This is a genomic window from Streptomyces sp. NPDC001381 (genome assembly GCF_042895685.1).
Taxonomy (GTDB): Bacteria; Actinomycetota; Actinomycetes; order Streptomycetales; family Streptomycetaceae; genus Streptomyces.
Genome location: NZ_JBIAWO010000005.1, coordinates 469,691 through 581,389, shown reverse-complemented (window position 1 = coordinate 581,389; position 111,699 = coordinate 469,691). Strand labels below are relative to the sequence as shown.

103 protein-coding genes and 3 pseudogenes (1 of these 106 running past the window's edge) are annotated in these 111,699 nt (G+C 73.1%); 57 read left to right on the top strand and 49 right to left on the bottom strand.

The window, feature by feature from the left end; genetic code table 11:
* The 5 genes from ACFY2L_RS25300 to ACFY2L_RS25280 form a co-directional block, all read right to left on the bottom strand.
* Positions 1-474, bottom strand: partial view of a nickel-dependent hydrogenase large subunit gene (locus ACFY2L_RS25300; protein ID WP_390823440.1) — the 5' portion only. The gene continues 1,308 nt to the left of window position 1, outside the view; only the first 474 of its 1,782 coding nucleotides appear in the window; its start codon is at positions 472-474; its stop codon lies beyond the left edge, outside the window.
* A 93-nt stretch (positions 475-567) separates the two neighbouring features.
* Positions 568-1,656, bottom strand: a complete 1,089-nt coding sequence (locus ACFY2L_RS25295) for a hydrogenase expression protein HypE (RefSeq protein WP_390657641.1) — start codon at positions 1,654-1,656, stop codon at positions 568-570.
* 63 nt (positions 1,657-1,719) lie between these two features.
* The gene (locus ACFY2L_RS25290) at positions 1,720-3,456 is read right to left on the bottom strand and encodes an enoyl-CoA hydratase-related protein (protein ID WP_390823439.1); all 1,737 of its coding nucleotides are present in this window, start codon (positions 3,454-3,456) and stop codon (positions 1,720-1,722) included.
* A 130-nt stretch (positions 3,457-3,586) separates the two neighbouring features.
* Complete coding sequence (locus tag ACFY2L_RS25285) at positions 3,587-3,844, bottom strand: hypothetical protein (protein WP_390657639.1); 258 nt, start codon at positions 3,842-3,844, stop codon at positions 3,587-3,589.
* The gene (locus ACFY2L_RS25280) at positions 3,831-4,088 is read right to left on the bottom strand and encodes a DUF6400 family protein (protein WP_390657638.1); all 258 of its coding nucleotides are present in this window, start codon (positions 4,086-4,088) and stop codon (positions 3,831-3,833) included. Before ACFY2L_RS25280 ends, ACFY2L_RS25285 begins: the two co-directional genes overlap by 14 nt.
* 132 nt (positions 4,089-4,220) lie before the next feature.
* On the opposite strand from ACFY2L_RS25280, the gene ACFY2L_RS25275 reads away from it, so the two are divergent.
* Both ACFY2L_RS25275 and ACFY2L_RS25270 read left to right on the top strand, forming a co-directional pair.
* Positions 4,221-4,595 carry an ArsR/SmtB family transcription factor gene (locus ACFY2L_RS25275; protein WP_390823438.1) on the top strand — a complete coding sequence of 125 codons (375 nt, stop codon included), beginning with the start codon at positions 4,221-4,223 and terminating at the stop codon, positions 4,593-4,595.
* On the top strand, positions 4,592-5,077 hold the full coding sequence (locus ACFY2L_RS25270) for an SRPBCC domain-containing protein (protein ID WP_390657636.1): 486 nt from the start codon (positions 4,592-4,594) through the stop codon (positions 5,075-5,077). The genes ACFY2L_RS25275 and ACFY2L_RS25270 overlap by 4 nt, the downstream gene beginning before the upstream one ends.
* 25 nt (positions 5,078-5,102) lie before the next feature.
* Here ACFY2L_RS25270 and ACFY2L_RS25265 read toward each other — a convergent pair whose 3' ends face one another.
* Positions 5,103-7,571: a SpoIIE family protein phosphatase gene (locus ACFY2L_RS25265; protein WP_390657635.1), complete on the bottom strand. Its 2,469-nt coding sequence runs from the start codon at positions 7,569-7,571 to the stop codon at positions 5,103-5,105.
* A gap of 140 nt (positions 7,572-7,711) precedes the next feature.
* On the opposite strand from ACFY2L_RS25265, the gene ACFY2L_RS25260 reads away from it, so the two are divergent.
* From ACFY2L_RS25260 to ACFY2L_RS25250, 3 genes and pseudogenes are all read left to right on the top strand, one after another.
* Positions 7,712-9,787, top strand: coding sequence for a SpoIIE family protein phosphatase (locus ACFY2L_RS25260; protein ID WP_390657634.1), 2,076 nt, complete (start codon positions 7,712-7,714; stop codon positions 9,785-9,787).
* Positions 9,788-10,021: 234 nt separating this feature from the next.
* Positions 10,022-10,732, top strand: a pseudogene (locus ACFY2L_RS25255) (FUSC family protein); the annotation flags it as partial.
* 411 nt (positions 10,733-11,143) lie between these two features.
* Complete coding sequence (locus tag ACFY2L_RS25250) at positions 11,144-13,054, top strand: FUSC family protein (RefSeq protein ID WP_390823510.1); 1,911 nt, start codon at positions 11,144-11,146, stop codon at positions 13,052-13,054.
* Between the two features lie 110 nt (positions 13,055-13,164).
* Here ACFY2L_RS25250 and ACFY2L_RS25245 read toward each other — a convergent pair whose 3' ends face one another.
* Positions 13,165-14,532 (bottom strand): pyridoxal phosphate-dependent decarboxylase family protein, encoded by a 1,368-nt coding sequence (locus ACFY2L_RS25245; RefSeq protein ID WP_390823437.1) that lies wholly within the window; start codon positions 14,530-14,532, stop codon positions 13,165-13,167.
* 174 nt (positions 14,533-14,706) lie between these two features.
* On the opposite strand from ACFY2L_RS25245, the gene ACFY2L_RS25240 reads away from it, so the two are divergent.
* Entirely contained in the window at positions 14,707-15,888 is a 1,182-nt protein-coding gene (locus ACFY2L_RS25240) for a YihY/virulence factor BrkB family protein (RefSeq protein ID WP_390823436.1), read from the top strand.
* A gap of 210 nt (positions 15,889-16,098) precedes the next feature.
* Here ACFY2L_RS25240 and ACFY2L_RS25235 read toward each other — a convergent pair whose 3' ends face one another.
* Positions 16,099-16,575 (bottom strand): SRPBCC family protein, encoded by a 477-nt coding sequence (locus ACFY2L_RS25235; RefSeq protein ID WP_390823509.1) that lies wholly within the window; start codon positions 16,573-16,575, stop codon positions 16,099-16,101.
* A gap of 191 nt (positions 16,576-16,766) precedes the next feature.
* On the opposite strand from ACFY2L_RS25235, the gene ACFY2L_RS25230 reads away from it, so the two are divergent.
* The 5 genes and pseudogenes from ACFY2L_RS25230 (at position 16,767) to ACFY2L_RS25210 (ending at position 20,891) form a co-directional block, all read left to right on the top strand.
* Positions 16,767-17,375, top strand: a complete 609-nt coding sequence (locus ACFY2L_RS25230; RefSeq protein ID WP_390823435.1) for a TetR/AcrR family transcriptional regulator — start codon at positions 16,767-16,769, stop codon at positions 17,373-17,375.
* Between the two features lie 171 nt (positions 17,376-17,546).
* Positions 17,547-18,053: pseudogene (locus tag ACFY2L_RS25225) on the top strand (acyl-CoA dehydrogenase); the annotation flags it as partial.
* A gap of 136 nt (positions 18,054-18,189) precedes the next feature.
* A complete protein-coding gene (locus ACFY2L_RS25220) occupies positions 18,190-18,291 on the top strand; it encodes a putative leader peptide (RefSeq protein ID WP_390657630.1) in 102 nt (33 codons plus the stop codon).
* 172 nt (positions 18,292-18,463) lie between these two features.
* Positions 18,464-19,570 carry an ABC transporter substrate-binding protein gene (locus ACFY2L_RS25215; protein WP_390657629.1) on the top strand — a complete coding sequence of 369 codons (1,107 nt, stop codon included), beginning with the start codon at positions 18,464-18,466 and terminating at the stop codon, positions 19,568-19,570.
* Positions 19,571-19,754: 184 nt separating this feature from the next.
* The gene (locus ACFY2L_RS25210) at positions 19,755-20,891 is read left to right on the top strand and encodes a S8 family peptidase (RefSeq protein ID WP_390657628.1); all 1,137 of its coding nucleotides are present in this window, start codon (positions 19,755-19,757) and stop codon (positions 20,889-20,891) included.
* 64 nt (positions 20,892-20,955) lie between these two features.
* Here the strand turns inward: ACFY2L_RS25210 and ACFY2L_RS25205 are convergent, their stop codons facing one another.
* Complete coding sequence (locus tag ACFY2L_RS25205) at positions 20,956-21,921, bottom strand: helix-turn-helix transcriptional regulator (protein WP_390823434.1); 966 nt, start codon at positions 21,919-21,921, stop codon at positions 20,956-20,958.
* A gap of 63 nt (positions 21,922-21,984) precedes the next feature.
* Here ACFY2L_RS25205 and ACFY2L_RS25200 point away from each other — a divergent pair, with 63 nt between their 5' ends.
* Together ACFY2L_RS25200 and ACFY2L_RS25195 are read left to right on the top strand one after the other, a co-directional pair.
* A complete protein-coding gene (locus ACFY2L_RS25200) occupies positions 21,985-22,371 on the top strand; it encodes a VOC family protein (RefSeq protein WP_390657626.1) in 387 nt (128 codons plus the stop codon).
* A 572-nt stretch (positions 22,372-22,943) separates the two neighbouring features.
* Positions 22,944-23,264, top strand: coding sequence for a hypothetical protein (locus ACFY2L_RS25195; RefSeq protein ID WP_390823433.1), 321 nt, complete (start codon positions 22,944-22,946; stop codon positions 23,262-23,264).
* Positions 23,265-23,273: 9 nt separating this feature from the next.
* Here the strand turns inward: ACFY2L_RS25195 and ACFY2L_RS25190 are convergent, their stop codons facing one another.
* Positions 23,274-23,462 (bottom strand): hypothetical protein, encoded by a 189-nt coding sequence (locus ACFY2L_RS25190; protein WP_390823432.1) that lies wholly within the window; start codon positions 23,460-23,462, stop codon positions 23,274-23,276.
* A gap of 595 nt (positions 23,463-24,057) precedes the next feature.
* Between ACFY2L_RS25190 and ACFY2L_RS25185 the strand changes: the two genes are divergently transcribed.
* Positions 24,058-25,443 carry an MFS transporter gene (locus ACFY2L_RS25185; protein WP_390823431.1) on the top strand — a complete coding sequence of 462 codons (1,386 nt, stop codon included), beginning with the start codon at positions 24,058-24,060 and terminating at the stop codon, positions 25,441-25,443.
* Positions 25,444-25,516: 73 nt separating this feature from the next.
* On the opposite strand, the gene ACFY2L_RS25180 is transcribed toward ACFY2L_RS25185, so the two are convergent.
* The 4 genes from ACFY2L_RS25180 to lnt all read right to left on the bottom strand — a co-directional run bounded on the left by ACFY2L_RS25180 (position 25,517) and on the right by lnt (position 30,638).
* A complete protein-coding gene (locus ACFY2L_RS25180) occupies positions 25,517-27,442 on the bottom strand; it encodes a helix-turn-helix domain-containing protein (protein ID WP_390823430.1) in 1,926 nt (641 codons plus the stop codon).
* 77 nt (positions 27,443-27,519) lie between these two features.
* On the bottom strand, positions 27,520-28,311 hold the full coding sequence (locus ACFY2L_RS25175) for a 3-hydroxybutyrate dehydrogenase (protein ID WP_390657621.1): 792 nt from the start codon (positions 28,309-28,311) through the stop codon (positions 27,520-27,522).
* 54 nt (positions 28,312-28,365) lie between these two features.
* Positions 28,366-28,845 (bottom strand): NUDIX domain-containing protein, encoded by a 480-nt coding sequence (locus tag ACFY2L_RS25170; RefSeq protein ID WP_390657620.1) that lies wholly within the window; start codon positions 28,843-28,845, stop codon positions 28,366-28,368.
* Positions 28,846-29,012: 167 nt separating this feature from the next.
* Positions 29,013-30,638, bottom strand: coding sequence for an apolipoprotein N-acyltransferase (gene lnt / locus ACFY2L_RS25165; RefSeq protein WP_390823429.1), 1,626 nt, complete (start codon positions 30,636-30,638; stop codon positions 29,013-29,015).
* A gap of 220 nt (positions 30,639-30,858) precedes the next feature.
* Here lnt and ACFY2L_RS25160 point away from each other — a divergent pair, with 220 nt between their 5' ends.
* On the top strand, positions 30,859-31,935 hold the full coding sequence (locus ACFY2L_RS25160) for an O-antigen ligase family protein (RefSeq protein ID WP_390823508.1): 1,077 nt from the start codon (positions 30,859-30,861) through the stop codon (positions 31,933-31,935).
* 2 nt (positions 31,936-31,937) lie between these two features.
* Here ACFY2L_RS25160 and ACFY2L_RS25155 read toward each other — a convergent pair whose 3' ends face one another.
* Positions 31,938-32,516 (bottom strand): hypothetical protein, encoded by a 579-nt coding sequence (locus ACFY2L_RS25155; protein WP_390657618.1) that lies wholly within the window; start codon positions 32,514-32,516, stop codon positions 31,938-31,940.
* 104 nt (positions 32,517-32,620) lie between these two features.
* Positions 32,621-33,406, bottom strand: coding sequence for a glutamate racemase (locus tag ACFY2L_RS25150; protein WP_390657617.1), 786 nt, complete (start codon positions 33,404-33,406; stop codon positions 32,621-32,623).
* A 39-nt stretch (positions 33,407-33,445) separates the two neighbouring features.
* Here ACFY2L_RS25150 and ACFY2L_RS25145 point away from each other — a divergent pair, with 39 nt between their 5' ends.
* Positions 33,446-34,636: a glycosyltransferase gene (locus ACFY2L_RS25145; RefSeq protein WP_390823507.1), complete on the top strand. Its 1,191-nt coding sequence runs from the start codon at positions 33,446-33,448 to the stop codon at positions 34,634-34,636.
* 13 nt (positions 34,637-34,649) lie between these two features.
* Here ACFY2L_RS25145 and ACFY2L_RS25140 read toward each other — a convergent pair whose 3' ends face one another.
* Positions 34,650-35,984, bottom strand: a complete 1,335-nt coding sequence (locus ACFY2L_RS25140) for a TerD family protein (protein WP_390823506.1) — start codon at positions 35,982-35,984, stop codon at positions 34,650-34,652.
* A 296-nt stretch (positions 35,985-36,280) separates the two neighbouring features.
* Between ACFY2L_RS25140 and ACFY2L_RS25135 the strand changes: the two genes are divergently transcribed.
* From ACFY2L_RS25135 to ACFY2L_RS25120, 4 genes are all read left to right on the top strand, one after another.
* Entirely contained in the window at positions 36,281-36,709 is a 429-nt protein-coding gene (locus ACFY2L_RS25135) for a DUF6643 family protein (RefSeq protein ID WP_390657616.1), read from the top strand.
* Between the two features lie 41 nt (positions 36,710-36,750).
* Positions 36,751-37,575 (top strand): MOSC domain-containing protein, encoded by an 825-nt coding sequence (locus tag ACFY2L_RS25130; protein ID WP_390657615.1) that lies wholly within the window; start codon positions 36,751-36,753, stop codon positions 37,573-37,575.
* Between the two features lie 180 nt (positions 37,576-37,755).
* Entirely contained in the window at positions 37,756-38,361 is a 606-nt protein-coding gene (locus ACFY2L_RS25125) for a hypothetical protein (RefSeq protein ID WP_390657614.1), read from the top strand.
* A gap of 115 nt (positions 38,362-38,476) precedes the next feature.
* Positions 38,477-40,915, top strand: a complete 2,439-nt coding sequence (locus tag ACFY2L_RS25120) for a right-handed parallel beta-helix repeat-containing protein (protein WP_390657613.1) — start codon at positions 38,477-38,479, stop codon at positions 40,913-40,915.
* Between the two features lie 5 nt (positions 40,916-40,920).
* On the opposite strand, the gene ACFY2L_RS25115 is transcribed toward ACFY2L_RS25120, so the two are convergent.
* Positions 40,921-43,692 (bottom strand): hypothetical protein, encoded by a 2,772-nt coding sequence (locus ACFY2L_RS25115; RefSeq protein ID WP_390823428.1) that lies wholly within the window; start codon positions 43,690-43,692, stop codon positions 40,921-40,923.
* A gap of 262 nt (positions 43,693-43,954) precedes the next feature.
* Between ACFY2L_RS25115 and ACFY2L_RS25110 the strand changes: the two genes are divergently transcribed.
* Both ACFY2L_RS25110 and ACFY2L_RS25105 read left to right on the top strand, forming a co-directional pair.
* On the top strand, positions 43,955-44,785 hold the full coding sequence (locus ACFY2L_RS25110; RefSeq protein ID WP_390657611.1) for a DeoR/GlpR family DNA-binding transcription regulator: 831 nt from the start codon (positions 43,955-43,957) through the stop codon (positions 44,783-44,785).
* A 52-nt stretch (positions 44,786-44,837) separates the two neighbouring features.
* Positions 44,838-45,314: an SRPBCC family protein gene (locus tag ACFY2L_RS25105; RefSeq protein ID WP_390657610.1), complete on the top strand. Its 477-nt coding sequence runs from the start codon at positions 44,838-44,840 to the stop codon at positions 45,312-45,314.
* 39 nt (positions 45,315-45,353) lie between these two features.
* Here the strand turns inward: ACFY2L_RS25105 and ACFY2L_RS25100 are convergent, their stop codons facing one another.
* Positions 45,354-46,478, bottom strand: a complete 1,125-nt coding sequence (locus ACFY2L_RS25100; RefSeq protein WP_390823427.1) for a PLP-dependent cysteine synthase family protein — start codon at positions 46,476-46,478, stop codon at positions 45,354-45,356.
* 367 nt (positions 46,479-46,845) lie between these two features.
* Between ACFY2L_RS25100 and ACFY2L_RS25095 the strand changes: the two genes are divergently transcribed.
* A complete protein-coding gene (locus tag ACFY2L_RS25095; RefSeq protein WP_390657608.1) occupies positions 46,846-47,169 on the top strand; it encodes a hypothetical protein in 324 nt (107 codons plus the stop codon).
* A 185-nt stretch (positions 47,170-47,354) separates the two neighbouring features.
* Positions 47,355-47,894, top strand: coding sequence for an ATP-binding protein (locus ACFY2L_RS25090; RefSeq protein WP_390657607.1), 540 nt, complete (start codon positions 47,355-47,357; stop codon positions 47,892-47,894).
* Positions 47,895-48,102: 208 nt separating this feature from the next.
* Here ACFY2L_RS25090 and ACFY2L_RS25085 read toward each other — a convergent pair whose 3' ends face one another.
* Positions 48,103-48,384, bottom strand: a complete 282-nt coding sequence (locus ACFY2L_RS25085) for an SHOCT domain-containing protein (RefSeq protein WP_390657606.1) — start codon at positions 48,382-48,384, stop codon at positions 48,103-48,105.
* A gap of 227 nt (positions 48,385-48,611) precedes the next feature.
* On the opposite strand from ACFY2L_RS25085, the gene ACFY2L_RS25080 reads away from it, so the two are divergent.
* The 5 genes from ACFY2L_RS25080 (at position 48,612) to ACFY2L_RS25060 (ending at position 51,389) form a co-directional block, all read left to right on the top strand.
* On the top strand, positions 48,612-49,172 hold the full coding sequence (locus ACFY2L_RS25080; protein ID WP_390657605.1) for a TetR/AcrR family transcriptional regulator: 561 nt from the start codon (positions 48,612-48,614) through the stop codon (positions 49,170-49,172).
* 8 nt (positions 49,173-49,180) lie between these two features.
* Positions 49,181-49,579: a cupin domain-containing protein gene (locus ACFY2L_RS25075; RefSeq protein ID WP_390657604.1), complete on the top strand. Its 399-nt coding sequence runs from the start codon at positions 49,181-49,183 to the stop codon at positions 49,577-49,579.
* Positions 49,580-49,588: 9 nt separating this feature from the next.
* Positions 49,589-50,173, top strand: coding sequence for a DUF4865 family protein (locus tag ACFY2L_RS25070; RefSeq protein ID WP_390657603.1), 585 nt, complete (start codon positions 49,589-49,591; stop codon positions 50,171-50,173).
* A complete protein-coding gene (locus ACFY2L_RS25065; RefSeq protein ID WP_390657602.1) occupies positions 50,170-51,078 on the top strand; it encodes a phosphotriesterase in 909 nt (302 codons plus the stop codon). Before ACFY2L_RS25070 ends, ACFY2L_RS25065 begins: the two co-directional genes overlap by 4 nt.
* 125 nt (positions 51,079-51,203) lie before the next feature.
* Positions 51,204-51,389 carry a DUF1272 domain-containing protein gene (locus tag ACFY2L_RS25060; RefSeq protein ID WP_390657601.1) on the top strand — a complete coding sequence of 62 codons (186 nt, stop codon included), beginning with the start codon at positions 51,204-51,206 and terminating at the stop codon, positions 51,387-51,389.
* A gap of 244 nt (positions 51,390-51,633) precedes the next feature.
* Here ACFY2L_RS25060 and ACFY2L_RS25055 read toward each other — a convergent pair whose 3' ends face one another.
* The gene (locus ACFY2L_RS25055) at positions 51,634-52,524 is read right to left on the bottom strand and encodes an NAD(P)-dependent oxidoreductase (protein WP_390657600.1); all 891 of its coding nucleotides are present in this window, start codon (positions 52,522-52,524) and stop codon (positions 51,634-51,636) included.
* Between the two features lie 611 nt (positions 52,525-53,135).
* Complete coding sequence (locus ACFY2L_RS25050; RefSeq protein ID WP_390657599.1) at positions 53,136-54,380, bottom strand: ROK family protein; 1,245 nt, start codon at positions 54,378-54,380, stop codon at positions 53,136-53,138.
* A gap of 257 nt (positions 54,381-54,637) precedes the next feature.
* Here ACFY2L_RS25050 and ACFY2L_RS25045 point away from each other — a divergent pair, with 257 nt between their 5' ends.
* Positions 54,638-55,774, top strand: coding sequence for a methyltransferase (locus tag ACFY2L_RS25045; protein WP_390823505.1), 1,137 nt, complete (start codon positions 54,638-54,640; stop codon positions 55,772-55,774).
* Here the strand turns inward: ACFY2L_RS25045 and ACFY2L_RS25040 are convergent.
* Together ACFY2L_RS25040 and ACFY2L_RS25035 are read right to left on the bottom strand one after the other, a co-directional pair.
* Positions 55,761-56,597, bottom strand: coding sequence for a ketose-bisphosphate aldolase (locus ACFY2L_RS25040; RefSeq protein ID WP_390657598.1), 837 nt, complete (start codon positions 56,595-56,597; stop codon positions 55,761-55,763). The genes ACFY2L_RS25045 and ACFY2L_RS25040 overlap by 14 nt on opposite strands.
* 20 nt (positions 56,598-56,617) lie before the next feature.
* Positions 56,618-57,493 (bottom strand): SIS domain-containing protein, encoded by an 876-nt coding sequence (locus tag ACFY2L_RS25035; protein WP_390657597.1) that lies wholly within the window; start codon positions 57,491-57,493, stop codon positions 56,618-56,620.
* A gap of 84 nt (positions 57,494-57,577) precedes the next feature.
* On the opposite strand from ACFY2L_RS25035, the gene ACFY2L_RS25030 reads away from it, so the two are divergent.
* The gene (locus ACFY2L_RS25030; RefSeq protein ID WP_390657596.1) at positions 57,578-58,357 is read left to right on the top strand and encodes a DeoR/GlpR family DNA-binding transcription regulator; all 780 of its coding nucleotides are present in this window, start codon (positions 57,578-57,580) and stop codon (positions 58,355-58,357) included.
* 428 nt (positions 58,358-58,785) lie between these two features.
* On the opposite strand, the gene ACFY2L_RS25025 is transcribed toward ACFY2L_RS25030, so the two are convergent.
* Together ACFY2L_RS25025 and htpG are read right to left on the bottom strand one after the other, a co-directional pair.
* Entirely contained in the window at positions 58,786-61,833 is a 3,048-nt protein-coding gene (locus ACFY2L_RS25025) for an MFS transporter (protein ID WP_390823426.1), read from the bottom strand.
* A gap of 149 nt (positions 61,834-61,982) precedes the next feature.
* Positions 61,983-63,881: a molecular chaperone HtpG gene (htpG, locus tag ACFY2L_RS25020; protein WP_390823425.1), complete on the bottom strand. Its 1,899-nt coding sequence runs from the start codon at positions 63,879-63,881 to the stop codon at positions 61,983-61,985.
* 222 nt (positions 63,882-64,103) lie between these two features.
* Between htpG and ACFY2L_RS25015 the strand changes: the two genes are divergently transcribed.
* A complete protein-coding gene (locus ACFY2L_RS25015) occupies positions 64,104-65,285 on the top strand; it encodes an MFS transporter (protein WP_390823424.1) in 1,182 nt (393 codons plus the stop codon).
* Positions 65,286-65,379: 94 nt separating this feature from the next.
* A complete protein-coding gene (locus tag ACFY2L_RS25010) occupies positions 65,380-66,129 on the top strand; it encodes a maleylpyruvate isomerase family mycothiol-dependent enzyme (RefSeq protein ID WP_390823423.1) in 750 nt (249 codons plus the stop codon).
* Here the strand turns inward: ACFY2L_RS25010 and ACFY2L_RS25005 are convergent.
* On the bottom strand, positions 66,122-66,547 hold the full coding sequence (locus tag ACFY2L_RS25005; protein ID WP_390657591.1) for a MarR family winged helix-turn-helix transcriptional regulator: 426 nt from the start codon (positions 66,545-66,547) through the stop codon (positions 66,122-66,124). The genes ACFY2L_RS25010 and ACFY2L_RS25005 overlap by 8 nt on opposite strands.
* A gap of 86 nt (positions 66,548-66,633) precedes the next feature.
* On the opposite strand from ACFY2L_RS25005, the gene ACFY2L_RS25000 reads away from it, so the two are divergent.
* Both ACFY2L_RS25000 and ACFY2L_RS24995 read left to right on the top strand, forming a co-directional pair.
* Positions 66,634-68,124 (top strand): MFS transporter, encoded by a 1,491-nt coding sequence (locus tag ACFY2L_RS25000; protein ID WP_390823422.1) that lies wholly within the window; start codon positions 66,634-66,636, stop codon positions 68,122-68,124.
* 69 nt (positions 68,125-68,193) lie between these two features.
* Positions 68,194-68,478: a DUF6332 family protein gene (locus tag ACFY2L_RS24995; RefSeq protein ID WP_390657589.1), complete on the top strand. Its 285-nt coding sequence runs from the start codon at positions 68,194-68,196 to the stop codon at positions 68,476-68,478.
* Here ACFY2L_RS24995 and ACFY2L_RS24990 read toward each other — a convergent pair.
* The 3 genes from ACFY2L_RS24990 to ACFY2L_RS24980 form a co-directional block, all read right to left on the bottom strand.
* Positions 68,439-69,104 carry a response regulator gene (locus ACFY2L_RS24990; RefSeq protein ID WP_390657588.1) on the bottom strand — a complete coding sequence of 222 codons (666 nt, stop codon included), beginning with the start codon at positions 69,102-69,104 and terminating at the stop codon, positions 68,439-68,441. The genes ACFY2L_RS24995 and ACFY2L_RS24990 overlap by 40 nt on opposite strands.
* A complete protein-coding gene (locus ACFY2L_RS24985; protein WP_390823421.1) occupies positions 69,101-70,351 on the bottom strand; it encodes a sensor histidine kinase in 1,251 nt (416 codons plus the stop codon). The genes ACFY2L_RS24990 and ACFY2L_RS24985 overlap by 4 nt, the downstream gene beginning before the upstream one ends.
* Before the next feature lie 192 nt (positions 70,352-70,543).
* Positions 70,544-71,233 (bottom strand): TetR/AcrR family transcriptional regulator, encoded by a 690-nt coding sequence (locus ACFY2L_RS24980; protein ID WP_390657586.1) that lies wholly within the window; start codon positions 71,231-71,233, stop codon positions 70,544-70,546.
* Between the two features lie 148 nt (positions 71,234-71,381).
* On the opposite strand from ACFY2L_RS24980, the gene ACFY2L_RS24975 reads away from it, so the two are divergent.
* Positions 71,382-71,834, top strand: a complete 453-nt coding sequence (locus tag ACFY2L_RS24975; RefSeq protein WP_390823420.1) for a nitroreductase family deazaflavin-dependent oxidoreductase — start codon at positions 71,382-71,384, stop codon at positions 71,832-71,834.
* 16 nt (positions 71,835-71,850) lie between these two features.
* Here ACFY2L_RS24975 and ACFY2L_RS24970 read toward each other — a convergent pair whose 3' ends face one another.
* Entirely contained in the window at positions 71,851-73,095 is a 1,245-nt protein-coding gene (locus tag ACFY2L_RS24970) for a geranylgeranyl reductase family protein (RefSeq protein ID WP_390657583.1), read from the bottom strand.
* A 202-nt stretch (positions 73,096-73,297) separates the two neighbouring features.
* Here ACFY2L_RS24970 and ACFY2L_RS24965 point away from each other — a divergent pair, with 202 nt between their 5' ends.
* The gene (locus tag ACFY2L_RS24965; protein ID WP_390657582.1) at positions 73,298-74,653 is read left to right on the top strand and encodes a dipeptidase; all 1,356 of its coding nucleotides are present in this window, start codon (positions 73,298-73,300) and stop codon (positions 74,651-74,653) included.
* Between the two features lie 63 nt (positions 74,654-74,716).
* Positions 74,717-75,039: pseudogene (locus ACFY2L_RS24960) on the top strand (MBL fold metallo-hydrolase); the annotation flags it as partial.
* Here the strand turns inward: ACFY2L_RS24960 and ACFY2L_RS24955 are convergent.
* The 3 genes from ACFY2L_RS24955 to ACFY2L_RS24945 all read right to left on the bottom strand — a co-directional run bounded on the left by ACFY2L_RS24955 (position 75,017) and on the right by ACFY2L_RS24945 (position 78,228).
* Complete coding sequence (locus ACFY2L_RS24955) at positions 75,017-76,060, bottom strand: NUDIX domain-containing protein (RefSeq protein ID WP_390823419.1); 1,044 nt, start codon at positions 76,058-76,060, stop codon at positions 75,017-75,019. The pseudogene ACFY2L_RS24960 and the gene ACFY2L_RS24955 sit on opposite strands and share 23 nt — an antisense overlap.
* Before the next feature lie 156 nt (positions 76,061-76,216).
* Positions 76,217-76,411, bottom strand: coding sequence for a hypothetical protein (locus tag ACFY2L_RS24950; RefSeq protein ID WP_390657579.1), 195 nt, complete (start codon positions 76,409-76,411; stop codon positions 76,217-76,219).
* Positions 76,412-77,283: 872 nt separating this feature from the next.
* Positions 77,284-78,228 (bottom strand): ROK family protein, encoded by a 945-nt coding sequence (locus tag ACFY2L_RS24945; protein ID WP_390657578.1) that lies wholly within the window; start codon positions 78,226-78,228, stop codon positions 77,284-77,286.
* A gap of 234 nt (positions 78,229-78,462) precedes the next feature.
* On the opposite strand from ACFY2L_RS24945, the gene ACFY2L_RS24940 reads away from it, so the two are divergent.
* From ACFY2L_RS24940 to ACFY2L_RS24930, 3 genes are all read left to right on the top strand, one after another.
* A complete protein-coding gene (locus ACFY2L_RS24940) occupies positions 78,463-79,500 on the top strand; it encodes a LacI family DNA-binding transcriptional regulator (RefSeq protein WP_390657577.1) in 1,038 nt (345 codons plus the stop codon).
* Positions 79,501-79,567: 67 nt separating this feature from the next.
* Positions 79,568-80,305, top strand: coding sequence for a hypothetical protein (locus tag ACFY2L_RS24935; RefSeq protein WP_390657575.1), 738 nt, complete (start codon positions 79,568-79,570; stop codon positions 80,303-80,305).
* Between the two features lie 86 nt (positions 80,306-80,391).
* Positions 80,392-80,781 carry a VOC family protein gene (locus ACFY2L_RS24930; RefSeq protein WP_390657573.1) on the top strand — a complete coding sequence of 130 codons (390 nt, stop codon included), beginning with the start codon at positions 80,392-80,394 and terminating at the stop codon, positions 80,779-80,781.
* Between the two features lie 15 nt (positions 80,782-80,796).
* On the opposite strand, the gene ACFY2L_RS24925 is transcribed toward ACFY2L_RS24930, so the two are convergent.
* A complete protein-coding gene (locus ACFY2L_RS24925) occupies positions 80,797-82,101 on the bottom strand; it encodes a DUF6986 family protein (RefSeq protein WP_390657572.1) in 1,305 nt (434 codons plus the stop codon).
* Positions 82,102-82,284: 183 nt separating this feature from the next.
* On the opposite strand from ACFY2L_RS24925, the gene ACFY2L_RS24920 reads away from it, so the two are divergent.
* On the top strand, positions 82,285-83,196 hold the full coding sequence (locus ACFY2L_RS24920; protein ID WP_390657571.1) for an endonuclease/exonuclease/phosphatase family protein: 912 nt from the start codon (positions 82,285-82,287) through the stop codon (positions 83,194-83,196).
* Between the two features lie 95 nt (positions 83,197-83,291).
* On the opposite strand, the gene ACFY2L_RS24915 is transcribed toward ACFY2L_RS24920, so the two are convergent.
* The 5 genes from ACFY2L_RS24915 to ACFY2L_RS24895 all read right to left on the bottom strand — a co-directional run bounded on the left by ACFY2L_RS24915 (position 83,292) and on the right by ACFY2L_RS24895 (position 86,446).
* Positions 83,292-84,254, bottom strand: coding sequence for an electron transfer flavoprotein subunit alpha/FixB family protein (locus ACFY2L_RS24915; RefSeq protein WP_390657570.1), 963 nt, complete (start codon positions 84,252-84,254; stop codon positions 83,292-83,294).
* Between the two features lie 52 nt (positions 84,255-84,306).
* Positions 84,307-85,095 (bottom strand): electron transfer flavoprotein subunit beta/FixA family protein, encoded by a 789-nt coding sequence (locus ACFY2L_RS24910; RefSeq protein ID WP_390657569.1) that lies wholly within the window; start codon positions 85,093-85,095, stop codon positions 84,307-84,309.
* Positions 85,096-85,313: 218 nt separating this feature from the next.
* Positions 85,314-85,823 carry a flavin reductase family protein gene (locus ACFY2L_RS24905; RefSeq protein ID WP_390657568.1) on the bottom strand — a complete coding sequence of 170 codons (510 nt, stop codon included), beginning with the start codon at positions 85,821-85,823 and terminating at the stop codon, positions 85,314-85,316.
* 47 nt (positions 85,824-85,870) lie between these two features.
* The gene (locus ACFY2L_RS24900) at positions 85,871-85,951 is read right to left on the bottom strand and encodes a putative leader peptide (protein WP_390657891.1); all 81 of its coding nucleotides are present in this window, start codon (positions 85,949-85,951) and stop codon (positions 85,871-85,873) included.
* Positions 85,952-86,032: 81 nt separating this feature from the next.
* Positions 86,033-86,446 (bottom strand): TlpA family protein disulfide reductase, encoded by a 414-nt coding sequence (locus ACFY2L_RS24895; RefSeq protein WP_390657567.1) that lies wholly within the window; start codon positions 86,444-86,446, stop codon positions 86,033-86,035.
* Between the two features lie 75 nt (positions 86,447-86,521).
* Between ACFY2L_RS24895 and ACFY2L_RS24890 the strand changes: the two genes are divergently transcribed.
* Entirely contained in the window at positions 86,522-86,938 is a 417-nt protein-coding gene (locus tag ACFY2L_RS24890; protein WP_390657566.1) for a DUF4395 domain-containing protein, read from the top strand.
* A 184-nt stretch (positions 86,939-87,122) separates the two neighbouring features.
* A complete protein-coding gene (locus tag ACFY2L_RS24885; protein WP_390657565.1) occupies positions 87,123-87,851 on the top strand; it encodes a lysophospholipid acyltransferase family protein in 729 nt (242 codons plus the stop codon).
* A gap of 52 nt (positions 87,852-87,903) precedes the next feature.
* Here the strand turns inward: ACFY2L_RS24885 and ACFY2L_RS24880 are convergent, their stop codons facing one another.
* From ACFY2L_RS24880 to ACFY2L_RS24865, 4 genes are all read right to left on the bottom strand, one after another.
* Positions 87,904-88,500, bottom strand: coding sequence for a transglutaminase domain-containing protein (locus ACFY2L_RS24880; protein WP_390823418.1), 597 nt, complete (start codon positions 88,498-88,500; stop codon positions 87,904-87,906).
* 81 nt (positions 88,501-88,581) lie between these two features.
* Positions 88,582-89,652 carry a threonine aldolase family protein gene (locus tag ACFY2L_RS24875; protein WP_390657563.1) on the bottom strand — a complete coding sequence of 357 codons (1,071 nt, stop codon included), beginning with the start codon at positions 89,650-89,652 and terminating at the stop codon, positions 88,582-88,584.
* Positions 89,649-90,395, bottom strand: coding sequence for an SDR family NAD(P)-dependent oxidoreductase (locus ACFY2L_RS24870; RefSeq protein WP_390657562.1), 747 nt, complete (start codon positions 90,393-90,395; stop codon positions 89,649-89,651). The genes ACFY2L_RS24875 and ACFY2L_RS24870 overlap by 4 nt, the downstream gene beginning before the upstream one ends.
* A gap of 35 nt (positions 90,396-90,430) precedes the next feature.
* A complete protein-coding gene (locus ACFY2L_RS24865) occupies positions 90,431-91,828 on the bottom strand; it encodes a DUF6421 family protein (RefSeq protein WP_390657561.1) in 1,398 nt (465 codons plus the stop codon).
* A gap of 270 nt (positions 91,829-92,098) precedes the next feature.
* Between ACFY2L_RS24865 and ACFY2L_RS24860 the strand changes: the two genes are divergently transcribed.
* A complete protein-coding gene (locus ACFY2L_RS24860; protein ID WP_390657560.1) occupies positions 92,099-92,782 on the top strand; it encodes a glycerophosphodiester phosphodiesterase in 684 nt (227 codons plus the stop codon).
* 6 nt (positions 92,783-92,788) lie between these two features.
* Here the strand turns inward: ACFY2L_RS24860 and ACFY2L_RS24855 are convergent, their stop codons facing one another.
* On the bottom strand, positions 92,789-93,331 hold the full coding sequence (locus tag ACFY2L_RS24855; RefSeq protein WP_390657559.1) for a GNAT family N-acetyltransferase: 543 nt from the start codon (positions 93,329-93,331) through the stop codon (positions 92,789-92,791).
* Positions 93,332-93,404: 73 nt separating this feature from the next.
* On the opposite strand from ACFY2L_RS24855, the gene ACFY2L_RS24850 reads away from it, so the two are divergent.
* The gene (locus ACFY2L_RS24850) at positions 93,405-93,797 is read left to right on the top strand and encodes a VOC family protein (RefSeq protein ID WP_390823417.1); all 393 of its coding nucleotides are present in this window, start codon (positions 93,405-93,407) and stop codon (positions 93,795-93,797) included.
* An 895-nt stretch (positions 93,798-94,692) separates the two neighbouring features.
* A complete protein-coding gene (locus ACFY2L_RS24845) occupies positions 94,693-95,457 on the top strand; it encodes a VOC family protein (RefSeq protein ID WP_390657557.1) in 765 nt (254 codons plus the stop codon).
* A gap of 31 nt (positions 95,458-95,488) precedes the next feature.
* Here ACFY2L_RS24845 and ACFY2L_RS24840 read toward each other — a convergent pair whose 3' ends face one another.
* Positions 95,489-96,034 (bottom strand): MarR family winged helix-turn-helix transcriptional regulator, encoded by a 546-nt coding sequence (locus ACFY2L_RS24840; protein WP_390657556.1) that lies wholly within the window; start codon positions 96,032-96,034, stop codon positions 95,489-95,491.
* Complete coding sequence (locus tag ACFY2L_RS24835; protein WP_390823416.1) at positions 96,031-97,908, bottom strand: FUSC family protein; 1,878 nt, start codon at positions 97,906-97,908, stop codon at positions 96,031-96,033. Before ACFY2L_RS24835 ends, ACFY2L_RS24840 begins: the two co-directional genes overlap by 4 nt.
* Positions 97,909-98,073: 165 nt before the next feature.
* On the opposite strand from ACFY2L_RS24835, the gene ACFY2L_RS24830 reads away from it, so the two are divergent.
* The 5 genes from ACFY2L_RS24830 (at position 98,074) to ACFY2L_RS24810 (ending at position 102,295) form a co-directional block, all read left to right on the top strand.
* Positions 98,074-98,670 carry a DUF5134 domain-containing protein gene (locus tag ACFY2L_RS24830; protein WP_390823415.1) on the top strand — a complete coding sequence of 199 codons (597 nt, stop codon included), beginning with the start codon at positions 98,074-98,076 and terminating at the stop codon, positions 98,668-98,670.
* A gap of 81 nt (positions 98,671-98,751) precedes the next feature.
* On the top strand, positions 98,752-99,687 hold the full coding sequence (locus ACFY2L_RS24825) for a M56 family metallopeptidase (RefSeq protein WP_390823414.1): 936 nt from the start codon (positions 98,752-98,754) through the stop codon (positions 99,685-99,687).
* Positions 99,688-99,996: 309 nt separating this feature from the next.
* Positions 99,997-100,668, top strand: a complete 672-nt coding sequence (locus tag ACFY2L_RS24820) for a phosphatase PAP2 family protein (protein ID WP_390823413.1) — start codon at positions 99,997-99,999, stop codon at positions 100,666-100,668.
* A 98-nt stretch (positions 100,669-100,766) separates the two neighbouring features.
* Positions 100,767-101,480 carry an HAD family hydrolase gene (locus ACFY2L_RS24815; RefSeq protein ID WP_390657551.1) on the top strand — a complete coding sequence of 238 codons (714 nt, stop codon included), beginning with the start codon at positions 100,767-100,769 and terminating at the stop codon, positions 101,478-101,480.
* Positions 101,481-101,632: 152 nt separating this feature from the next.
* Positions 101,633-102,295, top strand: coding sequence for a TetR/AcrR family transcriptional regulator (locus ACFY2L_RS24810; RefSeq protein WP_390657550.1), 663 nt, complete (start codon positions 101,633-101,635; stop codon positions 102,293-102,295).
* Here the strand turns inward: ACFY2L_RS24810 and ACFY2L_RS24805 are convergent, their stop codons facing one another.
* Complete coding sequence (locus ACFY2L_RS24805; RefSeq protein WP_390657549.1) at positions 102,296-103,798, bottom strand: LVIVD repeat-containing protein; 1,503 nt, start codon at positions 103,796-103,798, stop codon at positions 102,296-102,298.
* Positions 103,799-103,976: 178 nt separating this feature from the next.
* Between ACFY2L_RS24805 and ACFY2L_RS24800 the strand changes: the two genes are divergently transcribed.
* The 3 genes from ACFY2L_RS24800 (at position 103,977) to ACFY2L_RS24790 (ending at position 107,647) form a co-directional block, all read left to right on the top strand.
* A complete protein-coding gene (locus ACFY2L_RS24800) occupies positions 103,977-104,615 on the top strand; it encodes a DUF305 domain-containing protein (protein ID WP_390657548.1) in 639 nt (212 codons plus the stop codon).
* 198 nt (positions 104,616-104,813) lie between these two features.
* Positions 104,814-106,160 carry an FAD-dependent oxidoreductase gene (locus tag ACFY2L_RS24795; protein WP_390823412.1) on the top strand — a complete coding sequence of 449 codons (1,347 nt, stop codon included), beginning with the start codon at positions 104,814-104,816 and terminating at the stop codon, positions 106,158-106,160.
* Positions 106,161-106,288: 128 nt separating this feature from the next.
* Entirely contained in the window at positions 106,289-107,647 is a 1,359-nt protein-coding gene (locus ACFY2L_RS24790) for a nucleobase:cation symporter-2 family protein (protein ID WP_390823411.1), read from the top strand.
* A 433-nt stretch (positions 107,648-108,080) separates the two neighbouring features.
* Here the strand turns inward: ACFY2L_RS24790 and ACFY2L_RS24785 are convergent, their stop codons facing one another.
* A complete protein-coding gene (locus ACFY2L_RS24785) occupies positions 108,081-109,382 on the bottom strand; it encodes a PHB depolymerase family esterase (protein WP_390823410.1) in 1,302 nt (433 codons plus the stop codon).
* Positions 109,383-109,673: 291 nt separating this feature from the next.
* Between ACFY2L_RS24785 and ACFY2L_RS24780 the strand changes: the two genes are divergently transcribed.
* Positions 109,674-110,651 carry a polysaccharide lyase family 1 protein gene (locus tag ACFY2L_RS24780; protein ID WP_390823409.1) on the top strand — a complete coding sequence of 326 codons (978 nt, stop codon included), beginning with the start codon at positions 109,674-109,676 and terminating at the stop codon, positions 110,649-110,651.
* 48 nt (positions 110,652-110,699) lie between these two features.
* Complete coding sequence (locus tag ACFY2L_RS24775; RefSeq protein ID WP_390657543.1) at positions 110,700-111,503, top strand: pectate lyase; 804 nt, start codon at positions 110,700-110,702, stop codon at positions 111,501-111,503.
* Positions 111,504-111,699 lie beyond the last annotated feature (196 nt).

Genomic DNA, 111,699 nt, shown 5'->3' with positions numbered 1-111,699 from the left:
GTAGCCGTGTTCCGCGGCGTGCGGGGCCTCGGTGCGCTCGGCGAGTTCGAGCACACCGGGGTTGGTCTCCTTGACCATCTTCTCGCAGTAGTCGACCCCGACCAGGTTCTCCTGGAAGATGTTGTGGTCGAACATGTACTCCGCGGACTCGCCGAGGTTGATGATCCACTCGCCGAGGTGCGGGGGCTTGACGCCGTACGCCATGTTCTGCGCGTACACCGAGCAGGTGGCGTGGTTGTCGCCGCAGATCCCGCAGATGCGGCTGGTGATGAAGTGGGCGTCCCTGGGGTCCTTGCCGCGCATGAAGACGCTGTAGCCGCGGAAGACCGACGAGGTGCTGTAGCACTCCGCGACCCGCTTCTGCTTGAAGTCGATCTTCGTGTGGATGCCCAGGCTGCCCACGATCCGGGTGATCGGGTCCCAGGCCATCTCCACCAGGCCGCTGCCGTCTCCGGCCGCCGTCGTCCTTGCCATCGTCTTTGCCGTGCCCTTCGTTGCGCGGGAGGTTCGGGTGTGCGGGGTGCACGAAGCAGAAGCGGTTGACGCGTGGTCAGGTGCGGGAGGAGGTCACCAGGGGGGCCGGTAGCCGGTGGTGATCTTCTCTCCGGTACGGCGCCACTTGGGTTCCTTGTCCACCGTCTTCGCGGTGATGTCCCGCAGTTTGCGGATCACGGCGCCGTAGGCGCCGCTGGCCGTGCTGGAGACCTTCGCCCCGGGGGGTTCGTCCATGAACGGCATGAACTTGTCGGGGAAGCCGGGCATGGTGCAGGCGATGCAGATGCCGCCGACGTTGGGGCAGCCGCCGATGCCGTTCATCCAGCCGCGTTTGGGCACGTTGCACTTGACGACGGGACCCCAGCAGCCGATCTTGACCAGGCACTTCGGCGAGTCGTACGACAGCGCGAACTCGCCCTGCTCGTAGTAGCCCGCGCGGTCGCAGCCCTCGTGGACGGTGGCCCCGAACAGCCAGGTCGGACGCAGCTTGTCGTCCAGCGGGATCATCGGGGCGGAGCCTGCCGCCTGGTAGAGCAGGTAGGTGAGCGTCTCGGCGAAGTTGTCGGGCTGGATCGGGCAGCCGGGCACGCACACGATGGGGATGCCGGCCTGGGACTTCCAGTCCCAGCCGAGGTAGTCGGGCACACCCATCGCGCCGGTCGGGTTGCCGGCCATGGCGTGGATGCCGCCGTACGTGGCGCAGGTGCCGATGGCGACCACCGCCAGCGCCTTGGGCGCGAGCCGGTCGATCCACTCGCTGGTCGTGATCGGCTGCCCCGTCTCGGGGTTGTCGCCGAAGCCGCACCAGTAGCCCTCCGGCTTGATCGCCTCGTTGGGGATGGACCCCTCGACGACCAGGACGAACGGGTCGATCTCGCCCCGCTCCCCCTTGAAGAACCACTCGATGAACGTGTCGGCACCGCCGACCGGACCGCACTCGAAGTCGATGAGCGGCCAGTGCACGGCGATCTTCGGCAGCCCCGGGAGCGCGCCCAGCGCGATCTCCTCGATGCTCGGCTGCATGGCCGCCGTCAGCGCGACCGAGTCGCCGTCGCAGCTCAGCCCCGCGTTGATCCAGAGGATGTGGATCGTGGGTGTCTCGTCGGCGAGCGCGCCTGTGGCGCCCGCGGCACCGACCGTGTCCGGCGTCGCCTCAGTCATGGGACCGCCTCCCGGGGAGGTAAGGGATGAAGGCCTGCATTTCGGCCATCAGGACTCTTCGTATCAGTGGTTCGGCCCGGATGAGACGCCGGCGGGGTCCGTTCCGGTGACATCGGCGGCACAGGGGACCGGCCCGCCGCGCGCAACCGCGGCGAGGTGCGGCGGGGTGCACGCCGGGCGCTCCTTGTGGACGAACGCGCGGCGCAGGGCGTGGTACGGGGCGTCGGGGTCGTCGAAGGTCCGGCGCATCCGGGCCAGCTCCCGCTCCCGGAAGCCGGCCAGCGGGGTCAGGTTCTGGAGCCGGTCCAGCTCCGTCTTCTTCGCGGTGACACGGGCCGATACGGCCGGCCGGGACGCCAGCCGCGCCGCCAGGCCGGCGACCTCGCCCGCGAACGCGTCGGGGGCGCAGTCGAGCACCCGGTCGACGAGTCCGAGGCGCTGGGCGGCCGCCGCGCTCACCGGGAGCGCCTCGCGCATGAGCCGTTCGGCGACGGCGGGGCCCACTCGGCGCGGGAGGCTGTAGGTCCAGTACTCCGAGCCGTACAGGCCCATCAGCCGGTAGTGGGGGTTCAGCACGGCGCCCGAGCGGCACCAGACCTCGTCGGCCGCCAGGGCGAGCATCACGCCGCCCGCCGCGGCGTTGCCCGCGAGGGCCGCGACGACGAGGCGGTCCGTGGTCGTCAGGACCGCTTCGACCAGATCGTCGATGGCGTTGATGTTGGCCCAGGACTCGGCGGCGGGGTCGGCGGCGGCCTCGATGACGTTGAGGTGGATCCCGTTGGAGAAGAAGTCCCGCGGCCCGCCGAGCACCAGCACCGACGTGGGCCGCTCGCACGCCGACCGGTAGGCGTCCAGCAGACGCCGGCACTGCTCGGTGCTCATGGCGCCGCCGGGGAAGGAGAACGACAGGAAGCCGACGTTCCCGTCCTCCCGGTAGCGGATGTCCGTCCAGGTGGCTTCCCGGGCCTCGGGCAGGGGCGGCAGCCGGTCGCCGAGGGCGGTGGTGGCGGGCAGCTTGTACGTCGGCGGCTGCCCGGGCCCACGGCGGGGCCGCAGTTCGGGGATCCACACGGCGCCGTCGGCCGTGGCCCGGCAGATCGCCCCGGCCCGGGTGGCCAGCAGCTCGCCGGGGCGGCCGCGCAGCGCTCCTTCGGGGTGGCCGCCGTGCAGGTACCATGCGCCGCCGAGGAACGCGTCCAGTACGCCGGGCTGCGAGTCGGCGGCCCGCAGCTTGCGCAGGACGGTCGCCGTGGAGTCCTCGGCCCAGTCGATCCGCCGGACGCTCTGGTCGAGGTACGGCCGGGCGCGCACCGGTCCGTCCTGGCCGCACGGCACGTACGTGCCGCCGGCGAAGCGCTCCACCGCGAGGAGCACGGCGGCCAGCGCGGCGTCGGCGACCTCGCCCCGGTACAGCTCGCTCTTGCCCGTCGCGGGCATCCGGCACGGCACGGACGCCCACACGTCACCGGCGTCCATCTCGGCGTCGGCCTGCAGCACGGTCACGCCCCAGTCCTCGGCGCCCTCGTGGATGGCCCAGTCCAGGGAGGAGGGCCCCCGGTCACCGACCGGGCCCGGATGGACGACGAGGCAGGTGTACGCCGTCCAGACGTCCTCGGGGATCGCCGTCTTCAGCATCGGCGCGACCACGAGCCGCGGGTCGTGCCGCCGTACGGTCTCGGACAGCGAGCCGTCGTGGGGCAGGGCGAGCTCCACGGCGACGGTGTGGCCGCGATCGCGCAGTGCGGCGTGGACCCGCTGGGTGAGGCTGTTGAACGCGCTGGCCAGAAGCAGGATGTGCACGGCTGTCTCCGGGCGGACGAACGGCAGCCGGGGATGACCGCCGACTGCGATCGTCCGTCAGGCCCGCCGCGCCGCTCAGTAGACAGCCGGTGGGGTCATCCGAAAGCAGGGCGTGCTGCGCCGTCCGGCCTCACTGGCCCCGCAGGCGGTCTACGATGCGCTCCCAGCGGGAGCGGGTGGCCCCGAAGTGCGTCTCGTGGTCCCAGACGTGGGTGCAGGACGGGCACTGCAGATGGAGCAGGCTGCCGGTGTGGGACAGCAGATAGCGCCAGTGCGCGGAGCAGGTGCGTCCCTGCGCGCAGGGGTCGCAGCCCTGGCGGTCGTCGCAGTTGGGGCAGGCCACCCAGGCCCGGCGGCCGATGTCGGCGTGCGGGTCAAGCGGCAGCACTGCCGCCCCCTCGCGGCGGCAGCACACCGGCCGCGACCAGTTCGTCGTACACGCGCTGCTGCTCCTCGTCGAGACCCGAGTAGAGCAGCGCGTTCGCCGCTTCCTCGCCGCGCAGTGCCTCGACGGGGTCCCAGTCGGCGCCGAGGGCGTCCAGGACGTGTGCCCGCCGGAGCATCTCGTGCGCGCTCAGGTCGAGGGACCAGCCGACCGGTTCGTCCGAAGGAGTGGGGCCATGGTGGGACATGCGATCGAACGTAGGGAAGCCTTCCTGGCCCGGGCAAGAGCAGGTGGGAGAAGTCACAGCAGGTCGGAGCGGGGCCGGGGACCGCGGTCGCGCGGTTGCGGGGGTACGGGGGGCCGACTAACATACAACCAAATGGTTGTAGATGAAGGTGCTGCCGGAACCCTGGACCGGCTCTTCCACGCCCTGGCGGACACGACCCGACGGGACATACTCCGCCGGTGCGTCCAGGGCGATCTGTCGGTGTCGCAACTGGCCGCCGCCTACCCGATGAGCTTCGCCGCCGTGCAGAAACACGTGACGGTGCTGGAGCGGGCCGGGCTGGTCACCAAGCAGCGGCGCGGACGGGAGCAGCTCGTCCTCACGGAGCCCGACGCCGTGGCGCGGGCCCGGCGGGCCCTCGACGAACTGGAGGCCCTGTGGCGCGGCCGGGTGGAGCGGATGTCCGACCTGCTGCCCCCGGGCCCCCGCACGGCGCAGCACCATCCGAAGGAAGGACCGGACCCATGACCGTGACCAGCGTGGACAAGGACCTCGACAGCCTCACCCTCACCCTGATCGCCGACTTCGCCGCCTCCGTGGAGGACGTGTGGCAGCTGTGGGCGGACCCCCGCCGGCTGGAGCGCTGGTGGGGACCCCCGGCCTACCCGGCCACCGTCGAGAGCCACGACCTGACCCCGGGCGGCGAGGTCACCTACTTCATGACGAGCCCCGAGGGCGACAAGCACCGCGGCTGGTGGCGCGTCACGTCCGTCGCCGCACCCACGTCCCTGGAGTTCACCGACGGCTTCGCCGACGCGGAGGGAACCCCGAGTCCCACCATGCCGACCACCACCGTGCGGGTCCGGCTGGCCCGGCACGGGGACGGCACCCGCATGGAGATCCGGTCCGTCTTCGACAGCCGTGAGCAGATGGAACAGCTGATGACGATGGGCATGGAGGAGGGCCTGAAGCAGGCGGTCGGCCAGATGGACGGCCTCCTCACCGGCTGACCTCCGGCTCGTCACCGGCAGCTCGTCACCGGCCGAGCTCCAGCTCGGCCCAGATGATCTTCCCTTCGCCCGTGTACCGGGCCCCCCACCGATGGGAGAGCTGGGCCACCAGGAAGAGACCACGGCCCCCCTCGTCCGTGCTCCGGGCGTGCCGGAGCCGGGGCGCGGTACTGCTGGCGTCGGAGACCTCGCAGGTCAGACGTGTGTCGCGGAGCAGTCGCAGCCGGATGGGCGGTGCGGCGTACCGTACGGCGTTGGTGACCAGCTCACTCACGACGAGTTCCGCCGTCATGGCCGCCTCCCCCAGCCCCCAGGCCTCCACCTGGCGGGTCGCCCGGGCCCGGATGTCGGCGACGGCGGCCGGGTCCACGGGCACGTCCCAGGAGACGACCCGGTCGGGACCCAGGGCGTGGGTGCGCGCCAGCAGCAGGGCGATGTCGTCGGGCCGGTTCACGGGCACGAGCCGGCGCACGGCCGACGCGCACAGGTCGTCGAGGTCGCCGTCGGAGCGGGCGAGCAGGTCGGCGAGCCGGGCCATGCCCAGCTCCATGTCGCGGTCGGCTCCCTCGATGAGGCCGTCGGTGTACAGGCCGAGCAGGCTGTTCTCGGCGAGCTCGATCTCGGTCGCCTCGAACGCCATCCCGCCGAGCCCCAGCGGAGGCCCGGCCGGGGGCTCGGGGAAGGAGACCCGGCCGTCGGGCGCGACGACGACGGGCGGCGGGTGTCCGGCGCGGGCCATCCTGCACCGCCGGGTGACCGGGTCGTAGACGGCGTACAGGCAGGTGGCGCCGAGGAACGCGGTCGCACTGTGCCGGACCGCGACGTCGTCGGTGCGGTCCGCGCTCAGCCGGAGCACGAGGTCGTCGAGGTGGGCGAGCAGTTCGTCCGGGGGCATCTCCATGTCGGCGAGCGTCTGCACGGCGGTGCGCAGCCGGCCCATGGTCGCGGCGGCGGCGATGCCGTGCCCCACCACGTCTCCGACGACGAGGCCGACCCGGGCCCCGGACAGCGGGATCACGTCGAACCAGTCGCCGCCCACCCCGTCGGTGGGATCCGCCGGCAGGTAGGAGGAGGCCACCTCCAGCGCGGTGCCGCCGCTCAGGGCGTGCGGCAGCAGACTGCGCTGCAGGGTGACGGCCGCCGTGTGCTCCCGCGTGTACCGCCGCGCGTTGTCCACGCACAGCGCCGCCCGCGCCACCAGTTCCTGCGCGAGCAGGACGTCGTCGGGCTGGAACGACACGGGGTTGAGCGACCGTACGAACGTCGTCAGGCCCAGGGCCGTGTTCCGCGCCCGCATCGGTACCGAGATCAGGGAGTGCAGCCCGAACTCGCGGATGCTGGCCGCCCGTCGGGGCTGCTCGGCGGTCCACAGGGCGTCGGAGGGGTCGAGGACGGGGATGAGGATCGGCTCGCCGTCGATGAGCAGCCGCGCGTCGTGCGGCGGAGGCAGGAAGTCCACCCTGTCGCCGACGCGGGCCACGGCCTCCGGGCAGCCCTCCCGCACCGAGCTCATCCCGGCGCGGCGCATCACCGGCCTGGCGGGTGCCGGGCCCGCGTCCGTCAGCCACGCCCCGTGCCCCTCGGTGCTGAGCACGGGCTCCAGGAGGTCGACGAGGACGAAGTCGGCGAAGCGGGGCACGGCGAAGTCGGCGAGTTCCTGGGCCGTCCGCATCACGTCCAGGGTCGTTCCGACGCTCGCGCCGGCCTCGTTGACCAGCGACAGGAGCCGGCGGGCGTTCGATCGCTCGGTGACGTCCTGGACCATGTAGCAGACACCGGAGGCGGAGCCGTCGGCGTCCACGAGGGGGAAGAAGGACGTGGAGTAGGCGTGCTCGCGGTGCGGATCGGCCCAGCTCCACCCCAGGTACTCGTAGTCGGTGACCGGGACCCCGGTCTCCAGGACCTTGCGCATCAGGCCCTCGATGGTCTCCGCCTGGAGCCCGGGCAGCAGCTCGCTGAGCCGGCGCCCCAGCCGCTGTTCGCGGGGCACCCCGCCGAAGCGTTCCAGCGTGTCGTTGAGCCACACGTAGCGCAGCCGCAGGTCCATCACCGCCATGCCGACCGGGCAGCGGGTCAGAAACCCGTCGAGGACGGACTGGCCGACCGTCCAGTGCCGGCTCTGCGGGCGCGCCGAGAGCAGGAAGCACTCGTCCCCGCCGACACGGAAGGACGCCGAGACCCGCAGGTCGACCTCGACGGGACGGCCGTCGTGGTGCCGTACGGAGATCTGGCCGCTCCACCCCATGCCCGCACGGCACCGCTCGGCGACGCCGGCCACCCGCGCCGGGTCCCCGGGCATCGCCACCAGGTGCGCGGCGGAGCGGCCCACCACGTCCGCGGCCGGGCGGCCGAGCAGTGCCTCGGCGCCCCGGGTCCAGCCGATCACGACACCGTCCGCCGACACGACCGCCGCCGCGTCGGTGGACGCGTCGAGGGGATCGCGCGGTTCCGTCGGCGTCGGAACGGCGTCAAAAGCATCTCGCGCAGGGTCCATCGGGCCATCCTTCGACACGACCATGGTCCTGCTTGTCCGCCCGATGCGCACGGTCTGGCGCGGCGGGCCGCCGCCGTCGGCGCCCCCGGCCTTTCCGGACGCCCCGGGCGGGGGCAGCATGGAGGGAAGGAGGATCTGGGATGACAGCCGAACCCTTCCGGTCCGACGGCGACGCGTACCGCACCGAGGCGGACGAGGCGCCCCCGCCCACCGGTCTGCTGGACGTCCTGAGCGTGTGCGCGATGGTCCTCGACGCCGACGGGCGGATCGTGTTCTGGACCCCGCAGGCGGAGGAACTGTTCGGGTACAGCGCCGAGGAGGCCCTCGGCACGTACGCGGCCCGGCTGTTCGTCCACCCCGACCATCTGAAGGCCGTGGTGCGGCTGTTCGCGGAGGTGCTGGAGACCGGGCGGAGCTGGGCCGGCACCTTCCCCATCCGGCACAAGGACGGCAGCAGCCGCATGATGGAGTTCCGCAACATGCGGCTGCAGGACGACCTCGGGGACGTCTACGCCCTGGGCATCGCGGCCGACCACACGCTGCTGCAGCGCGTCGAGACCGATCTCGCCCTGTGCGAGCGGCTGATCAACCAGTCCCCGATCGGCCTGGCCCTGCTCGACCCCGACCTGCGGTACCTGCTGGTCAATCCGGCGCTGGAACGCATCGACGGCATCCCCGCCGAGGACCATGTCGGCCGTCGTCTCAGGGAGACCCTGCCCCTCCCCGACGTCGACACCATCGAGTCCGCGCTGCGACAGGTGCTCACCACCGGTACGCCGTTGCTCGACCAGTACCACGTGGGCCGCCCCCGGACCGACCCCGACCGGGAGCACGCCTGGTCGCTGTCGTTCTACCGGCTGGAGGACCCCGGCGGGCGCGTCCTGGGCGCGGCCGCCTCGGTCGTCGACGTCACCGAACGGCACCGCGTGGCGGCCGAGGCCGACCGGGCGCGCCGGCGCCTCGCCCTGATCGCCGAGGCCTCCACGCGGGTCGGCACCACGCTGGAGGTGGACCGGACCGCCCGCGAACTGGCCGAGATCGCCGTGCCGCAACTCGCCGACGTGGTCGCCGTGGACGTCCTCGACTCCGCCCTGGCCTGCCGTCGCTCGCGCAGACCGGACGACGGCCCGGAGCTCTTCCGCGCCCTCGCGCTCAAGGCGTCCCACCCGACCGTGGCCCTGCGGGCGGCCGACCCGCCCGGCGACATCGCGGCCTACGACGGCGACCGGCTGGTCACCCTGTGCGTCCACACGGGCCGGCCGGTCCTGGTGCGCCATGTCGGCGACGCCGACATCCCGCGCATCGCCCGGGACGCCGAGGCCGGCTCCCTGCTGGCCCGGGCCGGTGTCCACTCGTACCTGGCCGTGCCGCTGATCGCCCACGGCGAGGTGCTCGGCGCCCTCGACCTCAAGCGCACCCGCAACCCGCTGCCGTTCGACGAGGACGACGTCGTGCTCGCCACCGAGCTGGCCGGCCGCGCCGCCGTGGCCATCGACAACGCCCGCTGGTTCGAGAGCGTGCGCAACACCGCCCTGACCCTCCAGCGCAGTCTGCTGCCCGACCATCCGCCCCACCACGCCGGCCTCGACCTCGCCTCCCGCTACCAGCCCGCCCAGGCCACGAGTGAGGTCGGCGGCGACTGGTACGACGTCATCCCGCTGACCGACGACAAGACCGCGCTGGTCGTCGGGGACGTCATGGGCAACGGCATCGACGCGGCCGCCACGATGGGCCGGCTGCGCACCGCCACCTGCGCCTACGCGGATCTCGATCTCGACCCGGGGGCCGTGCTCCAGCACCTCGACAAGATCACCTGCGATCTCGAGCACTACATCGTGACCTGTCTGTACGCGGTGTACGACCCCCGCACACGGCAGTGCCGGATCGCCAACGCGGGACACATGCCGCCCGCGCTGGCCGGCCCCGGCCACGCCCCCGCCCTGCTCGACCTGCCGTCCGGCGCCCCGCTCGGGGTCGGCGGCATCCCCTTCGAGACGACCACGACCCACCTCGCCCCCGACGACGTCCTGGTGCTCTACACGGACGGCCTCGTCGAGACCCGGCACCACCCCATCGACGACCGGCTGGCCATGCTGCTCACCTTCCTGGACGAGCCGGACCGGCCCCTCGAGGAGCTCTGCGACCTGCTGCTGTACGGCCTGCGCCACCCCGACGACCACGACGACGTGGCCCTGCTCGTCGCCCGGGCCCTGTAGCGGCGGCGGGGTCGGGGCGAGCCGGGCTGCGGCGGGTGCGGGGCCGGTCGACAATGGGGTGGCGGGGCGCGTGTCCGGCCCGCGCACGATGCCTCGGGGACGTCGGCCCGAGAGGAACGTGCCCATGCGCGCCGAGTCTTCGCCGGCTTCGCGGGCTTCGCGGACGGGGGTCTTCATCGCGCTCGCGCCGGGGTCGGGACCGCGCTCACGCGGCGTGCGCGGCGGAGACCCGCCGTGAGGGGCGGGGCGGAGCGGACCACGGTCCTGCACCGGTCGGTTCGGGTCACCCTCGCGGCGTCCGCGGGGTTCTACTCCCTCCTGTACGGCCTCGACGAGCCGCTGCCGGCGCTGTACGCGCTGTTCGCGCCCATCGCCCTGGGGCTGCTGTCCGCCGTCCCCGGGTCCGGGCGGCAACGGGCCGCGGTGATGCTGGGGGCGCTGCCCGTGGGCCTTCTGCTGGTGACGCTGGGGACCGTGCTGGCGGTGCGGACCTGGGCGGCGGTGCTCGGGATGCTCGTGGTCGGCTTCGTCCTGGCCTTCGCGACCGTCGCGGGGCCGCGCCCGGCCGGGGCGGCGCCGGGACTCCAGCTCTTCTACATCCTGGCGTGCTTCCCGCCGTACGAGCCGCGGACCCTCGGACTGCGGCTGGCCGGGCTCACGACGGGCGTGCTGCTGCTGGCGCTGTGCGAGCTGTTGGTCCTGCCGCAGGCCGCCGGGGAGACGTACCGGCAGAGCCTCGCGAGGGCCGTGGCGACCGCGGGCGACACCCTCGCCGGCCGCACCGGCCTCCCGCCCGCCGCGCTGCGCGCCGAGGGCGCACGACTGCGGCTGTCGAAGATCCCGCCCGCGGAACGCCCCGCGGGCCCCGGCCGCGCGGCCCGCGGCCTCGCCCAGGCGGGCTCCGCGACCCGCCGCCTGCTCGACCAGCTGGCCCACCTCACCGAAACAGGCCAACTGCGCGACCTCCTCGACACCGTCGCCGCCCGGACCGGCGGGCCGGAGGGCGACGGGGCGGGGGTGCGGGAGGGCGACGGGGGCGGGGGCGGCGACGGTGTCGGCGTGGGGGCTCGGGGCGGCACGGGGGTGCGGGGCGGCGACGGGGGCGGGGTGCGGGGTGGTGACAGGAACGGGGTTCGGGACGGGGGCATCGGCGAGGGTAGAGGGGGCGACGTCTGGGGTGGGGAGGGGGACGAGCACAGCGTCGGGGACGAGGACGGCGCCAGGGACGAGAACGGCGCCAGGGGCGAGGACGGCGCCGGGGACAGGGGCGGCGCCAGGGGCGAGGGCGGCGCCAGGGGCGGGGGCGGCGCCAGGGGCGGGGGCGGAAACGGGGAGGGCGACAAGACCGGGGCATGGATGGGGACCTGGGACGGGAGCGGGGCCAGGGACACGACCGGACACGGGGACGGAGCCAGGGGTGGGGACGGGACCGGGACCGGGACCGGGGACGGGATGCGGGGCGGTGAGAGGGGCCGTGGGTCGGAAGGTGGCCTGGATGGGGGGAGGGAGTGGGCGGACGGGGCCCGCGTGGCGGACGGCGTGCCGGATGGTGTGTGGGATGCCGTCGGCAGGCCGGACAGCGGCAAGGCCGGCGCAGCCGATGTGGACGGGGCTGCCGCACCGGACGGTGCCGGGGCCGGCGTACCGGGCGGTCAGGAGGCCCGTGTGCGGGGCGGTGGGCGGGCGCGGCGGCGAAAGCGTCGGGACGTGCGGGGTGGTGGCTCTGGGGACGTGGCGTCGGCGTGGTTGCTGCCGCGGGTGGGGGCTCTGTGTGACGTCGGTGCGGCGGCGCTGCGCGCGGGCCGGGTCACGCCGGGACCGTCGCGTCTGGACCGGGCGATCGGCGCGTTCCAGGAGATGCGGTTGCGGCAGGCGGCGGAGCCGGCCGCCGAGGGAGCGGCGCTGGTTCCGGTGCTGCGCCGGCAGGCCGCGCTGCTGGGTGTCGCCGAGTCGGTGCGCGTCCTGGAGATCGCCGTACGGGTCGGCCTCGACGGACGGCGCACCCCGCCGATCGAGCCACGGGAGCTGTTCTGGTACACGGAGGCGTCCACGTCCCGGCTGTGGCTGCGCCGGATCGTCGGCAACATGACCCTCCGCTCGGTGCAGTTCCACAACGCGGTCAGGATCGCGCTGGCTCTCGCCGCGGCACGGCTGGTCGCCGGTTCGTTCGACCTGACCCACGGCTTCTGGGTGCTGCTGGCGGTGCTGACGCTGAGCAGGACCACGGTCGGGGAGACCTGGGCGGCCATGCGCGGGGCGGTGGCCGGCAACCTCGTCGGCGCCGTCGCGGCGGGTGCCCTGCTCATCGGCGTCGGGCAGCACACCGATGCGTACGCCGCGATCCTCGCGCCGGGCATGCTGCTGGCCTTCGCTCTCGGGCCGCTCCTCGGCATCGCGTGGGCGCAGGGGCTGTTCACGCTGGTGGTGGCCACGGCGTTCGCGCAGATCACCCCGGCCACCTGGCGGCTGGCCGAGGCGCGGATCGTGGACGTGGTGACCGGCAGCGCCGTCGGTCTGCTGTGCGCGTTGCTCGCCTGGCCGGCCGGTGCCCGCCGGGAGGTGCGCAGGACCATGGCGGGTCTGCTGCGCGTGTGCGGGCCGCTGATCCAGGACACCGTGGGGGTGCTGACGGCCGTGCCACCGGGCTCCGCACCGCCCCCGCCGACGCTGCCCGTCCTGCACCGGATGCGCCTGGCCGAGTCCGCCTACGCCCAGTTCCGCAGCGAGCCGGCCGCCAGGGGCTCCGCCGGGGCCGACTGGCACGGCGTGCTGATCGCGGCCCACCAGATCCTGCTGGGTGCCCACTGGCTGCCCCGCTTCGACCTGCCCGCGAGCGCCCTGCCGCCGGGCGCGGCGCGAGGGGCGCGGGCCGCCGCCCTGACGGCGGCCCGGACCACCGACCGGCTGGCCGCCCTGTGCGCGGGGGCGCCGGCCCCGACGGAACGACCGCCTCCGGACGGCTTGCCTCCGGACGGTTCGCCTCCGGACGGCTTGCCTCCGGACGGCCCGCGGCCGGAGCCCGCGCCGCCGCCCGCCGCCCCGCTCCCGGCGCTGATCGACCTCGAGATGTGGCTGACGAGCCTGTCCGCCCAGCTCGCCCATGTCGAGACCGGTCTGCCCGGCGCGGGTGACCACGCGGCCGAGGAGGCGACGGGCCCGGCGACGGCCGAGTCCTCGGGCGGACCGGCCGGAGCCCTCACCGGCCCCGGGGGCCACGGCGTCTCCGTCCGCCCCGCACCCCGGCGGCGGGGCGGGCGCGGACGCTAGGCCGTGGCGGGCGACGGGTCGTCCGTGAAGGGGCGGCATCGTGGGGGTACGGCCGGCCCGGGCCGTGGGCGGAGCGCGCTGTCCCGGCGGCGCCGGGCGGCATCCGCCGCTCAGATGTCGGCGGCGGCGCGCCGGATCGCGTCGAGCGTACGCGTCACGTCGTCGTCGGTGGTCGACCAGTTGCTCACCGAGATCCGCAGGACGCGCCGGCCGCGCCACGTGGAACCGCTGATCCACGCCGTGCCGTCGTCGAGCAGCCGGTCCAGTACCCGGTCCGTGCGTTCGTCGTCGCCGAACTCGGCGCACACCTGGGTGAAGACGACGTCGTTGAGGACGCTCGCCCCGTCGATCCCGGCGATGCCGGCGCCGAACGCGCGGGCGTGCCGGCACAGCCGTTCCACGAGGTCCGCCACCCCTGACCGGCCGAGGGAGCGGAGGGCGGCCCACACGGGGAAGGCCCGGCCGCGCCGGGAGAGTTCGGGCACCTTGTCGACGGGGTCGCCCAGTTCGTGGTGGATGAGGTACTCACCGTGCAGCGCCATCGCCGCCCGGAGCGCGGACGGGTCGCGCACCACGGCGAGCCCGCAGTCGTAGGGGACGTTCAGGGTCTTGTGCGCGTCCGTCGCCCAGGAGTCGGCGTGGGCGACGGACGCCGTCAGGTGCGCGTACGCCGGGGAGGCGGCGGCCCACAGCCCGAAGGCGCCGTCGACGTGCACCCAGGCGTCCGCCTCCCGGGCGGCACGGATCGTCTCGGCGAAGGGATCGAAGGCGCCGGAGTGGATGTCACCGGCCTGGAGGATCACGATCGTGGGGCGCCGCCCGCCGACCGCGAGGGCGTGCCGCAGGGCCTCGGGGTCGATGCGTCCCTGCTCGTCCGCCGGCACCAGTTCGGGCCTGCCGAGCCCCAGGTAGCGCAGCGCCAGGTCGACGGCCATGTGCCGGTCCTCGCCGGCGACGACGCGCACGGCCGGCCCGCCGGCGAGACCGTCCCGGGCGACGTCCCGCCCCACGCGCCGCAGCACGGCGTCGCGGCCGGCGGCGAGGCAGGTGAAGTTCGCCATCGTGGCACCGGTGGTGAAGCCGACGGCGCTGCCGCCCGGCAGGCCGAGCAGATCGAGCAGCCAGGCGCCGGCGATCTCTTCCACCGCCGCGTACGCGGGCGAGACGGCACGCATCACGCAGTTCTGGTCCCACGCGCTGACCAGCCAGTCCGCGGCCAGCGCGGCCGGTTCGGTGCCGCCGACGACGAACCCGTAGAAGCGGCCGCTGGGAAACGCGGTGAGCCCCGGCTCGCAGGCCGTGGCGAGCAGGTCGACGACGTCGGCCGGCGGGCTGGGACCGTCGGGCAGGTGGGCGCCGAGCGCGCGCACGATCCCGTCGACCGAGGCGCGGGCGGGGACCCGGCGGTCGGCCAGGCTCGCGAGCCAGCGGACCGCGTGGTCGTGCGCCTGGCGGAGCGCCCTCTCGCGCGCGTCCATACCTCGGACTATGGGACAGTCACCGAGGCCGTGCAAACCGCGGGTCGCACGGGGACGCCCCGCGCCCCCCGGACACGCAGGCCCGGGTACCGGCGCCGCACCACCCAAACGGAAGAAATGTTCTATATATCCGATTTGAGGCATGGGCGCCATCGGACCGGAAACCCGTGCGCAATGGTACGAACACTGAGAAGGCATGGACGACACGGCGGGCACGCCACGGCCGATCGGGAGACCGAGGCCGCGCGAGCCCCGGGGACGCCTCCGGACGAGCGGGTGGACGAGCGGAGGGAGCGGGCACCCGAGACCCGCCCGGAGGAGCGGGAGGAGCGGGCCCGGGAGACCCGGCCGGACGAGCAGATGGAGCGGGCCCCGAAGGCAGGACCGGACGAGCAGGTGGAGCGGCGGGCGCCCGACAGCCCCACGGAGCTGCCCAAGCGCTCCTGGATGGCGGTACTGAAGGGCACCCTCAAAGAGTTCAAGAAGGACGAGCTGACCGACCGGGCCGCGGCCCTCACCTACTACGGCATCCTGGCACTCTTCCCCGCGCTGCTCGCGCTCGTGTCGCTGCTCGGCATCGTCGGACAGTCGGCCACGCAGGCGGTGCTGGACAACATCCAGAAACTCGCCCCCGGCCCCGCCCAGGACATCCTGCGCAACGCCGTGCAGCAGATGCAGGGCAACTCCGGGCTCGGCTCGGTGATGGCGGTCGTGGGGCTGCTGCTGGCGGTGTGGTCGGCGTCCGGGTACGTCGCCGCGTTCATCCGCAGCGCCAACGCGGTCTACGACATCCCCGAGGGCCGTCCGGTGTGGAAGGTGCTGCCGGTGCGGGTCGGGGTGACCGTCGTCCTGATGGTCATGGCCGTGGTCAGCGCCCTGATCGTGGTGTTCACCGGCGGTCTGGCCCGGGAGGCGGGCACGGCGCTCGGCGTCGGCGACGCGGGACTCACGGCATGGTCGATCGCCAAGTGGCCGGTGCTGGTGGTGCTGGTCATGATCATGATCGCGATTCTGTACTGGGCCACACCGAACGCCCGGGTCCGCGGCTTCCGCTGGATCACCCCGGGCAGCGTCCTCGCGCTGGTGATCTGGATGATCGCCTCGGCCGGGTTCGCGCTGTACGTGGCGAACTTCGGCTCGTACAACAAGACCTACGGCGCTCTCGCGGGCGTGATCATCTTCCTGGTGTGGCTGTGGATCACCAACCTTGCCATTCTGCTCGGCCTGGAGTTCGACGCGGAGCTGCTCCGCCAGCGCGCCGTCGCCGGGGGCCACCCGGCCGACGACGAGCCGTACGTCCAGCCGCGCGACACCCGCGCGTGGGACGAGGAGGACCGCCGGCGGCTCGGTTCCTGACCGGGCCGGGACGGCGGCGTCGCCGAGCGGCGGCTCCGCCGGTCAGGCGGCCGCGCCCTGCGCCTGGCGCTCGGTCGGGCCGCCGGGACGCCAGGGCACCGGCCGACTCCGTGATGAGCAGCCGGGCGCCGGCGGTCCGGCGGGCCCCACACCGTGCCAACGGCATCCGCGTGCCCGTCCCCCTGGGCGGAACGCCCTGTTCCCGGCTTGTCAGAGGGTCGAGCCGGGGTCCCCGGGCCGGATGCGTCCGCGCCACGACCCCGTCTCGCCGCCGCGCTTCTCGACGTAGTCCTTGAAGCGGTGCAGGTCGCCCTTGACCCGGCGGTCGATCATGCCGAGCATGTCCGCGCCCTTCTCGGCGACGCCCGTGGGCTCGAGGTCCATCGTGAGCTCCACCCGGGTGTGCGAGTCGTCCAGCCGCTCGAACCTCACCGATCCCCGCTGCTTGGTGTCACCGCCGACGGCCCGCCATGTGATCCGGTCGTCCACCAGTTGGTCGACGATCTCGGTGTCGAACTCGCGCCGCACCCCGCCGATCTTGGTGACCCAGTGGTTGTGCCGGTCGTCGAGCTGCCTGACCTCCTCGACGCCCTCCATGAAGTTCGGGAACTCCTCGAACTGCGTCCACTGGTTGTACGCGGTGTGGACGGGCACCTCGACGTCGACCGCTTCCTTCACTGTGCTCATCATCGCCTCCAAGCTGACGGTTCTCGGGCGGGGCCGGCCGGCCCCTGCCCTGTCCGAGCGACCCGAGTACCCGGGTGCGCCCATCCGAAGACCGCCGGCTCGGCTTACAACGCGTCAAGGGTCGGTGCGACGCGTATCGCGTGCGGCCGGTGCGCAGGTCCGACCTGGCGGCGGCGCGTTACGATCCGGTCATGGCCAACCTGCGAGAGGCCCAGAAGCAGATGACGCGCCGTCTGCTGCTGCAGTCCGGGCTCGAGATGTTCAGGACCAAGGGGTACGCCGCCACCACGGTCGACGACATCGCGACCGCCGCGGGCACCACCCGCGTGACGTTCTACGCGTACTTCTCCTCTCGCAGCGAGCTGATGAAGGCCCTCATCGACGAGCAGCTCAACGAGGTGCTGCGGCGCGGCAGCTCCCCCGAGCAGGGCTCCACGGGGCAGGACCTCGGCGCCACCGTGGCCGACGGGACGCCGGAGGCGATCGCGGCGTGGCTGCGGCGGACCGCCGACAGCTGGCCCGCCATCCGGCCGATCATCCGTATCGGCCGCGATGCCGCGGTGGTCGATCCGAACCTCACCGGCCTGGTCGAGCGCTGGATGGAGGAGGCCATCAGCGAGATCGAGGACGGACTGACGACGGCCGGGCGCTTCGAGCCCCACCAGCGCCGCTTCCGGGGCGTCCTCGCGATGGCCGAGCTCGACTACGTCGCCCAGAACTGGGACCGCTCCGACTGGAAGCTCACCCGCGACCAGATGCTCGACGAGCTCACCACCAGCTGGGCACGGCTGCTGACCTGACCTGCCGGGCCGGGCCGGGCCGGCACACGCGACATCGTCTCTTCACATGTCGTGCTGGTGCGCCAGCGCACCTCGCACGCCTCGCACGCCCCGCGCAAGGACCGCGGGCGACCACATCGTCTCCAGCACGTCCCTGTACGGCGGCACCTACAATCTGTTCCGGCACACCCTGCCGTTCAGGAACCGCACCTGACGCTGACCAGGACGGCGAGGGGGTACGCACTCGACGGCCGGCAGAGCTGCACCACGGGGGTCCTGGTCGCCGACCGCCTCGTCGTGCGGGCCCGGCGGCCCGACACCGGCGAACCCCTCGCCGTCACCGTCGATACCGCTCACCGCGGCGTGCGGGTCGAGGGCGACGCCGACACCTTCGGCCAGCGGCTCGCGGCCGCCGGCAGCGTCGAGTTGGACGCCGTACCGGTCTCCGCTTCCGACGTGTTCTGCTCCCTGTCCGCGGACGAGGAGGTTTTGACGCCCCTGTCGGCCCTCACCGCGCCGATCGGGCGCCTCCTCTCGGTCCAGCTCCTTCTCGGCATGACGGAGGGAGTGCTCGCCGAGGCCCGTGAGTACAGCAGGGCGGGCGGCTCGGCCTGGCATCCCGCCCGGTCCGCCTCCGCGCTCACCGAGCAGGCGCTGAAGGCCGTGCACGGCGGGCTGGCACGCGGCGAAGACCTCACGTCGGGTCGCCCGCCGGTATTTGATCTCACGAAATGAGAGAGAGCGGTCCATCATACGAACACCCCCTTGGGGTACGCGCCGTCCTCTGTCACGATCCCCATCAACCAGGTAGGAAAACTAGGGATCGAGGGGTGGCATGAGAACGCTCGACTGCGCGCTCCGGCCGCTGCCCCTTCTGACCACGCGCCGCCACATCGATCTCGGCCGTGCGTCCAGTGCCCTCTGTCGGCCCCTCTGACGCCGCAGAACCTGATTCGGCCGACCACCGCCACATCCCCACGTCCCGCTCCTCCTCCCGCGACGGCATGCCCGCCGTCCACGGCCCGGAGTGGACCGTCGGGGTGCGCCGACAGGCGCCCGCCTCACCTTTTCGCACCTCGCTGCTCACCCACCCCCGAGAGGACAACTCCGTGTCTGCCGCAAGACCGTTCACCACCCTGCGCGCCATCGCCGTCACAGCCGCCCTTCCCCTGCTGCTCACCGCCTGCGGCTACGGTTCCGAGTCCACCGACGACGGCAAGCAGACCACGGCCGCGGCAGGCGCCGAAAAGCTCTCCGCCGACACGGTGAAGATCGGATACTTCCCCAACCTCACCCATGCCACCGCCCTGGTGGGCGTCCAGGAGGGCCTGCTCCAGAAGGAGCTCGGCGGCACCACGATCAAGGCGTCCACCTTCAACGCCGGCCCCTCCGAGATCGAGGCCCTGAACGCCGGTTCCATCGACATCGGGTGGATCGGCCCCTCCCCCTCCATCAACGGCTACACCAAGTCCGACGGCAAGAACCTGCGCATCATCAGCGGTTCGGCGTCCGGCGGCGTGAAGCTGGTGGTCGACCCGAAGAAGATCAAGACTCTCGCGGACGTCAAGGGCAAGAAGATCGCGACCCCGCAGCTGGGCAACACCCAGGACGTGGCGTTCCTCAACTGGATCGCGGAGCAGGGCTGGAAGGTCGACGCGGAGAGCGGCAAGGGCGACGTCTCCGTCGTCCGCACGGACAACAAGATCACCCCGGACGCCTACAAGTCCGGCTCCATCGACGGCGCGTGGGTGCCGGAGCCGACCGCGTCCAAGCTGGTCGCCGAGGGCGCGAAGGTCCTGCTCGACGAGTCGACCCTGTGGCCCGACAAGAAGTTCGTGATCACGAACATCATCGTGTCGCAGAAGTTCCTCGCCGAGCACCCCGACGTGGTCGAGGCCGTGCTGCGCGGCTCGGTGAAGACCAATGAGTGGATCAACGCCAACCCGGAGAAGGCCAAGGCGTCCGCCAACACGGCGCTGGAGAAGCTGTCGGGCAAGGCGTTGCCCGCCGACGTCATCGACCCGGCCTGGAAGTCCATCACCTTCCTCGACGACCCGCTGGCCTCCACCCTCAACACCGAGGCGGAGCACGCGGTGAAGGCCGGCCTCCTGGAGAAGCCCGAACTGAAGGGGATCTACGACCTCGCACCGCTCAACAAGGTCCTCAAGGCCGAGGGCAAGGACGAGGTCGACGACGCCGGTCTCGGCGCCGAGTAAGCACCACCGGAACGCCACCCGCCGTCCGCCGACCCGATCGACGCGGACGGCGGATCCCCGGCCCCGCACGCCCGTGCCGCCACAGGAGTGGTGGCACGGGCGCGCACCGATCCCCCCGCCCGCCGCGCCGGAACCGCCCGCCCCCCGTGGTCGTCTTGTGCGCTGACTGTGTACGAAGCGGGATGTGGGGGACGTTGTGACGCGGAACGTGACGAAGGCCGGCCTGATGGTGGTGGCCATGGTGACGGTGCTCGGGGCCACGGCCTGCGGCGGTGGAGCAGGCGCGGCGGGCGGCGGGAGCGGCGGGACGATCCCCGCGCACGGCAAGGGGGAGGCCGTGTCACCCTCCGCGGGCGGGGCGTCGTCCGGATCGGCGGCGGCGTCCGACGACGCCGTGGGGACGCTCTCCGGGAACGCGCGGGCCGCGGCTTCGCCGGTCACCCGGCGTGTGCCGTGGAACCTGGACATTCTGGACCAGCGGTCGCGGCCGCTGAACGGGAAGCTCACCACCACCGCCACGGGCAAGGGTGTTCACGTCTATGTGATCGACACCGGGATGGACATCGCGCACAAGGAGTTCGGCGGTCGCGCCCGTCTCGGCGCCGACTTCGTGGGCCCGAAGGATTCGGGTGACTGCTTCAGCGAGGAGGGGACCGGCCACGGCACCTTCGTCGCGGGCGTCATCGGCGGGGCGAAGTACGGGGTGGCGCCCAAGGCCGAGCTCGTACGGGTCCAGGGCATCCTGTGCGAGAGCGGGGGCGGCGGCTCCCCGGCGGCGGCCGAGGCGGCCCTGGTGAAGTCGGTCAAGTGGGTGACCGCGCACGCGCAGAAGCCCGCGGTGGTGAACATGTCCCTCAACCTCGACCACCGGTCGGCGGCCCTGGAATCCGCCGTGAAGAAGATGGTCGACGCGGGCATCCCGACCGTGGTGTCGGCCGGCAACTTCCATGACGACGCCTGCAAGCACTCCCCGGCCGGCGTCCCCGGCACCATCGTCGTGGCGGCCTCCACCTCGAACGACCGCGTGTGGAGCGACGGTGGCTCCTACGGATCGGGGTACGGACGGTGCGTGGACCTGTACGCCCCCGGCCAGAAGGTGACCGCCGCCCTCGCCGGCGGCGGCACGGTCACGGAGACCGAGGGCGCCACCTCCTGGGCCGCTCCGCATGCGACCGGCGTGATCGCCCTGTACCTGTCGGCACACCCCCACGCCACGGCCGACGAGGTCCACGTCTGGCTCGACCGCACGGCCACCCGTGGAGTCGTACGCGGCGTCCGCTCCGACACCCCCAACCGGCTGCTGAACACCGGCGGCATCTGACCTGAGCCCGCCGACCGCCCTGCGACATCACCGCCGCGCGTGAGGGTGCCGGAGACGACGCGCGTTACCGGGAGTGGCCGTTCGCGTTGTCGTCGAGGAGTTCCCGGGTACGGCGCAGCAGGGCTTGCCGTACGGGCTCCGGTGACAGGACGCGCAGGGGTGTGGCCAGGCTGAGGAGGTATCCGGCGAGCCCGTCCGCGTCGGGACCGCCGACGTCGACGATCGTGGCGTCGGGGCCGTCGGGACGGTGGGAGCCGACGGTCGACGGGATCAGCCGCAGGGCTTGATCCATGGACACGGGGAGGCGGATCGTCGCGGAGAGCGGGTAGGGGCCGGTCGCGACGGAGCGGGAGACGAGCAGCGCGGGGTCGGGTGGGTCGGTGAGTTCCACCGGGTGCCCGGTCGGCTGGAGCCGGTCGACCCTGTCCGCCCGGAAGGTCCGCCATTGGCCGCGCGTCACGTCCCGGGCGACGAAGTACCACCGGCGGCCCGTGTGGACGAGGCGGTACGGGTCGACGTCCCGGACCGTGGCCTTACCCTCCCAGTCGCGGTACGACAGGCGGGCGCGCTCGCCCCGGCGGCACGCGGCGGCCAGTTCCAGCAGCGTGCCCGGCGAGATCTGAGGGTCGTCGGGTCTGGGCGTGTGCACGAATGCGGCGTCCATCTCACCCAGCCGGTCCGCGATCCGCCGCGGCAGGACCTGCCGCAGTTTCAGCAGCGCCGACAGCGCGGCCTGGTCGCCGCCGAGAGCGCCGCTCAGCGCCGCCTCGCGCAACCCGACAGCCACGGCGAGTGCTTCCTCGTCATCGAGGATCAGCGGCGGGACCCGGGATCCGGCACGGAGGCGATAGCCGCCCCACGGCCCGGGATCGGACTCGACGACGTAGCCGAGTTCACGGAGCTTGGCGATGTCCCGCCGCACCGTGCGCGCGGTGACCGCCATCCGGTCGGCCAGCTCCCCGCAGGTCCAGGACGGCCGGGCGGCCAGCAGGGAGACCAGTCGCAGCAGGCGGGCGGATGCGCTGAGCACATGGTGAAGTCTTCCACATGACCAGGACCGAATCTGTCCTGGTCCCGTCGTAGCGTCCTCTCCATGAGCACGGGAAACACCTCCGCACCCACGTTCCGTTACGCGGCGGTCACCTTCGACTGCCCCGATCCCGCCGCAATGGCCCGCTTCTACGGCGAGGCCCTCGGCCTGCCCGTCGTCTTCTCCACCGACGACTTCGTCCTGCTCGGCCAGGAGGGCGCGGCGGGTCTGGGATTCAACCGGCTGTCCGACTACCGCCGGCCCACCTGGCCGGACCCGGCGCAGGAGAAGCAGGCCCACATCGAAGTGGGCGTCGACGACTTGGACGCCGCCCAGGCCCGGCTCCTCGCTCTGGGGGCCGTCAGACCTGAACACCAGCCGGACCCCGACCGGTGGCGGGTCCTGCTGGACCCGGCAGGCCACCCGTTCTGCATCTCCACCCTGGTCTGATCACGACCTGCGAACCGATGACTCCGAGCGCGCACCCGGACAGGGACGGCGCATCCGCGCTGTCCCGCCGGGGGCACAGCAGGGTCGCCCGGACCCCGGCCGAACTACTCGCGCTGCACGGCATCACCGTCAACGCTCTGCAGGCGCCGGGCGAAGGCCTGTTGCCCGCGAGGCCGGCCACAGGGCGAGGGAGTGCGGACGCAGTACTGCCGGAGCGGAACCTCGCGTACGCCGGCGCGGTGAAGGTACCTGCCGACGGCCACAGAGAACGGATCCAGGACGGGTTCCTCATCCCCCCGCAAGGAGCTTGGCTGGTACGGCCAGCTGCTCGCGCGCACTGGAGCCGCGGGCCGGCTGGCCTTCGCCGGAGCCGGCACCGAGATCGCCCAGTATCCGACCGACAAGCAGGGCCACAAACACTACAAGCAGCAGACCTTCGCCGGTTCGTCCAGCGTCAAGCTGCGCCTGGCCCTGAAGCCGCATCGTGATCCGGGCGATATCCCGCCGGGCTGGTACCACGGACCCGCCGGTGTGAGGGTTGCTGGCACTCGCTACCGATCTTGAGGTCTGTCATGTCAGGTCTGCCGTTTGTCGCCCCCTTGATGGTGCTGGCCTCCCTGCTCTGGGCGATGCCGCCCCTCCTGTATCCCCGGCGGCGCCGGGCGGGCGTCACCATCGCCGTCTCGCACCTCATCGTGACGCTGGCGATCACCCGGCCCTGGACCGAGGACTGGTACTGGCACGACGGAGCATGGCTGACGCTCGTCTTCGGGCACGGCACGCTCATCGCGCTGGCAAGACTGGGCTTCGAACTCAGCCCACTCGGCTCCCGTCGCCGTCGTACGGCCTTCCGCCTCCCGGCCCGCGACGAAACCATGCGCCTGGAGGCATAAGAGCAACGTTCAAAGGCGTCGGCGCATGCCTTCGCCGACCTCGCCGACGGCGACCGGCAGCGCGGCGGAGGCCGCGCACGCCGCGAGGGAGGTGGGCTGGTCCAGGGCCTTGCCCAGGAGCCACAGGGCGAGGGCCAGCAGCACCCACCAGGCGGTGACCGACCAGATGAAGCGCCACCGGCGGCGTGTGTCCGTCACAATGCCGCCTTCGAGGCCCGAAGGGTCGCGCCGGCCGCCACAGCGAATCCGGCAACTGCTGCCACGCCAGCGATAGTCGTTGCCGCCAGGGTGATCGCGGGTGGGGCGTCGGCAAGGCAGGGGGTCGTGTTGGGCGGGGCTGCGGCCCACAGGCAGACCAGCGCCCAGCCGCGCGGGCGTGCCTGCGCCAGGCGGGCGTGCAGGCGGTGCGGCATTCGGCCGGTCAGCAGGGCCGGCCCGGCCGGGGGCAGGGTGAGGGAGAAGACGGCGAGTCCGGTCCAGTGCCAGGTCGCGGGCGCAGGGGCTCCTGTCGTCGGGTCGGGGCGTGGTGGGGTCGGCTGTGGCGGCCGGCGGCAGCCATGACCAGGCCGGTTGTCAGCACGGCAAGGCCGGTGACCAGGACGGGTGAGCCGGGGCCGGGCAAGAGGTGCAGGGCGGTCCCGGCCGCGAGACGCCTTTCCATGAGCCGGCATGGTGGCCGCACGCATAGCCGACCCTCGAACTATGTTGCCCCGCCACATGTGCGCCTGACCTGCAGATTCCTACGGTGTGGCGACACGCAAACGTCCCCGTCACACCCCAGGAAGTGGTGCCGATGTCGTCGCCCGCAACCCCTCCACCAGCCCAGAACAACCTCAAGCGCATCGTCGCCGCCAGCCTCATCGGCACCACCATCGAGTGGTACGACTTCTTCCTCTACGGCTCCGCCGCCGCGCTCGTCTTCAACAAGCTGTTCTTCCCGGAGTCCGAACCGCTGGTCGGCACGCTGCTGTCCTTCCTGACGTACGCCGTCGGATTCGCGGCGCGGCCGCTGGGGGCGCTGGTCTTCGGGCACTACGGTGACCGGCTCGGCCGCAAGAGGCTGCTGGTGCTGAGTCTGCTGCTGATGGGCGGGGCGACCTTCGCGATCGGGCTGCTGCCGACGCACGCGACCGTCGGGGCCGCCGCGCCCGTGCTGCTGACGGTGCTGCGGCTGGTGCAGGGCTTCGCGCTGGGCGGTGAGTGGGGCGGGGCCGTGCTGCTGGTGTCCGAGCACGGGGACGCGCGGCGGCGCGGGTTCTGGGCCTCGTGGCCGCAGACCGGCGCGCCGGCGGGGCAGTTGCTGGCGACGGGTGTGCTGTCGCTGCTGACCGCCCTGCTGTCGGACGCGGCCTTCGGCTCCTGGGGCTGGCGGATCCCGTTCCTGCTCTCGGGTGTGCTGGTCGTCGTGGGTCTGTGGATTCGTCTGTCCGTCGATGAATCGCCCGTCTTCCGGCAGGCGTTGGCGCAGGCCGAGGCCCGCAAGGCCGCCCGGGTGGCGGACGCGGAGAAGATGCCGCTCGTCGCGGTGCTGCGTCACCACTGGCGGGACGTGCTGGTCGCGATGGGGGCGCGCATGGCGGAGAACATCTCCTACTACGTCATCACCGCCTTCATCCTCGTCTACGCCACCACCTCGGCCGGGGTCTCCAAGCAGACGGCGCTGAACGCCGTGCTCATCGGCTCCGCCGTGCACTTCGCGGTCATCCCCGCCTGGGGCGCGCTGTCGGACCGGGTCGGACGGCGGCCGGTGTACCTGCTGGGCGCCGTCGGGATCGGGCTGTGGATGTTCCCGTTCTTCGCGCTCGTCGACACCGGTGACTTCGGCGGCCTCCTCCTCGCCGTGACCGTGGGCCTGGTGCTGCACGGCGCGATGTACGCGCCCCAGGCCGCCTTCTTCTCCGAGATGTTCGCGACCCGGATGCGGTACTCCGGCGCCTCCATCGGTGCCCAGTTCGCCTCGGTCGCGGCAGGTGCCCCGGCCCCGCTCATCGCCACCGCCCTGCTGGCCGACTACGGCAGTTCCACGCCGATCGCCCTGTACGTGATCGCCGCCGCCCTGCTGACGGTCGCCGCCGTGGGAGCGGCCAAGGAGACCCGCCATCGGGATCTGGCCGAGGTCGGGCCCTCGCCCGAAGCCGACCACGCGCCGGCCCCCGCTCCGGACGCGCGCGCCGTCTGATCCCGGGCTCCTGTCCGGTCCCGGTCCCGAGCCCGATTCCGGTCCCGCCGGCCCCCGCACCCGCGTGCGGGGGTCAGGGCGCGGGGAGCGTCAACCGGCGCAGTCTCAGGGCGAGTTGTATCTCCAGCGCCCGGGCGGGGCTGTGCCAGTCGTCGCCCAGGAGGCGGCCGACCCGTTCCAGGCGCTGGGCCACGGTGTTCACATGGACGTGGAGTTCGTCCTTGGTGCGGGCCGGGCTCATACCGCAGGCGAAGTAGGCGTCGAGGGTGCGCAGCAGGTCGGTGCCGCGCCGTTCGTCGTACGCGGCCACCCGGCCGATGGTGCGGTCCACGAAGCCCGTCACGTCCCGTTCGCCGCCGAGGAGCAGGCCCAGGAAGCCGAAGTCCTCGGCGGCCGCGCCGTCTCCGGAGCGGCCCAGCAGCCGGAGGGCGTCCAGACAGCGGCGTCCCTCCTCGTACCCGGTGGCCACGGCGTCCGGGTGGGCGGTGAGGTCCCGGACGGGCGCGGAGGCGCCGACGGTGACCGCCTCGTGGACGGCGGTTCCCAGGTGCCGGGCGGTGCGGCGGGCCACGTCGGTGGCGGTGTCCCCCGGGTCCAGGGGAAGCAGCAGGACGGTGCCGCCGTCACGGGCGGCGGCCAGGCCGTGCCGGGTCGCCGCGAGGTGGGAGGCGGCGGACCACAGACGCCGGCGGGCGTCCGCCTCCTGGCCGGCGTCGGGCGCGGTGCCGTCCAGCCGCGCGGCGAGCACGACGTGGGTGGCGTCGAGGTCGGCGCGCAGCCGGGAGGCCCGTTCGCGCAGCAGGCGGGGATCACGGTCGCGGGCGTCGAGCAGATCGTCCAGCAGTTCGCCGCGGACGCGCTGTTCGGCCTCGGCCGCGGAGCGCCTGGCCAGGAGCAGCAGCGAGGTGACCATCGCGGCACGTTCCAGGGTGCGCTGGTCGACGGGGTCGAGGCCGGGGTGGCCCCGCAGCACCAGCGCACCGAGCAGTTCGCCGCCGGCGGCCACCGCCGCGATCCAGTCGTCCGCGTGCCGTACGGCGTGGCCTTCGGCGCGGGAGGCCTCCAGGGCCCGGGCCGGTGCGGTCTCCGTGAACGCGACCGTGCCGTCGAGCACCTCGGACACCGCGGCGGCCACGTCGTGCACCCCGCCACCGCGCAGTACGAGTTCGGCGAGCCGGTCGTGGACGTCGGAGGCGCGCTCGATGACCGCGCTGCGGTCCCGGATGATCTCGTTGGCGCGCTCGAGGCCGGCCAGGGCCGAGCGGGTCTCGGTCAGCAGGTTGGCCGTGTCGATCGCGGCCGCCGCCAGCGCGGCGAAGGAGCCGAGGAGCGCGATCTGCTCCCGTTCGAAGACCCGGGCGCGCCGGTCGGCGGCGAACAGCACCCCGATGACGTCCTGCCCCAGCGCCAGCGGCACCCCGAGGATCGCGACCAGGCCCTCGTCGCGCACGCCCGCGTCGATGGCCGTCGTGTGGCGGAAGCGGTCGTCGCGGAAGTAGTCGTCGGTGACATAGGGGCGGGCGGTCTGGGCGACCAGGCCGCCGAGCCCCTCCCCCATGCCGAGGCGGAGTTGCTGGAAGCGGGCCGCGACCGACCCCTCGGTGACCCGCATGTAGGTGTCGCCCCGGGCCGGGTCGTGCAGGCTGAGGTAGGCGACGTCGGTGCCGAGGAGTGAGCGGGCGCGCTGCACGATCGCCCGCAGGACCGCGTCCACGTCACGCAGACCGGCCAGGTCGTGGGCCGTTTCGAAGAGTGCGGACAGCTCGGCCTCCCGGCGGCGCCGGCCCTCCAGTTCCGCCCGGACGCGCAGCGCCAGCAGCTTGGCCCGCTCCAGCGCCGCGATCCGCTCCGCGGGCAGTCCCCCGGCGCGGGCGAGCAGCACCGGCCGCTCGTACGCCTCGGCGTCCGCTCCCCGGGCGAGCAGTTCGAGGAACGGCGCGTCGGCGTCGTGGGCGGTGTCGAGGGCGGTCGTGGTGCCCTCCGGTTGATCACGGGACATGCTCACAGGATTCCCCATCACCGGCTCGCCCCGTCAGGCCTGTGGAAAACGTCGGAGCACCGGCACCGAACACGCGTTCAGTGCGCGGTCCAGCCGCCGTCGAGGACCAGTGAGGTGCCCGTGACGAAGGACGCCCGCGGCCCGCACAGATAGGCGACCGCCTCGGCGACCTCCTCCGGTTCGATGAGCCGTTTGACGGCGCTGTCGCGCAGCAGCACCTCGGCGGGCACGCGTTCCTCGGGGATGCCGTGCGCCCGCGCCTGGTCGGCGATCTGCCGCTGCACGAGCGGGGTGCGTACGTAGGCGGGGTTCACGCAGTTGGAGGTGACGCCGTGGGAGGCGCCTTCGAGAGCGGTCGTCTTGGACAGGCCCTCCAGCCCGTGCTTGGCGGCCACGTACGCCGACTTGTAGGCGGAGGCGCGCAGGCCGTGGACGGAGGACACGTTGACGACACGGCCCCAGCCCTGCCCGTACATGTGGGGCAGGGCGCCTCGGATGAGCCGGAACGGCGCCTCCAGCATCACGGTGAGGACCGTGTGGAAGACGTCCGGGGGGAACTCCTCCAGGGGGCTGACGTGCTGCAGTCCGGCGTTGTTGACCAGGACGTCGGTGCCGGCGGCGGCGAGTTCGGCCGCGTCCAGGTCGGTGAGGTCCAGGACGTGCGGTTCGATCGCGCCCGGCAGACCGGCCGCGCTCCCGGCGAGTTCCTCCAGGCCCGCGGGGTCCCGGTCGACCGCCCGGACCTTGGCTCCCGCGGCCGCCAGCCGCAGCGCGCAGGCGCGGCCGATGCCGCCGGCGGCGCCGGTGACGAGGGCGGTGCGACCACCGAGGTCGAGCGAGGGGGCGAGGGCTGCGGGAGGCGTGGTCATGACTGGACCCTAGGCAGCGGGCCGCTCCCACCCCATGTGGGCAGCCCCCACAGTTCAGTCGGAAAGCGTGGTCTCGAACCACGTGGGTTCGTCGGAGAGCGCCTGCTTGATGCGGAAGAGCTGTCCTTCGCGCATCGGCGGCAGGCCGTCCACGTCGAACCAGCCGACCTCGACGGACTCGTCGTCGTTGACCCGTGCCTCGCCGCCGACCGCCCGGCAGCGCAGGGTGACGTCCATGAACTGGCACTTGTCGCCATTGGGGTACTCGACCTGCCGCCCGGAGCGGATGAGGACGACACGTTCGGGCACACAGAGCACCCCCGTCTCCTCCTCCACCTCCCGCACGGCGCACTCCGCCGGCTGCTCGCCGGGGTCCGGGATGCCCGTGATCACGGTCCACTGGCCGTTGTCCGCCCGCCGCCCCAGCAGCACCCGTCCCTCGTCGTCGAAGACGACGGCGCTGACGCCGGGAAGCCAGAGCAACTGGTGGCCCGCGGAGGCCCGGATCTCGGTGATGAAGTCAGGAGTCGGCATGGACCGACCCTAACGGCCGTACGAAGCGGCGACCCGCGGCGCGGGCCCGGACGGCTCCCCCGCGTGTCGCCGAGCCGCCCCGAGCCGGTCGGCCGCAGAGCACCCGGTCGCCGAGCCGCCCCGAGCCGGTCGCGCGCACAGCACCCGGTCGGCGAGACGAGCGCGGGTCAGAGAGACGCGTCCGGAGCGGTCGCGCTCCGCCGGGCGCGTACTCCCGCGGCCGTGGCCCAGCCCAGACCGCCGGCCGCGACGAGCAGCAGGGCGATCTCCGGGAGGATGCCGAGCCGGGTCGCGGGCGTCTCCGAGGACCGCAGCGGCACCTTCTGCACCAGGGAGTCCGCGACGAACATGCCGGTCTTCTGGGTGATCCTCCCGTCCGGCATGATGATCGCGCTGACGCCGCTGGTGACGGGCACCGTCACCGTGCGGCTGTGCTCGACGGCGCGCACCCGGGACATGGCGAGCTGCTGGTAGGTCATCTCGCTGCGGTCGAAGGTGGCGTTGTTGCTCGGCACGGAGATCATCTGGGCGCCGTCGGTGACCTCGGAGCGGACGGCCCAGTCGAACGCGGCCTCGTAGCAGGTGACCAGGCCCACCTTGGCGTCGTCCATGGTGAACACGCCCGGCTCGGTGCCCCGGCTGAAGTCCTGGTGGACCATCGACGTCCACTGGCTGTTGATCGCGCCGATGAGCGAGCGCAGCGGCAGGTACTCGCCGAACGGCTGGATCTGCCGCTTGTCGTACGTCTGGGTGGGGCCCTTCACCGGGTCCCAGAGGATCTGCTCGTTGTAGAGCTTGCCGTCCCGCTCGACGACCCCGCCGACCGAGATGGGGACACCGATGGCCTTGGCGGCCTTGTCGATGACGGCGGCCGCGTCCTCGTAGGCGAACGGGTCGATGTCGGAGGAGTTCTCGGGCCACAGCACGAAGTCGGGCTTGGCCTTCTCGCCCGCCTTGACCTCGGCGGCCAGCCGTTCCGTCTCGCGCGCGTGGTAGTCGAGGACGGCCCGGCGCTGGGAGTTGAAGTCCAGGCCGAGGCGGGGGACGTTGCCCTGGATGACGGCGACCGTCGCGGTCCCGTCCTCAGCCTTGTCGGTCACCAGGGAACGCGCGGCCAGCGCCGCCGCGAAGGGCACGGTCAGGCTGAGCAGCGCGACCGCGGCGGCCGACCTGCGCACCTCGCCCGTGCGCCGCCGGTCGAGGACGAGGCGGACGACGTCGTAGAGGCCGAAACCGCCGAGGACGACCGCGAAGCCGAGGACGGGGGTGCCGCCGAGGGCGGCCAGCGGCAGGAAGACACCGTCCGCCTGGCCGAAGGCGACCTTGCCCCAGGGGAAGCCGCGGAAGGGTACGCGCGCGCGGGCCGCCTCGCCGGCGATCCACAGGGCCGCCGCCCACACCGGCCAGGCCGGCAGCTTCGAGACCTTGGCGACACCGACCGCGACCAGGGCGACGAAGACCGCCTCGATGGCCACCAGGGCGAGCCAGGGGCCGGGGCCGACCTCGACGCCGGTCCACACGAGGAGCGGCAGCAGGAAACCCAGGCCGAAGAGGTAGCCGAGGCCGAGGGCGGCCTTCCAGCTGCGGCCGCGCAGCACCCACCCGAACACGGCGAAGGCCGGCAGGGCCAGCCACCACAGCGTGCGCGGCGGGAAGCTGACGTAGAGCAGCACTCCGGCGAGCGCCGCCGCGGCGGCGGGGAGGAGGCGCAGGAGCCGCGCGCGGCGCGAAACCGGCGCGGCCTGGGGCTCCAGCTGGTCGGGCTGGCCCACGGAAGTTGCGGTGACGGTCACTCGGGGAGTGTACGGCGGGTGACCTTTTGGCCGACAGCACGGTCCACGCGGGCCGCACCGGACGGCCCGCGTCTGCCGCGCGACCCCGGCACGAGACATCCACAAACCGCCCATCAGCCGTTACGGTGTGCCAGAGCTCCGCTCGCACAGGCGTCCGGAGTGGCACAGACGGGGGCGACCGGGTTCGGAGGGTCGGGTGGGGTCCACGGGTTCCACGGGGATGACGTCGGCGGCCGGGACGGATGCCGACGGAGAGAGACGAAACGTTTCCGACGTCACGGGGGTGGCCGTACTGGGGGCCTGCGCCGCCTGGTCGCTGGTCACCGCGGCGGTGCACGGCGGACGGCCCGAGGGTGTGCTGCTCGCGGTGCTGGCCGTGGCCGCCGGGTACGCGGTGGGCCGGATCTGCGGGGTGCTGCTGCCGGTGGCCGCGCCCGGTGCCGCGGCGCTGACCGGGCTCGTCCTGACGGTGGCCCTGCCGCGCCTGGCGCCGGGGCCCGAGATCGACGCGCCGCTCGGCCACGCGGGTGCCACGGCCGCGGTGCTGACGCTGTCGGCGGGTGCGGCGTGCTGCGCCGCCTGGGCGACGTCCGTGCCCGTGCTGCGGCTCGGCCTGTGGCTGCTGGCCTGCAGTGCCGTGGTCGCGGGTGCCCTGCTGGGTTCGGCCACGGCGGTCGTGACCTGCTGTGCCGTCCTGTTGTGCTCGCTGGCCGCGGGCCGGATGCGCCACCGGGGGCCGGCCCTCTCCGGCCTGGCCGTGTCCACGGCCCTGCTGACCGGTCTGACCTGGGCGGTCGCCGGGAACGCCCTGCCCTCCGGACTCGCCGCGTCGCTGGAGGACCAGCTCACGTCCCGCCGGATCGGCCTGTGGCGTGACGCCCTGCGGCTGGCGCGCGGCGACGGTGGTCTCGGCGTGGGACCGGGCCGGTTCGGGGAGCTGAGTGCCACGGCGGCGCAGTCGACCCTGTCCGACGGCAAGCCGCACTCGGCGCCGCTGCAGCTGGCGGCGGAGCAGGGCGTACCCGGGGTGCTGCTGCTCGGCGCGGCCTTCTGCTGGGTGCTGTTCGCGCTGTGGCGCGCGCCTCGGCCCACGCCGGTCGTCCTCACGGCGGGTGCCGCGCTCACCGCTCTCGCGGCGCTCACCGCCGTCGGCAACGCGCTGAGCTTCACCACGGTGTCGGTCGGCGCGGGCCTTCTGGCCGGCCTGGCGACGGCCCGGCCGCTCGCCGAGGTGCCGCCGTCCGAGGCACCGGCCGTGCCGGACCGGGAGCGCCACCGCGACCGGCGGACCGTCTGAGGTCAGTGCGCCGAGCCGGGCGTCCGCTCGCGCAGCCGGTCCCTGATCGCCTGTACGGCGGACTCGGCGTCGTCCACGGTGATCGTGAACGTATGGCCGTCCCACAGCCGCAGCACGACGCCCTCGCCGCGCCGTACGACGACGGCGGTGCCCTTCTCCGGCCGCCAGCGGTAGCCCCAGCCGCCCCAGTGGCGCGGGGTGACGTGCGGTTCGTACTCGGCGCCCGCGACATGGGCGAGCGGGATGTGGCGGCGCGGTACGCCGATGTGGCCGCAGCGCACCTCCAGCGAGTCCTTGTCGAGCTTCAGGTCGACGTGGACGAAGGCCAGGGTGCCGAAGAGGACCAGCAGGCCGGCGGCGATGCAGCCGACGACGGACATGACGAGGGGGGCGGTGCCGGACGTCCAGGCGGAGTCGACGGCGAGCTCGATGCCGAGCGCCATGCAGGCGGCGCCGACCAGCGCGAGCAGCCACTGGAACCGGTTGGTGGCGCGGCCGGTCCACACATCGGAATGCGGGGTGTCCTCGTCGGAGTGCGGGGTGTCCTCGCCCTGGGGGTGAACGTGGGAGTGGTCCCTCATATACACGAGGTTACTCAGGTTTCGCTGCGCGGGTAGGGCGTCGCGCAGGGTGACTGGGCCGAGCGGACGGGCCGGGAACGCGGCCTACCGCCGGTGACCGTCGGTCACTGAACGGGGCTGACGGCCTGGAGCAGCCTGCCTTCCGCGTAGGCGAGCGCGGGCTGCGGGAGGCCGCCCTCGCGGCCGCTGAGCAGGACGGTGACGGAGCCGAGGCCGGCCGTCTCGGGCTCGGGGCGGGCGCCGATGCGCCGCAGGGCCTGGGCGGCGACGGCGCCGGCCGAGCCGTGCAGGACGAGCGGCGGCCGGCCGGGGCGCTGCACCGCGGCGCGGATGCGGTCGGCGACCAGCTCGTAGTGGGTGCAGCCCAGGACGACGGTCGTCACGTCGTCGGGGGTCAGCGCGGCGGCCGCGGCGACAGCGGTGGTGATCGCCGCCTCGTCGGCGTGCTCCACGGCCTCGGCCAGGCCCCAGCAGGGCACCTCGGCGACCGTGACGCCGTCGGCGAAGTCCTCGATGAGTCCGCGCTGGTAGGGGCTGCCGGTGGTGGCGGGGGTGGCCCAGATCGCGACGGGACCGCCGCCGGCCGCGGCCGGCTTGATCGCGGGGACGGTGCCGATCACCGGGATGCCCGGTTCGAGCCGGGCGCGCAGGGTGGGCAGGGCGTGCACGGTCGCCGTGTTGCAGCCGACGATGAGGGCCTCGGGCCCGTGGACGGCGGCGGCCTCGGCGACGGCGAGGGCGCGCGCGGTGAGATCCTGCGGGGTGCGCGGACCCCAGGGCATGCCGTCGGGGTCGAGGGAGAGCACGAGATCGGCGTCGGGTCGCAGGCGCCGTACCGCGGCGGTGGCCGCCAGCAGGCCGATTCCGGAGTCCATGAGCGCGATCTTCACCCGGCCACCATAGACGATGTGCCCCTGCGGCCCGGCCGGGTGGGGCAGACTGCGCGGGTGAGCGCCGTCGTGTGGATCGCCGCCGTGTCCCTGGCCGCGTGGCTGTGGCTGTTGCTCTGTCAGGGCTTCTTCTGGCGCACGGACGTGCGGCTGCCGGCCCGGAGGGATCCGGCCGTGTGGCCGTCGGTGTGCGTCGTGGTCCCCGCCCGCGACGAGGCGGCGGTGCTGCCCGCGAGCCTGCCGTCGCTGCTCGCGCAGGACTATCCGGGGCGGGCGGAGATCTTCCTCGTCGACGACGGCAGCTCGGACGGCACCGGGGAGCTGGCCCGCGCGCTCGCGCGGCGGCACGGCGGGCTGCCGTTGACCGTCGGCTCGCCGGGTGAGCCGCCCGCGGGCTGGACCGGGAAGCTGTGGGCGGTACGGCACGGCATCGCTCTGGCACGCGCGCGTGAGCCCGAATACCTCCTCCTGACGGACGCGGACATCGCGCACGCGCCGGGCAGCCTGCGGGAGCTGGTGGCGGCGGCGCGCACCGGCGGCTTCGACGTGGTCTCGCAGATGGCACGGCTGCGGGTGGAGAGCCTGTGGGAGCGACTGGTCGTGCCGGCCTTCGTCTACTTCTTCGCGCAGCTGTATCCGTTCCGCCGGATCGGGCGGCGGGGGGCTCGGACGGCGGCGGCGGGCGGCTGCGTCCTGCTGCGCGCGGAGGCGGCCGAGCGGGCGCGGATCCCGGACGCCATCCGGCACGCCGTCATCGACGACGTGGCGCTCGCGCGCGCGGTGAAGGGCGCGGGTGGTCACGTGTGGCTGGGGCTGGCCGACCGGGTGGACAGCGTGCGCCCCTACCCGCGGCTGCACGACCTGTGGCGGATGGTCTCGCGCAGCGCCTACGCGCAACTGCGCCACAACCCGCTGCTGCTGGCCGGTACGGTGCTGGGCCTCGCGCTGGTCTATCTGGTGCCGCCGCTGGCCCTGCTGACCGGGCTCGTCGCGGGCGGTACGGCCACGGCGGTGCTCGGCGGCCTCGCGTGGCTGGTGATGACGGGGACGTACCTGCCGATGCTCCGTTACTACCGGCAGCCGCTGTGGCTCGCGCCCCTGCTGCCGTTCACCGCGCTCCTCTATCTCCTGATGACGGTGGATTCGGCGGTGCAGCACCACCGGGGGCGGGGCGCGGCCTGGAAGGGCCGCACCTACGCCCGTCCGGACGCCGTGACCGAGGAGGGCTGAGTCCCCGAGGCGACTACTTGCGGCCCGGGGTCCAGTTCATGCCCCACCCGTAGGCGTGGTCGACGGTCCGCTGCGGACTGACCCCGCGCTCCGGCACGAGATAGCGGGCCTCGCGCCGGACGATCAGGTCGCCGCCGTTGTTGGTGATCAGGGCGAGGGCGCACACGGTGGAGGGGACGGTGCACTCGTCCAGGGAGAAGTCGACCGGGGCGCCGAACTGGGGGTGCAGGGTGACCGTGGCGTGCAGGTCGGCGAAGGAGCGGGCACCTTCGTAGACGGTCACGAACACGAGGATGCGCCGGAAGTCGTTCGTGTGGTCGAGGTTGATGGTGAGGTTCTCGCCGCCGTCGAGGGCCCCCGTGCGGTCGTCGCCGTCGAGGTGGATGTACGGCGGCCGGTGCAGGGCGCCGAAGGCGTTGCCGAGGGCCTGGACGACGCCCTTGCGGCCGTCGGCGAGTTCGAACAGGGCGCACAGATCGAGGTCGAGGTCGTTGTGGAGCGCGACCGCGCGACCGCGTTTGCCGCTCCACCCCGAGAACTGCTTGCGCACCTCCCAGTTGAGGTTCACGCGCATGACGCCCGAGGTGCCGCCCTGTTTGGTGAGCGACACCGCGGGGGCGGCCTTGGTGAGCGTCACCTTGGTCAGCCGGACCGGCGTGGCGGGCGGGGCGGGCGGCGGGGGCGGCGGGGTGTGGTGGACGGGCGGCGGCACGGTGACCGGCAGGGCGGGCATGGTCGGCTGGGCGGACAGGGGCGGCGGGGGCGGTGCCTGGGGCACCGGCGGAGGAACCGGGGCGGCCCGGGGAACCGGCGGTGGCGCCGCGTGCTGCGGCTCGTCCACGGTGATGCCGAAGTCCGTGGCCAGCCCTTCCAGGCCGCTGCCGTACCCCTGCCCGACGGCACGGAACTTCCACGAGCCCTGACGGCGGTAGAACTCGCCCAGCACGAAGGCCGTCTCCACCGTGGCTCCGGTGCTGTCGAAGCGCGCGGCGACGGTGTCCCGCGCCGCATCCCGCACCTCGATGTAGAGGCCGGGCAGCTGGGCGAAGGTGCCGCCGTCGGACGAGGCGGCGAGGACGATCGTCTCGATCGCGGGCTCGACGCGCGCGAGGTCGACGACGAGGGTGTCGGTCACCCGGTCGCCGGTGGCGCGCTTGCCCTCGTGGCGGACCGCCCCGGAGGAGTGCGCCGGCTGGTTGTAGAAGACGAAGTCCGCGTCCGAGCGGACCTTTCCGCCCGCGAGCAGCAGTGCCGAGGCGTCCGCGTCGGGCACCCCCGGTCCCGGGCGCCAGCCCAGTTCGACCCGTAGCGCCGTCGTCGGCACCGGCGTGTTGGAACCTTTCGGCATCGACATGTCCGCCCCCCTCGCGTCTCCGTCCACCGGGCCGGGCCCGGGACCTTTCGGGTTGTCTGCGGCTCAACCTATTCCCGGGGACGGGGAAGGCCCAGAAGGAGCGCGGGGACCCACGTCACCGACCCGCCGGTAACCCCCTCGGAACTCGGCTTTTACACGATCACAGCGGCCTCCGCCGCCCCTTTTTGCCGAGTTCGCTCGCATTGGGGATCCGAGGTCACGGCGGACACGGAAAACAACCCTCTTATCGGTCTCCCCAACCAGCACATCGTGGGCTTACCTTATGTGCCATGACCTCCCCCCGCTCCACCTATGGCGGTTACTACTCCGCCTTCCCGGACACCCCGATCTATGACTCGCTCGTGGCCGAGCGGGGCACCCCGCAGATCGCCCCGATCCGGGTCCCCGCCGCCTACGACATGCCGAGCAGCAGCGGCCTGCCCGCGCTGCCGTCGGCGCTGCCCGCCCTCCCGGCGGCCCCGGTCCAGGCGTCCTACGGCTATCCGCAGGCGCAGCAGCCCGCGCCGCTGCAGCAGGCGCCCGCGGCCTACATCCCGCCGCAGGCGACCGCACCGCGCGGCTACCCGGGTCCGCAGCCCCAGCAGCCGCGACCGGCCGCACCGGGCATGGGCTACGAGGCGATGCGCCCCGCCGCTCCCCGGCCGGCCGCGCCCCAGTACCAGGATCCGTACAACAACCAGCAGTACCGCGGCTACTGAGCCGGCCCGGGGCTGTCACTGCCACCTGGCAGGATGACCCCATGGGGAATGCGGAACTGCTGTCGATTCACATCCATCCGGTCAAGGCGTTCCGGGGCCAGGCGCCCCGGGAGGCCGTCGTGGAGCCCTGGGGGCTGGCCGGAGACCGACGCTGGGCGCTGATCGACGACGGGGGAAAGGTCGTCACGCAACGCCAGCAACCGCGCCTCGCACTGGCCGCCGCCGAGCTTCTGCCCGGCGGCGGCCTCCGGTTGTCCGCGCCCGGAATGGAGCCGCTGACCGTGGCGGTGCCCGATCCGGTGAGCACGGTCTCGCTGGACATCTTCGGCGACAAGGTGGAGGGGGTCCTCGCCGACGGCGCGGCGCACGACTGGTGCGGCGCCTATCTCGGCGCCCGCATACGTCTGGTGCACATGGACGACCCCGCGACCCGCCGGCCCGTCGATCCGGAGTACGCGCTGCCCGGCGAGACCGTCACCTTCGCGGACGGCTATCCGCTGCTGGTCACCACCGTCGCCTCGCTCGACGCCCTCAACTCCCTGATCGCCGAAGGGGACCACGCCGCCGACGGCCCGTTGCCGATGAACCGTTTCCGGCCGAACGTGGTCGTGGCGGGCACCGAACCCTGGGCCGAGGACGGCTGGTCGCGCCTGGAGATCGGCGAGGTCGCCTTCCGCGTCGCCAAGACGTGCGGCCGGTGCGTGGTGACGACCACCGACCAGGCCACCGCCGGACGCGGCAGGGAACCCCTGCACACGCTGGGCCGTCACCGCCGCATCGGCGGCAAGCTGGTGTTCGGACAGAACCTGGTGCCCCTCACCCGCGGGACCGTCCGGGTGGGCGATCCGGTCCGTGTGATCGAGTAGATCCGGCCGCGTTCGGCGAGGACGCCGGATGCGGGAACCGCCCCCGGGTGATGAAGCGTTGGACGTCATGAGAAGTTCATGAGAGGTCCCGGCGCGGGTGATTTCGCTCTCTCTTGGTCCGGACTCGCGCGTGAACGGCTCCGGCGGGGGTTATCACGGAGCGGGAAGGGGGTGCGGACAGTGCGAGCGATCGGTGGCATCTGGCGCTGGCGGCACAATCCGCTGTGCCGCGGGACGGATCTGGCCGAGGCATGGGTGGCGCTGTCGGCGCTGCTGCTGATCCTTCTCGTCGCGCCGGTCGTGGGCTCCCTGACCGGCACCCTCGCCCAGGACGCCCTGCAGCGGTCGGTCCGCGAGCAGCGGCAGTCCCGCCACGAGGTCACGGCCACCGTCGTACGGAAGGTGGACGGCGCGCCGCTGGAGGCCGACCCCGAGGCGGCCTCCGGGCGCGACGCCCGCAGCCGGGTCCTCGCCGACTGGACCGCCCCGGACGGCACCGTCCGGCACGGCACGGTCCTCGCGAGCCTGAAGACCCCGCACCGCGGCGACCACTTCGCGATATGGACGGACGCCCACGGCCGTCTGGTGGCCCGTCCGCTGGACTCCGCCACCGCGACGACACACGCGGTGCTCGCCGGATTCGGCGCGGCTCTGCTGACCGCCGGCGCGGTCGAGGGCGCGCGGCGGCTGATCGTCTGGCGCATGGTCCGCCGCCGGTACGCCCGTTGGGACCAGGCCTGGGACCGCGCGGGCCCGGACTGGGGCCGTACCGGTACCGGCAGCTGACCTCGTTCGGTCAGTGGTCAACCCATCGCCCGCGCGCACGCTACGGTGGTCCGGCCGGATGGTGCATGATTCGGCATCAAACCCGCGTACGACGAGGTGGGGGCACAGCAACGCCATGGCACAGGGCACGGTCCAGGTGACGCACACCGGCACTTCGAGGTGGCGGCGCCGCACGGGTGAGTACGCATCGCTCGCCGCCGCCCTGGAGGCCGCGGCCGAGGGCGACGTCCTCACCATCGCTCCCGGCACCTACCGGGAGAACCTCGTCGTGCAGCGGTCGGTGACCCTGCGCGGCCCGGAGGGCTCCCCCGGGTCCGTGCGGATCGCGCCCACGGACGGGGTGCCGTTGACGGTGCGCGCGTCGGCGGTGGTGCAGGACCTGCACGTGGAGGGCCAGGACGCGGCCGCGCCGGCGGTGCTCGTCGAGGACGGCACGCCGGAACTGCTGGACCTGCGGATCGTCACGCGGTCCGCCGCGGGCATCGAGGTGCGCGGCAGTGCCCGTCCGACGGTCCGGCGGTGCACGGTCGACAATCCCGCGGGCATCGGCATCGCCGTGGTCGACGGCGGTGGCGGTGTCTTCGAGGAGTGCGAGGTCGTCGCGGCCGGGCAGGCGGGCGTCGCGGTACGCGGGGGCGCGCATCCGCGCCTCGAGCGCTGCCGGGTGCATCACGCCTCCGGTACCGGTCTGAGCGCCACCGGCGACAACTCCGGCCTGGAAGCGGTGGGTTGTGAGATCTACGAGGTGCGCGGCAGCGGGGTGCACATCACCGCACGGGCCACCGCCCACCTCACGGACTGCGCCGTGCACCGCACCACCGCCGACGGCGTCACGCTCGACACGGACGCGGTGCTCACGCTGGCCGACTGCCGTATCCACGACATCCCGGAGAACGCGATCGATCTGCGCTCCCGCTCCGTCCTGACGCTGACGCGGACGACGGTGCGTCAGTTCGGGCGCAACGGGCTGTCGGTGTGGGACCCGGGCACCCGGGTGGACGCCAACCAGTGCGAGATCTTCGACAGCACCGGCGACTATCCGGCCGTCTGGGTCAGCGACGGCGCCACCGCCGTCCTCGACTCCTGCCGGGTGCACGACGTACCGGACGCGCTGTTCGTCCTCGACCGCGGCTCCCGCGCGGACGTCATCGACAGCGACCTGTCGCAGGTGCGCAACACGGCCGTGTCGGTGAGCGACGGCGCGACCGCCCAGCTCGACGACTGCCGGATCCGGGACGCGGCGACCGGCGCCTGGTTCCGCGACCACGGCAGCGGCGGCACGCTCAACAACTGCACCGTGGAAACCGTCCAGACCGGTGTGATCGTCACCAAGGGCGCCGACCCCACCGTGGAGCGCTGCACGATCGACTCCCCCGCCGAGGCGGGCTTCTACGTCTCCGCGGACGGCCGCGGCAGCTTCCTCGACTGCCGGGTGAACGACAGCGGCGGCTACGGCTTCCACGTGATAGACGGCTGCCGTACGACGCTGCGCAGATGCCGTACCGAGCGCTGCGCGCGCGGCGGGTACGAGTTCGCGGACGCCGGGGCCGACGGAGCGCCCGGTTCGGGGCCCGTGGTCGAGGACTGCGCCAGCGACGAGAGCGCGGGGGTGCGTACTCCGGCCGCGCGGGAAACCGCCGTACAGACGGCCGCCCCGTCGGCGGGGCTGCTCGGTCCGATCCCCGAGCAGCGGGTGACCGTGCCGGAGCCCCCGTCGGGTGTGGCCGAGCCGGAGACGTCGGTGCGGACGTCGAAGGACGTGCTGGGCGAACTCGACGCGCTGGTGGGCCTGGAGAGCGTCAAGCGCGAGGTGCGGGCGCTGACCGACATGATCGAGGTGGGCCGGCGGCGCCTGCGGGCGGGTCTGAAGGCGGCCTCGGTCAAGCGCCACCTGGTCTTCACCGGGTCCCCCGGTACCGGCAAGACGACGGTCGCGCGCCTCTACGGCGAGATCCTCGCCGCCCTGGACGTGCTGGAGAAGGGCCATCTCGTCGAGGTGTCCCGTGTCGATCTCGTCGGAGAGCACATCGGCTCCACCGCCATCCGCACGCAGGAGGCCTTCCAGCGGGCGCACGGCGGTGTGCTGTTCATCGACGAGGCGTACGCGCTGTCGCCGGAGGACGCGGGGCGGGACTTCGGCAAGGAGGCCATCGACACCCTTGTGAAGCTGATGGAGGACCACCGGGACTCCGTGGTCGTGATCGTCGCGGGATACACGGCCGAGATGGAGCGCTTCCTGACGGTCAACCCGGGTGTGGCGTCCCGTTTCTCACGGACCATCACCTTCGGTGACTACGGCCCCGAGGAACTGCTGCGGATCGTGGAGCAGCAGGCCGAGGAGCACGAGTACCGGCTGGCGGCGGGGACCGCGGAGGCCCTGCTGAAGTACTTCACGGAGATCCCCAAGGGCGCCGCCTTCGGCAACGGCCGCACGGCACGCCAGACGTTCGAGGCGATGGTGGAACGGCACGCGAGCCGGGTCGCCCAGCTGGCGGAGCCCAGCACCGACGACCTGACCCTGCTGTACGCGGAGGACCTGCCCGAGCTGCCCTGACCCGGTCAGGCGTGCCGCACGGGCACCTCCGGGTGCAGCCGGGCCAGGAGCCGTCCGCGTTCCTCGGCGAAGGCCGGGTCGGCCTGGTAGTCGGAGTGGCCCAGGATGGGGGCGGGCAGCGGGTGCTCCTCGGTGCGGCCGTACGCCAGGGGGTCCGCGAGGGGTGCGTGGTCCACCTCGGGGCCGCAGTCGTCGCCGGACAGGCGCACCGGGCCGCCGATGGGGTCGGTGAGCCGGTACAGGTTGCGCCAGCAGTCGACGTCCCGGTGGAGGGCGACGAGCGCGGCGGGGCCGAAGTGGGCCGGGAACCAGCGGCCGTAGAGGCGCTCGATCGGGGAGCCGTAGGTGAGCAGGGCGACCCGTCGGCGTTCGGAGGGGCGCAGCTGCCAGGCGGCGGCCGCGGCGAGGGCGCTGCCCTGGGAGTGCCCGGAGATGACGAGGCGGCCGCCGGTGGCCCGGGTCCAGGTGGACATCCGCCAGGTCAGGTCGGGCACCGCGCGCTCGGCGTAGCAGGGCGGCGCGAAGGGGTGGGCGGCACGCGGCCAGAACGTGCCCACGTCCCAGAGGATGCCGATGGTGCGCCGCGCGGAGGCGTCCTTGTAGGCGCGCCTGCCCCAGGTGACGAAGAGGAGGAAGCCCAGGCCGATCAGCCAGGAGCCGAGCGCCTGCCCGGCCTGGGCGGCGCCCTGCACGAAGGGTCCGGCGCCCTGTGCGGCCCGCACCGGCGTCTTCCCGGTGCCGAAGGCTCCGACGAGGGCGCCCGCGCCCAGGAGCAGGGTCGTCGTGGAGGTGACGGCGACGACGAGGGGGCCGCGGTCGGTGAGCGTGGCCATCGACCGCGCGCGGGCGATACGGCCGGTGCGGGCCGGGTCGCCGGGGTCGGCGTCGTACTCCCGGGCCACCGCCACGCGTTCGGCCCGGGTCAGCAGCCAGGTCCGCCGGCCGAGGAGCCCGACCAGCGCGAGCAGGACGAGGAGCAGCACGGGAATCACGGACGCCTGCCAGGTCAGCAGCACCGGCGGGCCGTCGAGGAAGGTCCCGGTGCCGTCCAGCCAGTCCGAGACCCGCTGTGACACGCCGCCGGACATGACCCCGCCCAGGGCGCAGCCCAGCATCGCCACCGCGGGCCCCCCGAGCCCCCTGAGCGCGGCCCGCGCCCCGCCCGGACCACCCGCACCCGCCCGTCCCGCGCTCCCGCCCCCGCCGTCCCCCGGACTCCGCAGACCGGTCCGCGGCTCCGCCCCGGCACCACGCTCCCCTGTCTCGTCCTGGGCGGACCACGCCATGCCCTCGCCACCGGCCTCCCCCGAGCCCGGCGGACCCGGCCGCGCCCCGGCCTTCGCGGGCCCCACTCCCGTGCCGCGCGCAGCCGATGGTGTCTCCGGGTGGGCGTCGCTCTCCCCCGTTTCGCCCGGCGAGAGCCGGGGGCTCGGCAGGGCGGCCGTCTCGGTGGGGGTCTCGGCCGGCAGGGCGATCGCCACGCCGAGGACGTCGACGAGGGTGTCCGGGGCCGGTGGCGTCCGGTGGTGCCTGTCGGGGGCGAGCGGGTCGCCGGAGCCGTGCGTCTGCGGCGGCGCGGCGGTGTCGTGAGAGTCGCGGCGGGGCGCCGGCTCTCCGTCGGGCCCCTTGTGCAGCAGGTGAGCCACGACGGTCAGGGCGATCACCAGCGTCCCCTGGGCCAGGGCGATCCCGCCGAAGGTCGCGTCGCCCGGGAGGCGGCCGGAGGACTGCCAGCCCGGGCGTTCCCAGGCGGCGTACACCAGGGTGAGGGTGAGGAGGACGAGGGCGGTGAGGGGCAGGCGGTGGACCAGCTGGGCGTCGAGACGGCGGTCGAGGCGGTGCTCGCTGCGGCCGCGCCGGCACACCGCCCAGACCACGGCGAGCGCGCCGGCCGCCAGGGACACCTCCAGCAGGCGGCCGAGCGCGTCCAGGACGGGCGGGCCGCCGGGACGGTGGTCCTCGCGTGCCGCCGCCGTGCCGACCGCAGCGGCGACGGTGAGCAGGCCGGCCGCGGTGTGGCCGGCGCGGAGGCGGGCCACGAGGCGACGGCCGTACCAGAAGCCGGGGCGGCTCAGCGCGGTGTGGGCGGGGCCGTTCCGGGGCTCGGGGTCGCGGTCGAGCGGTTCCTGGGACTCGTACGCCCGCCAGGTGCGGTGGGAGAGGTACCAGAGGAGGCCGGTCAGGGCGGTCGGGACCAGGGCCGCGAGGGCGAGACGGCGGCCCGGCGGGCTCCACCAGCCGCCGTGGGAGAGCGTGGGCGAGAGAAAGCCCAGCCAGGAGTGGCGCGCGGCGCACGCGTGCGTGCCCGCACACTGCCAGGCCGTGAGGTCGAGGGCGACCTCGCAGGCCGCGGCGACGAGCAGGACGGTCAGACTGAGGCCCGCGAGCCGAACGAGCAGTCCGTACAGACGGACCGCGCGGGTGCCCTCGCGGGCGGCGGGGCGCATCCAGTGGGCGAGGTTCACGACCATGAACGGCAGCAGCAACAGCCACAGGGCGCGGGTGCCGTTGCCGGAGGTCAGGTTGGACCAGACGTAGGCCTCCGGGACCGGCCGCCCGCCGTGGTCACGGACCGTGGTGGTGGCGTCGGCCGCCGGGGCGTCCGCGTCGGCGTCCTCGGCGCGCCGGTGGACCGCCGCCGTCTCGTCGCCGGTTATCCGCACCGTGCGCGGATCGTTGAGCATCTTCTCGGGCGTGGCGCCGCCCACCCCGTGGACGAGGAGTTCCAGGGCCGCGCTGCCCGCAGAGGAACGTTCCACTGTTCGCACTTCCCCCATGACACGCCGCTTACATGTCTCCGTGCGGGCACAGGATCTCCGCTCCGGAGGGCGTCTACACCTGCGGGCCCGGAATCTCCCCCGTCCGTGTGACCGGCGGAGAGCGTGAACCGTTGATGGCATGCACGCGTCGGGGTGATGGCACACTGCGGGGCCGGTCGTGCGAGGATGGGACGCCCGCGCACCGCGGCCGGGAAGAATACTCTCGTCTCAGCAGGTGAGCGGGCCTGTCGACCCGTTTGAGGAAAGGACCGGAGCGTACGTGAGCGAGAATCAGAACCTCCTCGCGGAGCAGCGCCGCGCCCTGATCCTGGACGAGGTTCGTCGCCGGGGCGGTGTCCGGGTCAACGAGCTGACCCGGAAGCTCGGCGTGTCGGACATGACGGTCCGCCGCGATCTGGACGCGCTGGCCCGGCAGGGCGTGCTGGAGAAGGTGCACGGCGGCGCGGTCCCGGTGGTGGAGGCGAGCACGCACGAGCCGGGTTTCGAGGCGAAGTCGGGGCTGGAGCTGACCGCCAAGGAGGACATCGCGCGGGCCGCCGCGGAGCTGGTCTCCCCGGGCAGCGCGATCGCGCTGTCGGGCGGTACGACGACGTACGCGCTGGCGCACCAGCTGGTGGAGGTGCAGGACCTGACCGTGGTGACGAACTCGGTGCGGGTGGCCGACGTCTTCCACGTGGCGCAGCGCACCTCGGGCCCCCGCCAGGGCGCGGCCACGGTCGTGCTGACCGGCGGGGTGCGCACCCCGTCCGACTCGCTGGTGGGACCGGTCGCCGACCAGGCCATCGCGGCGCTCCATTTCGACCTGCTCTTCCTCGGTGTGCACGGGATATCGGCCGAGGCGGGCCTGTCGACGCCGAACCTGGCGGAGGCCGAGACCAACCGGCGCCTCGTGCAGTCGGCGCGCCGGGTCGTGGTCGTCGCCGACCACACCAAGTGGGGTGTGGTGGGCCTGAGTTCGTTCGCGGCCCTGGAGCAGGTCGACACCCTGGTCACGGACTCCGGACTGCCCGGCGCGGCCCGCGCGGAGATCTCCGAGCATCTGCGTCGGCTGGTGGTGGCCGGGGAGGACGACGCGGGGGAAGACATCTGACGGGGTGACGGCTAGGGTGACGCAACCGTCGAGCGAGGGGGTTGGCGTCGCCATGGTTCGTCGTCTGCGTGCGGAGGGGCTCGACTTCGTGAGGACCGCTCCCGTGCGGCTGGTCTTCTCGCGGGAGGTCTCCGCCTCGCCGGAACGGGTCTTCCACGCGCTGGCCTCGGACGTCTCCGGCTGGGCCGAGTGGTTCCCCGCCGTCACCTCCGTCGAGCCGCTGGACGAAGGGGCGGGGCGGGACGTACGGCTGTGGGGCGGTACCCGGTTCCGGGAGACGGTGCTCGCGGCGAAGGAACCCGAGGTGTACGCCTACCGGGTGGACGTCACCAACGCGCCGGGGGTCCGGGCGCTGGTCGAGGAGTGGCGGCTCGCTCCGGCCGGGGCCGGGACGCGGGTGCGCTGGACGTTCGCCGCGGACGGGCCCGCGCCGGTGCGGGGTGCGCTGCGGCTGGCGAGGCCGGGGCTGGGGCGCTCCTTCCGTGACGCGGTGACCCGGTTGGACCGGCGGCTCACCACACCGTCGTAGCAGGTCACGGCCTCGCGTGGCGCGGCGCTCCCGCCTGGCTCACTCCGGCCACACTCCGGTCGTCAGCAGCGACGTGAGCGCGGCCGTGTAGGGGGCGATGTCCAGGCCCTGTTCGGCCAGCCAGGTGTCGGAGTAGTACTTGTCGAGGTAGCGGTCACCGGGGTCGCACAGCAGGGTGACCACGCTGCCGCGCCGGCCGTCGGCGACCATCTCGGCGGCGAGCTTGAGGGCGCTCCACAGTCCGGTGCCCGTGGAGCCGCCCGCCTTGCGGCCGATCGCCTGCTCCAGGGCCCGTACGGCCGCCACGCTGGCCGCGTCCGGGACCTTCATCATCCGGTCGACGGCGCCCGGCACGAAACTCGGCTCCATGCGCGGCCGGCCGATGCCCTCGATGCGCGAGCCGCAGTCGCAGGTGACGTCCGGATCGCCGGTGGTCCAGCCCTCGAAGAAACAGGAGTTCTCGGGGTCGGCGACGCAGATGCGCGTGTCGCGCTGGGTGTAGTGGACGTAGCGGGCGAGGGTCGCCGAGGTGCCGCCGGTGCCGGCCGTGGCGACGATCCATGCGGGCTCCGGGAACCGCTCCAACTCCAGCTGGCGGAAGATGGATTCGGCGATGTTGTTGTTCCCGCGCCAGTCCGTGGCCCGTTCGGCGTAGGTGAACTGGTCCATGTAGTGGCCGCCGGTGTCCGCCGCGAGGCGGGCCGACTCCTCGTACATCGTGCGGGGGTCGTCGACGAAGTGGCACCGGCCGCCGTGGAACTCGATGAGGCGGATCTTCTCCGCGCTCGTCGTGCGCGGCATGACCGCGATGAAGGGGACGCCGATCAGCTTGGCGAAGTACGCCTCGGACACGGCCGTCGAGCCGCTGGACGCCTCGATCACCGGGCGGTCCGGCCGGATCCAGCCATTGCACAGGGCGTAGAGGAACAGCGAGCGGGCGAGGCGGTGCTTGAGGCTGCCGGTGGGGTGGGTCGACTCGTCCTTGAGGTAGAGGTCGATGCCCCAGCTGTCCGGGAGCGGGAAGCGCAGCAGGTGGGTGTCGGCCGAGCGGTTGGCGTCGGCCTGGACCTTGCGGACGGCTTCTTTCAGCCAGTCACGGTAGAAGGCGTCGCTGCGGTCGACGTCGAGGGTGGCGCCGGTCCGGGTCTGCTGGGGGGTGGTCACGGCAGGAGCTCCTTACACGCTTCACGCCGAGGGCGTCCGGCGCGGTCGGCACACCGATCATAAACACCTTGCGCACCGCTTCTCACCTGCATAAACACCCCTTTGGGGGCCCCAAAGGCGGTCCTGGGGAGCGGACACGCGCACATGGGGGGCGCATTCGCGCGAGTGCTCCTGAATACCCGCACCGGCGTGCCATACGTACTGGTGCTCGACGCCGGGCGCGGGCAGACTGCACCGGGCGGGGCGGAGCTCCGGGACGGGGCGGACAGCCCTGGGGCGTGACGCGGACCCCGGACGGGGGCGCACACTGGGTCACGGACACCACGATTTCGCTCACACGAGTGTGACGGCAAGGGGGCGGGGAGGCATGGCGGAGCCGGAGTTCACGGCGACGGGCGTGCGGATCGGGAAGAGACTGCGTTCGCTCACCCGGGCCGGGCAGGTCCGGATCAACGAGGGCAGGCTGGAGCTGCTCACCAGCTACGGCAGCGAGATCGACAGCGCGCCGGTGCAGGCGGTCCGCGCCTCCAAGCCGTGGTTCGTCCCGGACGACCGGGCGCTGGCCGACCTCAACGGCAACCGGTATCTGCTGACGCTGGGGGACCACGACCCCGCGCCGGGCGAGGCCGGGCCGCCCGCGGCGCGCCGGTTCGTCGAGGCCGTGCGGAAGGCCGCGGGCCGTCACCGCTGAACCACCGCGAGTTGCGCCGACGGACCCCCTGAGTCACGCTGTTCTCACGTCACTCTGGGTTTACCGGCGATAACGCTGCGAACCAGCCCGCCGGCCACCGCAGCAGGCGGCCGCCTTGCGCAGCAGCTCTGCTCGTTCGATCCGAACTCCGTGTTCTTCCGGACCTCAGTCGGGGAGTCGCAGCCGTGATCAGCAACCCAAGCAGGCACTGCACGGTGGAGCTCCAAGCCCTGCCGTCGCGGATCGGCCAGGTCCGCAGAATCGTATCGGCGCAGTTGCGCTACTGGCATCTGGACGCCCTCATCGACCGGGCCGCGCTCGGTGTGACGGAGCTGTTGACCAACGTCCACCTGCACGCCCAGCCCGACAAGTTGTGCGTCGTGGAGATGGAGCTGCTGCTCGACCGGCTCACCGTCTCCGTACGCGACCACGATCCGCGGCTTCCGGTGGTGGGAGAGGTCAGGACCACCGGGACACTGTCCACCTGCGGGCGCGGGCTCGCCATGGTGGCCGCGGTGAGCGAGAGCTGGGGCGCGCGGCCGGACGGCGAGTCCGGCAAGGTCGTCTGGTTCACGCTGCCCGCGCGTGCCGCCGCCCCGGAGCGGTCGGCGCGTCCGCCGCGCCGTACACCCCGCGAACAGGTCGCGCCGCGGTTCGCGGAGGTCGTCTCCGTCGACGCGCACCGGCCCGCCCCTGCCCCCGCCCGGTCCGCCGTCGTCGGCTGACCGGGCGGTGACCCGCCCTCGGTGAGACCCCGTCGGGGTCACCCGGCCGCGACGGCCCGCGGCACGACCATGCGGGCCGTCGCGCCGGGCCGCGTACCGACCCGGGCCACCTCCCGGCAAGCCATGGACCGCGGCCGGGAGCGGGTCCGGCCGACGACCGTCGGCGGCCCGAGGTCGCGGGACGGGCGTCGCCGGGCGGTCGCGGGCGTCATGCCGCACCGCCCCTGCGGCCGAACTCCTCGTCCAGCACGGACAGTCGGCGCCAGTACTCGTCCTCGTCGATCTCGCCCGAGGCGAAGCGCCGGCCGAGGACGGCGAGGGGGGAGTCGGCGGCGGGACGCTCCACGGCGGTGCGGACACCGCGCGGGCCGCGCCACGCGCTGCGGCGCAGCAGCGTGACGACGCCGACGACGACGGCCGCCCAGATCAGCGGGAGGAACAGGATCCAGGGGCCGGGGCCGCCGCCGTCCCAGTGCGCAAGGGTGTTCATCTCGGGTCATCTCCTCGGTGAGGCTCTCGTGGACGCGATGCCTCGAGCGTCCCGCCGGGAGGGGGTCCGGGTCGTCGTACGACCGGGGGCAGTGCGTGTACCTCGTGGGGAGTACGCGCGCGTGCGGTGGGTGCTCCTCTCGTCAAAGCCGACGCGACCCCCTCGAGCGGGTGGCCGGAGACTTCGAGGACTCGACTTCTGTAACTACTAGTATGTACAGTCGCTTCATGAGCACGTCGGAGCGACTGATCGAGTCCACCCGGGAGCTGCTGTGGGAGCGCGGATACGTGGGCACCAGCCCCAAGGCGATCCTGGAGCGCGCGGGCGCCGGGCAGGGCAGCATGTACCACCACTTCAAGGGCAAGCCGGATCTCGCCCTGGCCGCGATCCGGCGGACGGCCGAGGAGATGCGGGCCACCGCCGCGGCGGTGCTCGACGGGCCGGGCACCCCGTACGACCGCATCCGGGCGTATCTCACGCGCGAGCGTGACGTGCTGCGCGGCTGCCCGGTCGGCCGGCTGACGATGGACCCGGACGTCATCGCGAGCGAAGAGCTGCGCGAACCGGTCGACGAGACGATCGACTGGCTCCGGGAACGGCTCGCCCACCTCGTCGAAGAAGGCCGGGAACAGGGCCAGTTCGCACCCGGGCTGGACGGCGAGGAGATCGCCGCGACGATCGTCGCGACCGTGCAGGGCGGGTACGTCCTGGCCCGCGCCTCCGGTTCCCCCGCCGCCTTCGACGCGGGAGTGCGGGGACTGCTCGCGCTCCTCTCCCCCCGCTCCTAGGAGTCCCCGTGCACATCACCCGACAGCGTCCCGACACCCTGCAGGGCCCGCCGGAGAACTTCACCGGCACGGTCTGGCTCGACGAGATCGCCGCTCCCGCCGCCCCGTCCCGGCTGCGGATGTTCAACGTCCATTTCGCGCCGGGCGCGCGCACCGCCTGGCACCGGCATCCGCACGGCCAGGTGCTGCACGTCCTGGAGGGCGAGGGGCTGGTGCAGCGCGAGGGCGGCGCGGTGGAACCGGTCCGCGCGGGTGACACCGTGTGGATCGAACCGGGCGAGCGGCACTGGCACGGCGCCGGACCGCGCACCTTCATGACCCATCTCGCGGTGGTCGAGGCCGCGGAGGACGGCACGACCACCTGCTGGGACGCGCTCGTCGACCCGTACGACCACCCCACCGCCTGAGGAGGCCCGGTGCACGCCATGCAGTACGAGCTCACCCTGCCCGCCGACTACGACACGGGCATCGTCCACGCGCGCGTGTCCCGCGTCGGTCACCTCCTCGACGACTGGCCGGGCCTGGGCCTGAAGGCGTATCTGCTGCGGGAGCGCGGGACGCACGGCTCGCCGGTCAACCAGTACGCGCCGTTCTACCTCTGGAACACCGTGGAGGGCATGAACGCCTTCCTCTGGGGCGGCGGCTTCCAGGGGCTGAGCGAGGACTTCGGGCGGCCGGTGGCACGGCAGTGGACCGGTCTGGCGTACGAGGAGGGTGTCGCCTCCGGTTCCGCCGCCCGGTTCGCCGTACGGCTGCGGCGGCCGGTGCCGGACGGGGCGGTGCTCGGCGAGGCCGCCGGGGAAGCGGTGGCGGAGGCCGGGCGGCTGGCGCGGGAGGACGGGGCGGTGCTCGCGGCGGCTGCCGTGGACACCAGTCGCTGGGAGACCGTGCACTTCTCGCTGTGGGAGCACGACACGCCGAAGGCCGACGGGGACCTGTTCCAGGTGCTGCACCTGTCGGCGCCGGGGCGGGCCGCCCTGCCGCGGGGCCGTCAGTGGTGAGGGCCGTACGGACGGTGCTCGGGGACGTACCCCCCGAGCTGCTCGGTGTGTGCGACGCGCACGACCATCTCTTCCTCAGCACTCCCCTGCTGGCCGGCCAGGAGCTGCGCGGCCTGCACGACGCGCGGGCCGAACTGGCGGCGTTCCGCGGGCTGGGCGGGACCGCCGTGGCGCAGTGGACGCCGTACGGGCTCGGGCGGCGCGCCGCCGATCTGCCCCGGCTGTCGGAGGAGACCGGGGTCCACGTGGTGGCCGCGACGGGGCTGCACCAGGGCGCGCACTACGACGAGGCGACGCTCGACGGACTGCGCGGCCGGCTCGCCGAGGTGTTCGTGGCCGAACTGACCCGGGGCATCGGCACATCGGGGGTGCGGGCCGGGTTCGTCAAGGTCGCGGGTGACTTCCACGGCATCGGGGCGCACACCCGCTGGACGATGACCGCGGCGGCCGAGGCGCACCATGCGACCGGTGCGCCCGTCGCCGTCCACCTGGAGCTGGGCACCGCCGCGCTCGACGTGCTCGACCTGCTGTGCGGGGAACTGGGCGTACCGCCGCACCGGGTGATCATCGGTCACCTCAACCGCTCCCCCGACGGCGTGATGCACCGTCAGGTGGCGCGGCAGGGTGCCTATCTGGCCTTCGACGGGCCGTCCCGCGTCCACCACGCCACCGACTGGCGGATGCCGGACGCCGTACGGGACCTGGTGGAGGCCGGGTTCGGCGACCGGCTGCTGCTGGGCGGCGACACCACGACCCCGGCCGCCCGGGGGGTCGGCGGCGGCCCAGGGATGCCGTATCTGCTGGGCCGGCTCCGGCAGCGGCTGGCGCTCGCCGTGGGCGAGGAGCCGGTGACCCGGATCCTGACGGAGAACCCGGCGCGCGTCTTCGGTGCGGAGTGGCGCTGAGGGCCGGGCAGGGGCGGTGGCCCGATCGTGTCGATCCTTGTCCCGTGCGCGCCCTGTCGGGCGGCCGGACGGCCGGGAAGGATACGTGCCGACGGACGGAACCGCTGGTGAGGAGTGGTGCGACCATGGCCCTGGAGATGCGCGACCGATGCGAGCGCTGTACGACGGCCGTCCTGCCGTACGACGCGCCTGCCCTGATCTGCTCCTACGAGTGCACCTTCTGCGTGCCGTGCGGTGAAGCCCTGGCGGCGGTCTGCCCCAACTGCGGGGGCGAACTGGTGACCCGGCCGCGCCGAGCCGTCGGGGTGTGACGGCACGGGCCGCTGCGCGGGCGCGCGTCCTCAGCCGGACGCCGGGCCGCTGTCCTTCACCGAGCCCCAGCCGTGCCGGCACTCGACCTCGATCCGGGCGCTGACGGGGGGGCGCACCGGACGGGGTGGAGACGGGGCACCCTCGGAGCGCGGGGTCGCCCTCACGCAGGGGGCGGGGCGGTCGAGCAGGTCGACGGGCCTTGGGCCGGAGCAGGGGCTCGGACAGACGGGGTCTCCCCGTGGTTCAGGCAGAGGGCTTCTCGTCGAAGCTGGCGAAATAGGCGGCGACCATGTCCTCGTCGCCGTGCCCCTGCGCGGCCGCCCGCTCCAGACGGTCCGCGCTCGCGGCCGCCACGTCCAGGCGGACGCCGTTGCTGCGGCCCGCCTCGACGATGAGCCGTGCGTCCTTGGCCGCCGTCGCCACCGCGAACTGGGGCGGGGAGAGCCGGTCGTCGAGGACCAGCCGGGCCTTGGCGCGCAGATAGCCCATGTCGAGCGGGCCGCCTTCGATGAGCCCGAAGAACGCCTCCGGGTCGACGTCCAGGGAGCGGGCGAGCGCGAGCACCTCGCCGGTCGCGGCGGTCGCGGCGATGACCCAGCTGTTGGCCACCAGCTTCAGACGGGTCGCGCTGCCCGCGCCGCCGTCCTCCCCGGTCCACACGGTACGTGCGCCGACCGCGTCGAAGACGGGCGCGACCATGTGCCGGTGCTCGGCCGGACCGGCGGCCAGGACCGTCAACTGCCCGGCCTCGGCGGGCTGGCGGGTGCCCAGCACCGGCGCGTCGAAGAACACGAGCCCGTGCTCGCGGGCGAAGGCGGCCAGGTCCCCGATCGCCTCGATGCCGGCGGTCGTCGACTGCACCCAGGCGACGCCGGAGCGCAGGGCGGGTGCGGCCTCGCGCAGGACGTCCAGGGCGGCGGGACCGTCGTACAGCATGGTCAGGACGACGTCGGCGCCCTCGACGGCCTCGGCGGGGGTGTCGGTGACGGTGACGCCGTCGGCGGTCAGCGGCTCGGCCTTGGCGCGGGTGCGGTTCCAGGCGCGGACGCCGAGTCCGGCGCGGGCGAGGTTGCGGGCCATCGCGGCGCCCATGATGCCGGTGCCGAGGACACTCACAGTGATCTTGTCGGTCATGACATCAACCTACTGCGAGGTCCAGCCGACGAGACCGACCAGCCGTGCCTGGTGGCCGTTGGGCATCGGGGCGGGGCGCGCGTTCGCCGGGGCCGCGGCGGGCAGGCCGGTCCGGGCCTCCTGGGCCAGATGCCCACCCGGCGGCCGGGCAGGTCCTCCACCAGCCAGGCGTGCACCACGTCGAGCCGCTCCTCGGGTGTGCCGTCCTGCCGCGCGGTCCAGGACAGCCGGCCGGGAACGCCCTCGCCGGGGCCTGGAACCCGACGACGCTCGCGTCCAGGGGAGGTAAGCCGAACGTGCGGCCGTGAGGCCCTTGCCGCGTCACCCCGTTGCGCCTCGTGGTGAGAGGTGGTCGTGCCGCGGAGATGTCCCGGAGGGCCGCGGTGGCGGCCCGGGGTCGGGCGGGCGCGCGGCGGCCCTGCGGGCACACCCGGGCAGCGGCCCGGAGACGCCGGGGCCGGGGCGGAGGCGGAAGGGGCCGCCGGATCGCGGCCGCCGGGGCCGGCGGCCTCGGGCGTGAGGTGCGCGTCGGAGGCCCCGCAACAGGGCGCCCTCCGACAGGAGTCCGGTTCCGGAGCGGCGATCTGCTCGTGGACCGCCGGGATTTCGGATCAGGCGGCGCCGAGCGCTCCCAGGGGATCGTCGAGCACCGGCTGCCAGGCCAGTTCGGCCGCTCCGACCAGGCTGTTGTGGTCGAGGGTGCAGGCGAGGATGGGGACGCCGCCGCTGCGGCCCCACAGACTGCGGTCCGCGACGACGGCGCGCAGCCGGTCGGGGTCGGCGTCGAGAAGAGTGCGGTGCAGGCCGCCGAGGATGATGCGGTCGGGGTTGAGGATGTTCACCAGGCCGGCCAGGCCCAGGCCGAGCCGGTCGATCAGGGTCTCGGCGGCCGTGCGGACGACCGGGTCGCCGTACTCCTCACGGATCAGCTCGTTGGCCTGGTGGAGCAGGGAACCCTCGGGGCCCGGCTCGCGGCCGGCGGTCGTCAGCAGTGCCAGCGGGTCGGCCTCGACGTCCAGACAGCCGCGGCTGCCGCAGTAGCAGGGGCGGCCCTCGGGGTTGACGGTGAGGTGGCCGACCTCGAGGGCGAGTCCCGAACTGCCCGTGTGCAGACGGCCGTCGAGGACCAGCGCGCCGCCGACGCCGCGGTGTCCGGTGGCCACGCACAGCAGGTCCCGGGCGCCGCGTCCGGCACCGTGCCGGTGTTCGGCGAGGGCGGCGAGGTTGACGTCGTTGCCCGCGAGGGCGGGGCCGGCGATCCCGGCGGCGCGGACCCGCTCGGCGAAGACCTCCCGTACGGGCGCCCCCACCGGCCAGGCGAGGTGCAGGGGGTTCAGTGCCAGGCCCTCGGGTTCGGCGACGGCGGACGGTACGGCGAGCCCGGCGCCCACGCACCGGCGGCCGGTCCGCCGCAGCAGTTCCGCGCCGGCGTCCACGGCGGCGCCGAGCACCTTCGCCGGATCGGCGTCCACCGTCTCGCAGCTGGGCGTGGTGGCGACGATCCGCCCGCCGAGGCCGACCAGCGCGGCCCGGAACCCGTCGGCGTGCACCTGTGCGGCCAGGGCGACCGGGCCCTCCTCCGCGACTTCGAGCCGGTGCGAGGGCCGCCCCTGCGCACCGGCGGCGGCACCGGGCCGCGCGTCCACCCGGATCAGCCCCAGCGCCTCCAGCTCCGCGGCGACCGCGCCGGCCGTGGCGCGGGTGACGCCCAGTTCCGCGGTGAGCACCGCGCGGGTGGGCGCCCGCCCGGTGTGCACGAGCTCCAACGCGGGCCCGAGCGCGCCGCGCCCCCGGTCCAACCGCGCCCTCGAGGTGGTCCCTTCCCCCGCCGGCCGGGGGTCCGCCTTGCCGCTCATGAGGGGGAGTCTCCCATGATCCGTTCGTCGGGTGGCGCCGGGCAGGCCGCCGACCCGCGGGGTCGTCTCCGGCCGCCCGGCCGGACCCGGCTCCTTCGGCCCCGCTCCCGGCGGGGTGCGCGGCGCCCTGGTCTGCGCCGGCCGTGACGGACCGCCGCACGCGCGGGGCTCGCCGTCCCTGACCCCATCCTCCCCTCGGGACCGGCACCCGGCCTGATCTGCGGCTCGGCTAGCCTGGGGGCACCATGAACGACCGTATGACGACGCCGTGGGGCGAGGTCGCCCTGGCCCGCTTCCCCGAGGATCCGCGCGACAGGCTGCGTGCCTGGGACGCCTCCGACGTGTACCTGCTCCGCCACCTCGCCGAGCAGGACGTTCCCCTGTCCGGCACGGTCGTGGTGCTGGGCGACCGCTGGGGCGCGCTGGTCACGGCGCTCGCGGCGCACCGCCCGGTGCAGATCACCGACTCCTGGCTGGGGCAGGAGGCGACCCGGGCGAACCTCGCGCGGGCCGGTGTCGAGACCGGCTCCGTCCGGCTGCTCACCACCCAGGACCCGGTGCCCGAACGGGTCGACGTGCTCCTGGTCAGGGTGCCGAAGAGCCTCGCGCTCCTGGAGGACCAGTTGCTGCGGCTGGCGCCCGCCGTGCACCCGGGCACGGTCGTGATCGGCACCGGAATGGTGAAGGAGATCCACACCTCCACGCTGAAGCTGTTCGAGGGAATCCTCGGCCCGACCCGTACCTCGCTGGCCCGGCAGAAGGCACGGCTGGTCTTCTGCACCCCGGACCCGGCGCTCCACCGCCCCGCCAACCCGTGGCCGTACTCCTACGACCTTCCGGGCGACGTCGGCGCGCTCTCCGGCCGTCCGGTCGTCAACCACGCGGGGGTGTTCTGCGCCGACCGGCTGGACATCGGCACCCGGTTCTTCCTGAAGCACCTGCCGGAGACGTCCGGCACGCGCAGGGTCGTCGACCTGGGCTGCGGCAACGGCATCGTCGGTACGGCGGTGGCGTTGGCCAACCCGGAGGCGGAGGTGCTGTTCACGGACGAGTCGTTCCAGGCGGTGGCCTCGGCGGAGGCGACGTACAAGGCGAACGGGGTGCCGGGACACGCCGAGTTCCGGGTCGGCGACGGGCTGACCGGCGTACCGGACGCCAGCGTGGACGTGGTGCTGAACAACCCGCCGTTCCACTCCCACCAGGCGACGACGGACGCGACGGCGTGGCGGATGTTCAGCGGAGCGCGGCGCGTGCTGCGGCCGGGCGGCGAGCTGTGGGTGGTGGGCAACCGGCATCTGGGTTACCACGTGAAGCTGAAGCGACTGTTCGGTCACTGCGAACTGGTCGCCGGGGACCCGAAGTTCGTGGTCCTGAGGGCGGTCAGGAGGGGGTGAGCAGGCGGAGGGTCCGCTCCACCGTGCCCGCCATCGCCTCCCGTCCCGCGCTCAGATAGCGGCGTGGGTCGACCACCGTGGGATGCGCGTCCAGGAACCCCCTGACCGCCTCGGTCATGGCCAGGTTGAGGGCGGTGCCGACGTTGACCTTGGCGATGCCGCCGGTGACGGCGGCGGTCAGCTGGTCGTCGGGGACCCCGGACGAGCCGTGCAGGACGAGAGGCACGTCGACGGCCGCGGCGAGGCGGGCGAGCAGACGGTGGTCGAGGGCGGCGGTGCGCGTGGTCATCGCGTGGACGCTGCCGATGGCGACGGCCAGCGCGTCCACACCGGAGCCGGCGACGAAGGCGGAGGCCTCCGCGGGGTCGGTGCGGGCACCGGGCGCATGTGCTCCCTTGCCGCCGATCTCCCCCAGCTCACCCTCGATCCACAGGCCTTGGGAGTGGGCCCAGTCGACGGCCGCGCGGGTCGCGGCGAGGTTCTCGGTGTACGGCAGCCGGGAGGCGTCGTACATCACCGAGCTGAAGCCGGCGTCGGCGGCCTGGCGGAGCAGGGGATCGCTCTGGACGTGGTCGAGGTGCAACGCCACGGGTACGGCGGCCCGTTCGGCGGCGGTGACGGCGGCGCGGGCGAGCGGGAGCAGCCGGCCGCGGCGGAACCTGACGGCGTTCTCGCTGACCTGGAGGACGACGGGCGCGCCGGCGGTCTCGGCGCCGGTGAGGACGGCCTCGACGTGTTCCAGCGTGATGATGTTGAAGGCGGCGACGGCGGTGCGGGCCGCGCGGGCACGGGTGACCAGCGCGCGGGTGGTGGTGAGGGGCACGGCGGCTCCTGGTCGTCCGGTCAGAGGATCACGGAGCGGGTGAGGTGGCGGGGCCGGTCCGGGTCGAGCCCCCGGGCCGCGGCCACGGCCACGGCCAGGCGCTGGGCGCGGATCAGTTCGGCGAGCGGGTCGAGGGTGCCGTGCACCCACAACGCCCCGGTTCCGCGCACCTGTTGGGCCAGGCCGTCGGGTGCCTCACCGATCATCCAGGTGGCGGTGCCGGTGGTGCTGACGCTGAGGGGGCCGTGCCGGTACTCCATGGCGGGGTACGCCTCGGTCCAGGACAGTGCGGCCTCGCGCAGCTTCAGGGCCGCCTCGTTCGCCAGCCCCACCGTCCAGCCTCGGCCGAGGAAGGTGAACTGGCCGCATTCCACCAGGCCTTCTGGCAGTGGTTCGGTGAGCGCGGTGCGGGCGTCGGCGACGACGGCGTCGGTGTGCAGACCGAGGTGGGCGCGCAGCAGGGTGAGCGCGGTGGTCGCGAACCTGGTCTGCACGACGGAGAGTTCGTCGGCGTGGTCGAGGACGACGACCTCGTCGGCGGCTCCCCTGACCGGGGTGTGCGGGTCGGCGGTGACGGCGGTGGTGCGGGTGCGTCCCCTGAGGCGCGCAAGCAGGTCGAGCACCTCGGTGGTGGTGCCGGAGCGGGTGAGGGCGAGGACCCGGTCGTAGGGGCGGTGGCGGGGGAACTCGGAGGCGGGGAAGGCGTCCGTCTCGCCCTGTCCCGCGCCCTCGCGCAGGGCGGCCGTCGCCTGGGCCATGAAGAAGGAGGTGCCGCAGCCGACGATCGCGACCCTCTCCCCCGGGGCCGGCAACTCCCGCTGGTACCGGGCGGCTTCGCTCGCGGCCCGGGTCCAGCACTCGGGCTGGCCGGTCAGCTCGTCCTCGACGTGGGTCATGCCCCACCTCTCCCCGACGGTGATTGTTCCTGCAAGATAGAGGCTGCTTTCGAACAACTTCAAGCATGCGAACGGAGAACGCCGATGTCACGCGACGCCCGCTGGATGGCGCTGCTGGAGCTGCTGGCCGAGCGCGGCCGGCTGGACGTGGAGGAGGCGGCGGCGGAGCTGGCGGTGTCGGCCGCGACGATCCGGCGTGACTTCGACCGGCTGGCCGAGCAGCAGATGCTGGTGCGCACGCGGGGTGGCGCGGTGGTGCACGGGGTGTCGTACGAGCTGCCGTTGCGCTACAAGACGGCCCGGCGCGCCTCCGAGAAGCAGCGGATCGCGCAGGCGGTCGCGGATCTGGTCGCGCCGGGCGAGGTGGTCGGACTGACCGGGGGCACGACGACGACGGAGGTGGCGCGGGCGCTGGCCGTGCGCGGCGATCTGACGTCCGGCGCACCGGCGCTGACCGTGGTCACCAATGCCCTGAACATCGCCACCGAGCTCGCCGTACGACCCCAGTTCAAGATCGTGGTGACGGGCGGGGTGGCGCGGGCGCAGTCGTACGAGCTGGTCGGGCCGCTGGCGGACGGGGTGCTGGGGCAGATCACGCTCGATGTGGCGGTGCTCGGGGTGGTGGCCTTCGATGTGACGGACGGCGCCGCCGCGCACGACGAGGCCGAGGCGGCGGTCAACCGGATGCTGTGCGAGCGCGCCGAGCGGGTCGTGGTGGCCGCCGACTCCAGCAAGCTGGGGCGGCGGGCGTTCGCCCGGATCTGCGCGACGGACGCGGTGGACACCCTGGTCACGGACGCGGCGGCCGACACGGGGACGGTCCGGCGGTACGAGGAGGCGGGGCTGCGGGTCGTCGTCGTCTGATCCCGGGAAGGCCGGGCGGTCACCGGGCGGGGCCGGAACGCGGGCCCGCGCGTGACCGGCGCGTCAGGCGGCCGCGGGGCGTGGCGCGCGCGGGGAGCCGTGGATCGCCGCGGCGCGGGCGGCCTGGGCGGACAGCGGGGTGGAGGTGAGCCCGCGGGTGTGCGCGGTGCCGCCCCGGCCGGGCCGGCCGCGCCGGAGCACTTCTCGTCGTGACGGCCGGCTTCGCCTCCCGGCGCGTCCACGGCGCCGTTCGGCTGCCGGTGGGCGGGGTGACGGCGGTCGTCGGGCGGGCGGTGTCTGGCGCTGCTGCCGCCGTGCAGGCCGCGCGGGGCCGGGGGGTTCTCAGGGACACCGGCGTCGGATTCCGGGAAGAAGGACCGGCACCCGAGTGGGGCGGATGCCGGTCCGCTCGAAGGGCGGTGCGTGAACTAGCCGCCGGCGTGGGTGAGTTCGATGTCGTGGTCGTCGACGTCGCCGCCGGCGAGGCTGATCCCGGTCGCCCGGGGCGGGTAGCCGGTCGCGATGACCGTGTACTGGCCGCCGTCCAGGTCGGCGAAGGCGTACGCCCCGTCGGCCCCGGTGGTCGTGGAGGCGACGACGTTCCCGGCGGTGTCCACCAGGGTCACCCGCGCGTCGCCCAGGGGAGCGCCCGCGCCGCGCACCCTGCCCCGGACGCGGGCGCCGGGCCGCAGCTCGACGGCGATCCGGGTGACGCCGGTGGCACCGATCTCCACGGGCAGCGCCACCGGCCGGTGTCCGGGCGAACCGACCACGACGGTCACCGGTCCCGGCGCCAGGTCCGTCACCGCGAACTCGCCCCTGGCGCAGGTCCGCACACTGGCCAGGACGTCCCCGCGCACGTCCGTGACGACGACCACCGCCGCGGCGACCGGCGCCCCGCCACCGGCGGAGCGCACCACTCCGGCGAGCCCGCTGCCACCGACGAGCAGCACGTCGTACGTCACCGGCGTCGCCCCCACCACGACGGTCGTCGCCTGCGGCTGATGGCCGTCGGCGGCGATGATCAGCACGTACGTGCCCTCGCCGGGTGCCTCGACGGCGTAGGAGCCGTCGGGGCCGGTGACCGCGCGCCCCAACTGCCGCCCGCCCAGCGAGATCAGCGTCACCGCGGCCCCGGCCACCGGCGCGCTCTGCGCACCCCGCACCTGCCCGCGCACCGGCCGCCCGCCGCCGCCCGGCTCACCGTCGGCGAGCCCGGGCACCGCCGCGACCAGTTCGGCGACCGCCCGAGCCAGCGGGACGGCGACGGCGGCACCAACGGCTCGCTCGTCCACTCCGGCCCCTGCGGCCAGACGGTCCGCTCCGGCCCCCGCGGCCGGCGCATCCGCTCCGGCTCCCACACCCCGCGCGCCCAGCCCGCCCGGCCCGGCCGGACCCCACCCGGTCACGCCCTGTTCCTCCGCTCCCGGTCCCGCACCCACACCTCGCCCATCCGCCGAGATCCCGGCCCGCTCGTCCGCTCCGACCACACCCCGCTCCTCCGATCCGGTCACGCCCCGCTGCTCCGCTCCCGCCCCCACACGTCGCCCATCCGCCCAGGCCCCGGCCCGCTGGCCCATTCCCACCAGGCCCCGCTCCCCCGGTCCGGAGGCACCCCACCCGTCCGACCCGGCCCCGGACGCCCGCTCGCCCCGTCCGGCGCCCGCGGCCCGCCCCTCCTGTCCGGCCCTCCGCTGGACAGCACCGACCACCACCCGCTCGTCCGGCCCCACTGCCACCGCCGATGCACCCGAACCCACCGCCACCGTCCCCATACCCGTTCCGACCGCAGCCCGCTCGTCCACTCCGACCGCAGCGCGCTCACCCACTCCGACCAGGGCGCGCGCCTCCGCTCCGCCCCCGGTCCACTCGTCGCCTCCGACCGCAGCCCGCTCACCCACTCCGACCGGGGCGCGCGCCTCCGCTCCGACCGCGGCCCACTCGTCGCCTCCGGCCACGGCCCGCGCGTCCGCTCCCGCCGACAGCGCGGCCTCTCTCGCGGCTTCCCTCGCAGCCTCCCCCGCCCCCTCCGCCCCCTCCGCCAGGCCGGCGCCATCGGTCGTCTCCTGCCGCGGGATGAACGCCGCGACCAGCAGCGCCAGAACGGCCGCCCCGGAGCCGACCGCCATGACCACCTTGAACCCGTTCTCGGACGACAGGACGGCAGCGCCGAAGGGGGTGGTCGTCCGCGCCAGGATCACCCCGGCCACGGCAGTCGCGGTCGACGTGCCGATGGACCGCATCAGGGTGTTGAGGCTGTTCGCGGCGGCCGTCTCCGCAGAGTCCACCGCGCCCATGACGAGCGCGGGCATGGCACCGTAGGCGAAGCCGGTGCCCGCGCCGATGACGCACGAGACCAGCACCAGCTCCCACACGGCGTCCATCAGCACGATGCCGAGCCCGTACCCGGCGGCCATGGTCACCGCGCCGAGCATCAGGGTCAGCTTCGGGCCCCGCGCCCTGGACAGCAGCGCGGACACCGGCGCCGTGGCCATCATGACCAGGCCCGTGGGGGCCAGGAGCAGTCCGGTGGACGGCAGCGACCTGCCGAGGCCATAGCCCGTCGCCTCAGGCAACTGCAGGAGCTGGGGAAGGACCAGGGACATCACGAACACGGAGAACCCCAACGCCGTCGAGGCGAGGTTCGTCACCAGCACCTGGCGGTGCGCGCTGGTCCGCAGGTCCACCAGGGGTTCCCCGACGCGCAGTTCGAACAGGCCCCACAGGAGGAGGACCACGATCGCGGCGGCGAACAGACCGAGCGTGGTGGTGCTCCGCCAGCCCCAGTCGCCGCCCTTGGACATGCCCAGCAGCAGACAGACCAGCCCGGCGGCCAGACCGAGGGCGCCCACGACGTCGAAGCGGCCGCCCCCGCGCACTGCCGACTCCGGCACGGTCAGGGGGACGAGCACGGTGGCGAGGACACCCAGCGCTGCGGACGTCCAGAACAGCGCATGCCAGTCGAAGTGGTCCACGACGAGCGCGGCGGCGGGCAGACCGAGGGCGCCGCCTGCGCCGAGGGAGGCACTCATCAGCGCGGTCGCCGAACCGAGCCGTCCGGTGGGCAGTTCGTCGCGCATGATGCCGATGCCGAGCGGGACGACACCGAAGGCGAGACCCTGCAGGGCCCGGCCGACGAGCATCGGGGCGAGCGTGTCGCTGAGGGCGGCGGTGACGGATCCCGCGACCAGCGCCACCAGGCCGACCAGCAGCATGCGCCGCTTGCCGTACATGTCGCCGAGCCGTCCCATGACCGGGGCGGCGACGGCGGCGGCGAACAAAGTGGCGGTGACCGCCCAGGCCGCGTCCGAGGCCGACGCGTCCAGCAGTTCGGGCAGTTCCGGGACGATCGGGATCACCAGCGTCTGCGTGAGCGGGACGACGATCCCGCCGAAGGCCAGCACCGCGACGACGAGGTTGGCCCGTCGCCCGTCAACCTCCCCCGTTCCTGGGGGCGTCGGGTGCGCTCGGGACATGGTCGGGCCTCCGTGGGGGGATGCGAGCCTGCACGACTGCGCAGCATGGTAGGCCCAGTTGATTGAGTCAACCAACTAGAACTTTTGGTGCTCGGGACGTGAAGATTCCGGGCAGGGGGCGCTCCCTGCCCGGAATCCCGCGACGACGGCTACAGCGCGCGCTCGAGGCGGTCCGCCACCAGCTTCACGAACCGCCCGGGGTCCTTCGGCCGGCCGCCCTCGGCGAGTACCGCGAGGCCGTGCAGCAGCTCGGCGGTCCCGGTGAGCTCGGTGCGGTCCTCACGGTCCTTGTAGGCCTGGTTCAGGCCCTTCACGAGCTGGTGGCCGGGGTTGAGTTCGAGGATCCGCTGCGCCTTGGGCACCTCCTGCCCCATCGCGCGGTACATGTTCTCCAGGGCGGGGGTGAGGTCGCCGGTGTCGGAGACGATGCAGGCCGGGGAGACGGTGAGACGCGAGGACAGGCGCACCTCCTTGACGTCGTCGGCCAGTTGCTCCCGCATCCAGGCGAGCAGACCGGCGTACTCCTCGCCCTGCTTCTCCTTCTCGCCGTCGCTCTTCTCGTCGCCCTCGGTGCCGAGGTCGACCTCACCCTTGGCCACGGACCGCAGCCGCTTGCCCTCGAACTCGCCCACCACGTCGACCCACACCTCGTCGACGGGGTCGGTGAGCAGCAGGACCTCGATGCCCTTGGCGCGGAACGCCTCCATGTGCGGGGAGTTCTCGATGCTCTCGCGGGACTCGCCGGTGAGGTAGTAGATGTCCTCCTGGCCGTCCTTCATCCGCTCCACGTAGGCCTTGAGCGTGGTCGGCTCGTCGTCGGCGTGGGTGGTCGCGAAGGACGCGGCGGCGAGGAGGGTGTCGCGGTTGTCTGCGTCGGTGAGCAGCCCCTCCTTCAGGACGGAGCCGAACTCCCGCCAGAACGTGGCGTACCGCTCCGGGGCGGTCTCCCTCATGTCCTTGACCGTGGACAGGACCTTCTTGGTCAGCCGGCGCTGCATCATCCTGATGTGGCGGTCCTGCTGGAGGATCTCGCGGGAGACGTTCAGGGAGAGGTCCGCCGCGTCGACCACGCCCTTGACGAAGCGCAGGTACGGCGGCAGGAGCGCCTCGCAGTCGTCCATGATGAAGACGCGCTTCACGTACAGCTGCACACCGCGCCGGTAGCCCTGGGTGTAGAGGTCGTGCGGGGCGTGCGAGGGCAGGAACAGCAGGGCCTGGTACTCGAAGGTGCCCTCCGCCTGGAGCCGGACGGTCTCCAGCGGTTCCCGCCAGTCGTGGCTGATGTGCTTGTACAGCTCGTGGTACTCGTCGTCGGACACCTCCTCGCGCGAGCGCGCCCACAGGGCCTTCATCGAGTTGAGCGTCTCGGGCTCGGCGGCGCTGTCGCCTTCGCCCTTCTTGGGGACCGTCCTGATCGGCCAGGTGATGAAGTCCGAGTACCGCTTGACGATGTCCCTGATCGTCCAGTCGGAGGTGTAGTCGTGCAGCTTGTCCTCGTCGTCCGCCGGCTTCAGATGCAGGGTCACCGAGGTGCCCTGCGGCGCGCCGTCGACCCTCTCCAGCGTGTACGTGCCCTCACCGCGCGAGGACCAGCGGGTGCCCTGGCTCTCCCCGGCGCGCCGGGTCAGCAGGGTCATCTCGTCCGCCACCATGAAGCCGGAGTAGAAGCCGACGCCGAACTGCCCGATGAGCCCCTCGGCGCTGCCCGCGTCCTGGGCCTCGCGCAGTTCCTGGGCGAACTGCGCCGTACCCGAGTTGGCGATCGTGCCGATCAGCTGTCCGACCTCGTCGTACGACATCCCGATCCCGTTGTCCCGCACGGTGAGCGTACGGGCCTCGGGGTCGGTGTCGATCTCGATGTGCAGGTCGGAGACGTCGGCGTCGAGCGTGTCGTCCCGCAGCTTGGCGAGGCGCAGCTTGTCCAGCGCGTCGGAGGCGTTGGACACGAGCTCGCGCAGGAAGACGTCCTTGTTCGAGTAGACCGAGTGGATCATCAACTGGAGGAGCTGACGGGCCTCTACCTGGAACTCAAACGTTTCGGTCGGCATGGTTCGGGTGTACCTCGCAGGTTCTGGAGTCTCCTGGACTGGTGAGGCCACTTTACAAACACCGGGCGGGCGGGGGGGCGTACACCGGAGCCGCCGCTCTCACCGAGGCCGGCGCCGGACGTCCTCGACGGGTCGCGGGCGACGGGCGTCCTTGTCCTCCCCCGGCCACCCCCCTAGCCTGAGTTTGTGCCGCAAATAAACAAAGCCCGAACGCACAACGCCGTGCCGGGCCCGTCCCTCACCCGCCTCCGGATCGCCCTCACCGCCTTCTTCGCCCTGGACGGCTTCGTGTTCGCCGGCTGGGTCGTGCGCATCCCCGCCATCAAGGAGCAGACCGGCGCCTCGGCCGGCACCCTCGGTCTCGCCCTCCTCGGCGTCTCCGCGGGAGCGGTCGTCACGATGATCCTCACCGGGCGCCTCTGCCGCCGCCACGGCAGCCACCGGATCACGGTGTTCTGCGCCGTCCTGCTCTCCCTCGGCGTCACCCTGCCCCCGCTCACGCACTCCGCCCTCGCCCTCGGCGCCGTCCTCTTCGTGTTCGGCAGCGCGTACGGCGGGATCAACGTGGCCTTCAACAGCGCCGCCGTCGATCTGGTCGCGGCACTGCGCAGGCCGGTCATGCCCACCTTCCACGCCGCGTTCAGCCTGGGCGGCATGATCGGCGCCGGACTCGGCGCGCTCGTCGCCGGATCCCTGTCTCCCACCCGCCATCTGCTCGGCCTCGGAATCGTCGGCCTGCTCGTCACCGCCGTCGCGGGACCGGCGCTGCTGCGTCAGGCGCCGCCCGCCCCGGCGGAATCGCCGGCGCCGTCCCCGGAAACGGTCACCCGCCGTCCCGGCCCCCGCTCCCGCCGGCCCGATCCGCGCTCCCGCCGTCCCGTCCTCGTCTTCGGTCTCATCGCGCTGTGCACGGCCTACGGCGAAGGCGCCCTCGCCGACTGGGGCGCGCTGCACCTGCGACAGGACCTGGGCACCTCGGCCGGAGCCGCCGCGCTCGGCTACGCGGGGTTCGCGCTCGCCATGACCGTCGGCCGGCTGACCGGCACCACCCTCCTCGAACGGCTCGGCCGCACCCGGACGTTGGTGGCCGGCGGTGCCGTCGCGGCGGCCGGGATGCTGCTCGGCTCGCTGGCCCCGGCGCTGTGGGCGGCGCTGTTGGGCTACCTGGTCACGGGGCTGGGCCTGGCCAACCTCTTCCCGGTGGCGGTCGAACGCGCGGGCGCTCTGGCGGGCCCCGGCGGGGTCGCCGTCGCCTCCACCCTCGGCTACGGCGGCATGCTCCTCGGGCCGCCCGCCATCGGCTTCATGGCCGAGTGGTTCTCGCTGCCCGCCGCCCTGACCAGCGTGGCCGTCCTGGCGGGGCTGGCCGCGCTGATCGGCTTCGGTGCGCGGCGGACGGCCTGAACGAGCGAGGGACAGCCCGGCGTCGGGCGGCGAGCGGGGCGCCGAGCGACAAATGCAGCCGTTGGACCGCGCTCCATCCGGCAGACTCACCCGCATGGACACTGCCGAGTTCGTTCACATCCTCGACCGGGAAGGCCGGTCGCTCGCCGACGCGGCAGCCGGGGCGGGCCCCGAGGCCAAGGTGCCGACCTGCCCGGACTGGCAGGTCAGGGACCTGCTGCGGCACACGGGCATGGTGCACCGCTGGGCGAGGTCGTTCGTGGCCGAGGGCCGCAGCGAGCCCCACCCCGGCGCCGGCCTGCCCGACCTCGACGGCGCCGAGCTGCTGGAGTGGTTCCGCGAGGGGCACCGCGGGCTGGTCGACACCCTCACCACCGCACCGCCGGACACCGAGTGCTGGCACTTCCTGCCCGCTCCGTCGCCGCTGGCGTTCTGGGCCAGGCGTCAGGCGCACGAGACGGCGGTGCACCGCGTGGACGCGGAGTCGGCGCTGGGCCGCACACCGCGGGAGAGCGCCGAGAGCCTGCCCGCGGCCTTCGCCGCCGACGGCATCGACGAGTTGCTGAGCGGCTTCCACGCCCGGCCCAGGAGCCGGGTGCGCATCGAGGAGCCCCGGGTCCTGCGGGTGCGGGCGACGGATCTGACGGAGGACGCCGTGTGGACCGTACGCCTGTCCCCCGAGCCGCCCGCGACGGAGCGGACCGCCGACGGGAAGGCCGACTGCGAGATCGCGGGACCTGCGGCGCCGCTCTATCTGGCGTTGTGGAACCGGCTGCCGTTCCCCGCCGTCACCGGGGACGCGGCACTCGCGGAGCTGTGGCGGGAGAAGTCCGCCATCACGTGACGCCGGCGTCCGGCTCGGCCAGCATCCGGGTCAGGACCGCGCGCTGCAGCGGCAGGACGTCGCCGTGCAGCGCGCGCCCCTTGCCGGTGAGCGCGACCCGGACGCCCCGGCGGTCCTCGGCGCACATCCCGCGCTCCACGAGACCGTCCTTCTCCAGCCGGGCGACCAGCCGGGAGAGCGCGCTCTGGCTGAGGTGGACCCGCTCGGCGATCTCCTGGACGCGGTAGCTGCACGAGCCGTCCGCCGAGGAGGGCCCGGCGAGCACGTCGAGCACTTCGAAGTCGCTGCCGCACAGCCCGTGCCGGTGCAGCGCGCGGTCGAGTTCGCACTGGGTGCGGGCGTGCAGGGCGAGTATGCCCCGCCAGCGCTCGGCCAGCGCCTGCTCGGTTCTTCCGGCCTCACCCTTCTTCGCCGCCATGGCCCGCACCGTAGCAGAGAACAGGCATTGTTGCATCGGAATTAAATGCATTTGCATTGGATGCATACGCATGTAGTGTCGTCGCCATGACCTCTCCGCTCATCTCACCCGTGTCCGGCGTGCCCGAGGGGCGCTGGACCTCCCGGTTGTGGGGCACCCTGCTGGTGCTGTGCGCCGCGATGTTCCTGGACGCGCTGGACGTGTCGATGGTCGGCGTGGCCCTGCCGTCCATCGGCTCCGACCTGGAGCTGTCCACCTCGACGCTGCAGTGGATCGTCAGCGGCTACATCCTCGGCTACGGCGGGCTGCTGCTCCTCGGCGGCCGCACCGCCGACCTGCTCGGCCGCCGCCAGGTCTTCCTGGTCGCCCTCGGTGTCTTCGCGCTCGCCTCGCTGCTCGGCGGACTCGTCGACTCGGGCCCGCTGCTGATCGCCAGCCGTTTCATCAAGGGCCTCAGCGCGGCCTTCACCGCCCCGGCCGGACTGTCGATCATCACGACGACGTTCCCGGAGGGCCCGCTGCGCAACCGCGCCCTGTCGATCTACACCACCTGCGCCGCCACCGGCTTCTCCATGGGTCTGGTCCTCTCCGGCCTGCTCACGGAGGCCAGTTGGCGGCTGACCATGCTGCTGCCCGCGCCGATCGCCCTCGTCGCCCTGGTCGCGGGCCTGAGGCTGCTGCCGCGCAGCGAGCGCGAACGCGAGCACAACGGCTACGACGTCCCCGGCGCCGTCCTCGGTACCGTGTCGATGCTGCTGCTGGTCTTCACGGTCGTCCAGGCGCCGCAGGCGGGCTGGGCCTCCGCCCGCACCCTGCTGTCCTTCCTCGCCGTCGCCGTCCTGCTGACCGTCTTCGTCCTGGTCGAGCGGCGCTCGGCGGGTCCGCTGATCCGGCTCGGGGTGCTGCGCTCCGGCAGCCAGATCCGCGCCCAGCTCGGCGCGATGGCCTTCTTCGGGTCGTACGTCGGCTTCCAGTTCCTGGCCACGCTCTACATGCAGTCGCTGCTCGGCTGGTCGGCCCTGCACACGGCCCTCGCCTTCCTGCCGGCGGGCGCGCTGGTGGCGATCTCCTCCACCAAGGTCGGCTCCGTCGTGGACCGGTTCGGCACGCCCCGGCTGATCGCGGCCGGCTTCGCCCTCATGGTCGCCGGGTACGCCCTGTTCCTGCGCGTCGACCTCGACCCGGTGTACGCGGCCGTGATCCTGCCGTCGATGCTGCTGATCGGCGCGGCCTGCGCGCTGGTGTTCCCCTCGCTCAACATCCAGGCCACCAACGGAGTGGCCGACCACGAGCAGGGCATGGTGTCCGGCCTGCTCAACACCTCGGTGCAGGTGGGCGGCGCGATCTTCCTGGCCGTCGTCACGGCGGTGGTCACCGCGGGCGCCCCGGCCGACCCCACCCCCCAGGCCGTCCTGGACAGCTACCGCCCCGGTCTCGCGGTCGTGACGGCGATCGCCGCCGCGGGCCTCCTCATCACCCTGCCCGGCCTGCGCCCCCGACGAGACCGGACCTCGGTCGTGGTCGCCCGGTCCACCCCGGAGGAGGCAAAGGCGGAACGCGTACCGGTCCACGACTAGCGGGAACCCCGACCGTGCGCCCGGCGGGGCTGGTTGCCTCGCCGGGCGCACGGCTGCGACCATCGCCGGATGGGCGGTTCCGGGGGACGACGCACACAGCACGAGCGGGACGCGATCACCGTCGAGATCGGCTACGCGCTGCTCAGCGCGGCGTTCGCGGCGGCGGTCGTGTTCGGCACGGTGGCCGGACCTGCGCTGCTCTTTCAACTCCCGGACAGGCTGGAGTGGTTGCTGATCCGGGCGGGTCTGACGGTGGCGCCCGCGCTGTTCGCGGTCCGCGTGGTGAGCGTGCTCGTGCGTTTCACCCGCTCGGCTCAGCCCAGCCAGCCCGGTCGTACCAAGCCCGATTCGTAGGCCAGGACGACCAGTTGGGCCCGGTCGCGGGCGCCCACTTTGACCATGGCGCGGCTGACGTGGGTCTTGGCGGTGAGGGGGCTGACGACCAGGCGCCGGGCGATCTCCTCGTTCGACAGGCCGATGCCGACCAGCGCCATCACCTCCCGCTCGCGTTCCGTGAGCCGGCTCAACTCGTCCGTCGCGGCCGGCTCCTTGGAACGGGCCGCGAACTCGGCGATGAGGCGGCGCGTCACACCCGGCGAGAGCAGCGCGTCCCCGGCCACCACGGCCCTCACCGCACGCAGGAGTTCGTCCGGCTCGGTGTCCTTGACCAGAAAGCCGGAGGCACCGGAGCGGATCGCCTCGAAGACGTACTCGTCGAGTTCGAAGGTCGTGAGCATGACCACCCTCACCCGCGCGAGCGCCTCGTCCGCGGTGATGCGGCGCGTGGCCGCGAGCCCGTCGAGGAGGGGCATGCGGATGTCCATCAGGACGACGTCCGGGCGCAGTTCACGGACCCTGCGCACCGCCTCCTCGCCGTCGGCGGCCTCCCCGGCCACCTCGATGTCCGTCTGCGCGTCGAGCAGGGCCCGGAACCCTGCGCGGACCAGCGACTGGTCGTCGGCCAGCAGTACGCGGATCACCGGTCCTCCCCCGCCTCGCCGGTCGCCTTCGCCCGCACCGGGAGCACGGCGAGCACGCTGAAGCCGCCGTCGGGGCGCGGCCCCGCCTCGATCGTGCCACCCAGCGCCGCGGCCCGCTCCCGCATCCCGGCGAGACCGTTCCCGCCGCCTCCCGCGTCGGCGCCGGTCGCCGGTCCGTCGTCGTCGATACGGAGCCGTAGCGTCCCGCCCGCCCGGTCGAGCCGCACGCGTGCGTCCCGCGAGCCCGAGTGGCGGACGACGTTGGTGAGGGCCTCCTGGACGATACGGAAGGCGGCGAGGTCCGTACCGGGAGGCAGTCGCGGTGGTTCCCCCGCCACCCGGACCGTCAGCCCGGCGCGCGCCGCCTGTTCCACCAGCTCGGGGAGCCGGTCGAGGCCGGGCGCCGGGGCGCGGGGCGCTTCTCCCGGCGCGCGGAGCGTGTCGAGCACCTGGCGCACCTCGCCGAGCGCCTCCTTGCTGGCGGACTTGATGGTGGTGAGCGCGGTACGCGCCTGTTCCGGGTCGGTGTCGAGGAGGGCGAGGCCGACACCCGCCTGCACGTTGATGACGGAGAGGCTGTGCGCGAGGACGTCGTGCAGTTCGCGGGCGATCCGCAGTCGTTCCTCGTCGGCGCGCCGCCGGGCGGCCTGCGCCCGCTCGGCCCGCTCCCGGGCCCACTGCTCGCGCCTGGCGCGGGCGAGTTCCGCGACCGCCACGATGGCGACGACCCAGCCCGTGACCACGATCTCCTGCCCGAAGGACGCCGGCTGGTCCCCGGACGGGGGCAGCCACCGGTACAGCCAGTGCGCGACCAGCAGCTGGACGGCGCACAGCAGGCCGAGCGCCGTCCAGGCGGCCCGGCGGTGCCCCGCGACGACGGCGGCGAAGCAGGCCACGGCCACCGTCAGGAAGACCGGGCCGTACGGATAGCCGGCACCGAGGTACAGCGCGACCGTGACCGCCGTACCGAACACGACGGGCACCGGATGCCGCTGCCGCCAGAGCAGGATCACGCAGGAGACGAGCAGCAGAACGAGGGCGAAGGCGTCGAGGCCGGCCCGCTCGCCCCGCTGTCCGCGGGCGGCGAAACCCGAACCGGCGAGGACGAGGACGGTCAGCAGCAGTGTGGACCGCCAGGGCCACCGGCCGCCGTCCGGTTCCCCGCCCGGCCGGCGGCGGGACCACGGCGGCCCGTGCCCCCGCCCCCGCCACGGGCCACCGCCCTCGCGCACCCGCTCCACGTCCATGGCTGCCACGCTAGACGCCACCGGCCGCGCCGGACGTCCGCCGGGCGAGGTGATCGTCCGTACTCCCGGTGAAGTACTGCCCGCGCGGCCGGTCCCGTCCGGACGGCGGGGCGGCGGACCGACGGACCGGCCGCACGCGGACCATCGGACCAACCGACCGGACAGCCCCGCGGACGGACTCCGCAGCGGGCGCTACCGCAGACCCACCCCGTGGGCGAGCCGGGTCACCGCGTGCCGGAAGAACGGCTCGCGCTCCTCCACCACCCGGTTGAACTGCCCAAACAGCTCGAAGCCGACGAGGCCGTACAGCTGCGCCCAGGCCGCGACCAGGGCCGTGACCGCTCCCGGCGGGAGGTCGGGGGCGAGATCGCCCGCCATGCGCACGGCCTCGGGGACCAGCTCGTCCGTGAGCAGCGGCACCTCCAGTCCGTGCCGGCGGTGCGCGTCCCGCACGATGCCGATGAGGAGCAGGCCGACCCGGGAGGCGGCCGGCACGGTGGTGCGGGGAGCGCTGTATCCGGGGACGGGTGAGCCGTAGATCAGCGCGTACTCGTGCGGATGCGCCTGCGCCCAGCCGCGTACCGCCTCGCACACCGCCACCCAGCGCCGGACCGGCTCGGCCTCGGCGACGGCGGCGTGCGCCGCCTCCGCACGCTCGCCGAGGGAGTCGTAGGCATCGATGATGAGGGCGGTGAGCAGGTCGTCACGGCTCGGGAAGTAGCGGTAGAGGGCCGAGGACACCATGCCCAGCTCGCGCGCGACGGCCCGCAGGGAGAGCTTGGCCGCGCCCTCGGCGGCCAGCTGTCTGCGCGCCTCTTCCTTGATGGCGGCGGTGACTTCGATCCGGGCGCGGGCACGGGCCCCTCGGGCGGTGCTGGTCATGGGGGCCAGTGTCCCATGAAAGCGGAGCAGTGCACACGTTCGAGAGCGGTGCACATTTAAGAGAGCGGTGCTCTTGCTTTGGGGCGGCGGTGTCGTGCACACTCGACTCAAGCGAGAGCACCGCTCTCTCCATGACTGGGGGTCACCGATGTCGTCGTCGCCTTACTACCTCAAGGGCAGCCCGCTCAACGTCCGCCTCAACAGCGTCATCGGGTGGCTGGCCCGGCACGGGCTCAGCATCGCGGGCACGGCGGAGATGTCCGTGCGGGGCCGCAAGAGCGGGCAGATGCAGCGCATCCCGGTCAACCCGCACACCTACGAGGGCGCGCAGTACCTGGTCTCGGCCCGGGGGCACTCCCAGTGGGTGCGCAACATGCGGGCGGCCGGCGGCGGGGAGCTGCGGGTAGGACGCAAGGTCCGCACGTTCACCGCGGTGGAGCTTCCCGAGGAGGAGAAGCTCCCGGTGCTGCGGACCTACCTGGAGAAGTGGGGCTGGGAGGTCAACCAGTACTTCCAGGGGGTCACGGCCAAGTCCACGGACGAGGAGATCGTCGCGGCGGCCCCCGACCACCCGGTGTTCCGGATCACGGTCGAGGGCTGACCCCCTCGGCCGCCGCTCAGGAGTCCTCCGCCTCCGGCGCCGGCGCCGGCTCCTGCCGCCGGTCCATCATGGTCAGCACGCGCTGGGCCATCGGATGGGTGCGGACGAGCTCGCCGAGGGACGTCCGGCCCCGGGTGATGTCGGTGAACGACCGCCAGGCCGGGCGGAAGCCGGTGAGGGCCGCGTGGAACAGACCCGGACGGCGCTCGAAGATCGCCAGCATCCGCTTGCCGACCGCCATCTCCACGCCGAGGCCCGCCTTGATCGCGAACGCGTAGTTCAGGGCCTGGCGGCGGGTGTCCACCGCGTCGTGCGCCTCGGCGATACGGACCGCCCACTCGCCGGCCAGACGGCCCGAACGCAGGGCGAAGGAAATGCCCTCGCGGGTCCACGGCTCGAGCAGACCCGCCGCGTCCCCGCACACGAGCACCCGGCCGCGCGACAGCGGCGAGTCGTCGGCGCGGCAGCGGGTCAGATGGCCGGAGGAGATGCTCGGCTCGAAGCCGGCGAGGCCGAGCCGCCCGATGAAGTCCTCCAGGTAGCGCTTGGTGGCGGCGCCCTCGCCGCGCGCGGAGATCACGCCGACGGTCAGCGTGTCCCCCTTGGGGAATACCCAGCCGTAGCTGCCGGGCATCGGGCCCCAGTCGATGAGGACGCGGCCCTTCCAGTCCTCGGCGACCGTGTCCGGAACCGGGATCTCCGCCTCCAGGCCGAGGTCCACCTGGTCGAGCTTCACGCCGACGTGCGCTCCTATGCGGCTGGCGCTGCCGTCCGCGCCCACGACCGCGCGCGCCAGGACGGTCTCGCCGCCCTGGAGGACGACCGCGACGGTACGCCGGTCGGGCACCGCCGAGCCGTGCTGCTCGACCCGTGTGACCGTGACGCCCGTACGCAGCTCGGCGCCCGCCTTCTGGGCGTGTTCGACCAGCTGCTGGTCGAAGTCGGGCCGGTTGATCAGTCCGAACAGCATCTGCCGGGAGCGGCGGGTGCGGGTGAAGCGCCCGTTGTTGGAGAACGTCACCGCGTGGACGCGGTCGCGCAGGGGCAGCTCGAAGCCGGGCGGCAGCGCGTCCCGTGAAGGACCGATGATGCCGCCGCCGCACGTCTTGTAGCGGGGCAGCTCCGCCTTCTCCAGCAGCAGCACGCGCCGTCCCGCGACCGCCGCCGCGTAGGCGGCCGAAGCCCCCGCGGGTCCCGCGCCCACCACGACGACGTCCCACACCTGCCGCACGTCGTCCGCCGAAGAGTTCTCGCTGCTCACGATGGTCTACTGCTCCCGATCAAGCCGCCTGCCGCACCTGTCCCCCGCATCCTACGGCGGAGATCGTCACGGTCCGATGACAGTCCGCTGTGGGAAGATCGGCGGCGTACGCGACCCCATCCCGGCAGCGCGTACGCTCGCACGGTCCCCCGGACGGACCAGTGCCACCCTGTACAACGTCGCACCCACAAGGAGCGTGCCCATGTCGTCGAATCCGGTCGCCGAAACCGTCGCCTCGCTGATGCCCAGGGCGAAGGCGGAGCTCACCGAGCTGGTGGCCTTCAAGTCGGTGGCGGACTTCGACCAGTTCCCCAGGAGCGAGAGCGAGGCCGCCGCGAACTGGATCACGGCCGCGCTGCGCGCCGAGGGATTCGAGGACGTGGCACTGCTGGACACGCCCGACGGCACCCAGTCGGTGTACGGCTGTCTGCCCGGCCCGGAGGGCGCCCGGACCGTTCTGCTCTACGCGCACTACGACGTGCAGCCGCCGCTGGACGAGGCCGGCTGGACCACCCCGCCGTTCGAGCTGACCGAGCGCGACGGCCGCTGGTACGGACGCGGTACCGCCGACTGCAAGGGCGGCTTCATCATGCACCTGCTCGCGCTGCGCGCCCTCAAGGCGAACGGCGGCGTCCCGGTGCACGTGAAGATGATCGTGGAGGGCTCGGAGGAGCAGGGCACCGGCGGTCTGGAGCGGTACGCCGAGCAGCACCCGGACCTGCTCACCGCCGACACCGTCGTGATCGGCGACGCGGGCAACTTCCGTGTCGGCCTGCCCACCGTCACCTCCACCCTGCGCGGCATGACCATGATGCGGGTGAAGATCGACACCCTGGAGGGCAACCTGCACTCGGGGCAGTTCGGCGGCGCGGCGCCCGACGCGCTGGGCGCGCTGATCCGCGTACTGGACTCGCTGCGGGCCGAGGACGGCTCGACCACCGTCGACGGGCTGACCGACGAAGCGCGGTGGGAGGGTCTGCAGTACGACGAGGCGCAGTTCCGGCAGGACGCCAAGGTCCTGGACGGTGTCGGGCTGATCGGCTCCGGCACGGTCGCCGACCGCATCTGGGCCCGGCCCGCGGTGACCGTCCTCGGCATCGACTGCCCGCCGGTCGTCGGCGCCACCCCGTCCGTGCAGGCGAGCGCCCGCGCGCTGATCAGCCTGCGGGTGCCGCCGGGCGTGGACGCGGCCGAGGCGACGAAGCTGCTCCAGGCGCACCTGGAGGCGCACACGCCGTGGGGCGCGCGGGTGAGCACCGAGCAGATCGGCCAGGGGCAGCCGTTCAGCGCCGACACCACCAGCCCGGCGTACGCGGCGATGGCCGAGGCGATGGCGGTCGCCTACCCGGGTCAGGAGATGCAGTACGCCGGCCAGGGTGGCTCCATCCCCCTGTGCAACACCCTCGCGTCCCTCTACCCGGACGCGGAGATCCTCCTCATCGGCCTGAGCGAGCCGGAGGCCCAGATCCACGCGGTCAACGAAAGCGTCTCCCCGGAGGAGCTGGAGCGCCTCGCGGTGGCCGAGGCGCTGTTCCTGCGGAACTACGCGGCGAGCTGAGCCGCTCTGCCGTGGGCAGAGGGCCCCGTCCGACGGACGGGGCCCTCTGCCCACGGTCGTGCCATGGACGTCGTCGAGCTGCCCCCCGCCTGCACCTGCTCCGCTTCCCGGTCGGCCAGGCCTTTCTCTGGCGTGACGGCGACGAGTTGACGCTGATCGACACCGGCCCGCCGGGCTCCGGCACGGCGATCGCCGGGGCGGTCACGGCGCTGGGACACCCGCCCGGAGCCCTGCGGCGGATCCTCCTCACCCACTTCCACGAGGACCACGCCGGTGGCGCCGCCGAGTTGGCGGCGACGAGCCGCGCGCAGGTGCTGGCGCACGGTGCGGACGCCGCCGTGCCGCGCGGCGAAGGGCACACGCTCAGCCCACCGGGATGCCCGCCTCCAGGTAGAGGGCCGCTCCGCGTTCCCGTGCCCGCAGGGCCCAGCGCAGCCGCTCGTAGCGGACCGGAGGGAGGAGGCGGGCCGCCTCCTCCTCCGTGACAAAGCGCCAGCCGCGCAGTTCGGGCCCCGGCAGCAGCAGTCCCTCGGCGGCCGCCGAGTCGAGCCGGCCGCCGTCGAAGAGGAGGCGCAGCCCGCCGTAGCCGGGCGGCTGCGGCCGCTCCCAGTCGACGACGAGCAGCCTGGGTATGTCGTCCAGCCGGATCCCGGTCTCCTCCAGGACCTCCCGCATGCCCGCGCGCGCGGGCGCCTCGCCGGGCTCCACGACACCGCCGGGGAACTCCCAGCCGGGCTTGTAGGTCGGGTCGACGAGCAGCACCCGGTCCTGCTCGTCGAAGAGCAGGACCCCGGAGGCGAGCGTCTCGCCGGTGGGTTCGGGGGTCTGCACGATGTCGCAGGCCGGCACGGCACCGGTGCCGACCGCCTCGGCGACGCGGACGGCGGTCTCGTACGGGGTGAGGTGGCTGGTGTCGACAAGGTGGGCGTCGGCGGCGAGCCAGGAGGCCAGGGCGGCGCGGTAGGGCTCGATGTGGTCGTAGGACCACTGGCGGATGCGCATCTCGCCGTCGGGGAGGTCGGGCGGCACCTCCCGGCCCGCTATCCGCCCGCGCAGGATCGTTTCCGCCGGAGCGAGGAGCACATGGCGGACCTGTATCCGGCGGGCCGCGAGACCGCCGAAGATCTCGTCACGGTACTCCTGGCGGAGCAGGGTCATGGGGACGACGAGGGTGCCACCGAGCTCACCCAGCAGCGCGGCGGCGGTGTCGATCACGAGCCGTCGCCAGATCCGCAGGTCCTGGAAGTCGCCGACCTCGGCGAGGCGCTTGGGCGGCAGCAGGTGCGGGAGCCCTCCGCCGATGACCTCGGGGTCGAAGAGCGTGCTGTTCGGGATCAGGTCGATCAGTTCCCGTGCGGTCGTGGTCTTGCCCGCACCGAACGCGCCGTTGATCCAAACGACGGTCACATTTCCCCCTCTTCTGTTGGCCCCCTGTGGCTTGCCCGCTCCACCCTGCCACGGAAACCAGTTCGGGGAAGAGGGCGCACGAAGGCCGTGGCACCGGTGCCCCCGGCGGGGGCGGCGGTGCCACGGCCTCGCGCCCTCGGCGTCCCGCGTCCGCCGTCAGCCGCCCTGGCCCAGCGCGTCGTCGTCCATCGCGAGACTGTCACTGGCGACGGTGTGGTCGAGCGTGCTGAGGGTGTCACCGACGTTCAGCTCGTCGAGGTCCTGGGCGGCCAGGCCGTGCGAGGGGGTGATGGCCGCGACGACGAAGCCGGTGGCGAGGGAGGCGATGGCGAGCATGCTGCGCTTCTTCATGCCCACTCCAACGGGCCGAACGCCACGGAGGTCACGCGACGCCCCAGCCCCACCTCCGACCGGTCGCCCCACCGGTCCCCGCCCCCACCGGTCCCGCTGAACCACCAGTCCGCGTGTCCGCCGGTTCGCGATGCGCGATCCGCGATCCGCGATCTTCGGTCCGCGATCCCCTGGGTCCGCGGTCCTCGGACATGCCTGCCCACCGGTCCGCGATCCACTGGGCCGCGGATCGACCGGTGCGCCGATCCCGCGAGCCGTCAGCCGCGGGACGCGTCGCGGGAGCACGGCGAGCCACCAATCCGTGACCCACCAGCTCGCCGGTCCGCGACCCACCAGCCCAGGGGACCCCCGGCATCGGGCGCAGCACGCCGAGCCACCAATCCGCGAGCCACCGCCCACCGACCCGCGACTCCGCCCACACGTCCGTTCCACGGATCCGCCGACCCTCCGGTCCACCGATCGACCAGCCCCCGGTCCGCGACCCACCAGCCCACGGGACCCCCGGCATCGGGCGCAGCACGCCGAGCCACCAGTCCGCGAGCCACCGCCCACCGACCCGCGAGTCAGCCGATGCGCCCATCCACGGATCCGCCGGCCCTCCGACCCACCGATCGACCAGCCCCCGGTCCGCGGCCCACCAGCCCCGGCGCCCGGCGCCCGGCGCCCGGCACAAGGCGCGCCAAACGAGTCACAGATCCGCGAGCCACCGACCAGCGACCCGCGCACCCACGCACCCGCCGATACGCAGATACGCCGATACGCAGACCCGTGATCCGCCGCCCCACCCCTGCACCACCCCGCCTGAACGTTCCTGCAGAGCAACACTCGCCGCAAGCCGCACAGCACCCCCGCAGCACCCCGCGGAGCGCCGCTCACACCCCCGCCGTCGACGTTCCCGCCAGTGCCGCGGCGGCGGCTCCCACCAGGCCCGCGTCCGTCCCCATCTGCGCCGGGACCACCGTCAGGCGCTGGACGAAGGAGAGGGTCGCGTAGTCGCGGAGGGCCCGGCGCAGCGGCGCGAAGAGGATGTCGCCCGCCTTGCCGACACCCCCGCCGATCACCGCGATGTCGATCTCGACGAGGGTCGCGGTGGCCGCGATGCCGGCGGCGAGGGCCTGGGCTGCGCGTTCGAAGGAGGCGACGGCCACCGGGTCACCCGCGCGGGCGGCGGCGGCCACCGCGGCGGCGGAGGTGTCGCCGTCGGGGCCGGGCCGCCAGCCGTTCTCCAGGGCGCGACGGGCTATGTGGGGGCCGCTGGCGATGCGCTCGACGCAGCCACGCGCCCCGCAGGGACACGGGTCGCCGTCGAGGTCGACGCTGATGTGACCGATGTGGCCGGCGTTGCCGGTGGGACCGGGGTGGAGCCGTCCGCCGAGCACCAGGCCCCCGCCCACTCCCGTGGAGACCACCATGCACAGGGCGTTGTCATGGCCGCGGGCGGCGCCCTGCCAGTGCTCGGCCGCCGTGATCGCCACGCCGTCGCCGATCAGCTCGACCGGCAGACTCCCGGTGGCGGCGCGGACGCGGTCGACGAGCGGATAGTCGCGCCAGCCGGGCACGTTCACCGGGCTGACCGTGCCGGTGGAGGCGTCCACCGGGCCGGCGCTGCCGATGCCGACGGCGTACGCGCGCGGCCACAGCGGCGAGGCGGTCAGCTCCTTCAGCACCTCCTCGACGGCCCCCATCACGGTGTCGCCGCCCTCCTGCGCGGGCGTGGGCCGCTGTGCGCGGACCAGGATCGTGCCGTCGCCGTCCACCAGCCCTCCGGCGATCTTGGTGCCGCCTATGTCGAGCGCGGCCACGAGGTCGGTCTGCATCACAGTGTCGGTTCTCCCCGTCAACCTTGGAAAAGGGCCGGCCGGCCCGTGGTGGGGGACGTGGCCGGAGTTTGTCGGTGGACAGTCTCTCCCGCATCTGACAACGTTGTCCAGGCTCTATGCTCGACGCCACATCCTCATACAAACCCAGGGACTCATCCACCCCGCCGGCACCACGGTGCCCGCGGCGGCGTGACGTACCTCCCGTGGACGACAGGAACAGGACACCGCATCGTGCCCGAGACGCCGCGCCGCCCCGACAACCGTTACGGCAACCGTCCCACGATGAAGGACGTCGCGGCACGCGCCGGGGTCGGACTCAAGACCGTCTCGCGCGTGGTGAACGGCGAGCCGGGGGTCACGCCCGAGACGGAGCGCCGCGTGCAGGAGGCCATCGACGCGCTCGGCTTCCGCCGCAACGACAGCGCGCGGGTGCTGCGCAAGGGCCGCACCGCGAGCATCGGCCTGGTCCTGGAGGACCTCGCGGACCCGTTCTACGGCCCGCTGAGCCGCGCGGTGGAGGAGGTGGCCCGCGCGCACGGCGCGCTGCTGATCAACGGCTCCAGCGCCGAGGACCCCGACCGTGAGCAGGAGCTGGCGCTGGCGCTGTGCGCCCGGCGGGTGGACGGTCTCGTGGTGATCCCGGCCGGGGACGACCACCGCTATCTGGAGCCGGAGATCAAGGCGGGCGTGGCCACGGTCTTCGTGGACCGGCCGGCCGGGCAGATCGACGCCGACTGCGTGCTGTCGGACAACTACGGCGGGGCCCGCGAGGGCGTGGCCCACCTCATCGCGCACGGGCACCGCAGGATCGGCTTCATCGGCGACATGCCGCGCATCCACACGGCGGCGGAGCGGCTGCGCGGCTACCGGACGGCGATGGAGGACGCGGGGATCGAGGTCGAGGACGCCTGGGTCTCGCTGGGCACGACCGATCCGGGCCGGGTGCGCAGGGCGGCCGAGGAGATGCTGTCCGGTCCCGAGCCGGTGACGGCGGTCTTCTCGGGCAACAACCGGGTGACGGTCACGGTGATCCGGGTGCTCGCGGAGCAGTCCCGTGCGGTGGCCCTGGTGGCCTTCGACGACCTGGAGCTGGCCGATCTGCTGCAGCCGGGTGTGACCGTGGTCGCCCAGGACGCGGCGGCGCTCGGCCGGACCGCCGCGGAGCGCCTGTTCCGGCAGCTGGAGGGCACCCTGGTCCTGCCCGAGCGTATCGAGCTGCCCACCAGGCTCATCGCCCGCGGTTCGGGCGAACTGCCCCCGGCGGACTGAACGCGCGGGCGCCTCGGCGGACCGGAGACGGAGCCGCTGCGGGGCCGCTGAGGCAGACTGGACGGAGATGGACGAACGCCGAGAGCTCCGTACGCTGGAGGCGCTGGGGCTGGCTCACGCGCCGCGTGATCACCCGCTGACCTATCCGGGTGTGTGGCCGACCGGGTCGGGCCTGCTCGCCGGCGATCTGATGCTGCCGCTGGACCGGCTCACGCACCCCGGCCGCACCCCGGTGCTGGCGGTCGGCTCCAACGCCTCCCCCGGTCAACTGCGGCACAAGATGGCCGTGTCGGGGATCAGCTCCCCGATCCCGATGGTGCGGGCCCGGGTGACGGGCGTCGGTGTCGGTGTCTCCGCGCACATCAGCCGGCCGGGGTACGTGTCCGCCTCTCCCGTCGACTCCCCCGGTGCGACACGGGAGTTGTTCGTCATCTGGCTCGACGCCGGGCAACTCGCCGTGATCGACGCGACCGAGCCGAACTACGACCGGGCCGTCCTGGCCGCGCCGCGGTACCGCGTCGAGCTGGAGAACGGCGAGAGGCTTCCCGAGGTGTTCTCGTACGTGAACCGGCACGGCGTCCTGCACAGCGGCACGGACGCTCCGCGCGGCCATCCCGGCCAGCACGCCCTCATCACCGAACTCCTCCTCAAATCAACGGCGTTGAGGCGGCTGTTCGGGACCACACCGGAGGAGTTCGTCACCCGGGCGCGGGCCGACCCGCGTCTGCCTCCGCAGGGCACACGGCTGTTCGCGGAGGAGAAGAGGGTGACGAACTCCGGCCTGGAGCACCTGCGGTGTGGTTAGGATCAGGGCACGGCATCGCGTGTCGGTCACCGACCGGGTGAGGCATGGAGGTGCCCGTGAGATTGCCTTGCGGAGGCATTCCACACATGTCAGTCGAGTTGAACCACACCATCGTCCATTCCCGTGACAACCGGGAGTCCGCCGAGTTCCTCGCGCACATCCTCGGACTCGAAGTCGGCACCGAGTGGGGCCCGTTCGTCCCGGTCGACACCAGCAACGGAGTCACCCTGGACTTCGCCACCGTCCCGGCGGAGTCGATCGTCATGCAGCACTACGCGTTCCTCGTCTCCGACGAGGAGTTCGACGCCGCCTTCGACCGGATCGAGGCGGCCGGGATCACGTACTTCGCGGATCCGCACGGCCGGCGGCCGGGTGAGATCAACCATCACCACGGCGGCCGGGGCCTGTACTTCATGGATCCGGCCGGGCACGGGATGGAGATCATCACGCGCCCGTACGAGTTCCCCGAGCAGTAGCCCCGAGGGCCCTGGCTACTGCGCCGAGGCCGTCAGATCACCTCGCCGGGGTGCCGCGAAGCCCTCCAGGGCCGCCCGGGACAGACCGGTCGCGCCGGTCACCTCGGCGAGGTCGAGCGCGCCGCAGTCCAGGCCGCGCAGCAGATGGCCGCTGAGGGCCTTGGCGGTGGCCGGTTCGTCCATCACGTCGCCGCCGGCCCGGCCGGCGTACCGGGACAGGCGCTCGGCGGCCTGCGCGAACCCCTCGCGGTAGAAGGCGAAGACGGCTGCGTAGCGGGTGGGGAGGTGGGCGGGGTGCATGTCCCAGCCCTGGTAGTAGGCGCGGGAGAGTGCGCGGCGGGTGAGGCCGTAGTGCAGGCGCCACGCGTCGTGGACCTTCTCGGTCGGGCCGACGGGCAGCACGTTGGTGGAGCCGTCCGAGACGCGTACGCCGGTGCCGGCCGCGGCGACCTGCATGACCGCCTTGGCGTGGTCGGCGACCGGGTGGTCGCCGGCCTGGTAGGCGGCGGACACGCCGAGACAGGCGCTGTAGTCGAAGGTGCCGTAGTGCAGGCCCGTGGCGCGGCCTTCGGCGGCCTGGATCATGCGGGCGACGGTCGCGGTGCCGTCGGTGGCGAGGATGGCCTGGCTGGTCTCGATCTGGATCTCGAAGCCGAGCCGGCCGGGCTCGAGGCCGCGGGCCTTCTCGAAGGCCTCCAGGAGCCGCACCATGGCGGTGACCTGCTCGGGGTAGGTCGCCTTCGGCAGCGTCAGCACCAGGCCGTCGGGCAGGCCGCCGGCCGCCAGCAGGCCGGTGAGGAAGACGTCGAGGGTGCGGATGCCCCGGTCGCGTACGGCGGCCTCCAGGCACTTCATGCGGATGCCCATGTACGGGGCCGCCGTGCCCTTCGCGTACGCCTCGGCGACGAGCCGGGCGGTCCGTGCGGCCGCCTCGTCCTCCTCGGCGTCCGGGCGGGGGCCGTAGCCGTCCTCGAAGTCGACGCGGAGGTCTTCGACGGGCTCGCGCTCCAGCTTGGCGCGCACGCGCGCGTACACGGGGCCGGCGAGCGCGTCGGACAGGCCGAGGCAGGCGGCGAACGAGGCGGCGTCGGGGGCGTGCTCGTCGAGGGCGGCGAGGGCCCTGTCGCCCCAGGAGCGTACGGTGTCCGCGGCGAAGGCGTCGGCGGGGACGTAGACGGTGTGCACGGGCTGGCGGGTGCCGGGGTCGCCGGGGTAGCGGCGGTCGAGTTCGGCGTCGACCGGGGCGAGGGAGGCGCTGATCTCCTCGGTGACGGCGCCCGTGAGGCTGGTCGCCACCGTCTCCTGCTGGCCCTGACCCATCCCACGCCCTCCTGTTTTCCGCTGTACGGAATCAACAATCCGTAGAACGAAGCTATCCGTGGCGGTCGCGGCGGGTCAACACCCTGTCCACGCCGTGGTCGTGTGTGATCACTTCCGCACCATCCCCCTCTTCCGCACAGACCCGCACACCTTCATCCTGGCTCACGAGGCGAAGGGGGACACATGGCGGGCAGCGGAGAGCCGACCCGGCGGGCGGGGCTGCGAACGATGGTGGCCGCCGCCGTCGCCGTGCCCCTGCTCGGCACGGCGGGGGCCTCGGAGGCCCGGCGCGAGGGCCCCGCACCGCACCGGAAGCCCGAGCCGGTCCCGCCGCTGGACGTCATGTCGTTCAACATCCGGGTGCCCGCCGCGTCGGACCCGTGGGCGCTGCGCCGTCCGGTCATGCGCACGCTGTTACAGCGGGCGGCCCCGCACGTCATCGGCACCCAGGAGGGCCAGTTCTCCCAGTTGCTGAACATCGGGGCCGACCTCGGTCCGCACTACGACTGGATCGGCACCCCCGGCAGCGGCAACGAGGAGTCGACCGCCGTCTACTACGACGTCCGCCGGCTCGCCCCGGTCGAGCACGACGTCTTCCGGCTCTCCGACACGCCCACCGTGCCCGGCTCCAACACCTGGGGCGCGGCCTTCCCCCGGCTGGTGACCCGGGTCCGCTTCCGGGACCTGCTCGACGCGGGACGGGAGTTCCACGTCCTCAACACCCATCTCGACCATCGCAGCGAGTACGCACGCGCGCGGGCGGCCCGCCTGATAGCCGAGCGGATCCGGGGGCTCGGATTCTCCCGCCCGGTCCTGCTGACCGGCGACTTCAACGCCGTCGCGCACGCCGCCACGGCCTACGACACGCTGCTGCGCGCGGGCCTCGTGGACACCTGGGACACGGCGCGGCGGCGCGGACCGGCGTACGGGACGTTCCACGGGTACCAGGGGCTGCGGCCGGACGGGGACCGCATCGACTGGATCCTGGCCACGCCCGGGGTGAGGGTGCGCCGGGCGTGGGTCGACACGTACTGCGCGAACGGCCGGTACCCGAGCGACCATCTGCCGGTGACGGCGTCGGTGCGCCTCGGCTGAACACGCCGGGGCCCCCGTGACCGCTGCGGTCACGGGGGCCCCGTACAGCTGACGGCGACCGGATCGGGTGATCACTCGACCGGCCGGCCGGGGGATCAGCCCTTGCGGGCCTTGATCTCCTCGGTGAGCTGCGGGACGACGTCGAACAGGTCGCCGACGACGCCGTAGTCGACCAGGTCGAAGATCGGGGCCTCGGCGTCCTTGTTGACGGCCACGATCGTCTTCGAGGTCTGCATGCCGGCGCGGTGCTGGATGGCGCCGGAGATGCCGTTGGCGATGTAGAGCTGCGGCGAGACGGACTTGCCGGTCTGGCCGACCTGGTTGGTGTGCGGGTACCAGCCGGCGTCCACCGCGGCGCGGGAGGCGCCCACGGCCGCGCCGAGGGAGTCGGCGAGGGCCTCGATGATGGCGAAGTTCTCCGCGCCGTTGACACCACGGCCGCCGGAGACGACGATCGCGGCCTCGGTCAGCTCCGGGCGGCCGGTGGACTCACGGGCCGTGCGGCCGGTGACCTTGGTGCCGGTGGCCTGGTCGGAGAAGGTGACCGCGAGGGCCTCGACCGCGCCGGCGGCCGGGGCGGCCTCGACGGCGGCCGAGTTCGGCTTGACCGTGATGACCGGGGTGCCCTTGATGACGCGGGACTTGGTGGTGAAGGACGCGGCGAACACCGACTGGGTGGCCACCGGGCCCTCGTCGCCGGCCTCGAGGTCGACGGCGTCGGTGATGATGCCGGAGCCGATGCGCAGCGCCAGACGGGCGGCGATCTCCTTGCCCTCGGCGGAGGACGGGACCAGGACGGCGGCCGGGGAGACGGCGGCGACGGCGGCCTGCAGCGCGTCCACCTTCGGTACGACGAGGTAGTCGGCGTACTCGGACGCGTCGTGGGTGAGGACCTTGACCGCGCCGTGCTCGGCGAGCGCGGCGGCGGTGTTCTCGGCACCGGCGCCGAGCGCGACGGCGACGGGCTCGCCGATGCGGCGGGCGAGGGTCAGCAGCTCGAGGGTCGGCTTGCGGACGGCACCGTCCACGTGGTCGACGTAGACGAGGACTTCAGCCATGGGATTGCTCTCCTGCGAAACGAAGTTGAGGGGGCGGTCGGCGTGTCGAGCCTTAGACGAACTTCTGGCTCGCGAGGTACTCGGCGAGCTGCTTGCCGCCCTCGCCCTCGTCCTTGACGATCGTGCCGGCGGTGCGGGCCGGGCGCTCGGCCGCGGCCTCCACCTTGGTCCAGGCGCCGTCGAGGCCGACCTCCTCCGCCTCGATGTCGAGGTCGGAGAGGTCCCAGGACTCCACCGGCTTCTTCTTGGCCGCCATGATGCCCTTGAAGGACGGGTAACGGGCCTCACCCGACTGGTCGGTGACCGACACGACCGCCGGCAGGGAGGCCTCGAGCTGCTCGGAGGCGGCGTCGCCGTCGCGGCGGCCCTTGACGGTGCCGTCCTCGACGGAGACCTCGGAGAGCAGGGTGACCTGCGGGACGCCCAGGCGCTCGGCGACCAGCGCCGGCAGCACGCCCATGGTGCCGTCGGTGGAGGCCATGCCGGAGATCACCAGGTCGTAGCCGGCCTTCTCGATGGCCTTGGCCAGCACCAGGGAGGTGCCGATGGCGTCGGTGCCGTGCAGGTCGTCGTCCTCGACGTGGATCGCCTTGTCGGCGCCCATGGACAGGGCCTTGCGCAGGGCGTCCTTGGCGTCCTCGGGGCCCACCGTCAGGACGGTGATCTCCACGTCGTCGTCGGAGTTCTCGGAGATCTGCAGCGCCTGCTCGACGGCGTACTCGTCGAGCTCGGAGAGCAGACCGTCCACGTCGTCCCGGTCGACGGTCAGGTCATCGGCGAAGTGCCGGTCGCCAGTGGCGTCGGGCACGTACTTCACAGTGACAACGATCCTCAAGCTCACGCCGGCTCTCCTACTGCATCGTCAGTTCTCGGCTGCCTTCTTTCAGGCAGCATAGGCGCCACAAGCGGCCGATCCCGATCGGGGCGGCCCGCGCTCCGAACGAAATATTACTCGTCAGTACACCCAGTTCTTGCCCGCTAAGCAAGCGCTTTGAACTGTGACCTCTGCAACGCAGCGTAACCGGAACTCGACCGCTCCGCAGGAGAGCCGGGCAGTGATCAATGCCGCAGCGCGTTGAACCGGCCCTGGTGGTAGAGCAGCGGCCGGCCCGCGCCCGCGGGGTCGCCCAGGACGACCTCGGCCAGCACGATGCGGTGGTCCCCGGCGGGGACACGCGAGACGACCCGGCACACCAGCCAGGCGAGCACGTCGTCGAGGACCGGAACGCCCTCGGGGCCCGGCCGCCAGGCGGTGGGCGCGCCGAAGCGGTCGGCGCCGCTGCGGGCGAAGGTGGCGGCCAGTTCCTCCTGGTGCTCGCCGAGCAGGTGCACGCCCACGTGCTCGGCCCGGGATATCGCGGGCCAGCTCGACGCGCCCGTGCCGATGCCGAAGGAGAGCAGCGGGGGCTCCGCGGAGACGGAGGTCAGGGAGGTGGCGGTGAAACCGACCGGGCCGGACTCGCCGGAGGCGGTGATCACGGCGACTCCGGCGGCGTGCCGGCGGAAGACGGAGCGCAGGAGATCGGGGGAGGCGAGCTGAGCGGTGCCGAGGTCGGGCGAGGCCGTCATGGAGTTGTCGTCCTTCTGGGGAGAGCGGCGGGAGGGTCCGTGGTTGCTCAGCGACCCGGACAGCGCGCGCTCGCGGTACGGGCCAGGTCGACGTGGACCCGTCCGTAGAGAAGGAGTTCCTCAGGCATGGGCTCAGGCTGACGACGGGTGGCGTGTGCAGTCAAGTACGTTCCGGCATCTGGGAGGCGTCTCACGGCCGCCACGGCCCGTCACACCGCCTCCCCCAGTGCCGCGATGACGTCGGCTTTGCGGGGCTGGCCGGTGGCGCGCCGTACGACGCGGCCGTCGGCGTCGAGGACCAGGACCGTCGGGGTCTTGAGGATGTCGAGTTCGCGCACGAGGTCCAGGTGCTCCTCGGCGTCGATCTCGATGTGGGCCACGCCGGGCACCAGGCCCGCCACCTCCCCGAGGACCCGCCGGGTGGCCCGGCAGGGCGCGCAGAAGGCGCTGGAGAACTGCACGAGCGTGGCCCGCTCCCCCAGTGCCCCGCCCAGCCGGTCGGCGCCGAGCCGCTTCCCGTCGTCGCGCCCGCGCACCCGCACCCTCCCGCTCCGCCGCCGCTGCAGCACTCCGTAGGCGCTCGCCGCGACGAGCACCGCCACACACACCACCAGTCCGGTCATCAGCCGCTCCAGCGTTCACGAGACTGCAAAGATTCCCGACCCCAGGAATCGCCGCCGTTGCGGAATGCTTGATTCATGGACATCGATGTGAGGGGCCCGCGCTTCGGGGCCGCCGTCACGACCGTAGTACTGGCGGCCGTTCTGGTCACGGGCAGTGCCTGGCTGCTGGCCTGGCAGACACTGGCGTTCGCCCTGGGCGCGGCGGGCGGGGTCGGGCGCTCGCCGTACGGCTGGGTGTTCCGCAGGGTGGTACGGCCGCGGATCGGCCCGCCGGTGGAGTTCGAGTCGCCGCGGCCGCCGCGGTTCGCGCAGGCGGTGGGGCTGGCCTTCGCGGCCGCCGGTCTGATCGGCTTCACCCTGGGGCCCGGGTGGCTGGGGCTCGCGGCGACCGGTGCGGCGCTCGCGGCCGCTTTCCTCAATGCCGCTTTCGGGTACTGCCTGGGGTGCGAGATGTACCTGGTCGTACGGCGGGTGGCGGTACGGGCGGAGTGAACGTGACGTAAAAGACCGAGGTCGATCACGGGGCCGAGTGACGAGGATCTCGTCGCCCAGGGGCACGGGGACTGGCCCCCCGGCCGTTCTTCGGGCACGATCTGCGACATGCCGTAAACCTACGGCTGCGTAACTTTGCCCGGGGGGAATCCCTTCCGGGCAGAAGGAAGGGTCCGCCCCGCCCATGGCAGAGCTTGTCTACCGTCCCGTCGTCGGCCTCGCCCAGACCTTGTTCAAGGTCTGGGACCTCAAGATCGACTGCAAGGGGTCGGAGAACATCCCGCGCTCGGGCGGCGCCGTGCTGGTGAGCAATCACATCAGCTACCTCGACTTCATCTTCAACGGTCTGGCGGCGCTCCCGCAGAAGCGTCTGGTGCGGTTCATGGCGAAGGAGTCCGTCTTCCGCCACAAGGTGTCCGGCCCGCTCATGCGCGCCATGAAGCACATCCCGGTGGACCGCAACCAGGGCGAGGCCGCCTACCAGCACGCGCTGGACTCGCTGCGCTCGGGTGAGATCGTCGGGGTCTTCCCCGAGGCGACCATCTCGCAGTCCTTCACCCTGAAGAGCTTCAAGTCGGGCGCGGCGCGGCTCGCGCAGGAGGCGGGCGTGCCGCTGATCCCCATGGCCGTGTGGGGGACGCAGCGGCTGTGGACGAAGGGCCACCCGCGCAACTTCAAGCGCAGCCACACCCCGATCACCATCCGGGTGGGCGAGGCGATCGAGGCGTCCAAGGACAAGTACGCGGGTGCCCTCACCCGTCAGGTGCGCGAGCGGGTCCAGGAGCTTCTGGAGGCCGCCCAGCGCGCCTACCCGGTCCGCCCGAAGGACGCGAACGACACCTGGTGGATGCCGGCCCATCTGGGCGGGACCGCGCCGACGCCGGAGCAGGTGCGGGCGGCCGAGACCGGCTGAGGCCGCCGGGGAGACGCCGCCGGCCCCGGGGGACGTCTCCGTACCGCCCGGCTCAGTCCAGCCCGGCCGGAAGCGTCGCCCAGAGGTGGGGCCGGTCCGGCGCGGCCTTGAGCGCCGCCAGCACCGTTGGGTGCGGGGCGGCGTACAGCACGGGGTAGTCCAGCTCGCCCGCCCCGGCGTCCGGGAGGAAGGCGAGCCGTTCGCCGTCCAGGGAGAACCGCGCGTCCACCCCCGGCTTGTTGCCGCGCGGGTCCTGGCGGTGCCAGGCGCCGTGGAAGCGGACGGCGACCAGGCCGTGGACGCAGTACCCGGCACCGGCGTCATGGGCGAACCTCTGGTAGCACAGCGCCGTCGGGATGTCCTCGGCCCGCAGCAGGGCGGCGAGCGCGTGGGCCTTGGCGTAGCAGATGCCCGTGCCCTGTTCGAGCACGTCGGAGGCGCGCCAGGTGACGCGCGGGTCGCCCGAGTCCTGCGAGTGGGGAATCGTGTCGCGCACGAACTCGAACGCCAGACGCGCATAGTCATACGAGTCCACGGCATCCTTCGCCAGCCGTGCGGCCGTTTCCCTGACCAGCGGGCGGTCATGGTCGATGACCTCGTCTGCGGCCAAATAGGCGGACAGGTCGGGGTTCTCCTGGATCAGCTCCATGGCTGGAGAGCATAGAAACGCGATCACCCGAGAGTCAATGACTTTTCAGGTTACCGCATATCTATGCAGAGTTCGATGTCGCTAGTGCGCCATCTCCTCCTTGACGGCCGCGACGAACGCGTCCACGTCCTCCTCGGTGGTGTCGAACGCGCACATCCAGCGCACGACACCCTCGGCCTCGTCCCAGAAGTAGAACCGGAACCGCTTCTGCAGCCGCAGGCTCACCTCGTGCGGCAGCTTCGCGAAGACCCCGTTGGCCTGGACCGGGTAGAGGATCTCCACCCCGTGCACCGCCCGCACGCCCTCGGCCAGCCGCTGGGCCATCTCGTTGGCGTGCCGGGCGTTGCGCAGCCACAGGTCCTTGGCGAGCAGCGCCTCCAACTGCACCGACACGAAGCGCATCTTCGAGGCGAGCTGCATGGACAGCTTGCGCAGGTGCTTCATCCGGCCGACGGCGTCCTGATCGATGACGACGACCGCCTCGCCGAACAGCGCGCCGTTCTTCGTCCCGCCGAGGGAGAGGATGTCGACGCCGACCGCGTTGGTGAACGTCCGCATCGGGACGTTCAGGGAGGCGGCCGCGTTGGCGATGCGGGAGCCGTCCAGGTGGACCTTCATCCCGTGCGCGTGGGCATGGTCGCAGATCGCCCGGATCTCGTCCGGCGTGTAGAGGGTGCCGAGCTCCGTGCTCTGGGTGATCGACACGACCTGCGGCATCGCGCGGTGCTCGTCCTCCCAGCCCCAGGCCTGCCGGTCGATCAGCTCGGGGGTGAGCTTGCCGTCGGGGGTGGGGACGGTGAGCAGCTTCAGGCCGCCCATGCGCTCGGGTGCGCCGCCCTCGTCGACGTTGATGTGGGCGCTCTCGGCGCAGATCACCGCGCCCCAGCGGTCGGTGACCGCCTGGAGCGCGACGACGTTGGCGCCGGTTCCGTTGAAGACCGGGAACGCCTCCGCCGTGGAGCCGAAGTGGCTGCGCACGATCCGCTGGAGGTTCTCGGTGTAGTCGTCCTCGCCGTACGCCACCTGATGGCCGCCGTTGGCCAGGGCCAGGGCGGCCATCACCTCCGGGTGGGCCCCGGCGTAGTTGTCGCTGGCGAAACCACGGACCTCCGGGTCGTGATGGCGGCGGGCGTCGGTCTTCGGTGGGTTCACGGCTTCTCGGTGAGCCACAGACGCTGTCCGTTCACTTCGGGGGCGGACTTCTCCCAGACGCCGGCGATGGCCTCGGCCAGGTCCTTGACGTCGGTGAAGCCCGCGAACTTGGCGTGGGGCCGCTCGGCGCGCATCGCGTCGTGCACCAGCGCCTTCACCACCAGGATGGCGGCCGCGGAGCTCGGGCCCTCGGCGCCGCCGGCCTTGCGGAAGAAGTCGGCCAGGGCCAGCGTCCAGGCCTCGGCCGCGGCCTTGGCGGCGGCGTAGGCGGCGTTGCCCGCGGTGGGGTTGCTGGCGCCCGCGGCGCTGATCAGGACGTAGCGGCCCCGCTCGCTGCGCTGCAGCGACTCGTGGAAGGCGAGGGAGGTGTGCTGGACGGTCTTGACGAGCAGCAGCTCCAGCAGGTCCCAGTCGTCGAGGCTCGTCTTGGTGAAGGTCTCGCTGCCGCGCCAGCCGCCGACGAGATGCACCAGGCCGTCGACGCGGCCGAAGTCCTTCTCGATACGGGTGGCCCACTCCCGGGTGGAGTTCAGGTCGAGCAGGTCGACGGTGTCACCGGTGACGGTCGCGCCGCCGGCCTCGTAGCGGGCGTGGTCGACGGCCTCCGCCAGACGCTCGGGATCGTTGTCCGCGCCGACCACGGTCGCGCCCGCGCGGGCGAGCCTGAGCAGCGCCGCGCGGCCCGCGGGTCCGCCCGCGCCGGCCACCGCGATCACCGCACCGTTGAGAGCCCCGTTCCCCATCCTTGCCTCCTGCTGAGCGGTGTTCGTACGGTCGCTCACGCGGCGACCTTGTCGGCGCTGTCCGCCGTGATGCCCCGGGTCGAGGCGATCACGCTCTTCAGCTTCTTGGACAGTGCCTCATAGAACATGCTCAGCGGAAACTCGTCCGGAAGCACGTCATCCACGAGTTTGCGCGGCGGCTGGCTCAGGTCCAGGGCGTCGGGGCCCTTGGCCCACTTGGAGCCCGGGTGCGGGGCGAGGTAGGTGGAGACCAGCTCGTAGCCGGCGAACCAGTGGACCAGCTTCGGGCGGTCGATGCCGTCGCGGTACAGCGTCTCGATCTCGGCGCAGAGCTGGTTGGTGACCTGCGGGGCGCGCTGCCAGTCGATGTGCAGCTTGTTGTCGGTCCAGCGGACGACGTCGTGCTTGTGCAGGTAGGCGAAGAGCAGCTGGCCGCCGAGGCCGTCGTAGTTGCGGACGCGCTCGCCGGTGACGGGGAAGCGGAACATGCGGTCGAAGAGGACGGCGTACTGCACGTCACGGGCCTGCGGGACGCCGTCGGCCTCCAGCTTCACGGCCTCCTTGAAGGCGGTGAGGTCGCAGCGCAGTTCCTCCAGGCCGTACATCCAGAACGGCTGGCGCTGCTTGATCATGAAGGGGTCGAAGGGCAGGTCGCCGTGGCTGTGGGTGCGGTCGTGGACCATGTCCCAGAGGACGAAGGCCTCCTCGCAGCGCTTCTGGTCGTGGACCATCGCGGCGATGTCCTCGGGCAGCTCCAGGCCGAGGATGTCGACGGCGGCGTCGGTGACGCGGCGGAAGCGGGCGGCCTCGCGGTCGCAGAAGATGCCACCCCAGGAGAAACGTTCCGGCGCCTCACGGACGGCGATGGTCTCCGGGAAGAGCACGGCCGAGTTGGTGTCGTAGCCGGAGGTGAAGTCCTCGAAGGTGATGCCGCAGAACAGCGGGTTGTCGTAGCGGGTGCGCTCCAGCTCGGCCAGCCAGTCCGGCCAGACCATGCGCAGCACGACCGCCTCCAGATTGCGGTCCGGGTTGCCGTTCTGCGTGTACATCGGGAAGACGACCAGGTGCTGCAGGCCGTCCGCGCGGTTGGCGGCGGGCTGGAAGGCCAGCAGCGAGTCGAGGAAGTCCGGCACGCCGAAGCCGCCGTCGATCCAGGCCCGCAGGTCCCCGGCCAGCGCACGGTGGTACTCCGCGTCGTGCGGGAGCAGCGGGGACAGCTCCCCGACCGCCTCGATCACATCCCGGACGGCCTGCTCGGCCTGGGTGCGCTCCGGGGCGCCCTCGGCCGTGAAGTCGATCGACCCGTCCTTGGACTGCCAGGGGCGGATCCGCTCCACGGCATCCTTGAGCACCGGCCAAGCCGGGTGCTCCACCACCCTGCTCGCGGGAGGAATCCGCTCCTCCATCGCCGCCTGCACAAGAATTTCCGTCATGTCCCATCCTCCACTGGAGAACCTCGCGTGTGGACACCGTATGCATATGAGGTTTCCTCCAGCAAGTGGGGCCACGGGAAATTATCCTGCGCGCTCGCATCTTCACTGCAGTTTTTCCTGTCGGACACCGGAGGAGTGACTAGTTCCGCTACGGCTGGGTAGACGGGCCGGGCACCGCCGTCCACACGTGTCCCCGGCCGCCCGGGGGCCGTTAGGCTGCGGACTTCTCCACCCCCCGTCTCACCGCCGTCGACGGAAGCGAGTCCCGTCTTGAACTTCGTCACCATCGGTCACCGCGGCGTCATGGGTGTCGAGCCCGAGAACACCCTGCGCTCCTTCGTCGCCGCCGAGGAGGCCGGCCTCGATGTGATCGAGCTCGATCTGCATCTGAGCAAGGACGGCGCCCTCGTGGTCATGCACGACCCCGACGTGGATCGCACGACGGACGGTACGGGGCCCGTCGCCGACCAGACCCTCGCGGAGCTGAAGACGCTCGACGCGGGGCGTGGCGAGCGGGTGCCGGTGTTCGAGGAGGTCCTGGACGCGGTGGCGCTGCCGCTGCAGGCCGAGATCAAGGACGTGCAGGCGGCGCGGGCGCTGGCCGAGGTGATGCATGCCCGGGACCTGGTGGGGCGGGTGGAGGTGTCCTCGTTCCACGACGAGGCGGTCGCCGAGATGGCCCGCCTGGTGCCCGGGGTGCGCACCGCGCTGATCGGCAGCCGCTACGGCCTCGACATCGTTGCCCGGGCCGTGGACGCGGGGGCCGCCACCGTGTGCCTGAACCTGCGGCGCCTCACCCTGGAGATCGTCGAGGAGGCCCGCAGGCGGGACCTGCGGATCATCGGCTGGGTCGTCAACACCCAGCACCAGCTGCGGCTCGTCCGCGCGCTGGAGCTGGACGGCGCGACCACCGACTATCCGGAGATCCGGCGCACGGGCCGCTTCACCGCCTGAACCGGCTCAGACGAGCGGCTTGACCAGCAGCTCGAACTGCAGGTCGTCGCGCTGGGGGATGCCGAAGCGCTCGTCGCCGTAGGGGAAGGGCGTCATCCGTCCGGTACGGCGGTAGCCGCGGCGCTCGTACCAGGCGATCAGGTCGTCGCGCACCGAGATCACGGTCATGTGCATCTCGGTGGCGCCCCAGATCGCGCGGGCCTGCCGTTCGGCCTCCGCGAGGACCGTCCTGCCGAGCCCGCCGCCCTGAGCCGTGGGGCTGACCGCGAACATCCCGAAGTACGCGTGGGCGCCCCGGTGTTCGAGCTGGCAGCAGGCGACGATCCGGCCCTCCTGCTCGACCGTGAGCACCCGGCCGTCCGCCGACTCGATGATCTCGCGCACGCCCTCGGGGTCGGTCCGCTGTCCCTGGAGGATGTCCGCCTCCGTGGTCCATCCGGCCCGGCTGGACTCCCCGCGGTACGCCGACTCGACGAGCGCGACCAGCTCGTCCACGTCGGCGTCGGTGGCGTCACGGAAGGTGAGGGCGGGGGTGGCGGCGGTGTCCATGCGGGCGATCTCCGGTGTCTGGCGCGGCTGGGACTCGGACGAGCGTAACCCCGCCCCGCTAGGCTCCGGCTGCATGGTGCACGTACTCAGCAGCCGGACGCTGCTCCGCCCCACCGACCCCGAACGCTCACGCACGTTCTACGGCGAGCAGCTGGGCCTGGCCGTCTACCGCGAGTTCGGTACGGGCCCGGACCGCGGGGTCGTCTACTTCCTCGGCGGCGGCTTCCTGGAGCTCTCGGGCCGGTCCCGGACCCCGCCGGACCCCGCCGTACGGCTCTGGTTGCAGGTCCCGGACCTGGCGGCGGCGCACGAGGAGCTGCGGGCCAAGGGCGTCGGCATCGTACGGCCGCCGGTGAAGGAGCCGTGGGGGCTGGTGGAGATGTGGACCGAGGATCCGGACGGCACACCGATCGTGCTGGTGGAAGTACCGGCGGACCATCCGATCCGGTACCGACCGGGCATCTGAGACGGGCGGGCCGCGGCGGGCCGGGGGTGAGGCCGGTGCGGGCCGGGGGTGAGGGCCGGTGCGGCGGGCCGGGGGGAGGCCGTCGCGGGCCGAGGTGGGGCCGGTGCGGGCCGGCGGGAGGCCGGTGCGGGCCGGCGGGAGGCCGGTGCGGGCCGGGGCTGAGGGCCGGTGCGGGCCGGGACTGAGGGCCGGTGCGGGCCGAGGGGAGGCCGTCGCGGGCCGAGGTGGGGCCGGTGCGGGCCGGCGGGAGGCCGGTGCGGGCCGGGGCTGAGGGCCGGTGCGGGCCGAGGGGAGGCCGTCGCGGGCCGAGGTGGGGCCGGTGCGGGCCGAGGTGGGGCCGGTGCGGGCCGAGGGCTCGGAGCCACGGCGGGCCGAGAATGACGGGTGGCCGCAGGCCGAGGCTGGGGGCGGCCGCGGGCCGAGGGCTCAGAGCCACGGCAGGTCGAGGGTGCGAGCCGGCCATGCGCCGAGGCTGGAGGATGCCACTGGTCGAGGGCCCAGGGGCACCGCGGGCCCTCGCCTCCGGGGCGGGTTCCGGCACCGAGGAGCCAGGCCCGGAGCGCCGGTGGCCGGAACCGGAAGCCCAGCGGCCGGGGCGGGGGCCGGAGCCCCAGCGGCAGGACGGAGGCGCCGGATGGCGGGGCCGTCGCCCACGGGCCGAGGGCCCAGGGGCACCGCGGGCCCTCACCTCCGGAGCGGATTCCGGCACCGAGGAGCCAGGCCCAGAGCGCCGGTGGCCGGATCCGGAAGCCCGGGGCCGGAGCCCCAGCGGTAGGACGGGGGGCGCGGTGGCGGGGGCCGTCGCGTGGGGTGGGGAAGGGGTGTGGTCAGCGGATGCCGGGGGCGGGGGGCGGGCTTAGCGTGCTGGAGGGGTTCCCTTTTCTGGAGGAACGCCATGAAGCTCGACGTGCCCGTGCCCGGCGGGCCCTGCTGGGCCGAGCTGGGGACCAGTGACCTGGAGGCGGCGAAGCGGTTCTACGCGGAGCTCTTCGGCTGGCGTGCGGAGACGGATCCGCGGCAGGAGGCGGGCGGCTACACCGTCGCGCACCTCGGCGAGGCGGCCGTGGCCGCGCTGACCCCCCTCTACCAGGAGTCGCAGCCGTGCGCCTGGAGCGTGTCGTTCGCGGTGACCGACGCCGATGTCAGCGCCCGGCTGATCACGGAGGCCGGCGGCAAGGTGCTGGTCGGCCCGATGGACGTGTTCGACGTCGGCCGATTCGTGGTCGCCCTCGACCCGGGCGGTGCCGCGTTCCAGTTGTGGCAGGCGCGGACCTTCCCGGGCGCGGGCCTGTTCAACGCGCCCGGCTCGCTCGGCTGGGTGGAACTGCTGACCCGCGATCCCGACCGGGCGGAGACCTTCTACACGACGGTGTTCGGCTGGACCGTGGGCTCTTCGGAGAACTACCGGCAGTGGGGCGTCGGCGGCGCTGACTTCGGCGGCATGATCACGATGGACGACACGTTCCCGCCCGAGGTGCCGCCGCACTGGCTGCCGTACTTCGCGGTGGCGGACGTGGACGCCTCCGCGGTGACGGCGACGCAGGCCGGCGGCAGCGCGCTCATGGAGCCGTCCTCCGTGCCGGACGGCCCGCGGATCGCGGTGCTGCGCGATCCGCAGGGTGCGCTGTTCGGGGTGTACCGGGCGGGCGACGAGAAGTGAGCGGCACCGGCCCTTCGTGCCCTGTGCCGCCTCAGGCCTTCAGCGCCTGCATGTGCCCTTCCAGTCGACTGAGCAACTCACCCAGCAGATGGGCCAGTTCGCCTTGGCGGTCCGCGTCGAGGGCGGACAGTACGGCGCTCTCGTAGGCGAGTTGCTCGGGCAGGATGCCGTCGACGAGGTCGCGGCCGGCGTCCGTGAGCCGGAGGTGGGCGACGCGGCGGTCGCGGGTGTCGCCCCGGCGTTCGACCAGGCCGCGTTCGGTGAGCTGCTTGAGGCGCTTGGTGACGGCGGCTCCGGAGGAGAACGTCTCGCGGGCCAGTTCGCCGGGGGTCAGCTCATGGCCGGTGCGGCGCAGCGCGCCGAGCAGGTCGAACTCCGGGCGGCTCAGGCCCGCCCGGCGCAGCGGCGCGTCCTCGGCCTGCTGGAGCAGGGCCGCGCAGCGGTTGACACGGCCGATGATCTCCATGGGCCCGGTGTCGAGGTCGGGCCGCACGGCCCGCCACTGCCGCACCACCGCCGCGACGGTGTCGCTCCTCGTCCCGTCTCCGGCCGCCGCTGGTCCCCGCGTCGCCGTCATCGCCGTACGTCCTCCGCTGTCGTCGTCATCGCGTCCCGGTCCAGGAGCAGGCCCTGGCGCCGTACCGTCGCCGCGAGCGTACGGTGTCCGGACTGCTCGGCCGCCACGACCCGCTCCTCGGGCAGCGCGCGCCGCCACCACTCGCCGTAAGCGGCGTCGGCGGTGGCGCGCAGCTCCACCAGGGCGGCGGTGAGCGCACGGCGGGCGGCCTCCAGCGCCGCGGCGGGGACGGGAGGCGTCTGCGTCAGGAGGTGCGCTGCGCGGTCGCCGGCCTGCGACACGGCCGTCAGGGCCCGGTCCAGGCGGTCTCCGGAGCGGCGGTTGGTGACGGCCACGGCGGCGACGAAGCCGACGGCGGCGCCGACGAACGTGTCCGCCAGCCGCTCGGTGATCAGTCGGCCGGAGTCCTGGTAGTGGGCGAACTCGGTGATGAGCAGGGCCATCGGGGTGACGCAGACGCTGCCGAGCCAGTAGTTGCGGCTGATCAGCGCCTCCGCGCCGAAGTTGAGGGCGAGGCAGACCAGGACCAGGGCCGCCTGGTGGAGGTGGGCGAGCGGGACGAGCGCGGCGAAGGCGAGGACGCCGGCGAGATTGCCGACGACGCGCTGGACGGCGCGGTTCCAGGTGAGGGCGACGTTCGCCTGGTAGAGGGAGGCGGCGGTCACCAGGGCCCAGTAGGGGCGGCCGACACCGAGCGCGAGCGAGACGTATCCGGCGAGGGCACAGCCGAGGGCGGTACGGACGGCGATCGGGGCGAGCGGACCCAGCCTGCGCCACAACGGCGTCTTCCCGGCGGCCAGTTCGGCGTCGATACCGAGGAGTTCGCCGTCGTCCAGGAGATCGTCGGGGCGCGGGAGCGGGCCGGTGCCGCGCAGGCCACGGGCCCAGGCGCGCAGCCGCTCCGGGTCGCCGGCGCCGGGGGCGGCGAGCGCCGCCTCGGCACGGACGAGCAGCCGCTCCAGACCACGGTGGGTCTCCTCGCGGCGCACTACCGGCGGCTTTCCGCCCCGGGCCGGACCGCCGCTGTCGGCCGGGCCCGCGGTGCGGGTTCCAGCGGGGGACGGTCGGCCGTCACCGGCCGGGAGAGGTGTACGGGTTCCAGCGGGGGCCGATCCGCCGTCACCGGCCCGGACAGCCGTGCGGCTTACCGCGGGGGCCGATCCGCCGTCACCGGCCGGGCCCGCGGCACGGGTTCCGCCGCCGGCCCGGCCGTCGGTGCGGGCCGCCAGCAGGGTCTGCCAGGCCGTGTGGACGGCGGCCGCCGCGGCGGCTCTGGCCCGGTCTCCGGCCGGTCCGTGCGTCTCGGCGTACGCGGCGGCCGTGTGCAGGGCGTGGGCGGTGGCCCGTCGTTCGGGGCCGTGCGGGCGCACCAGCCCGGGCGCCATGCCGATCAGCCAGGCCCAGGCGCCGGCGGCCAGCGCGAGCCCCAGATGGCCGGGGATCCCGCCGGGTGTCTGCGGCACGAACAGGGCGGCGGAGCTGACGAAGGTCAGGACGACGTTGGCGGGCGGCCCGAGACGGGTCGCGTCGCAGAGCACCTTCTGCGCGGCCGCCAGCAGCGCTCCGACGGTGACCAGGACGACCCCGTCGGTGGTGAGCGCGGCCGCGAGCAGAGCGACGGCCAGACCGCCGGTCATGCCCAGGACCACGCCGGCGAGGACCCGGGCGCGGGCCCGGTAGGGGCGGTTGTGGGCGTACAGGGCGCACAGGGACCCGGCCATGGTGTACGCCGCGAGGTCGAGGCGGCCGAGCGCCAGCAGGAGCAGGTTCGGCGGGGCGACCGCGGCGACGACGCTCAGTGCCGGTTTGAACCAGATGTCGGAGGGACGGCCGAGGCGCAGCACGCCGGCCAGCGGGAGGCGGGATCCGGGCATGCCCATCAACTTAGCATGTGTTTTACCCGTGAAATACTTGCGGACGCCACGGCTCACCTGCCGTGCTCCCTCGAATGCTCCCCGTGTACAACCTTGCGCTTGCGTGCGCGCCGCGTGCCGTGGGCAGGGCAACCCTCGACGGCGATGTCGAGCGGGGAGGTGCGCGTGCACGGACCGGCTTCGCCCGGCTGGCTGCTGGTCGCGCTGTGTGCGGCGACCGGCGCCTACTGCCTGCTGCGGATGCGCAGTACCGTCGAGGAGCAGCGCCGGGCCGCGGGCGGCGAGGCGCTCATGGGGTTCGGGATGGCCGTGATGGCCGTGCCAGCGGCGGCGTTCACCCCGCCCGCCTGGGCCTGGCCGGCGTACGCGGCGGTCTTCGGCGCGGCCGCGCTGCGGGCCCTGTGGGCGGCTCGCACGGACGCGCACCATCTCCACCACCTGGTGGGTACCTCGGCCATGGTCTACATGGCGGCCGCGATGGCCGCCTCCCCGGTCGGCACGCATGCGCACGGCGGCGGCTCCGCCTCCGGCGTCCCGCTCCTCACGGGCGTGCTGCTGCTGTACTTCACCGGGTACGTCCTCCTCTCCGGCGTACGACTGCTGCCGGCGCCGGGGACCGGGACCGCAGGGCCGGCAGGACCCGTCTCTGGGGCCGGAGCGAGTGCCGGGCCCGCCGTCGCCTGGGGTGACCGGCCGGAGCTGGCGCGGGCGTGCCGGCTCTCGATGGGCATCGGGATGCTGGCGATGCTGCTGACGATGTGATCCCGGCTCCCTCGTGGCCTGCGTCACTTTGCCGCGGCAAGCCGTACCCCCGAGCGGCGGGCCGCTCATAGGGTGCTGCCCATGATGGTCCCCGCGGTCCTGCTGCTGCTAGGCGCCCTGACCGCTGTCGGCGCGCCCCGGCTGCTCGCCCGGGCCGACTGGCCGGACCGGGAACCGGTGGTCGCGTTGTGGGCCTGGCAGTGCGTGGTGGCGGCGGTCCTGCTGTGCTGCGCGCTGTCGATGACCCTGAGTGCCGCGGCGGCCTGGCAGGCGGTGCGGGGCCATGTCTTCGCGCCGGCCCCGCGCGGGGTCGCGGAGGCCTACGCCCTCGGCCCGACCGGCGCTTGGGCTGCGGGCACCGCCGTGGCGCTCGCGTGCGCCGGGCTGTGGAGCGGGGCCATGCTGGTGCGGGAGGTGACGCGGGCCCGGGCCCGGAGTCGTTCCCGCCGGGCCGAACTGCGGCTGCGCGCACCGCTGTTGCCGGGAGAGGAGACGACGGCGGGACGGCTCGTCGTCCTGGAGGGCGAGCGGCCCGACGCCTGGTGGCTGCCCGGCGCGGCCCCTCGACTCGTCCTCACCACAGCCGCGTTGCGGCGGCTGAAAGGGCGTCAGCTCGATGCCCTGCTCGCGCACGAGCAGGGTCACGCGCGGGCGCGGCACGACTGGCTGCTGCACTCGTCCTCCGCTCTCGCCACCGGGTTTCCGCAGGTTCCGGTGTTCGCCGCGTTCCGCGACGAGATGCACCGGCTAGTCGAACTGGCCGCCGACGACATGGCCTCCCGCCGCTTCGGCCGTCTGACCACCGCGCTCGCCCTGGTCGAACTCAACGAGGACCGCGGGGTGTTCGGCCCGTCCCCCACCCCGCAGGCCCATGTCCCGCAGCGGGTGCACCGGCTGCTCACGCCCCCGGACCGGCTCACCGCGGCCCGGAGAGTGCGGCTGACGGCGGCGGCCTCGCTGGTGCCGGTGATCCCCGTGCTGGTGGCACTGGTACCGGGGCTGCGGGCGCTGGGCTGAGCCCCACCGGCCGGTCCGGCCGTCCCCGATGGGCTCTCGGGCCGCCTCTCGGGGCCCGGCCCGCCCTCCCCCGCTCTCGTCCCCGCTCGGCGGAAGACGCCCCGGCGCTCTCCGGGGCGATCCGCCGAGCCCCCGCGGGCCCCCTGCCCGGCCTCGCCGATTCGCCCGCGCCCCCCGCCGACTCTCCGGCCCGACCCGCCGGTTCGTGCGCGCGTCACGCCGGGTTCGCCTCCCGGGACGCCCCCGGTCCGCCTCCCGTCCCGACCTCCGGGTTGGCACCGGACCCCACGGTTCGGCGAGGATCGCATCATGCACTCCCCGTCCGTCGACTCCCCGCCCCGTCCCCCCGCACCGCGCACGGCCGCTCGGGCGGCCGCGGCCCTCGGTCTGTGCTCGGTCCTCCTCCTCGTCCTGGTCTCGGTCGAGTGGCACCCCCTCGTCTCGGTCGACGCCGACATCTCCACCACCACCCACCGCTGGGCCCGCGCCGATCCGGACGTCACACAGGTCTGCCGGATCCTCACGGACTGGGTGTGGGACCCGTTGACCATGCGTCTGCTGGGGGCGGCGGTGGCGGTGTGGCTGGTGTGGCGGTACGCCGCCTGGTGGACGGCGGGCTGGCTGGTCGTCACGTCGGCGGTGGGCACCCTGGTCCAGCAGGGTCTGAAGGCCGCGGTCGGCAGGGATCGCCCGGTCTGGCCCGACCCGGTCGACTCGGCGCATTACGCGGCGTACCCCTCGGGGCACGCCCTGACCGCCACGGTGGTGCTGGGCCTCCTGCTGTGGGTGCTGCACCGGCACGGCGTCGGCCGCGCGGTGTGGCGTACGGCGGTGGCGGTGGCGGTGGTCTCCGTGGCGGGCGTGGGCCTGACCCGGATCTGGCTGGGCGTGCACTGGCCCACGGATGTACTCGGCGGCTGGCTCCTCGGGGCGGCCCTGGTGGCCCTGGCGATCGCGGCCCAGCTGCGCTGGTGCCCGTGACCGCGCCCCGCGCTCCGGGGGCGCGCGGGCGTGAGGACGAGCTGCCCGTCGGGTGAATCCGGACCCGCGAGGTCGGCCGGGTTCCTAGGATCGGCGGCATGACTGCCGTTCTGTTCGACTTCTCCGGGACCCTCTTCCGTGTCGAGACCGCCGAGTCCTGGCTGCGTGCCGTGCTGGCCGGGGCCGGGCTCACGCTGCCCGAGGCGGAGGTGTCCGCGACGGCGCGGGCGCTGGAGAGGGCCGGCGCGCTGCCGGGCGGGGCGGCCCCCGTGCGGGTGCCCGACGAGATGGCCGGGGTGTGGCGGGTGCGGGACCAGAGTGCCGCGTCGCACCGCGCCGCCTTCACCGGGATGTCCCGTCAGGTGCCGCTGCCCGACCCGGGTCTGCACGACGCGCTGTACGACCGGCACATGACGCCGGCGGCCTGGGCGCCGTATCCCGACGCCCGCGAGGTGCTGAGCGGGCTGCGGGACCTGGGGGTCCGCGTCGGCGTGGTCAGCAACATCGGCTGGGATCTGCGGCCGGTGTTCCGGGAGCACGGGCTCGACCGGTTCGTGGACGTGTACGTGCTGTCGTACGAGCACGGCGTGCAGAAGCCGGACCCGCGGCTGTTCGCGGTGGCGTGCGAGGCGCTCGCGGTGGATCCGCGCGCGGCGCTGATGGTCGGGGACGACCGGCGCGCGGACGGCGGGGCGGCGGCGCTGGGCTGCGGGGTGCACTTCGTGGACCATCTGCCGGCGGCCGCACGGCCGGACGCGCTGCGGCCGGTCCTGGAGCTGGCTGCCAGGCGCTCGGACACCGCGGGGCGGTAGCCCGAGGCCACCATCGGGGCGGAAGCACGCCCACTCTGGACGATCCCCCGCGTCGCCCAGAGCGGGCGGCAGCCCGGCCGCACTCCGTACGGAGTCGTCCGGGATGCGCTGAGTATAGTTGGCTGATAGCCAGTCAACGCAGGAGTTACAGGATGTCCCCGCGCAGCGCCTCGGTCAATGAAGAATTGCGGCGGCGTTCACGGGAGCGGCTTCTGCAGGCCGCCCTCGAGCTGGTGAGCGAGCGCGGGTACGAGGCGACGACGCTCGGCGACATCGCGGACCGGGCGGGCTCGGCCCGCGGGCTGGTGTCGTACTACTTCCCCGGCAAGCGTCAGCTCGTGCAGTCGGCCGTGCACCGGCTGATGCACCGCACGCTGCAGGAGGCGCTGGAGCGGGAGCCGCGCACCGAGGACGGCCGGGAGCGGATGGCGCGGGCCGTCGACGCGATCCTGGGACTGGCCCGGGACCGTACCGTTCTGATGCGCCAGCACATGGCCGGGCTGCTGCAGGCCGAGGGGTTCGTGCAGTGTCCGGAGCAGCAGCGGCTGGCCGAGCTGCTGCGGGACACCGCCGCCCGGCACGGCTCGCAGGACGTGGCTCACGACTACCCGATGCTGCGTTCCCAGCTCATGGGCGCCGTCTACGCGATGGTGCTGCCCAACGTGCCCCTGCCGCTGGCGACTCTGCGGGCCGAACTGTTCGAGCGTTACCGGCTCGACTGGGAGATGGGGGTCCCGCCGGACGCCGAGGCGCCCGGCGGGAGGGCTGACACGGATCTGTCGCGCTTCTTCGCGACGGAACCGCCCGCCGAGTGATCAGTCGAAGTAGTCCGGCTGGGTCTGGACGTTCAGCTCGCGCAGGCGGACCCGCTTCGCCGGGTCCGTGCGCCGGTCGCCGACCTTCAGCACGTCGAAGCCCTTGGCGATGTCGTTCGCGTAGATGTAGCCGTTGTAGTAGTACGCCGACCACGCGCCGCCGACCTGCAGCGCCGTCGTGCTCAGCGGACCGCGCTCGAAGTAGGCGATCTCCTTCGGGTTCGACGAGTCGGTGAACTCCCAGACGGAGACGCCGCCCTGGTACCAGGCCTGGACCATGATGTCCTTGCCCTTGACCGGGATCAGCGAGCCGTTGTGGGCCACGCAGTTCTCGGTGTCCGCCTGGTGACGGGGGATCTTGTAGTAGCTGCGGAAGACGAGCTTGCGCTTGTCGCCCTTGCCGACGATGTCGTAGATGCCGTCGGCGCCGCGGTTCGGGCCGGTCGCCGCGTTGCAGGTGGCCGCCCCGCCGCCGCCCAGCTCGTCGGTGAAGACGACCTTGTCCGCCTTCTGGTTGAAGGTCGCCGAGTGCCAGAACGCGAAGTTCACGTTGTCCTGGACCTGGTCGATGACCTTCGGGTTCTCCGGGTCCTTGATGGAGAACAGGATGCCGTCACCCATGCAGGCGCCGGCCGCCAGGTCCTTGTCCGGGAGCACCGTGATGTCGTGGCAGCCGGTGGTCTTGGAGACGCCCGGGTTGGTGGGCGAGCCGGGGTTGCCGCCGCCGTCCGGGCCCTCGCCCGGGAAGAGGACGGGGAAGTTCACGACCGCCGCCGTCTCGGGGGCCTTGCGCGGCACCTTGATGACGGAGATGCCGTCGTGCGGGGGCTGGCAGTCGGGGTAGGCGGCGTTGGGCGAGTACGAGGAGACGTAGATGTAGACGTTCCTGCGCTCGGGCACCAGGGTGTGGGTGTGCGAGCCGCAGGCGGTCTCGACGGCGGCCACGTACTTCGGGTTCGCCTTGTCGCTGATGTCGAAGACCTTCATGCCCTCCCAGGAGGACTTCTCGGTCGCGGGCTGCGTGGTGCTGTTGCAACTGCTGTCGCTGCGCGAGGAGTCGGTGGACAGGAACAGCAGGTCGCCGGAGACGGAGATGTCGTTCTGCGAGCCGGGGCAGAGCACCTGGGAGACGGTCTTCGGGGCCTTCGGGTCGCTGATGTCGAAGATCCGGAAGCCGTCGTAGTTGCCGGCGAAGGCGTACTTCCCCTGGAAGGCCAGGTCCGAGTTGGTTCCGGCCAGCGCGTCCTTGGGGATGTTGGTGACGTGCTCGATGTTGTCGGAGTGGACGATCTCGTCCTGCCCGGGTATCTCGCCGTCGGCGATCGCCTCGGCCGCCTCGGCCTGGGCACCGCGGGAAACCTCGCGCTCCACGGCCGGTCCGTCCCCCGGGTCGGGGGTCGCGGCCGCCGGGACCGCCGTGAGCAGCGCGGCCAGAAGGCCGGTACATGCGGTGGCGACTGCCAGCCGTCTGCGCCGCGTTCGGGGATCGTTCAACAGGGTCACTGCGTCCTCCCTCGTCGCCGTTCGCTGGGGAACGGTTCACGGTCCCCTGAAGTATCGTCTTCATCATGCACATATCAAAGGCTGGCAACGCACTCGTCATGAATCTTTCCGGCCGGTAGTGCGAAGATCCCTAAGTGGAAGGCCCAGGTCCTCAACCCGCCTGCCCCAGGAGGCCGTTGTGCACATCCGCCGCGCCACCCTCACCACCGCGGCCGCGTTGCTCGTCGTCGCCCTCGCGGGCTGCGACTCCGGGACGAAGGACACGTCGGGTGCGGCGAGCGGGCCTTCGGTGATCGCGCCGGGCAAGCCGGGCGAGGCCAACCGGACGCTCTCCGCGCAGGACGCGGCCGAGCAGCGGGCCGAGGACGACACACCGAACGCGGCGGACGTGTCGTACGCCCGGATGATGATCCAGCACCACGCCCAGGCCCTGGAGATGACCGAACTCGCCCCCGAGCGGGCCGAGTCGGCCGACCTCAAGCGCCTGGCCCTGCGCATCTCGGCCGCGCAGGGCCCGGAGATCGAGGCGATGCGGGGCTGGCTCACGACGTACGGCAAGGCGGAGACCGGTGAGGCGCACGACCACACGGCCATGCCGGGCATGGCGACGGCGGCCCAGCTGAAGAAGCTGCGCGCGGCCCGCGGCAAGGCGTTCGACACCCTCTTCCTCACCCTGATGATCACGCATCACCAGGGCGCGATCACGATGGCCACGGATGTCAAGGCGCAGGGGAACAACCTGCGCATCGAGGAGATGGCGGACGACGTGGTCGCCCAGCAGACGAGTGAGATCACCCGGATGCAGGGCATGCGGTGAACCGCCCCGCCGGCGGCCGCCGCCCGGACGTCGAACCAGGTCACGCTCGCGGCACACCCGGCGCAGCCACCTGACCGCACTCCGTACGTGCGGCCACGGACGGGTGTCCACCGCGCGGCACCCTGTCAGCGGAGCAGCCGCGGTGCGATGCTGGAGGCACCAGCGATCTCCTCCGTCGCGCGGGGAAGGGGTTCCGCCGTGCTGCGTGTCGCCGTCGTCGGCTCCGGGCCGAGTGGGGTCTACACCGCCCAGAGCCTGATCCAGCAGGATCCCGAGGTGCTCGTCGACGTCCTGGACCGGCTGCCGTGCCCGTACGGTCTGGTGCGGTACGGCGTCGCCCCGGACCACGAGAAGATCAAGAGCCTCCAGCAGAACCTGCGCGCGGTGCTGGAGGACGAGCGGGTGCGCTTCCTCGGCGGGGTGGAGGTCGGCGCGGGCGGGGTGCCGGTCGCCCGGCTGCGCGAGCTGTACCACGCGGTCGTGTACTGCGTGGGCGCGGCGGCCGACCGCCGGCTGGGGATCCCCGGCGAGGAGCTGCCGGGCAGCTGGTCGGCCACGGAGTTCGTGTCCTGGTACAGCGCCCATCCGGACGCCGTCGGTACCGGCTTCCTCACCGGAGTCCGCTCCGCCGTGGTGATCGGCGTGGGAAACGTCGCGGTGGACGTGACCCGGATCCTGGCGCGCGGCGCTGCCGAACTGAGCCCCACCGACATGCCCCAGGCGGCACTGACCGCGCTCTCCGCGAGCGGGATCACCGACATCCACATGGTGGGCCGGCGCGGCCCCTCCCAAGCCCGGTTCACCACCAAGGAGCTGCGGGAACTCGGCGGCCTGCCGGACACCGGCATGATCGTGGACGAGGCGGAACTGGCGCTCGACGCGGCGTACGCCGACCCGTCCGGACTGCCGGCGGCACAGCGCCGCAACGTGGAGGTGCTGCGCGGCTGGACGGCCCTGCCGCGGCGGGACGCACGGCGGCGGATCCGGCTCCGCTTCTTCCTGCGGCCCGTCGAACTGCTCGCCGGCGAAGGCCGGGTGGGCGCGGTGCGCTTCGAGCGGACCGCACCCGACGGGCACGGCGGGATCACCGGCACCGGCCGGTACGAGGAGATCGAGGCGCAGTTGGTGCTGCGCTCCGTGGGGTACCTCGGGGTGCCCCTGGAGGGTCTGCCGTTCGACCCGGAGCGGGGTACGGTCCCGCATCTCGCCGGGCGGGTGCTGCGCGCGGGCGCGGTCGCGCCGGGCGAGTACGTGGCGGGCTGGATCAAGCGGGGCCCGACCGGGGTCATCGGCACCAACCGGCCGTGCGCCAAGGAGACGGTGACGTCCCTGCTGGAGGACGCCCCCGCCCTTCTGCGGAAATCCGTTCCCGAGGATGTGCTGCCGCTGCTGCGGGCCGCCGGGGCCGAGCCGGTCGGCTGGGACGGCTGGCTGGCGATCGAGCGGGCCGAGGCGGAGCTCGGGGCCTCGCTCGGACGGGGTGTGGTGAAGCTGCCGGACTGGGAGGCGCTGCGGGCCGCCCTGGGGCCGGGGACGAGCCGCTGAGCGGGTCACACAGCGGCAACACCGGTGAAATCAACAATCTGTTCAACCGCCGTACGGTCTCGTGCTGTCCGGAAGCAGCCGCCCCCCGCTCTCTTCCGCCCCCTTCCCTCCGCCGCTCTGGAGTGCCCATGGCCCCGACCGCGCCCGTTCATCCCGTCGACGAGGTGCCCCCCGCACGGCAGTTGGCCGCCTTCGGCCTGCAGCACGTGCTCGCGATGTACGCGGGCGCGGTGGCCGTGCCGCTGATCGTGGGCGGTGCGATGAAGCTGTCGCCCGGCGACCTGGCGTACCTGATCACGGCCGATCTGCTGGTGTGCGGCGTCGCCACACTGATCCAGTGCGTGGGGTTCTGGCGCTTCGGTGTGCGGTTGCCGATCATGCAGGGCTGTACGTTCGCGGCCGTGTCGCCGATGGTGCTGATCGGGACGACCGGCGGCGGACTCCCCGCGATCTACGGGTCGGTGATCGTGGCGGGACTCGCGATCGTGCTGCTCGCGCCGGTGTTCGGCAGGCTGCTGCGGTTCTTCCCGCCGCTCGTCACGGGCACGGTGATCCTGGTCATCGGCCTCTCCCTGCTGCCGGTCGCCGGCAACTGGGCTGCGGGCGGAGCCGGTTCGAAGGACTTCGGGGATCCGCGGAACCTCGCGCTGGCAGCCTTCGTCCTCGCGGTGGTGCTGGGTGTGCAGCGGTTCGCGCCCGTGTTCCTGAGCCGGATCGCGGTCCTGATCGGGATCGTGGTGGGGCTCGCGGTCGCCGTGCCGTTCGGCTTCACGGACTTCGGCGGGGTCGGTGACGCCGACTGGCTGGGGATCAGCACGCCGTTCCACTTCGGCGCGCCGACGTTCGAGGCCTCGGCGATCATCTCGATGCTGGTCGTGGCGCTGGTGACGATGACCGAGACGACCGGCGACCTGATCGCGGTCGGCGAGATGACGGGGCGCCGGGTCGAACCGCGGTCGCTCTCCGACGGGCTGCGCGCCGACGGCCTCTCCACCGTCCTGGGCGGCGTCTTCAACACCTTCCCGTACACGGCGTACGCGCAGAACGTCGGCCTGGTCGGCATGACCCGGGTGCGCAGCCGCTGGGTCGTGGCCTGCGCCGGCGGCATCCTCGTGCTGCTCGGACTGCTGCCCAAGCTGGGCGCGGTGGTGGCGGCCGTTCCGGCGCCGGTCCTCGGCGGTGCGGGTCTGGTGATGTTCGGGACGGTGGCGGCGAGCGGTCTGCGGACCCTGGCCGAGGTCGACTTCAAGGGCAACCACAACCTCACCGTGGTGGCGGTGTCGGTGGCGATGGGCGTGCTGCCGGTCGGTGTGCCGACGATCTACGCGAAGTTCCCGGACTGGTTCCAGACGGTGATGAACAGCGGCATCAGCGCGGGCTGCGTGACGGCGATCGTCCTCAACCTGCTCTTCAACCACCTTCCGTCGAGGGCGCCTTCGGCGCCGGAGGCCGGCACACCACGGCAGCCCCGGGAAGAGGTCGCCTAGGGCCTGTGGCGAAAGTGGCGTCGTCGTCCGAAGGGCGGCCGCGCGGCGTCGTGGGGGCCCCTCCCGCGCGAGCGAAGCCGAGCGTGGGGGCGCGTGCTCTCGGCGTGCCGCCCGGGAGTCCTCGTACCGGGCGTACTCGGGCTTTCGGGCGGTGCGGCGAGAGTGCGCCCCAGGGGCGAGCGGGGGCGCCTTCCCCGCCTTCGGCCGGCCGGAGCCTCCCGCGCCGCAGCGGGCCGCAGCCGCAGCGGCAGGCCCTCGGGCACGAAGGCGCGTGGCGGGGTCCCGGTCCGCTCGTCACCGGTGCCGTGGTCCTGTGCCGGCGGGCGTGCGGCGGCCTCGCGCGTCGGTCCTCTCGCGCCAGGCCGTGGACGCGGGTGGCCGCGGCCCCGGCCACCCGCAGAACTCGACCCGCCGGGCCTCGATCTGTCGAGCCTCAACCCGTCGAGCAGGCCGATCCGTTGAGCGTGAAGGCGCCAGGGGCCGCGCTGTTGCCCGTGTGGTTCGCCTGGTAGCCGATGCTGACGCTCGCGTTGGGCGCGATGCCGCCGTTGTACGACGCGTTCGTCGCGGTCACCGCCCCGGACGCCGGGGTGTACGTGGCGCCCCAGCCGTTGGTGATGGTCTGTCCGGAGGGCAGGGTGAAGGCGAGCTGCCAGCCGTTGACGGCCGTGGTGCCGGTGTTGGTGACGGTCACCGAGGCGGTCAGGCCGGTGCTCCAGGCGTTGGTGGTGACGGCCACCCGGCAACTGCCGGGCTGGGGCTGCGGGGTGGGACCGGAGCTGTTCAGACCGAAGAAGGTGAGGACGCGTTCGGCCATGCCCCAGGCGTACAGGTTGTGTCCGACGCCCTGGAGGCTGATCGCCTCGACGGGGGCCTGGTCACTGGTGCCTCCGTAGCGGGTGCGGGTCCAGCCGGAGGCGGGCGAGTCGGTGGCGGCCGGGGTCTGGTTCAGTCCCCGCACGTTGGTCCACTGCTTGATCTCCTCACCGAAGTTGGGATAGCGCAGCACGTCGTCCTCGGTGCCGTGCCACAGCTGCATGCGCGGCCGGGCGCCGGTGTACCCGGGGTAGGCGGCGCGGGCGATGTCCCCCCACTCCTGCGCGGTGCGGATCACGGTGCCGCCGGAGCAGGCGCTGTTCCACTCGGAGCCGTCGGTGGTGGCGAAGCAGCCGAACGGCACGCCGGAAAAGGCGGCGCCCGCCGCGAAGACGTCCGGGTAGTCGCCGAGCAGGACGTTGGTCATCATCGCGCCGGAGGAGATGCCGGTGGCGTAGACACGGCTGGTGTCGGCGGAGTAGGCGGCGGTCACCCAGTCGATCATCGACTTGATGCCGACGGGGTCGCTGCCGCCGCCCCGCTTGAGGGCCTGGGGCGAGGAGACGTCGAAGCACTTGCTGCTGCGGGTGACGGACGGGTAGATCACGATGTAGCCGTACTGGTCGGCCAGCGTGTCGTACTCGGTGCCGTTGTACATGTCGGGGCCGGATCCGGTGCACCAGTGCACGGCGACGAGGACGGCCGGGTGCGCGGTGACGCTCGCCGGCACGTAGACGTACATCCGGAGACCGCTGGGGTTGGTGCCGAAGCCGGTGACCTCCGTGAGGGTGGCGGCCGGGACGGGTGCCGCGGCCTGCGGGCGGGCCACGGCGGCGGGGGCGGTGAGCAGGGCTGCGGCGAGCAGGAGCGCGAGGGCTCCCCCCAACGAACGCAGCGCTCTCCCTAAGAAGTCGGACACGCGCCTGTCCCTTTCTGGTGGGGGCTCAGGGGACGTCGTACGGGGAATCCGCCTCGCATGGTGGCATGCACACGCTCACCATGGAAGCGCTCCCACGGCATTCGCGTACGACGGCGCGTTCTGCGCAAGGCGTTGACTAGAAAGCGCTTGCCCTCTACGTTCCGTTCAGCAGTGTGACCGAGCCGCTCGCCAAGGTCCCCAAAAGGTCGCACTGCCGCTGTTTCATGTTCCACATGGCGCACAATGTTCATACATGCGATCACCCCAGCCCTTCCGAAGGGACGCACCCGCATGCGTACACGCCCCCCACGTACACAGGCGCAAAGGTCCGCTCTCGTCGCGACGGCCGCCGCTCTCGCCGCCACGGCGGTGCTCGCCCTCCCCCAGCCGGCCGGTGCGGCCGACACCTCACCGGTGGGGTTCGGTGCCGGGACGACCGGTGGCGGGAGCGCCACGGCGGTGACCGTCTCGACGCCGGCCGCGTTCAAGGCGGCGGTGACCGGCAGCACCGCGAAGGTCGTGAAGGTCGACGGCCTCATCACACTGAGCGGTCAGGTCGACATCGGCTCCAACACCACGGTGCTGGGCGTCGGTTCGTCGTCCGGATTCACCGGTGGCGGGCTGCGGCTGAAGAAGGTGATCAACGTCGTCGTCCGGAACCTGAACATCAGCAAGCCGCTCAAGCCCGCCGACGGCATCGAGGTCCAGGCCTCCACCAAGGTGTGGATCGACCACAACTCCTTCTCGGCCGACCGCGATCACGACAAGGACTACTACGACGGTCTGCTGGACATCAACCACGCCTCGGACTACGTGACGGTGTCCTGGAACACCTTCAAGGACCACTTCAAGGGCTCGCTCGTCGGCCACAGCGACAACAACGCCGACGAGGACACCGGCCACTTGAGGGTGACGTACCACCACAACCTGTTCAGCAACGTCTACTCACGCATCCCCAGCCTCCGCTTCGGCACCGGGCACTTCTACGACAACTACGTCGTCGGCGCCGAGACGGCCGTCCACTCGCGCATGGGCGCCCAGATGCTGGTCGAGAACAACGTCTTCCGCTCGACTGCGGTCGCCGTGACCACGAACCGCGACAGCGACGAGGACGGCTACGCCAACCTCACCGGCAACGACCTCGGCGGAGCCGCGACCGAGGTCTCGCAGGTCGGGACGTTCACCAAGCCGCCGTACAGCTACACCGCCGAGCCGGCCTCGTCCGTCGTCGCCTCGGTGACCTCCGGTGCGGGTGCCGGAAAGCTCTGACCGCCCGCGACATCCCCCCATCCCCCACCTGGAAGAAGGCATTGGGACATGACTTCACCAGCACGCCCGCGCCGACGGCGCGCCCTGACCGGCGCACTGGCCGCCCTCGGCGTCTCGATCGGCATGATCATGACTTCCGGGGCCCTGACTCCGGCGAGCGCCGCGACCTGGCCGACCGCGACCGGCAGTCAGGCGGTCTCCTCCACCATCTCCCTGTCCGGCACCAAGGACTACGGGATGATCCGCCTCTACGGCACCGGTGACCTGGGCAGCGGCAGCCAGGACGAGGACCAGGGGCCGATCCTGGAGTTGGCCGCGGGCACGGTCCTCAAGAACGTCATCATCGGCGCCCCCGCCGCCGACGGCATCCACTGCAAGGGCAGCTGCACGCTGCAGAACGTCTGGTGGGAGGACGTCGGCGAGGACGCCGCCACCTTCCGCGGCTCCTCGTCGTCCAACGTGTACACCGTCTCGGGCGGCGGCGCGCGGTCGGCCAGCGACAAGGTGTTCCAGTTCAACGGCGCCGGCACGCTGAACGTCTCGAACTTCGCGGTGCAGAGCTTCGGCACCTTCGTCCGCTCCTGCGGCAACTGCTCGACGCAGTACAAGCGGACGATCAACCTCAACACCATCGAGGCGACCTACTCGGGCAACAAACTGGTCGGCATCAACACCAACTACGGCGACAGCGCGACCCTGAAGGGGATCACGATCGTCGGGGACAGCAGCAAGAAGATCGTCCCCTGCCAGAAGTACATCGGCAACAACACGGGCGCCGAGCCGACCACGAACGGCTCGGGCCCCGACGGGACCTACTGCAAGTACTCCTCGTCGGACATCACCTACAAGTAGCCCTTCCCCAGCGTCCCCCCACGGAGAAGGCGGCCGTACGAAGCGTCCCCGCACGGCGCTTCGCACGGCCGCCGCCGTCTCCGCGCCCTGGCACCGGACACGGCGGTAGGTCGTGTCCGCAAAGTCCCGCCTGCCTCGCGACGCCCGGCACGTGCTCTCGCCGCACCGGGCGAACGGGGGGACTTTGCGGACACGA

Bases quoted from the DNA above. Each gene is read 5' to 3' on its own strand.
- ACFY2L_RS25080 (WP_390657605.1), top strand. From the start codon at position 48,612: ATGAGCACGTCGGAGCGACTGATCGAGTCCACCCGGGAGCTGCTGTGG.
- ACFY2L_RS24980 (WP_390657586.1), bottom strand. From the start codon at position 71,233: ATGACCAGCACCGCCCGAGGGGCCCGTGCCCGCGCCCGGATCGAAGTC.
- ACFY2L_RS24890 (WP_390657566.1), top strand. From the start codon at position 86,522: ATGGACATCGATGTGAGGGGCCCGCGCTTCGGGGCCGCCGTCACGACC.
- ACFY2L_RS24850 (WP_390823417.1), top strand. From the start codon at position 93,405: ATGGTGCACGTACTCAGCAGCCGGACGCTGCTCCGCCCCACCGACCCC.
- ACFY2L_RS25200 (WP_390657626.1), top strand. From the start codon at position 21,985: ATGAGCACGGGAAACACCTCCGCACCCACGTTCCGTTACGCGGCGGTC.
- ACFY2L_RS25045 (WP_390823505.1), top strand. From the start codon at position 54,638: ATGACGACGCCGTGGGGCGAGGTCGCCCTGGCCCGCTTCCCCGAGGAT.
- ACFY2L_RS25265 (WP_390657635.1), bottom strand. From the start codon at position 7,571: ATGGACCCTGCGCGAGATGCTTTTGACGCCGTTCCGACGCCGACGGAA.
- ACFY2L_RS24775 (WP_390657543.1), top strand. From the start codon at position 110,700: ATGACTTCACCAGCACGCCCGCGCCGACGGCGCGCCCTGACCGGCGCA.
- ACFY2L_RS25025 (WP_390823426.1), bottom strand. From the start codon at position 61,833: ATGTCCCGAGCGCACCCGACGCCCCCAGGAACGGGGGAGGTTGACGGG.
- ACFY2L_RS24845 (WP_390657557.1), top strand. From the start codon at position 94,693: ATGAAGCTCGACGTGCCCGTGCCCGGCGGGCCCTGCTGGGCCGAGCTG.
- ACFY2L_RS24950 (WP_390657579.1), bottom strand. From the start codon at position 76,411: ATGAAGAAGCGCAGCATGCTCGCCATCGCCTCCCTCGCCACCGGCTTC.
- ACFY2L_RS25055 (WP_390657600.1), bottom strand. From the start codon at position 52,524: ATGACCGACAAGATCACTGTGAGTGTCCTCGGCACCGGCATCATGGGC.
- htpG (WP_390823425.1), bottom strand. From the start codon at position 63,881: ATGCCGACCGAAACGTTTGAGTTCCAGGTAGAGGCCCGTCAGCTCCTC.
- ACFY2L_RS25115 (WP_390823428.1), bottom strand. From the start codon at position 43,692: ATGGGGGAAGTGCGAACAGTGGAACGTTCCTCTGCGGGCAGCGCGGCC.
- ACFY2L_RS24815 (WP_390657551.1), top strand. From the start codon at position 100,767: ATGACTGCCGTTCTGTTCGACTTCTCCGGGACCCTCTTCCGTGTCGAG.
- ACFY2L_RS25270 (WP_390657636.1), top strand. From the start codon at position 4,592: ATGACCGTGACCAGCGTGGACAAGGACCTCGACAGCCTCACCCTCACC.
- ACFY2L_RS25160 (WP_390823508.1), top strand. From the start codon at position 30,859: ATGACGTCGGCGGCCGGGACGGATGCCGACGGAGAGAGACGAAACGTT.
- ACFY2L_RS24915 (WP_390657570.1), bottom strand. From the start codon at position 84,254: ATGGCTGAAGTCCTCGTCTACGTCGACCACGTGGACGGTGCCGTCCGC.
- ACFY2L_RS24920 (WP_390657571.1), top strand. From the start codon at position 82,285: ATGGCGGGCAGCGGAGAGCCGACCCGGCGGGCGGGGCTGCGAACGATG.
- ACFY2L_RS24945 (WP_390657578.1), bottom strand. From the start codon at position 78,228: ATGCAGACCGACCTCGTGGCCGCGCTCGACATAGGCGGCACCAAGATC.
- ACFY2L_RS25135 (WP_390657616.1), top strand. From the start codon at position 36,281: ATGACCTCCCCCCGCTCCACCTATGGCGGTTACTACTCCGCCTTCCCG.
- ACFY2L_RS25180 (WP_390823430.1), bottom strand. From the start codon at position 27,442: ATGTCCCGTGATCAACCGGAGGGCACCACGACCGCCCTCGACACCGCC.
- ACFY2L_RS25185 (WP_390823431.1), top strand. From the start codon at position 24,058: ATGTCGTCGCCCGCAACCCCTCCACCAGCCCAGAACAACCTCAAGCGC.
- ACFY2L_RS24790 (WP_390823411.1), top strand. From the start codon at position 106,289: ATGGCCCCGACCGCGCCCGTTCATCCCGTCGACGAGGTGCCCCCCGCA.
- ACFY2L_RS25035 (WP_390657597.1), bottom strand. From the start codon at position 57,493: ATGACCCACGTCGAGGACGAGCTGACCGGCCAGCCCGAGTGCTGGACC.
- ACFY2L_RS24965 (WP_390657582.1), top strand. From the start codon at position 73,298: ATGTCGTCGAATCCGGTCGCCGAAACCGTCGCCTCGCTGATGCCCAGG.
- ACFY2L_RS25120 (WP_390657613.1), top strand. From the start codon at position 38,477: ATGGCACAGGGCACGGTCCAGGTGACGCACACCGGCACTTCGAGGTGG.
- ACFY2L_RS25250 (WP_390823510.1), top strand. From the start codon at position 11,144: ATGGGGACCTGGGACGGGAGCGGGGCCAGGGACACGACCGGACACGGG.
- ACFY2L_RS24895 (WP_390657567.1), bottom strand. From the start codon at position 86,446: ATGACCGGACTGGTGGTGTGTGTGGCGGTGCTCGTCGCGGCGAGCGCC.
- ACFY2L_RS24810 (WP_390657550.1), top strand. From the start codon at position 101,633: ATGTCCCCGCGCAGCGCCTCGGTCAATGAAGAATTGCGGCGGCGTTCA.
- ACFY2L_RS24835 (WP_390823416.1), bottom strand. From the start codon at position 97,908: ATGCCCGGATCCCGCCTCCCGCTGGCCGGCGTGCTGCGCCTCGGCCGT.
- ACFY2L_RS25060 (WP_390657601.1), top strand. From the start codon at position 51,204: ATGGCCCTGGAGATGCGCGACCGATGCGAGCGCTGTACGACGGCCGTC.
- ACFY2L_RS25195 (WP_390823433.1), top strand. From the start codon at position 22,944: ATGTCAGGTCTGCCGTTTGTCGCCCCCTTGATGGTGCTGGCCTCCCTG.
- ACFY2L_RS24825 (WP_390823414.1), top strand. From the start codon at position 98,752: ATGATGGTCCCCGCGGTCCTGCTGCTGCTAGGCGCCCTGACCGCTGTC.
- ACFY2L_RS25280 (WP_390657638.1), bottom strand. From the start codon at position 4,088: ATGTCCCACCATGGCCCCACTCCTTCGGACGAACCGGTCGGCTGGTCC.
- ACFY2L_RS25220 (WP_390657630.1), top strand. From the start codon at position 18,190: ATGAGAACGCTCGACTGCGCGCTCCGGCCGCTGCCCCTTCTGACCACG.
- ACFY2L_RS24780 (WP_390823409.1), top strand. From the start codon at position 109,674: ATGCGTACACGCCCCCCACGTACACAGGCGCAAAGGTCCGCTCTCGTC.
- ACFY2L_RS24930 (WP_390657573.1), top strand. From the start codon at position 80,392: ATGTCAGTCGAGTTGAACCACACCATCGTCCATTCCCGTGACAACCGG.
- ACFY2L_RS25295 (WP_390657641.1), bottom strand. From the start codon at position 1,656: ATGACTGAGGCGACGCCGGACACGGTCGGTGCCGCGGGCGCCACAGGC.
- ACFY2L_RS25000 (WP_390823422.1), top strand. From the start codon at position 66,634: ATGACCTCTCCGCTCATCTCACCCGTGTCCGGCGTGCCCGAGGGGCGC.
- ACFY2L_RS24900 (WP_390657891.1), bottom strand. From the start codon at position 85,951: ATGCCTGAGGAACTCCTTCTCTACGGACGGGTCCACGTCGACCTGGCC.
- ACFY2L_RS24870 (WP_390657562.1), bottom strand. From the start codon at position 90,395: ATGGGGAACGGGGCTCTCAACGGTGCGGTGATCGCGGTGGCCGGCGCG.
- ACFY2L_RS24925 (WP_390657572.1), bottom strand. From the start codon at position 82,101: ATGGGTCAGGGCCAGCAGGAGACGGTGGCGACCAGCCTCACGGGCGCC.
- ACFY2L_RS25085 (WP_390657606.1), bottom strand. From the start codon at position 48,384: ATGAACACCCTTGCGCACTGGGACGGCGGCGGCCCCGGCCCCTGGATC.
- ACFY2L_RS25130 (WP_390657615.1), top strand. From the start codon at position 36,751: ATGGGGAATGCGGAACTGCTGTCGATTCACATCCATCCGGTCAAGGCG.
- ACFY2L_RS25230 (WP_390823435.1), top strand. From the start codon at position 16,767: ATGGCCAACCTGCGAGAGGCCCAGAAGCAGATGACGCGCCGTCTGCTG.
- ACFY2L_RS24880 (WP_390823418.1), bottom strand. From the start codon at position 88,500: ATGGAGCTGATCCAGGAGAACCCCGACCTGTCCGCCTATTTGGCCGCA.
- ACFY2L_RS24885 (WP_390657565.1), top strand. From the start codon at position 87,123: ATGGCAGAGCTTGTCTACCGTCCCGTCGTCGGCCTCGCCCAGACCTTG.
- ACFY2L_RS24905 (WP_390657568.1), bottom strand. From the start codon at position 85,823: ATGACGGCCTCGCCCGACCTCGGCACCGCTCAGCTCGCCTCCCCCGAT.
- ACFY2L_RS25235 (WP_390823509.1), bottom strand. From the start codon at position 16,575: ATGAGCACAGTGAAGGAAGCGGTCGACGTCGAGGTGCCCGTCCACACC.
- ACFY2L_RS25050 (WP_390657599.1), bottom strand. From the start codon at position 54,380: ATGAGCGGCAAGGCGGACCCCCGGCCGGCGGGGGAAGGGACCACCTCG.
- ACFY2L_RS25240 (WP_390823436.1), top strand. From the start codon at position 14,707: ATGGTACGAACACTGAGAAGGCATGGACGACACGGCGGGCACGCCACG.
- ACFY2L_RS24935 (WP_390657575.1), top strand. From the start codon at position 79,568: ATGGACGAACGCCGAGAGCTCCGTACGCTGGAGGCGCTGGGGCTGGCT.
- ACFY2L_RS24995 (WP_390657589.1), top strand. From the start codon at position 68,194: ATGGGCGGTTCCGGGGGACGACGCACACAGCACGAGCGGGACGCGATC.
- ACFY2L_RS24865 (WP_390657561.1), bottom strand. From the start codon at position 91,828: ATGACGGAAATTCTTGTGCAGGCGGCGATGGAGGAGCGGATTCCTCCC.
- ACFY2L_RS25170 (WP_390657620.1), bottom strand. From the start codon at position 28,845: ATGCCGACTCCTGACTTCATCACCGAGATCCGGGCCTCCGCGGGCCAC.
- ACFY2L_RS25010 (WP_390823423.1), top strand. From the start codon at position 65,380: ATGGACACTGCCGAGTTCGTTCACATCCTCGACCGGGAAGGCCGGTCG.
- ACFY2L_RS24820 (WP_390823413.1), top strand. From the start codon at position 99,997: ATGCACTCCCCGTCCGTCGACTCCCCGCCCCGTCCCCCCGCACCGCGC.
- ACFY2L_RS25175 (WP_390657621.1), bottom strand. From the start codon at position 28,311: ATGACCACGCCTCCCGCAGCCCTCGCCCCCTCGCTCGACCTCGGTGGT.
- ACFY2L_RS24855 (WP_390657559.1), bottom strand. From the start codon at position 93,331: ATGGACACCGCCGCCACCCCCGCCCTCACCTTCCGTGACGCCACCGAC.
- ACFY2L_RS25105 (WP_390657610.1), top strand. From the start codon at position 44,838: ATGGTTCGTCGTCTGCGTGCGGAGGGGCTCGACTTCGTGAGGACCGCT.
- ACFY2L_RS25030 (WP_390657596.1), top strand. From the start codon at position 57,578: ATGTCACGCGACGCCCGCTGGATGGCGCTGCTGGAGCTGCTGGCCGAG.
- ACFY2L_RS25245 (WP_390823437.1), bottom strand. From the start codon at position 14,532: ATGGACGCGCGCGAGAGGGCGCTCCGCCAGGCGCACGACCACGCGGTC.
- ACFY2L_RS25005 (WP_390657591.1), bottom strand. From the start codon at position 66,547: ATGGCGGCGAAGAAGGGTGAGGCCGGAAGAACCGAGCAGGCGCTGGCC.
- ACFY2L_RS24985 (WP_390823421.1), bottom strand. From the start codon at position 70,351: ATGGACGTGGAGCGGGTGCGCGAGGGCGGTGGCCCGTGGCGGGGGCGG.
- ACFY2L_RS25275 (WP_390823438.1), top strand. From the start codon at position 4,221: ATGGTTGTAGATGAAGGTGCTGCCGGAACCCTGGACCGGCTCTTCCAC.
- ACFY2L_RS25095 (WP_390657608.1), top strand. From the start codon at position 46,846: ATGGCGGAGCCGGAGTTCACGGCGACGGGCGTGCGGATCGGGAAGAGA.
- ACFY2L_RS24975 (WP_390823420.1), top strand. From the start codon at position 71,382: ATGTCGTCGTCGCCTTACTACCTCAAGGGCAGCCCGCTCAACGTCCGC.
- ACFY2L_RS24840 (WP_390657556.1), bottom strand. From the start codon at position 96,034: ATGACGGCGACGCGGGGACCAGCGGCGGCCGGAGACGGGACGAGGAGC.
- ACFY2L_RS25140 (WP_390823506.1), bottom strand. From the start codon at position 35,984: ATGCCGAAAGGTTCCAACACGCCGGTGCCGACGACGGCGCTACGGGTC.
- ACFY2L_RS25155 (WP_390657618.1), bottom strand. From the start codon at position 32,516: ATGAGGGACCACTCCCACGTTCACCCCCAGGGCGAGGACACCCCGCAC.
- ACFY2L_RS25260 (WP_390657634.1), top strand. From the start codon at position 7,712: ATGACAGCCGAACCCTTCCGGTCCGACGGCGACGCGTACCGCACCGAG.